This is a genomic window from Neoaquamicrobium microcysteis, from assembly GCF_008180155.1.
In the GTDB taxonomy this organism is placed as follows: domain Bacteria; phylum Pseudomonadota; class Alphaproteobacteria; order Rhizobiales; family Rhizobiaceae; genus Aerobium; species Aerobium microcysteis.
The window spans coordinates 170,286-281,567 of sequence record NZ_VSZS01000062.1 but is presented as its reverse complement, the minus strand read 5'-3'; the positions used below and the strand labels follow the sequence as shown (position 1 = coordinate 281,567).

Here is a 111,282-nt window from a genome sequence, read left to right as displayed (position 1 = left end):
CGTAGCGCTCGCTATCGGCATGGTGGCGCTCGTCATCTGCGGGCTCTGGTTTGCTCTGATCGCAACCCTGCTGCTCGCGGTTGTTTTCCTGTCGCTCGAAAGACTTGCGACGAGCCAGATCGGCGGTCAGACGGGCGACGTACTCGGAGCGCTCCAGCAAGGGGGCGAGATCGCCGTGCTGGTCGCCGCTGCCTCCCTGCTTGCATGAAAGACGAAGAATGACCGGTTTACCCACATCCATCGATGCCATTCGCGGGCTTTGCGAGAACCTGCCGTCGGGCAGCGACGAGGCCGCGAGGGCTGCAGCCGCCCGGCAGACGACGCTGACCAAGCCACCGGGGAGCCTCGGCCGTCTGGAGGACATCGCCGTCTTCATGGCTCGCTGGCAGGGCAACGTCGTAGCTCACCTCGACAAGGTGGAGGCGCTGGTCTTTGCCGGCTCGCACGGCGTGACCGCGCGCGGAGTCTCAGCCTTCCCCGCCGAAGTGACCGCGCAGATGGTGGCAAACTTCGCCTCCGGTCGGGCTGCCATCAACCAGCTGGCGCGGCACGCCGGCGCGAGCCTCAAGGTCATCCCGCTTCACATTGACCGTCCGACCGCAGATTTCACCCAGGCACCGGCAATGGACGAGGCAGAACTTGTCGAGGCCATGACGAGCGGGATGGCCGCCGTCGACCCAGCATCCGATCTTGTATGCGTCGGCGAAATGGGCATCGGCAATACGACGGCAGCGGCGGCCCTCGCCGCCGCCCTGTTTGGAGGCAAAGGCGTCGACTGGGTAGGACGAGGCACCGGCGTTGATGACGCCGGCCTGAGCCGCAAGGCACAGGCGGTCGACGCCGCACTGGCCCGGCACGGGGCTGCACTGGGCGACCCGATCGAAGCGTTGCGGCGCGTCGGCGGACGCGAACTGGCAGCGATCTGTGGAGCGACGCTAGCGGCCAGGCTGCACGGCATCCCGGTGATGCTCGACGGATTCGTCGCGTCGGCAGCCGCAGCACCTCTGGCGAAGCTGGCACCCGAAGGACTGGCGCACGCGCTCGCAGGGCATGTTTCGGCCGAAACTGGCCACCGCAAGCTGCTGGCGGCACTGCATCTCTCTCCGCTGCTCGACCTTGGCATGCGGCTTGGCGAGGCCTCCGGCGCATGTCTGGCAGTAAACGTGCTGCGCGGCGCGCTCGCCTGTCATGCCGGCATGGCGACATTTGCTGAGGCAGGTGTATCGGGAAGTCCGCCGGCCTGACCGTCGCGGAGCCGGAGACAGGGAGGCGTTGGCCGCAAAAGCCGTAACAGATCGCAACGCTATTTTATTGGCGACCGGTGGAGGTCATACCTACGATCTTGGTATGTCCCGCGTGCCGATCAGCCTTGCGCTGTTGCTATCTTTCCTTCTTGCATTGGCTACCGCTTCAATCGGCCAGGAATGCCGGGCATATGGCGGCGAAGCCGATGATCTTCCTCCGCCTCGCCCCAATGTGTTCGACATGGTTTGCAACCCGACCCACTACAAGCCGTGATTGGACTGCGAGCACGCTGCCGAACAGCAGCACCATTAATTCATAAGATGAGGAAAACCGGCCAAGCGGTTGAAAAGTGGCGCGAGTGACGGGGCTCGAACCCGCGACCTCCGGCGTGACAGGCCGGCACTCTAACCGACTGAGCTACACCCGCGCACCAACGTTTCGCCGCAGCGGCGTTCGTTGTGGGGCGTGAATTAAGCGGTTCTCCGACTAGTGTCAAGCGCGGTGACGGTCGTTTCTCGACAAACTTGCGACGGCTCGACGTGCCTCTGTGTCGCAGCATCACCGGCGCCGTTGCGGCGACCGTCGGCTGACCCAGCGGCGCTTGGGCGGAAGCCCGATCTCCCCCTTTTTGGCTTGCGAAACGACCGACGAACGCTTACACGTCGCCGCCGTAGGGCGATTAGCTCAGTTGGTAGAGCGCCTCGTTTACACCGAGGATGTCGGCGGTTCGAGTCCGTCATCGCCCACCACTATCGCAAGCCGCGGCCTTATCGCCTTTCCCCAAGACACAGAATCGTCATGACTATGGTAGGCCGGCAGCGGCCAGTGCCTCTATTTGGGAGTCCGGGCCGGAAGTGTCCGTATAGAAGAAGCGTTTGCGATGTGTCGCGAGGGACCACGTCGGATCGTGGTCCCGCAGTTTCCTGATTTCCGCTTTTGCCTCGTCTAGGCGCCCGAGCAGGACCAAGGCATATGTACGCAGCAGATAGGTCGTGCGCAGGACCACGTCGTCGCTGCTCCGGATGCTGTCGAGCACCTCCAAGGCAGCGATCGGTCCTTCAGCATGCAAAAGCGCGTAGGCCTCCATGCTCGAAAGCTCCTGCTGCCTGGGGTCATCCGGAGGGTACAGTGCCCTCGCCCGCTCGATCCACGCCAGCGCCAGCGAAGGGCGGCCAGCGACGACAGGTATCTCGGCCAGATAGTAAATCAGGCGCCCGTCGTAAGGGGCAAGCGCTATAGCCGCTTGTGCCTCGGCCACCGCCTGATCGAACCTTTGCTCGACCATGTTCACATAGGCCATGACAATGTGGACGTTCATCCGCATCATCGGCGAGGCGGTCGGGTCGGCCCGCGCTTCCCGGGCCAGTTCCCCGGCTTTCCTGATCTCATTCCATGGGTCGTCACTGTCACTCCAACCCCTTGCAAAGCGCCAGATTATGGACCCCGCCGCCTGTGCCTTGAGAAGGCTCGAGTTGGGGTATCGCGCCAAGCCTTCCCGCAGCATGGCGTCTGTAAGTTCCAACGCCTCCGGCGTCCCCTGCGCGATCCGCGCGAGGACACGCTGCGCATAGTCGTATTCCTGAAGGTTCGCGCTGTCCTTGCCCCAGGCGTCGCGGTACTGAAGCAGCGCGATCGTGCCCGCGGTGCCTGCCAGTGCCGCCACGATCTTCTGCGTGATTTCGTCCTGCAAAGCGCGGGCATCGCCTCCAGTGCCGTCGAAGCGCTCCGCCCAGACGTTCTTGCCTGTCCGGGCGTCGGTCAGTTGCGCGACGATCCGGAGCCTGTCGGAATCCTTTCGCACGCTGCCTTGCAGAACGTGCGTCGCACCGAGGTTCTCGCCGATCCGGCGTATATCGACCAGCTGCCCCTCGAACTGAAAACTCGAGTTGCGCGCGACAACGGTCAAGTTCGGCACACGCGCAAGCATTGTGATGATGTCCTCGCTGACACCTCTTCCGAAATAGGCCAGTTCGGGATCGCCCCCCATGTCGTCAAAAGGCAGCACCGCAACCGACGGGCTTGTTGGAGCCGCAGGCTCCCTCGATCGAAGAGCGCCGGCCCCCAGAACGATTGCAAAGGCTACCAGCAGGGCGACCATAAATGGGGCGGCGACACCGGTTGAGCGGCGCTCGCGACGGCTCTTGATTGGGTCCAGAGTGCTTACATCGCCGGCGAAAAGGTAGCCACGTCGCGCCACGGTACGAATATAATCGCCGCCGATAACCTTTCGTATGTCGCGGACGCACTGGGTGAGCGCATCGTCGCTTACAATGACGTTCGGCCACGAGGCAGCAATCAACTCGTCTTTTGTCACAAGCGTCCCGGCCCGCTCGACAAGGTGTCTGAGCACGTCAAACGCCTTCGGCCGAAGACCAAGATCAACCCCGTCCCGCTGCAGCGCCATGCGCTGGAGATTCAGCACGAAAGGACCGAATGCGTAGCTACGTGCGACGGTCTTCATCATCTTTTGCTACCCGCCTGCGAACAGGGCGTGCAAATTCTATCCGATCCTCAGCAAAATATCAGCCCTTTTACAGGACGGCGCTGCGGCGCCCAGGCAAACTCGCGCCCGTTGCTTCACACATCTTTCAAGGAGTAGACAATGCGCGGCACGCCAAGCGCTCTGGCCGCAGTGTTTGCCCTTACGGCGACGCTGGTTTGCACGCCTCCGATCGTGGCGAGCGAAGCTCTTGTCGGCGTCTGGAAGCCCTCCGCATCCAACGCGGCCGACACGAGCTGGGCGCTACTTGTCTTTACGCTGGAAGGTCGCTTCGCATTGTTTTCAGTGCGTCCATCGGCTCCGTCGTCTGCCATATTGGAAACACTCCCTGACGAGCAGCGGCACGCTGCCGCCTCAGTCTCCCTTCCCATGATGGAAACGGTCAGCGGAACCTGGCTGCTGGCCGAGGACGGCGGCGAGGTAGTGCTGAATTTCGACACCTGGAGCAGCACGGACCCGGCATGGAAGCGCCGTTTGCAGTTGCTCCTCATCGATGCCGAACTCCGTCCCTATCCGGGCATGCGTGGTCGCTCCCCCGTTGCGGGAACATCTTGGCAAAAGGTGACTGACCCGTTTGGTCGGCGCTCTAACCGCCGTTGAACGTGCGGATCGGCAACTCCGTAGGGTGGGCGCATCCATCCACCTGGACATGCTCATTGCGGTCGCCCAGTTCGGCTCACTCCCTGCCTTCTCCAACGTGACTAATCCCGGTGTGATCCACCATCTGCCGCTCCGTTTCGGCCAGCCGGCTCTCCATCAGCGCTCTCGCGCCCTGCGCGTCGCCCGACCGGAGCAACCGGACGAGTCTCAGTTGAAAGTCGAGCGTGCGCTCCTGAAACTCGGGGTCCGGTGCCCAAGCCGCGGCGCGGCGCTCCGCAAGGTCGCGCAGAAGCCGCAGCAGGAAAATGCAGACGAACCCCATGAGCCCGTTGCGGCCGAGATTGGCCAGTACGGAGTGGAACGCAAGATCGGCCAGTCGGTGCTGCAATGCTTCGTCAGGGGTCTTCGGTGCAGCCTCGTAGAGCCTTATCGTTGCCTGCAGCGCTTCGAGCTGCTTCTGCTCGACGTTCCCCGCTAGGTCTGCGACCAGCTCCGGCTCCACCAGCCTGCGCAGGGCGAAGATGTCTGCGATGCCAGGCTGGTTGAAGAGGAAGAGATTGTTGAGAAGGTCCATCGCCTGCTCGCCGGAAAGCGCGGCGACGAACACGCCGCCGCCGGGGCCTGTCCGCGTCTTGATGAGCCCTTGAGTTTCCAGCGCCTTCATGGCTTCGCGCAGCGTGCCCTTCGAGGCCTTCATCTCCTCCTCGGCGAGCCATGCCTGGGGGATGCGGTCGCCGGGCGACAGGCCGTGGAGGGAAATGAGATCGCGGATGCGCGCCGCCAGCAAATCGGAGCGCTTGCGCTTCTTCTCCGGCGCGACAACCAGCGCTGTCTCGTCCCTTGCCATATTCCGCCCTATAGCTGCCCGTCTCCCGCTGTCTCTCCTGTCAGCAGTGGCGGGTGGAAGCAAGCGGCCAGATGCGCGCCATCCACCGCGCCTGCATCGAGAGCAGGCCGCTGCGACCTGCACAGATCGTCGGCCGCCGGACAGCGAGGCGCAAATGCGCAGCCGGCTGGAGGATCGTACGGGTCAGGCAGGTCGCCCTCGCTGCCTTCGCATGCCACTATCGGCTTGCCAGGCGCGGGCACCGAATCCAGCAACAGCCGTGTATAGCGGTGCCGCGGGTCGGCAAAGAGCGCCCTCGCCGGCCCCAGTTCAGCCAGCCGGCCGAAATACATGACGGCAACCCTGTCGCTCACGCTTTCCACCACAGACAGATCGTGGCTGATGAACACGTATGTCAGGCCGAAGCGCGCTTTGAGGTCGGCAAGCAGATTGATAACCTGCGCCTGCACCGAAACGTCGAGAGCCGACACGGGCTCGTCGAGAACGATCAGTTCGGGGTCGGCCGCCAGAGCGCGCGCAATACCGATTCGCTGCGCTTGCCCGCCTGAGAACTCGTGAGGGTAGCGCTCCAGAAATTCGGGCCGCAGGTTGACGGCATCCATGAGCGTTCCCAGCCGCTCCGCGCGCTCTTTTCTGCCAAGCCCAAGCAAATGCTTAAGCGGTGCTTCGAGGATGGAACGGATCGTCTTGCGTGGGTTCAGCGAGGAAACCGGGTCCTGGAAGACGTACTGGATGTTTCGAGCGAGACCGTTGAAGTCATTGCGCAGCGTATCGGCGATGTCCCGGCCCTTGAAGCGGATCGAACCGCCGGTCGGCTGATCCAGCCCCACGAGCATGCGTGCCAGGGTCGACTTTCCGCAGCCAGACTCCCCCACGATACCGAGCGTTTCGCCGGGCATTATATCCAGCGAGACGTCCTGCACGGCGTGGACACCCGCTCTGTGGCCTCCAAAAAGCTTGCGCCGACCGCCGAAGATGCGCTCGACGCCCTCGACCCGCATCAGGGGTTCGACCGTGCTATGCATCGACCACCTCCCGAGCGGCCGAAAGCGGAAACAGGCAGCGCGCCGCGCGCTCGTCAGCCAGCGCAAACAGAGGGATTTCCCCCTTCCGGCACTCGGGTTGCGCAAAGGGGCAGCGCGGTGCGAACGCGCAACCTTCCGGCAAATCGTCGACCGAGGGCGGCAATCCCTCGATGGCGTCAAGCCGCCGGTCCGACTGGCCCAACACCGGAACACAATCGATGAGCTTGCGGGTATAGGGGTGAGCCGGCTTTTCCAGCACCTGCCGTGCCGTTCCGGTCTCCACGATGCGCCCCGCATACATCACCGCTACGCGGTCGCAGATGGCCGAGACGACCCCGAAATCGTGAGTAATGAAAAGGATCGAGGTCTTCTTTTCGCGCCGCAACCCGTTCATGAGCGACAGCACCTGAGCCTGAACCGTGACATCGAGCGCCGTCGTCGGCTCGTCCGCGATCAGCAGCTCGGCGTCGTTCGCCAGCGCCATGGCGATGACCACACGCTGGCGCATCCCGCCGGAGAGCTCGTGGGGATAGGCGTCCAGACGCTGCGCCGCGTTGGGAATGCGCACCATCGCCAGAAGGTCTCTCGCCTTTGTCCGCGCTTCGCGGTGCCCGATCGACTGATGCGCGCGGATGGCCTCAACGATCTGGTCTCCCACCGTGAACAATGGATGCAAGGTGGAAAGCGGGTCCTGGAAGACGTGGCTCACGGCCCCTCCCCGCAACTGGCGTATCCGGGCGTCCGATGCCCCAAGCAGGTCTTCGCCGCGAAAATCTATCGTGCCGCCGGCAATGCGGCCGGGCGGTGTCGGCACCAGGCCCATGATCGACATTGCGGTGACCGACTTGCCCGAACCCGACTCGCCGACGATGCCGAGACACTCGCCCTCGCGCAGCCTAAGATCGACGTCGTCCACCGCGCGCAGCGTCTTGCGACCCAGCTGGAACTGCGTTTTGAGCGCAACGACGTCGAGCACCGCTTCCGTCGCCGGTGCAGGCATGGCGTCGCCGGCGCGTGGATCAATGGCCGTGCGCCCCATCGGCCGGGCCAGAGCACCGGATTTCAGGCGCGGGTCGAGCACGTCGCGTACGCCGTCACCAAAGAGGTTGATGCTCATCACCAGCAGGAAGATGACCAGACCCGGCACGATCGCGACATGCGGCGCGTTGAACAGCACTCGCCGGCCATCGCCGAGCATCGAGCCGAGATCCGCCTGAGGCGGCTGTGCACCGAGCCCCAAGAATGACAGTCCGGCCGTTTCGAGGATCATCCAGCCGACCGTCGTCGACATCGTCACCACGATCACCGGCGCGACATTGGGCAGGATTTCCCCGGTAAGGATGCGCAGGTGCGACTTGCCCGAAAGCCGCGCCGCGTCCACGAACTCCCGCCGCGCCAGCCCGAGCGTGACGCCGCGTATGTTGCGGGCAAAGAAGGGGATGTTCACGACGGCTATCGCATAGAGCGCGTTTATAAGCCCCGGCCCGAGCACAGCCACGATGGCCAGCGCCAGCAGGATGTAGGGAAACGCCATCAGCATATCGACCCCGCGCATCAGCAGGTTGTCGGTACGCCCGCCGGCATAGCCAGCAACGAGGCCGATCAGCGAGCCGAAGAACGCCGCAATCAGGGTCGCCGAGATACCCACGGCAAGGCTGACGCGCAGCCCCCAGAGAATGCGTGAAAGGATATCGCGGCCCAATGCGTCGGTGCCCAACAGATGCCCTTCAGAGAGCGGACGAATGAGCCGATTGGCGGGCGCTGTGGCGTTCGGGTCCGCCAGCGGCAACAGCGGCGCGAGAAGCGCGAGCAGCACCATGACGACAAGTATGACCAGCCCGCCCGTCGCCAGCCGGTTGTTCAGCATCAGCCGCACGGCATCCGGCCTGCCCGACGAACGGGGATTGGCAACGGCACTCATCGCCGCAGCCTCGGATCGAGCATCGACTGGACGATATCGGCCGCGAGGTTGAACAGCACATAGCTGGTGGCGACCACCAGCACCCCGCCCTGCACCAGCAGGAGATCGCGCGTCGAGATGGCGTTGACCAGCATCGCCCCGATGCCGGGCCACTGGAAAACGGTTTCGATGTAGACGGCCCCGCCGAGCACGAAGCCCGCCTGGATTCCGATCACAGGGATGACGCTGACAAGTGCGGCCTTGAATGCGTGGCGGTAGATGACGCGCCGCTCCGACAGGCCTTTTGCGCGGGCCGTGCGGATATAATCCTGCCGCAGGACTTCGAGCATCGCGGTGCGGGTCAGGCGTGCGATGACCCCAGTAGCGACCGCAGCGAGCGTAACCGCCGGAAGCACGAGGTGGTAGAGCAGGTCCGGGAGATCGCCTCCGCCATAGATCGCGTACATGCCACTTGCAGGAAACCAGCGCAGGTTCACCGCAAAGAACAGGATGAGCATCAGCCCGAGGAAGAACGACGGCGTCGAAATGCCGATCAGTACGAACAGCGTGATCATCCGGTCTGTCCACCCGAACTGCCGAACGGCCGAGACGATGCCCGCCAGAAGGCCGAGCACCGAGCACAGCACCAGCGCCGCGCCGGCAAGGATCAGCGTTGCCGAGAACCGCTCGATCACCTCGTCCAGAACCGGCCGGTTGAGCGCGAAGGAGCGGCCGAGGTCGCCCTGCAGCAGGTTGCCCAGCCAGATCAGGTACTGCTGCGGCAGCGGGCGGTCGAGGCCAAGCTGGGCGTTCAGCCGCGCGACGTTTTCGGGCGTCGCGAAGTTGCCGAGGATGGCCGTCGCCGGGTCGCCCGGGATCAGTGCCATCATCAGGAAGACGATGATCGACAGCCCGAACAGCACCGGGATCAGCGCCAGCAGGCGCTTGAAGATGTAGGCGCTCATCGCCATTCCTGACGAGGTGGGAGCTCCGGAAGGGTGTTCATGATGAACATTGGCTTGTCAGGCGAAGCGCCTCAGTTCTTCACCACGTCGTGCAGCATGAGGAAGAAGGACGGCTGAAGCGAAAACCCTTCCACATTGGCCGTCGTCACCGCGCCCTGCACCCAGTTGGCGACGAACACCCAAGGGGCCTCGTCATGAACGATGGCCTGCACCTCCTTGTAGAGCTCGGCGCGCTCCTCCGGGTCGGTCACCATGCGGGCCTGGTCGAGCAGCTCGTCCACATCCGGGTTGGAATAGTAGCCTGAATTGAACCCACCCTCGTCGGGGAATGCCGCCGTCCGCAGCGTCAGGAACGGCAGCGTATCGGGGTCGTTGGTCATCCACGCCATCTCGGCCATGTCAGCTTTTCCTTCAAGACCGGGGTTCACCTGTCCGAGGAAAGTGTTCCACTCGTAGGTTTCGATCCGCACGTTCATGCCGACGGCCGCCAGGTCCGCCTGGATGGCGGTGCCCATCGCAACCGGATCGAGCATGCCGGAGCCGCCTTCGGTCACGTAGAAGACGATCTCCTCGCCATCATAGCCTGCTTCTGCCAGCAACTCGCGCGCACGGTCGGGATCATAGGGATAGGGCTGCACGTCTTCATTGTAGGCCCATGCGAAGGCAGGAGGCACGGGGCCTGCCGACACCTCGGCTGTACCCTGCAGCACGTCGGTCACCAGAGATTCCTTGTTGATCGCGTAGTTGGCAGCCTGCCTCACCGCCTGCTCCGCAAACGGGCCTTCTTTCATATTGAGGATGAGGTACCAGACGTGCGGTCCTGCCTGCTCGAACACCTGAAAATCTGGCGCGTCGCGAAACTGCGCGATCGAATCCGGTGGTACTTCCACCATGATGTCGAGCCCGCCCGACAGCATCTCCGCCACGCGGGTGTTTGCATCGGTGATCGGTCGGAAGACGACCGCCTCCAGCGCCGGCGCGCCGTCCCAGTAGTCCGGGTTGGCAGTTACCACGACGCGCTGGTTTCCCTGCCATTCGCCAAACATGAATGCGCCGGTGCCTGACGGGTTGCGCCCGAAATCCTCGCCATGCTGCTCGACGGCCGCGGGAGAGACGATCAGTCCCGTGGGATATGCCAAGTTCGACAGGAACGGCGCGAACGGCTCGCTTAGCTGGAAGCGCACCGTGTGCTCATCCTCGGCGGTCACCTCCTCGACTGACGAGAAGAAGAAGGCGAGCGGGAACGGTCCCGTATTGTGGAACGGGTGCGCCTCGTCCAGCATCCGGTCGAAATTGAACTTCACCGCTTCCGCGTTGAATGGCGTGCCGTCGTGAAAGGTCACGCCCTGGCGAAGCTGGAACGTGTAGGTCAGCCCGTCCTCCGAGATATCCCACCCTTCGGCCAATGCAGGCTCCACCTCCAGCGTGCCGTCGGCAAAACGCACCAGTCCGTCATACATGTTGACGAGGATGCGGAAATCGTTGGTCGCGGTGACCGCGTGCGGGTCGAGCGACTGGGGCTCGGCGATCTGTCCGACAACGACCACGTTCTGCGGCGTCTGTGCGTTGGCGGTGGGCGAAAGCGCCATGATGCAAGCCGCAGCAGCCGCGGCAATCAATCTTCTCATGGGACCATCCCTTTCTGGCTTTGTGACCTTGAGGGGAATTAATCATGATAAATTATGCCGCGCAATATTTTATCATGATTAATTGGCCATCGCCGGGCGGATGGACATGCGCTTGACTCACATCAATGCCCCAACGCGTCGGGCTCCTACTCTGCATCATCGCAAAAATGGAGCACACGACCATGCCGACAGAGACGATCATCACCCTTGGCGGGATCATCGCGGCTTTCGCTTTCTTCGCCGCCGTCCTCACCTTCGCGGACATGACGTGGGACCGCGGCGGCAAGTCTTTGCCGCGCAGGTGAGCCGACTGACCAAGGATGGCTGAAAAAAGAAAAGCCGGGCAAGCCCGGCTTTTCAAGATGTCGTCCAGGTCGAAACCTTAGTTGACGGCGTCCTTGAGGCCCTTGCCGGCCGAGAACTTCGGCACGTTGCGGGCCGGAATCTTCACTTCCGCACCGGTCTGCGGGTTGCGGCCGGTCGAAGCTTCGCGCTTGGAAACCGAGAAGTTTCCGAAGCCGACGAGGCGTACGTCGCCGCCGCTCTTGAGTTCCCCGGTGATGACCGAGAACACCGCGTCGACAGCCGACTGGGCGTCACCCTTGGAGATCTTGGCGGCGTCCGCGACGGCGGATACGAGTTCGTTCTTGTTCATTAAAGAATTCCCTTCCCTGTGAAAGGCCGGTCATTCGACTCAACCGGCAGGATGCGCACTTTAGAAAATCAGGCCATTCACACCAAGTGCCAAAAGCGTCCGAGGCCCCGGTTTTTCCCGGTTTTCTGCGGGTTACAGGCAAAAAAAGGCCGGGTTAAGACCCGGCCTTTTCGGTTGTAGCGGTTTCCCCAACGTTCAGTGGGCCAACGAGGCCGCACTCGCGTCGTCCGGCTTGGCCGCTGCGGGCTCTACCGGCTCCACCCATTCGATGGGCTCGGGCATGCGCACGAGAGCATGACGCAGCACCTCGCCCACCCGGCTGACCGGGACGATTTCGAGGCCGCTTTTCACGTTCTCCGGGATTTCCGCCAGATCCTTGGCGTTCTCCTCGGGGATCAGCACCTTCTTGATGCCACCGCGAAGGGCTGCCAGCAGCTTCTCCTTCAGACCTCCGATCGGCAGAACACGGCCGCGAAGTGTGATCTCGCCGGTCATGGCGACATCCTTGCGCACTGGAATGCCGGTCAGCACCGACACGATGGCAGTCGCCATCGCCGTACCCGCCGAAGGGCCGTCCTTGGGCGTAGCACCTTCCGGCACGTGGACGTGGATGTCACGCTTGTCGAACAGCGGCGGCTCGATGCCGAAATCGATGGCCCTCGAGCGTACGTAGGATGCCGCAGCCGAGATCGACTCCTTCATCACGTCGCGCAGGTTGCCCGTAACGGTCATCTTGCCCTTGCCCGGCATCATCACGCCTTCGATGGTCAGCAGTTCGCCACCCACCTCGGTCCATGCCAGCCCGGTGACGACGCCCACCTGATCCTCTCCGTCGATCTGGCCGTGGCGGAAACGCGGCACGCCAAGATAGTCGGCAAGGTTCTTGTCGGTGATCTTCACGGACTTCTTCTTGGTCCGCAGGATTTCGGTCACAGCCTTACGGCCGAGCTTCATCAGCTCGCGCTCCAGACTGCGCACGCCTGCTTCCCGGGTATACTGCTGGACCGCTGCCCGGATCGCCTCGTCGGTGATCGCGAACTCCTTCGGCTGAAGGGCATGGTCGCGGATCGCCTTGGGCAGCAGGTGCCTCTTGGCGATCTCCACCTTCTCATCCTCGGTGTAACCAGCGATACGGATGATCTCCATGCGGTCCATCAGTGGCGCAGGAATGTTGAGCGTGTTCGCCGTGGTGACGAACATCACGCTCGACAGGTCGTACTCCACCTCGAGGTAGTGATCCATGAAGGTCGAGTTCTGTTCCGGATCGAGCACCTCCAGCAGCGCCGAAGACGGGTCGCCCCGATAGTCCTGGCCCAGCTTGTCGATTTCGTCGAGCAGGAACAGCGGGTTCGACTTCTTCGCCTTCTTCATCGACTGGATGACCTTGCCGGGCATCGAGCCGATATAGGTGCGGCGGTGACCGCGGATCTCGGCCTCGTCGCGCACACCGCCCAGGGCCATGCGGACATATTCACGTCCGGTAGCCTTGGCGATCGACTTGGCAAGCGAGGTCTTACCCACGCCGGGAGGGCCGACGAGGCACAGGATCGGGCCCTTCAGCTTCTTCTGACGGCTCTGCACGGCCAGATACTCGACGATGCGCTCCTTGACCTTGTCGAGACCGAAATGGTCGGTATCGAGCACGTTCTGCGCGAAGTCGAGGTCCTTCTTGACCTTCGATTGCTTCTGCCACGGGATCGACAGCAGCCAGTCGAGGTAGTTGCGTACGACGGTTGCTTCCGCCGACATCGGCGACATGGTGCGCAGCTTCTTGAGCTCGGCGTCCGCCTTTTCGCGGGCTTCCTTCGACAGGCGCGTCTTCTTGATGCGCTCTTCCAGCTCGGAAGCCTCGTCGCGGCCGTCCTCGCCCTCGCCAAGCTCCTTCTGGATCGCCTTCATCTGCTCATTGAGGTAGTACTCGCGCTGGGTCTTCTCCATCTGGCGCTTGACGCGCGAGCGGATGCGCTTTTCCACCTGAAGCACCGAGATTTCGGCCTCCATGAAGCCCATGGCCTTTTCGAGTCGCTCCTTGACGGAGAGCGTTGCCAGCATCTCCTGCTTCTCGCCGATCTTCACGGCAAGATGCGAGGCGACCGTATCGGCCAGCTTCGAGTAATCCTCGATCTGGCTGGCAGCGCCGACCACTTCGGGCGAAATCTTCTTGTTGAGCTTGACGTAGTTCTCGAAGTCCGAGACCACCGAGCGGGCAAGCGCCTCGATCTCGACTTCCTCTTCCTCGGGCTCGGCCAGAATTTCGGCATGCGCCTCGTGGAAGTCCTCGCGCTCGGTAAACGTGCTGACCTTGGCGCGCGCGGTGCCCTCGACCAGCACCTTAACGGTGCCGTCGGGCAGCTTCAGAAGCTGGAGCACGTTGGCAAGCGTGCCGACATCGTAAATGGCATCGGCCGACGGATCGTCATCGGCGGCATTCATCTGGGTGGCAAGCAGGATTTGCTTGTCGGCGCCCATCACGTCTTCCAGCGCCCGGATCGACTTTTCGCGGCCTACGAAAAGCGGCACGATCATATGCGGGAACACGACGATGTCGCGCAGCGGGAGGACTGCGTAGACACCTGCGCTGGAGGACCGGGTTGATTTGGTCATTGTCCAACCTTTCATTTCACGGCCGCCCTATGGCCAACCGCGAATCTCATATTAGCGATTGCCGGGCAATCCGCCTACCGTCGAAGCTGGTTCGAGGCTTGTCAGCACGGATTTCCAGACCATCGGACAGGTCTTTAGTTGGCGTTGCAGCATCGAAAGATCAAGAGGCCTTTGCCCGCACGCAACGGCAGGGTTGCATTGCACTTGCCGCTGTCCCATGTGGATGTGAACACGGCACGGGCAATCCATGACGGCAATCGAATCTCCCTGCATCCTTGTGTGCTCCATCGATATGGTGACGGGCTATTGCTTCGGCTGCGGGCGCACGCGCGAGGAAATCGGTGCGTGGCTTGCCATGACGCCCGAAACGCGACGTGCCGTCATGGCCGAACTCCCGGCAAGGCTCGAAACCGTGGAGCGCAAACCACGGCGTGAAACGCGCCGGACGAGGCTGGCGCGAGAGCGGGGGGAGACGACGCAGTGAGAGGCGGAAACTTCCTCTGGATAATTCTTGGCGTCATGGCGCTCGGGCTCGTGTTTCTGCTCGCCTCCGGCGACAGCGGCTCGGTGTTCGGCATGGAGGACGAAGCTTTCGCCCGAACGCTCTATCTGGGTATCCTTGCCGCTGTCATCTCCGTGGGCGTGCTGGGCTCCGGCATCCGCTTCGGCCAGGCGGCGCGTACGATGGCGATCTGGGCCGCGATCATTCTGGTTCTGATGGCCGGCTACCAGTATCGCTACGAGCTGCAGGACATCGCCAGCCGCGTCACCGCCGGCCTCGTTCCCGGCAGCCCGCTTTCCATCACCGACGAGGACGGCCGCGCGGCCGTCATGCTCGACCGCATGGCGAGCGGCCATTTCGAGGTACGCGCCGAGGTCAACGGCACGCCCGTCACCGTGATGGTCGATACCGGCGCTACCGGCACGGTGCTGACGGCTGCCGATGCCCGCCGCGCGGGCTACGATCCCGACACGCTGTCGTTCGACGTACCCATCATGACCGCCAACGGCCAGGCGCGCGCGGCGCGCATCGTAGCCGAAGAACTGCGGGTGGGCGAAATCGTGCGCACGCGCCTTCCGCTGCTCGTGGTTCAGGAAGGCCAGCTGGATCGAAGCCTTCTGGGCATGAACTTCATCGGCACGCTGTCGGGCTTCGACATGCGCGGCGAGAGGCTGATCCTGCGCGATTGAGCGCTACAACAGGCTCCAGAAGAACCGCGCCGACACGAAGATACAGAACAGCCCGAAACCCACTTCCAGCTTCCGCTTGGACAGGGCGTGCGCGATCCTGACGCCGTAGGGCGTGACGATCAGCGCGATGGGTATGATGAGAGCAACCGCGATCCAGTTGATGTAGCCGGTCGATGCGATGGGCAGAAGCGGGTTGCCCCAGCCTGCCCAGATATAGCCGATGGTTCCCGGGATCGCGATCAGCACGCCTACGCCCGACGAGGTCGCGACTGCCTGGTGGATGGGCCGGCCGAACAGCGTCATGAAAGTGTTGTTGAGCACGCCGCCGCCGATCCCCATCAGCGTGGACAGATAGCCGATGACCACACCGACGATCGACAGCGCGGGGTTCCCCGGCAGGTCCTGCCCGAGCCGCCAGCTGTCACGGTTGAAGAGCATGCGGAACGCGACGACGATCATGATCACCGCAAACACGATCCGCAGCCCTTCGCTGGAGATGTAGGCGGCGGTAATGGAAGCCAGCACCACGCCCACGGGAACGGGTATCAAGAACTTCTTCAGCAGCGACATGTCGACCGCGCCCTTCGCCTTGTGGCCGGTAAAGGAGCGGATCGAGGTCGGAATGATGATCGCAAGGGACGAACCGACCGCAAGGTGCATGATGACCGCTTCGTCGACGCCCAGCAATTGGAACACCTGGTAGAACACCGGCACCAGCACGGCACCGCCGCCGATGCCGAAGATGCCGGCCATCAGGCCGGATACGACGCCCGAAATGGCGATCGCGAACGCGAATGTGGCGAGTTCGCCGACGGGCAGGTCAAGTCCGGCCATTCAACAAGGTCTCCCGATGGCAGATATGAGGTGACAGAGATCAGGTGATGCGGCTGCTAGCCGGTATGGGCCGCGATGTAAATGTTCAGGCGGCGGCTGCCGGTTCGTCCAGCCGGACTTCCGCAAACGCCCTACGAAGCACCTCGGGGCCTGCACCAGGTCGGGCGGCTTCGGTGGAAAGCACCTGCCGCCAGCGTCGCGCACCCGGCAGCCCGTGGAAAAGCCCGGTCATATGGCGGGTCACATGCACCAGCCGCCCGCCATTCTCGATGTGGCGCGCAGCGTGCTCCGCCATCGCGTGCACCACCGCTTCCCAATCCGGGAGACGCGCCTCCTCCCCATACAAACGCGTGTCCGCCTCGGCCAGCAGGCCGGGATTGTGGTAGGCAGCACGTCCCAGCATCACACCGTCCACCCCCGCGGAAAGGTGCGCCTCGGCCTCGCCCAGCGTCTGAACGCCGCCGTTTATCCCTATGAATCGACTCTGCAATCGCTGCTTCAGACGATAGACGCGTGGATAGTCTAGCGGCGGAATGTCCCGGTTCTCCTTGGGCGACAATCCTTGCAGCCATGCCTTGCGTGCGTGCACCCAAAGCGCGTCGGCGCCGGCAGCGAAAACCCCGTCCGCCAGGCGGTCGAGCGCTTCCTCCACGTCCTGCTCGTCAACGCCGATCCGGCATTTCACGGTGACCGGGATTGAAACGGCGCCCTTCATCGCGGCAACGCATTCCGCGACGAGGTCCGGGACTTTCATCAGGCACGCACCGAACGTGCCTGACTGCACCCTGTCCGAAGGGCAGCCGACGTTCAGGTTGATCTCGTCATAGCTGAATCGGGCACCGACGGTGGCGGCAAGCGCAAGCTTGGCCGGGTCCGACCCACCAAGTTGAAGCGCTACGGGATGCTCGGTCTGGTCGAAACCGAGCAACCGGTCACGATCGCCGTGGACGACTGCGTCGGCTACCACCATCTCCGTATATAGCAACGCATGCCGCGTGAGCTGGCGATGGAAGAACCGGCAATGCCGATCCGTCCAGTCCATCATGGGAGCGACTGCGAGCTTGGTTCCGAACATGCGGTCTCGATAACTTTCCGCGGCCCGTTTGTCCAATGGTGGCGAACGCGTCGGCCGCTGGCTTGGTGCGCGTCGTGCATGTGGTGGCAGAAAGAAGCCGGGCCAATCGGGGCCCGGCAGGGGGAAGGTCGGAACCTCCAGAGGGGAACACCGGCCTGCAACACGGGAGACGAATCGTCAGTCCGGCATAATCATTATGCGGTTCTCTCCCCTGCTTTGGCACGAACCGTTTTCCAACAATGCACAGCTCTTGCGAAATTAGTTTTCGTCTTCGCACGCCGGCACCGACAGGGCCCGGGGCGTCGACCCCTCAGGCGAACGATTTTCCACGAACGGCCCAAAAGTTGGAACAGCCTAACTCTACAAAATCCATAGAAATTACGATTTTTGGTGCGGATCGAAGCCCGCGCCCCTGAAGCGCATCCTTCGCCCGGCCGCTGCCAACCTCAGGAACGGATCTCGCACGCCGGCGCAATGGAAGAACTGCGGGTGCACGGAAAGAAGACATGACGCATTACCGCCTCTCTCTCATATCGCGGAGTTTTCGATGAACATGGCTCCGCGCAACGCCGCACCGGATACCCTCCATCTGGAACCTGTCGGGCTCTTGCAGAACCCCTCGGGGGTGCCAACCGATCTTGTTCGGCTGGAAGGGGTGTCGAAGGTATTTCCCGCCAGCAAGGCAAGTGCCGCTGTAGCCGCTCTCGACGGGATCGACCTGTCGGCTGCGGCCGGTTCGATAACTGCCATCATCGGCAGGTCCGGCGCTGGCAAATCCACGCTGATCCGCCTCATCAACGGCCTTGAAAAGCCGACTACCGGCCGCGTCATGGTCGGTAGCACCGATGTCGCCGCGCTCGCTGAAACGGGCCTGCGAGATATTCGCCGATCCATCGGCATGATCTTTCAGCATTTCAACCTGCTGTCGTCGCGCACGGTATTCGACAATGTCGCGCTGCCGCTCGAAATAGCGGGCACTCGCCGCGCCGACATCGCAAAGCGCGTCACGCCGCTTCTCGACCTGGTTGGCCTTGCCGACAAGCGTGACCGCTATCCCTCCGAGCTTTCCGGTGGACAGAAGCAGCGCGTCGGCATCGCCAGGGCGCTGGCGACGCGGCCCGCGCTGCTGCTTTCCGACGAGGCGACCTCCGCGCTCGATCCAGAGACCACACAATCGGTGCTCGATCTGCTCAAGCGCATCAACCGCGAACTCGGCCTCACCATCCTGCTCATCACCCACGAGATGGAGGTGGTGAAACGCATCGCCGACCACGTCGCGGTGATCGACAAGGGCAGGATCGTGGAACGCGGCTCCGCCTTCGAGATTTTCAGTGCGCCCCGGCACGAGACGACGAAGGTGCTGCTTTCGGGTGTGCCGGGCATGCAGATTCCCGACTATGTGGCCGCCCGCCTGACACATGAGCCCTCGCCGGCGAGCCAGACGGTGATGCGCGTCGTATTCACTGGGCCGCACGCCACCGATCCCGTGCTCTCGCGCTTGACCGGCGAGCTTGGGCTGGAACTCAACATCCTCGGAGGTGCCGTGGATGAGATCGCCGGCGAGCCCTTCGGCACGCTGCTCGTTTCATTTCCCGCCGACGCGGCGAGATTGGCTCTCATGCGTTCCTTCCTTGGTCAGCGCGGGCTCAAGACGGAGGTTCTCGGCTATGTCGCCTGAAATCGCCTGGCTCATCCTGCGCGCAACCGGACAGACGCTCCACATGGTCGCCGTCGCCGCCGCCGTCGGCTCCCTGGTCGGGGTACCGCTGGGGGTATTCCTGGCGACGAGTGGCAAGGAAGAACTTTTCGCGGCTCCGATGACGAACCGGATACTGGGCGCCATCGTCAATGCGACGCGCTCCACGCCCTTCATCATCCTCGTGGTCGCCATCATCCCCTTCACCCGGCTGGTCGCCGGCACGTCGATCGGCACCAACGCGGCGATCGTCCCGCTGACCATTGCGACCATTCCCTTCGTCGCCAGGCTGGTGGAATCGGCGATCCGGGAGGTCGATCCGGGCCTGATCGAGACGGCGCGGGCCATGGGTGCTTCTCCTTTGCAGGTAGTCTGGAAGGTGCTTCTGGCAGAAGCTAGACCCGGCATCACGCTGGCCCTCACGCTCACGGTCGTGAGCCTCATCGGCTACTCGGCGATGGTCGGCGCTGTCGGAGGCGGCGGACTGGGCGACCTCGGCATCCGATACGGCTACCAGCGCTTCATGCCCGACGTGATGCTGGCCGTCGTCGTCGTCCTCATCGTGCTCGTTCAAGCCATTCAGTCCATCGGCGACCGGCTGGCCCGTCACTTCGACAAGCGCATCCGTCCGCGCTGACACATCCATCCCAAGCAAACTGACCCCAAGGAGACTTCCCAATGCTTGCCAGAATTGCACTTGCCGCCAGCCTTACGCTGGGTCTTCTCGCCGGCGCCGCCTCAGCCGAGACCATCAAGGTCGGCGTCACGCCCGGCCCCCATGCGCAGATCCTTGAAAAGGTGAAGGAGATTGCAGCCAGAGACGGTCTCGATATCGAGATTCTCGAATTTTCAGACTATGTCGTCCCCAATCAGGCGCTCAACGATGGCGAACTCAACGCCAACTCTTTCCAGCACAAGCCCTATCTGGACAACCAGATCGCCGACCGGGGCTTTGACCTCGTGGATGTCGCGTGGACAGTGAATTTTCCGATGGGCATCTACTCCAACAAATATGAGAGCTTCGAGGCGCTGCCCGATGGCGCCACCATCGCGATCCCGAACGACCCGACCAACGGCGGCCGCGCGCTGCTCATCCTGGCGGACAAGGGCCACATCAAGCTCAACGAGGAGAAGGGCCTGCGCGTCACGGTGGCCGACATCACCGAGAACCCGAAGAATTTCAACTTCATCGAACTGGACGCTGCACAGCTTCCGCGCTCGCTCGAAGACACCGACGCGTCGGCGGTCAACAGCAACTACGCTATCGAAGCGGGCCTGAACCCTGCGGAAGATCCGATCCTTTCCGAAGGTGAAAAGGCACCTTACGTGAACCTGATCGCCGTGCGGAGCGTGGACAAGGACGCTGCATGGGTAAAGCCGCTAGTCGATGCCTACCACAGCGACGAGGTCAGGCAGTTCGCACTCGATACCTTCAAGGGCGCCGTGGTTCCGGCCTGGTAGCAAGTCGCGCGGGGGGGTGAGCGATCACCCCTCCTTTTTGCTATCCGCCGCCTGCTCCAGCAAGCCGCGCAGCTTGCGCGCGGGTTCCGATGAAAATCCCGCCTCGTCCAACCGAATGACCCGATCGCGCGCTGCCGCTGCTATGTCGGTTCCATCGGGCAGCCCGATAAGCCACGCGAGAAAGACGTCCTCCGGACTTGCCTGTGCGAGCGGCGAACGGACGGGCGAGAGCGCCTCGCATCTGTCGAGAGTATATCCTGGACGTACGATCTCATCTCAGGCCTCGATCGCGATGGCGGAAAGAGGCCTCGAGCAGCAGGCAAGGATAAAGCCCTCGTCTATCTCGTGGTCGAGGATACCGCCATTGTGGCTCATCTCGACCTCTCCCGACAGCTTCATCACCTTGCAGGTCCCGCATAGGCCGAACTCGCAGGCGGCCGGTATGCGAACCCCGGACGCGCGCGCGGTCTGAAGCACCGTCTGCCCGGAAACGCACTGCCCGTCGATATCGGAAAATGCGAAGCGCACCGGCAGGGTGGGTTCAACCTTCCCCTCGCCCGCATTGTCGGCAGATGGCGTCGGCAATGGCTCGGCAACCGGCGCGGCAAAGCTCTCCTGATGATACTGAGCCATGTCGAATCCGGCCGCTTGAAGCATGTCGCGCACCGCGCGCATGAACGGCTCGGGCCCGCAGCAGAACACCTCGCGCTCGCGGAAATCCGGCGCGAGCAGCGGCAGGCGCACGGCATCGATGCGGCCCATATGGCCGAACCAGCTCTCGCGGCTCGAGCGCTCCTCGATCAGGAACCCGAGCGAAAGACCCGGCATCCGGCTGCCCAGCAGTTCCAGTTCCTTGCGGAAGATGATCTCCTCCGGCCTGCGCGCGCAATTGACGAAGGCGACATCCGTCCATGGCGCGCAGTCGTTGAACCAGCGCAGCATCGACATCATCGGGGTCACGCCCGACCCGGCGGAGATGAACAGATACTTGGCCGCCGGGTGGTCATGATGAGAGAAATCGCCGGATGGTCCGTAGGCGCGGATATGATCGCCGCGCTTGAGATGGTCCAGCATCCATCGGGTGCCGAGGCTGCCCGGTTGCGCCTTGACCGTCACCGAGATCGAGAAAGGCCGCGATGGTGACGACGACAAGGTGTAGGTGCGCATGATCGGCTCGTCGCCGACCGGCAACTCCAGCGTGATGAACTGACCCGGCTTGTAGCGGAACCATGTCTGGTTGTCTGAGCGAAAGGTGAAGGTCTTCACGTCCGGAGCTTCGTCGGCAATGCCGATCACTTCCAGCACCTGCAGCCGGTCGTTCCACGGCGCCATCTCGTCCAGGTGGCGGTAAAGGCCGGGATCCGTCATCGCGTTCATGGCCTCGTCCTCACGCCACGCTCTTCAGCGTGGGCTTCTGGCCTTCGCTCAGCCGCGGTTCGATGAAGGACGCGTACCAGTCGACGAACTGGATGACGCCGCCCTCATGTAGTTCAGAATACGGCCCCGGCTCGTAGGCGGGCGACGTGATACCGAACGCGTTCTCCTCGACGATACGGCGGTCCTGATCGTTCGTCTCGGTCCAGACGTGGGTGAGTTCGTCCAGCGTATAATCGACGCCCTCGACCGCATCCTTGTGGACGAGCCACTTGGTGGTGACCGCCGTCTCGGTCGCACTCACCGGAAGCACCCGGAACGTGACCGCGTGGTCGCCCAGAACGTGGTTCCACGTCGTCGGGTAGTGGTAGAGAAGCAGCGAGCCGATGCGGTCAGCCGAGACATTGTCCGACAGGTTCTTCTTCACCGCCCGCTTGCCCGTCATCGTGTAGCTGACGGCATCGCGCAGCAGCGGTGCGCGGGTGGCGCGAAACTGCCCCGCCTCGTCTATGCGGAAGCGCGACGGCAAGCCGGCCGCCTCGCATTTCGCCCAGTGCGCGACCATTTCCGGGTCGCTCTCAGCACCGTTGACGCCTGTCACGGTCGGCGCTTCGGGGAACGTCTTGCACAATTCGGGATGATTTCCGGCGCAGTGGTAGCACTCGCGGTTGTTTTCCCACACGAGCTTCCAGTTGCCCTTTTCGATGATCGTGCTCTCGTAGGCCACCTTGGCGTCGGCCAGCCTGTGCGGCAGGAAATACGGCTCCATCATTGCGCGGAACGGCGCGAAATCGGCAGGCTCCTGCGCGAGGCAGATGAAGATGTATCCGCCGGCCCGCTCGCAGGCCACCGGCTTTAGCGAGAATTGCGAGGGGTCGAAATCGTCGGCCATCTGACGCGCGAACAGCAGCTTACCGTCGAGATCGTAGGTCCATTGGTGGTAGGGGCACACCAGCCTCGCGGACATGCCCTTGTGCGTGTTGCAGACGCGGCTGCCGCGATGGCGGCACGAATTGTGGAAAGCGCGTATGCCGCCTTCGCGGTCGCGTACGATCACCACCGGATAATCGCCCACCTGCACGGTGAAGAAGCTGCCGGGCTTGGGCAATTCGCAATCGTGACCCACGAAAAGCCAGTCGCGATACCAGATCAGCTCCATGTCGAGCCGGTGAAAATCCGGGTCGATATAGAAAGGCTGTTCCAGCGAATATCCCTGCTTGCGGCTGCGTATCAGCCTCAGCATCTCGTTGCGCGCATCCATGTCCTGTCCTCGCATCGTCGCTCACAAGGACTGAACTGGTGGTGATGGAGGAAGGAAGGGCGTCGAGCGGCAGGGGTTCGCCCCAGCCCGAACGTTTCCGCCTCTTGACCGCCCACCGCGATCAGTCGGTTGCATCAGGCCCAGGGCTGGTTTCCGGGCTCCGAAGCCGTCCTGTTGGACTGTCGCGACACCTTCCCAGACATTCTTGTCCAGTGGTCTCCCGTCGCGACTTTCAGCTTCGCTACCGTTGCGGGGGCAGCGCCGGATTTCGACCGGCTTCCCAATTCTCCGCTCCGATCGTCACGAAGCGGCACCTCAGGCATGCGTATCTAAGCATGACCCGCCCTGCGGCAAACCCGCGAAAGCGACACGGCGCGGACGCAAAGACGACACGGGAGGGTTCATCCTTCCTGGGCAACAGCCGTTCCGTTTCGCGCCATTTCGTGCGATAGCTGCTCAAACTTTGACCAAAGGGACAAAAGAAGAGTGCCATGACGAGCACCCCGACACGACAAACCACAGGCGCGAGCCTGCATGCGCTGCCGAAAGCGGCTCCGGCCGGGCATGGCGCCCTCCCGAGAAATCCCGGCATGGCGCTCGACATCGGCTGGCTGGAGGAGATGCGCCACGTCAACCGCTCGGCGCTTGAGCGCCGCGCGCAGACGCTGACGAAGCGTCGTTCCATCAAGGCGGACAACCAGGCGGCTTGGCTGTTGCGTTCCATCTCGCTGATGGATCTCACCACGCTGAGCAGCCACGACACGGACGAGCGCGTCAGGCGGCTCTGCGCCAAGGCGCGCAACCCGCTGAGCGCCGACCTCATCGCCGGGCTGGGCCTCGGCGACACGGCCATCCGGCCGGCTGCCGTCTGCGTCTATCATCCCTTCGTTGCGACGGCCGTGAAGGCGCTGGAGGGCACAGGCATCCATGTCGCAGCCGTCTCCACCGCATTCCCGCATGGCCTTTCACCGCTGGAAACACGCATCGCTGAAATCCGCGCCTCGGTAGGCGACGGGGCCGACGAAATCGACGTGGTCATTCCCCGCGGGCTCGTTCTGGGCGCGAAATGGCAGGAACTGTACGACGAGGTCGCCCAGTTTCGCGAAGCCTGCGGCGAGGCGCATCTCAAGGTGATCCTCGGCACCGGCGAACTTTCGACGCTACGCAACGTCATGCTGGCCTCGATGGTGTCGATGATGGCCGGCGCGGACTTCATCAAGACGTCGACCGGCAAGGAGAGCGTCAACGCCACGCTCCCCGTCGGCCTCATCATGACGCGCGCCATACGCGCCTATGAGGAGCGCACCGGCTTCAAGATCGGCTTCAAGCCCGCCGGCGGCATCTCTACCGCTAAGGCCTCGCTGGACTGGCTGGTTCTGATGAAGGAAGAGCTTGGCCGCCGCTGGCTGGAGCCGGATCTCTTCCGCTTCGGCGCGTCCAGCCTGCTCACCGACATCGAGCGCCAGCTCGAACACCACCTTACCGGCCGCTATTCGGCCGCCCATCGCCACGCGATGGCCTGACGGGGAACGACATTGAACATTCTCGAACGCTACCAAGCCATGGAATACGGCCCCGCCCCCGAGGCGCGCAACGAGGCCGACGCCTGGCTCAAGGCCCGCGACTTCTCCGCATCGCTGTTCATCGGCGGCCAGTGGAAGAAGGCGACAGGCGGCAAGACCTTCGACACCGCCGAGCCCGCGACGGGCAAGCACCTGGCCAGCATCGCTGAGGCGGGGCACGCCGACATCGACGCAGCCGTGGCCGCAGCCCGCAAGGCTTTGCCGAAATGGCAGGCCGCGTCAGGCTATGAGCGCGCGCGCGTCCTCTATGCCATCGGCCGCGCCATGCAGCGCCATGCCCGGCTGTTCGCGGTTCTGGAATCGCTCGACAACGGCAAGCCGATCCGCGAAAGCCGCGACATCGACGTACCGCTGGCCATCCGCCATTTCATCCACCACGCCGGCTGGGCGCAGTCGCTGGCCAAGGAGTTTCCGGGCCATTCCGCGGTCGGCGTCGCCGGCCAGATCATCCCGTGGAACTTTCCGCTGCTGATGCTCGCCTGGAAAATCGCGCCGGCCCTTGCCGCAGGATGCACGGTCGTGCTCAAGCCAGCCGAGTTCACGCCGCTGACGGCCATACTGTTTGCCGAGATTTGCGAGAAGGCGGGCGTTCCAAAGGGCGTCGTCAACATCGTGCATGGCGGGCCTGAGGCCGGGGCCGCGATCGTCAACCATCCCGACATCAACAAGATCGCCTTCACTGGCTCGTCCGAGGTCGGCAAGATCATCCGCAAGGCCACCGCCGGCTCCGGCAAAAAGCTGTCACTCGAGCTCGGCGGCAAGTCGGCCTTCGTCGTCTTCGAGGACGCCGATCTCGATTCGGCGGTTGAAGGCCTCGTGGATGGCATCTGGTTCAACCAGGGGCAGGTCTGCTGCGCTGGTTCGCGGCTGCTGGTGCAGGAGGGCCTCGCCGAGGCGTTCCTGGCCAAGGTGAAGGCACGGATGGCGAAGCTGCGGCTCGGCGATCCGCTCGACAAGAACACCGATATCGGGCCGCTGGTGGACCGCACCCAGCTCGACCGCGTGCGCGGGCTGGTCGCGCAAGGCGAGAAGCAGGGCGCTCTGTGCTGGAGCCCTGAGAGCGAGCTTCCTATGATAGGATGTTACCATCTTCCCGTTCTCGCAACCAATATCGGACCGGCCAACATTCTGGCGCAGGAAGAAGTCTTCGGACCGGTGCTGGTCGCGATGAGTTTCCGCAACACCGAAGAGGCCATCGAGCTCGCCAACAACACGCGCTACGGCCTCGCCGCTTCCGTCTGGAGCGAGAACGTCAACCTCGCGCTCCACGTTGCGCCGCAGCTGAAGGCCGGCGTCGTGTGGATCAACGGCACCAACATGTTCGATGCGGCATGTGGCTTCGGCGGCTATCGCGAAAGCGGTTTCGGGCGCGAGGGCGGACGCGAGGGCATGCTCGAATATCTGGCAACCGCGAAGGTAAAGGCCACGCAGATCAAGGCTTTCGACGCGCCGGGCGGCGTTGCGGAACGATCGGAAGGCGATGGCTCGTTCATCGACCGCACGCCGAAGCTTTTCATCGGCGGCAAGCAGGTGCGGCCAGACGGCAATTATTCCATGGCCGTGCACGACGCCAAAGGCCGCCATGCCGGAGAGGTCGGGCTGGGCAGTCGCAAGGATGTCCGTGACGCGGTTACCGCTGCGCGCGGCGCGAAGGGCTGGGCCTCGGCGACCGCCTACAACCGTGCGCAGGTTCTCTACTTCCTCGCCGAGAACCTCGCCGTTCGCGCCGACGAGTTCGCTGCACGGCTGACCCAGCTCACCGGAGCGTCTGCCAAGGCTGCACAGGCCGAGGTCGACGCTTCCATCGAGCGGCTGTTCGAAGCGGCCGGCATGGCCGACAAATTCGAGGGCACGGTGCACAATCCCCCTGCCCGCACGGTGACGCTGGCTTTGAACGAGCCCGTGGGCGTGCTGGGCATCGTTGCCCCAGACGACGCCCCCCTGCTCGGCCTCGTTTCGCTGCTGGCGCCGGCGCTCGCCATGGGCAACACCGTGGTCGCCGTCCCGTCCGCGCGGTGGCCGCTGATCGCGACCGATCTCTACCAGGTGCTCGAGACGTCCGACATTCCGGCAGGCGCGGTGAACATCGTCACAGGCCGCACCGGCGAACTCGCCGCGGTTCTGGCGAAGCACGACGACGTGGACGGCCTGTGGATCGTTGCCGACAGCGCGACCTGCAAGGCGGCCGAGCTGGAATCGACGGGCAACCTCAAGCGGGTCTGGACCTCGAACGGCTATGCCGTTGACTGGAACTCCCCCGCAGGCGCGCTAGAAAGCTTCCTGCGCCGGGCCGTCGAGGTGAAGAACGTCTGGGTGCCTTACGGCGACTGAGCCGCTGCGAAGCCACAGGGGGAGGCGCGATGAGCGAGATCGTTCTGCACAACTACTTCCGCTCGTCGACCGCCTACCGGGTTCGCATCGCGCTCAACCTCAAGGGCGTCGGCTACGAATACGTAGCGCACCATCTTCGCCACGGCGGGAACCGCGCGCCGGACTATCTGGCGATAAACCCGCAGGGACTGGTGCCCGCGATGGTCTGGAGCGACGGCACCGTCATCGCGCAATCGCTGGCGATCATGGAGTTTCTGAACGAAACGGTGCCGGAGCCGCCTCTGCTGCCCGCTGACGCAATGGGTCGCGCGCGGGTGCGCATGCTCAGCCAGATGATCGCGTGCGACATCCACCCGGTAAACAATCTGCGCATCCTCAACGCGTTGCGCAGCCGCTATGGCGCCGACGACACGGAGATAGCGGACTGGTTCAGGCACTGGGTCAACGAAACCTTCCAGCCGCTTGAAAAGATTCTGTCGCAGAGCCCCGAGACCGGCAGCTTCTGCCACGGCGACACGCCGGGCATGGCCGACATCTGCATCGTCGCACAGGTGGCCAACAACGCCCGTTTCAACGTCGACATGACCCCTTACCCGACGATCTGCCGGATTCGGGACGCCTGCATGCAACTGCCTGCCTTCGCCGATGCCGCTCCCGCCCGCCAACCGGACGCGGAATGAGGCTTATGCTTCGCTGACCAGCAGTACCAGCGTATCGGCAACCAGCGCCGGCCGCTCCTCGCCTTCGATTTCGACGACATTGCTGGTCTTCATCAGATGCTGACCAGGGCTCTTTTCCTCCAGCGATACGAGCGTGGAGCGCAGACGCACGCGCGCACCCACCCTCACCGGCGAAAGAAACCGCACCTTGTCGAGCCCGTAATTGACGGAGGCCGATAGCCCCTTCGGCTGCGCGCCGATCTCGTAGGACATGCCGGCAATCAGCGACAGCGTCAGAAAGCCGTGGGCGACAGGCGCACCGTAAGGGCTCTCCCGCCGCGCGCGCTCGACGTCGACATGGATCCACTGCCGGTCGCGTGTCGTGTCCGCGAAGCTGTCAATCATCGCTTGGTCGACCTCCACCCAACTCGACACCCCAAGTTCCCGGCCAACCATCGTCATGAGATAGGCAAGCGTCATTTCCTCGTCAGCCAAGCCGGCTTCTCCCGTTCCTCAGGCAAGACAGTCGCCGTTAAGTTCGTTCGCGCCGCCAACGCCGCAAAGCGCCAGGGTCAGATCGAACTCGGCGACGATGTTGCGGATGATTTCGGCGACTCCGTCCTCGCCGGCGAGCGCCAGCCCGTAGACATAGGGCCGGCCAACGAGCACCGCGCGTGCACCAAGCGAGAGCGCCTTGGCTACATCGGCTCCCGATCGCACGCCGGAGTCGAGCAGCACCGGCCTGTCTCCGGCAGCCGCGACAATGGAAGGCAGCACGTCCAGCGTCGCCGTCTCTCCATCCACCTGCCTGCCGCCATGGTTGGAAACGATGATTCCGTCGACCCCGAGTTCGGCCGCTTTTCTGGCGTCATCGGCACGGCGCAGCCCCTTCAGCAATATCGGCAGCTTCGTCATATCGCGCAGCCGCTCGATGTCGCTCCAGTTCAGGTCGGGCCGCGAATAGGTGGCGGTGAAATGTGCAACCGCCGCCCTCATCTCGTTCATGGAGAGGCCATGGTGCCTGCCCTTGCGGACAAGGCTGAGGGCTGCGGCAACGACGCCAAGCCCCTTAGGCCTGAAGCCAGAGTCGGGCGGCGAGGCGGGTACCTTCGAGCGAAAAACCGGATCAGTCAGATATTGCGCCAGCCCGAGACCACGCAGGAACGGCAGATAGGCCAGATCGAGATCGCGAGGCCGCCAGCCCAGCAGCGTCGTATCGAGCGTGACGACGATAGCTTCCGCCCCGCATCTTTCGGCTCGCGAGACCAGCGAGCGCACAACGTCGTCGTCGCTCGACCAGTAGAGCTGGAACCAGCGCGGCGCATCGCCCATGGCAGCGGCGCAGTCCTCCATCGCCACCGACGCCTGATTGGAGAATACATAGCCGACGCCCTCGCGCGCGGCAGCGCGAGCCACCGCCAGGTCGGCGTCGCGATGCACCATCTCCAGCACCCCGACCGGCGCGAGCAGGATCGGCGCGCGGTGCGTGCGGCCGAACAGCTCAACGGTGAGATCGCGCGACCCGATGCCGCCGAGAACCTTCGGCGCGAGCCGCACCTTCTCGAATGCTGTACGGTTCGCGCGCATCGTAGCCTCGGTGCCAGCACCGCCGATGATATAGGCTGCCGCCGCACGGCTCATGCGCCTCGCTGCACGCCGTTCTAGCGCTTCGGGCGAAACCGGCACCACCGGCCGTGCGCCGCCTACCCCGGTCACGTAAATCTCGGTCTGGCGCAGCCTGCCCGGCTGAACGGCCGGTGCCTGCCTCGATGCGTCGCTCATCTCTCCCTCCCGCGGCTGGCGAGTCAGCCGATCGCAACCTTAGGAAGATGCGGCCATGGCTTCAATTGTGGAAGATCAGCCGCTCGCCGATGTGCAGCACGAGCCCGGCGATGCCTCCGATCAGCATGCCGTTGAAACGGATATATTGCAGGTCGCGGCCGATATTCAGCTCGACAAGGCGCGTCAGCTGCACGATGTCCCAACGCCGCACCTGATCGGCGATGAAGGTCGAAACGCCACTCTTCTGGCTCTCCACGAACGACGACAGCGCAACCACGAAGCCCTGGTTCATGTCGGCTCGGATCTTGGGATCAGCGGCAAGCTGATGGCCCACCTGAACGAACATGTCAGAGAGGTGCCTGCGAACCAGCGAATCGTCGGATTGCAGATCCTGCTCGACGAAGGTGCGAAGGCTGACCAGAAAGTCCGTCGCCAACCCCTTCAGTTCCGGGCGCGCCAGCAGGTCGCGCTTCAGCTTTTCGGCGCGCTCGGCATAGTCGGGCGAGGTACGAAGCTGCTGGATGAAGCCTTCGACGAAGCGATCGAACTCACGCCGGATCGCATGATCGGGATCGGCTTCCGCCTCTTCGATCAGCGAGCCGGCCGAAGCGACGATCTTCTTGAGGAGATAGGCGTCGGCACGAAACAGGTTTGCGACGCTGGGCAGTTCCTGCCTGATCTTGTCGCGGATGGACGCCAGCGCTTCCTCGTCGTTGAGCAATCCGCCGAAGACCCGCAACAATTCGTCGAAGAGCTGCTGGTGGCGACGGTCCGCCGTGAACGCCGAGAGCATATCGGCGGCAAACGGCGCCACCTGCACCTTCTCGATCTGCTCCGTGATGCGCTTCGAGACGAACTCGCGCAGGCCGGAACCTTCCATCGCTTTCAGAGCCTGCGGCGCGAGGCGGGCAACGAAACGCGAAAGGCCCGATGAGCGCCCGCGGTCCGAAAGCCAGTCGGCAACCAGAAGTGCGAAATCGACTTCCCTGAGCTTTTCGCGAACGGGGCCGGCCGCCAGGAAATTGACCTCGATAAAGCGGCCGAGATTGTCGGCGATGCGGTCCTTATTGGCGGGGATGATCGCCGTGTGGGGAATGGGGAGGCCTAAAGGACGCCGAAAGAGGGCGACGACTGCATACCAGTCCGCCAGACCGCCGATGGCCGCGGCTTCGGCGAATGCAGCCACGTAGGCAAGTGCCGGATAGCTGTCCTGAAGCGCGCGTGCGCCCAGAAACACCGCAACACAAACCACCAGCGCACCGGTAGCTATCGCCTTGGTACGGCGCAGTGCGACAAGCTTCGCCCTGTCTTCTGTCTCAAGCTGTGCGCCCCGCGCCAGCATTTCGGAAGGGGCCGCGCTCATTGCATGTCCTCGCATCGCTTCGTTCACGAGCAATGTGGGGGCCGCAGCCGGTTTAGTCACGCAAAAGCGCTCAGTAGGCGCCTGCCAGGTTGCCGAAATCGCCGATGCCCGGGCGGGCCGGAAGGGCTGCGACGGGCTCGATATCGATCGTGCCAAGCGTCTCTCCATCCGCAAACCGCAGCGTGGCGTTGAACCGCCTCGCCAGCCGCTTCATCGCCTCATTCTGGGGATGGGTGGTGACGAGCAGCCGCTCGTAGCCAAAGGCGCGGGCACTCTCGATCAACCGGGCAAACAGCAGGCCGCCCAGTCCGCGGTGCTGCAGCCGCTTCTCGACGCTGAAGGCGATCTCGCCGGTCGGTTCGCGGTCCTGCGGGCGCTCATGCAGTTCGGCTGCCCCCAGCACCTCCCCATCCTCGACATAGCCGATGACGATGGTGCCGTCATGAAAGCAGCGCTCTGCGTAAGCGGCAACGAAGGCGTCGTTGGCCGGGCCGTTGAAGCGATCCCGGCGGCTGGCCTTGTCCAGACGCAGCAGATGCGCCCGGAACTGCGGGAGTTCGGAATGCCGGAGAAGCCTGACCACCCCGGTCAGCGGGGCGACGGCGCGGGTTATGGGCTGTTGCATGTCGCGGTCCTCGTGGGTCCTCCCCGAGTCGTCGCAACTCGACACACGCATATATTGTGCAATGCAACATGATTTGCAAGCGAGCGGCGATGCGCAATGCGCATTGCTTCCATGCGCGCAGCCATGCCCCCGCCTCATTTAACTTGAAAAAACGACTCCAGATTAATCGATTGCACCCTGGAATGGTTCTAAGCTATATACCATATCCAGACATATGCTTCGCGCCCGTGAAAGGCAGTCTCATGCGGCTCACTCGCCAGACGAACTACGCCATCCGCATCCTGATGTACTGCGCCGCCAATGAAGGCCGGCTCAGCCGCATCCCCGAGATCGCGGCGGCCTATTCGGTATCCGAACTGTTCCTGTTCAAGATTCTCCAGCCGCTCGTGGAAAACAAGCTGGTCGAGACGGTGCGCGGCCGCAACGGCGGCGTGCGGCTCGGAAGGGCCGCTTCCGCGATCACCCTGTTCGATGTCGTGCGCGTGACGGAGGACAACTTCGCCATGGCCGAATGCTTCGAAAGCGATTCGGCCGAGTGCCCGCTCGTCGATTCGTGCGCGCTGAACGAGGCCCTGCGCAAGGCGCTAGGCGCGTTCTTCGACGTTCTTTCCAGCTACACGATCGAGGATCTCGCCAGCGCGCGCTTCTCGCTGCGAGACCGGCTCGGCATCGACGACCTGCCGCGGCTGGCCGCCAACGCCTGACGCGTTACAGCACCGCGGATTGGGGAAGGACGAACGGCGCGTTGCCCTCAGGCAGCGCTCCCACCTTCAGTCTGCATTCGAAGACTCGGTAGATGAGGTCGTCTGTGAAGACGTCCGACGGCGAGCCCGATGCCGCCACCCTGCCCCGATTCATCACCGTCACATGGTCGGCGAACATCGATGTCAGGTTCAGATCGTGCAGAATAGCGACCACACCGCCGCCGCGCGCAGCGAAGTCGCGTGCGATCTTCATGATGACGAGCTGATGCTTGATGTCCAGGCTCGACACCGGTTCGTCCAGGAACAGCCAGCGCGGCTCGCCTTCCAGCACCGGGGCCCAGACCTGGCACAACACGCGCGCAAGCTGCACGCGCTGCTGCTCGCCTCCCGACAGCTCCTGATAGAAGCGGCCCGCGAACCCCTCGAGGTCCACACGCGCCAAGGCACGTTCCGGCAGCCGCTCGTCTTCGCCCGCAAGCGCGCCGGACCGGCCGTTGACGATGCCCAGCCGCACGATCTCGCGCACCGTGAACGGGAATGACAGCGTCGTCGCCTGCGGCAGCACTGCTCGCAGACCGGCCGCCTGCCACGGCTTCATGTCGCGCAGGTCGCGCCCATTGAGCCGGATGGTGCCTTCCGATTTCAGGTCGCCGGAGAGCGCTTTCAGGAAGGTCGTCTTGCCGGACCCGTTGGGGCCGACGATGGCCGTCACCTCACCCGGACGCGCCACAAACTCCACGCCGTGAAGAATTGGCTTGTGGCCGAAGGAAACCGAAACGTCGCGTGCCTCGATCATCGCAGTCCCCTCGCTTACAAATCCAGAATGCCGCGTTTGCGCAGCAATATCCAAAGGAAGAACGGCGCACCCACCGCGGCGGTCACGATGCCGATAGGCAGTTCCGCCGGCGCGACGATGGTGCGGCTGACCGCATCGGCAAGCAGCAGCAGCGATGCGCCCAGAAGCGCGGACGCCGGCAGCAGGTATCGATGATCCGGGCCGATCAGCAGGCGTAGCAAATGCGGGACGACGATGCCGACGAAACCGATACCGCCCGACACGGCAACCGACGCCCCGGTTGCTGCGGCCACCCCGACGATGGCGACGTTCTTGAACCGCTGCACCGGAATGCCGAGATGATGCGCTGTTGCCTCGCCCAGCGCCATCGCGTTGAGCGAGCGCGCCATGAACGGCGCAGCGATCAGCGCGAGCAGAATGATTGGCCCGGCAGCCGTGATCTTCGTCCACGTCGCCCCGGCCAGTGATCCAAGCCCCCAGAACGTCAGGTCGCGCAATTGCCTGTCATCGGCGAGATAGACGAGCACGCCGGAGAACGCGCCGGCCATCGCCCCCAGCGCAATGCCCGCCAGCAGCATGGTGGCTATGGAGGTCTGCCCGCGTCTGGTCGCGACGCGATAGAGGATCAACGTGGTTGCCAGACCGCCCGCGAATGCCGCAAGCGGCAACGCGTAGATGCCGAACAGCGCCACGACCGGCCCCAGCACCGTCGAGCCGAGCACGATGACCGTGATGGCCCCGAGCCCAGCGCCGGAGGACACGCCCACGAGGCCGGGGTCCGCCAACGGATTGCGGAACAGCCCCTGCATCACAGCGCCTGAGACGGCCAATGCGGCGCCGATCAAAATGCCCAGCACGACGCGAGGCAGTCTTATGTCATAGACGATGATCCGGTCGCGCGCCGAAAGCGCAGCATCCGCCGCCTCGCCCGCCACCATCCAGCCGAACACCACATCCCACGCAGAGGCGTCCGAAGCGCCCGAGGTCAGGCTGAACAGCGAGACCACGACCAGCGACAGCGCGAGCACGCCGATCGTCGCCCTGGCACGGGCCGACCGATCTCCTTCGACGGTCTCCGACGGGAAGCCCACGCCCCGGATTCTCTGCAACATCTGCATGCCGGCCCTCAGTCGGCCACGGCGTCGCCGTAGAGCGCGGACGAAAGCTCGCGCGCCGCCGCCGCCGTCCTTGGGCCGAAGCCCAGCAGGAACGCGCCGTCCATCCGCACAACGCTTTTGCTCTGGGCGGCGGGTGTGGCGGCGATGGCGGGGTGCCGCAGCAACTCGTCCACCTGCGTCTCGTGGTCTCCGCCGCGATCCATCGCGAGGATCACATCGGGCGCTGCCTCGATGATCGCCTCGTCGGTAAGCTGCTTGTAGCCCTCGTAATCGGTGACGGCGTTGAGGCCGCCCGCGATAGCGATGATGCCGTCGGCAGCCGTATTGGTGCCCGACGCCAGCACGCGCCCGCCTTGCAGCGACAGCACGAACAGCACCGTCTTGCGCTCGGTTATGTCTGCCGTCGCAGCCTGTGCGGCCTTCAGGTCGGCGTCGGTCTGCGAAGCCAGCGTCTCGGCCTTGTCCTCGACATCGAGCACATCGCCGACGATCCGTATCTTCTCCAGAATACCCTCGGCGTCGAACCTGTCGGGCACGGTCACCATCGGCACGCTGGCCTTCTCGAGCACTTCGAGCGCTTCAGGCGGGCCACTACCTTCGAGTGCGATAATCAGGCTTGGATCGACCGACAACACGCCCTCCGGCGAAAGCGCGCGCATGTAGCCTACGTCGGGAAGCTCTAGCGCCTGCTCAGGGAAGGTGCTCGTCGAATCGCGGGCGATCAGCCGCGCTTCTTCGCCAAGCGCATAGATGATTTCCGTGACCGAGCCGCCGATGGCGACGACGCGGGACGAATCATACTGGCCGTCCTGCGCCATGGCGCCGGCGAACGGGAATGCGACAAGCGCGGCGACACCGAACGCCGCCGCGCGCAGGAAAAGTCGGATTTGCATGGTCGTCTCCTCAGGCGGCGGTCTGCTGCGATACGCGCGGCAGGTTCTCGGCGATCATGCGCCAGTCCGCACGCTCGCCCTCGCCTTCGTGGCGCTTGCCGAAGAACTGGATAATCAGTTCGTTGTCGGCTCCGTAGGCCTCCAGCGAGGTGACGTGGCCATCCTTGGTCGGCTTGCGCACCGCCCACACCTCGCGCACGTGGTCGAGCCGCAGGTGCAGGTGGAACGTCTCGTCCAGAACGTTGATCCACGGCCCCATAGGCTTGATCGTCGTCACCGGGCCCGAGTGGATCTGGATGCAGCCGTGGTTGCCCACGAAGCACATGATGGGGATTTGCTCGTTCGCCGCATGATGGAACATGGCAGTCAGCGCCTCGCCGTCCAGCCGCCACGCATAGTCCTCGCCGACCATGCCGACTGCCTGCTTGCGGTTCAGCTTCAGCGCCCGCAGCATGCCGAAGAATTGGTGCACGTCGGTCATGGTGCTCCAGCGCTCGCGCAGCTCGTCGGCGCTTCCCGACTCGGTTTCGTCGAATGTCGATCTGGCGATGGGTTTGACATCCACGACCTGGGACTGTTCCGGCGAGAGCAGTTCGGCGACGAGCTTCTGGTAGGCGTCTAGGTTCGACTTCGGCCGAAGGTGAACCTTGTGCACCGCGTCCCCCGCCTGATCGAAGAACTGCAGGCTGTGACGCACTTCGTCGCCGTCGCGTTTCTCGACCGCAAAGCCGTACGCCCAGGCACCTGGAAAGATGCGTAGGTCGATATCGGCGCCCAGCACCATCGCCCCACGATCCCCGGTATGCACCTTGTCGTAGATGCCGATCTTCTCATGCACCGCGCTGTCGTTGCGCGTGAGCGCCATCGCCTCGCCTACCGCTTCCAGCCCGAGAAGCAGATCGTTCACGCGCGGCTCGATGCGGCGCACCCCCTCGCCCACATGGGCGGCTACGAGATCGGCCTCGGAAACGCCCAGCTGGCTGGCCAGATCGCGCTCGCGCATCTTCGGATTGTCGGCACGTGCGTGGCGGATCGCCTCCGGCGCGGGTTTGGCTTCAGCACTCATTGTGTCACCTGATGTCATTTACTTGTTGAGGATGAGCTTCCCCTGCCGCGTGATCTTGAGGCGGTACATCGAGCCTTCGTGCTCGATGCCGATCTCGTGCGTACCGCGGAAGAGCGACTCGCTCGTCACGACGCGCACGACGCGGTCGAACGGCTGCTGCACGGCTTTGGACCGGCCATCGGTGACGGAAGATCTGCGGAAGGAGGGATGATTGAAGGGAGTGTAGCTGTTCACGATACCGTTCCTTTCATTGTCCGGGCTCGCGGATGCTGGCTGGGGTGTCGCAAAAGCGCGATTGATTTCTTGACACTAATTATCAGGTTTAATAGGGAGTGCAATACCGGAGTTTGAAGGTCAAGTTATTTGACGCTTCTGCCCGGGAACACGATGCGAGCAAGCGCGACGCCAGCCAGCATGACCTCGAGAATCAGGAGTACGGAGAATGGGGCTGGTGGCACGCAAGACGACTGTTCTGCTTGGCGGAGCGGCGATGGCCATGGTGGTGGGGATAGTTTCGGCAGCTGCGCAGGACGCGGCTCCCGGCGATGCGGTGACGAACCAGGCTGAACGCAGGGACCGTGTCACGCTTTTGCAGCGTCTTGTTGTCGGCGCGGGCCAGGAAAAGGTTGCGATCGACACGCCGCAGGCGGTCAGCGTGATCGAGCAGGAAGAAATCGACCAGAGGCAGCCCGACACGATCGGCGACGTGCTGCGCGGAACGCCGGGTGTGAACGTCACCGGTTCGGATCGCCTGCTGGGACAGAGCTTCAACATCCGCGGCATCGGCGCGCCGGAAAACAGCGGCGACGGCGGCCGCATCATCGTCAACGTCGACGGCGTGAACAAATTCTACGAGCAGTACCGCATGGGCTCGTTCTTCTCCGACCCTGAGCTCTACCGCCGCGTAGAGGTGCTTCGCGGTCCCGCCTCATCCACGCTCTACGGTTCGGGCGCCCTCGGCGGCGTCATCAACTTCGAGACCAAGGATGCGTCGGACTTCATCGCCGACGGCGATACGGGCGCGCTGCGCCTCAAGTCGGGCTGGGATTCGAACGGCAACGGCTGGCTGTTCTCCTCCGTGCTCGCACAGCGTTTCGGCGACGACGCGGAATTCCTGCTGGCGGGCAACTACCGCTTTGCCGATACCTACAAGACGGGCGACGGCACGGAGCTGATCGGCAGCAACTTCCGGGCATGGTCCGGCCTTGCGAAGGCCACTTTCAACGTGGGCGACGAAGGCAAGCTGCGCGTTTCCTACCAGCACTGGGATTCCGATCTCGACCGCCAGCAGCTTTCCCAGACCAGCACGGCGACCTTCTTCGGCCTCGTTGACCGCCATGTGATCGACCGGACCGGTATCGTCGCCTACGAAAATCCGTTCTCCGACAACGACATGGCAGACGTGAGGGTCTCCCTGTCCTACTCCGACACCTCCAACAAGCAGCGCAACGCCGATCTGCGCCCCGCCTGTAGCCCCGGCTCCTTCGCGATCGTCTGCGATTCCGACTATGCCTACCAGACGTGGCAGCTGAACGCGCAGAACACGATGGAATGGCGCGGCGACAACTGGGAGAACTTCTTCACCTTCGGCAGCCAGAGCGCCTACCAGACCCGCGTGGCCGACTCCTATTTCAACACCGGCGTGCCCTTCCCCGTGACGTTCCATCCGGAAGGCACGGACCTGCGGACAGGCGTGTTCGCCCAGAACGAATTCATCTGGGACGAGCGCCTGACCCTCATTCCGGGCGTTCGTCTGGACTGGCGTCGCCTGTCGCCCGACGCCAACGTGATCGATCCGTTCACCGGGCTCACCGCAGCGACAACCGACGACACTGCCATTTCGCCGAAGATTGCCGCCCACTACCGCGTCAACGACACGCTGGCGCTGTTTGGCTCGATCGCGCATACCGAGCGCTTCCCGACCATCGACGAGGTGTTCTCGACCGCCAGTTCCAGCTCGACGTTCCTGCCCAGCCTGGACCTGCGCAAGGAGAAGTCGAACAACTTCGAGGTCGGTTTCGCCCTGTCGGGATACGACCTCGCCCAGCCCGGCGATGCGGTGCAGTTCAAGGCAACTGCCTTCTACAACGACGTGACCGACCTGATCGCGCTGGACTCGCCCTTCACGCCCGGCTTCAACAATCGTCCCGGCTTCCGCAACATCAACCGGGCCGAACTGTATGGCTTCGAGCTGGAGAGCGCCTACGACAGCGACTACGTCTTCGCCAACGCGGCATACTCCTACGTCGTCGGCAAGGACCGTGCGACGGGCGACTATCTCCAGACGATTGCGCCGCACGAACTCGCCCTGACGCTGGGCGGCAAGCTCCCGGATTACGGCCTGCGCTTTGGCTGGACCGCGCGCATCGTCGCCGACCCGCAGGACAGGACGCGCCGTTCGGATACGCCCATCGGCACCTCCACGCGCTACGCCAAGGCTTTCGACGTTCACGACGTCTTCGTAAGCTGGACGCCGGAGGAGGGCCAGCTTGCCGGCTGGCAGGCCAACTTTGGCGTCGATAATATCTTCAACCGCCAGTACAAGGAATTCCTGGAGAACGACGCCGCCAAGGGCCGTACGTTCAAGGTTTCCCTGTCGAAGCAGATCGGATGGTGACGATGCGAAGTGCTGCAGCCTGGGGCCGTATTCTGACCGCGGCCTTGCTGGCAAGCGCGGTGCCGCTGCACGGTGCCGCGGCGCAGGAGGCGGGGGAAACATCCCCCGCCGCCATTCTATCGGTCGAGCTCAACGGCCTGCAGCCGACCGAGACGGGATGCCGGTTTACCTTCGTTGTCAGCAACGGGCTTGGTGGCGAGTTGGCCAGCGCCGCGTTCGAACTCGTCCTGTTCGACAAGGCCGGCATGGTCAGCAGGATGACCATCGTCGATTTCAAGGATTTGCCGCAAGGCAAGACCAAGGTGCGCCAGTTCGACTTCTCCGGCGTGGATTGCGCCAATCTCGGTCGCGTGCTTGTCAACGACGCAACCGACTGCACCGGAACCGGCATCGACGCGCGTGCCTGTATCCGCGACCTGAAGACTGAAACCCGCGCTGATGTCGCGTTTGGAACCTAGGGCCAGCCTCGGGCTGTTGTATTGTTAGCCATGACCGTTTCCTCTCTCTCCCTCGCCCGGCTCACTGCTGCGCTTCTCGTCTGCCTTTTGGTCGCGGCAGCGCCTACATCCGCTTTCGCGCAGGCGATTGAAGCCCCGCAAATATCGACATTGCCTCACGATCTCTCGCCATGGGGCATGTTCATGGCTGCGGACTGGGTGGTGAAGGGGGTCATGATCGGCCTCGCAATCGCGTCCCTCGTCACTTGGACCGTGTGGCTGGCAAAGTCGATCGAGCTTGCCGCGGCCCGGCGGCGCGTCAATCGCGCGCTGGAGCGGATCGTTGCGGCCAAGAGCCTGGAGGACGCCGGGCGCGCGATGGAAGGCGTGGGCGGCGGACCTGCCGTCATGCTGGTGCGCGCCGCCGGCCATGAGGCCGCCCTGTCGCGCGAGCTGGGGTTGAGCCACGATACCGGCAAGGGTCTCAAGGAACGCGTTGCCTCGCATCTGGGCCGCATCGAGGCGCAGGCTGCGCGGCGCATGACGCGCGGCACAGGCGTTCTCGCCACCATCGGCTCGACCGCCCCCTTTGTCGGCCTGTTCGGCACGGTGTGGGGCATCATGAACTCGTTCATCGGCATTTCGCAGGCGCAGACCACCAACCTCGCCGTCGTCGCCCCAGGCATCGCCGAAGCGTTGCTCGCGACGGCACTGGGGCTTGTAGCCGCCATTCCCGCGGTCGTCATCTACAACTCGTTCGCGCGGTCCATCGCAGGCTACCGCCTGATTCTGGCCGACGCTTCGGCGGCGGTGGAACGGCTCGTCAGCCGCGACCTCGACCGCAAGCAGGCGCACGGCCTCCCGGTGCTGCCCGCACGCGCGGCGGAATAGGGAAAGGCAGCGCCATGGCCGGAAGCCTCAATTCAAGCTCCGACAGCGACGATCTCGTCGAGAGCCACGAGATCAACGTCACCCCGTTCATCGACGTGATGTTGGTGCTGCTCATCATCTTCATGGTGGCGGCCCCGCTCGCCACCGTCGATGTCAACGTCGACCTGCCGGCCTCCAATGCCGCCGCCCAACCGCGGCCGGACGAGCCGCTCTACGTCACGGTGCAGGAAGACCTCACGGTATCGGTGGGTGACGACGCGATCACGCACGCCGACCTGTCAGCCGCGCTCGAACGCGCCACCGGTGGCGACCGGGACGCGCGCGTTTTTCTTCGCGCCGACAGGGCGGTGGCCTATGGCGACCTTATGACGGTGATGAACCTGCTGCGCATGGCCGGTTACACCAAGATCGCGCTCGTCGGCCTCGACGCGGCACCCGCCGGCGCGACTGAACCTGCAACCACGGGAACGGAAACCGACGCGCAGCCATGACCGCAACACCCGACATCGCATGGTCGCGGCAGCTTGCCGGCACCTCGCGCGCTCAGGCGGTTCTCTGGGCGGGCGCGGCCGCGTTCATGCTGACGGCCCATGCCGGCGCTGCCTGGCTGGTTTTGCGCGAGATGCCGGAGCCCCCGGTGCAGGAGGCGGGCTCGCCCGCGATCGAGGTGGATCTGGCCGCATTGGGGTTCACGACCGCAGACCAGGTGTCTGCGGGTGAGACGACCGAGACAGCCCAGCCGGTGGAGAGCCCTGCCGCCCAACCTGTCCTGACCGAAACGACCCAGACGGAAACAGCGACGCCGGTCGAGACCGCACGGGCAGTAGAGACACCGCGTGTCGAGCGGGCCGAGCCTGTCGAAGAGCCTGCCCGCCCCGTCGAGGTCACACCGCAGGAGCCTGTACGCTCCGAAACGGCCCCCTCGCCTTCTCCGCGTCTGGCCGAAGCCGCCTCCGAGGTGGAGATCGCGGCCCGGCCGCCGACCGAGACCGAGCCTGAAACCGCCGTTGATATAGAGGCCGCGCAGCCGCTAGAACCCGAGACCGTTGAGCCGGTGGAAGAAGAGGTCGCGGCCATCGTCAACGTCCCGCTGCCCACCCCGCGACCCGAATATACGCCGCCTGCGCCCCGTGCAGAGCCGCAGAGGACCGAGCGGCCACGACGCGAGCAGCCCCGGCAGCAGGCGCAGCGCCCTGCCGCAGGCAATCAGGGCCAGAACCAGGCGGATGCACGCCGGGGCACGTCGCAGGGCTCCAACCAAGGTCGCGCAGCCAACGAAACCGCCGGCAACCAGCGCAACAGCGCCGCCGGCAACGCAGCGGTCTCGAACTACCCCGGACAGGTCAGAAGGAAGCTCACCCGCGCGGTCAGATATCGCGGGCGCGACCGCGGCGAGGTGCTGGTAAGTTTCACGGTAAGCCAGTCTGGCGGCGTCACCAGCGCGCGGATAAGCCGTGGTTCCGGCTCCGCAAATCTCGATCAGGCCGCGCTCGATGCCATCCGCCGGGCCGCGCCGTTCCCTCCCATTCCATCCGAGGCCGGACGCGCAAGCTGGGACTTCCAGCTGCCGGTTTCCTTCACCCGCTGACCGGAACCTGTATGTCTGGCTTTCTCAGTCTTCACCGTCTTGCCGCCGCGCGCGGCGATGGCCTGCATCCGAAGCTGCGTGAACTGCTCGAACAGCGCGAAGCCATTGCCGCGTCGCAGGACGTCGTCGAGATCGATCGGTTTCGCGAAGGCTCGTTCACGCAGGCCGGCTCCGCCCCCGCACCAAAAGCGTCGGAGTTTCTGCCCGGAAACGTCGTCGCGTTCGCAGCCGCGCAACGCGCGCCGGCCGTAGCACGCAAGAAATCGTCAGCTTCATGATCCTGAAAAGAGGAAGGACGTCATGTACATCGCCATGAACCGCTTCAAGGTAAAGATCGGCTCGGAAGAGGATTTCGAGAACATCTGGAAGGGGCGCGATTCCACGCTCCACGAGATGAAGGGATTTCGCCAGTTCCATCTGCTGCGCGGACCCGTCAACGAGGCGGAAGGCTATACGCTCTTCGCCTCCCACACGGTTTGGGAAAGCCATGAAGACTTCGTGGCGTGGACGAAGTCGCAGAACTTTCGCGACGCCCACAGGAACGCGGGCGACCACAAGCCGGTCTATCTCGGCCACCCCCAGTTCGAGGGCTTTTCCGTGGTCGAGGGGGCATAGGCCCCCTCTCCTGGCCTACTCCGACGCCGCCAGCAGGCTGGCATTGCCGCCGGCGGCCGTCGTGTCCACGCACACCGCGCGCTCGTGCACATAGGCGGTCGGGTTGATGACGGCAGCTACTAGCCGCACGATCGGGCCGTCGCGCTCGCTCAGAACCCGCCGGATCGCCCGCAGCGTATCGGCGTCTGCCGAGCAAGCAACCACATCCACATTGAGGCCGGCGAGATCGGCGGGGTCGATGATCCCGTCGATGGCCTCCACGGGCATTCCCTTGCCTGTCAGCGGCGACAGTGCGGCGCGAGCGCCCGGCGCCACGGCCAGCACCGCATTGCCGCCTGCCAGCGCCTGAATGGCCTGCGCGAACGCCGTGTCCGGATCGGGGCCCAGGCAAAGAACCCGCCCGCGTGGCACCAGCAGCAGCGTATTCGCCTCGCCCGTCGGTCCCGGCAGGTCGACCGGGCCGAAATCGATCGCAGCAGAGGCGGAGATCGCCGCAGCGCCCTTGCCGCGCAGATGCTTGCGCAGTACCGCGATACGGTCGATCCGCGTCGCCCAGCCGCCGCGCGCGGCATCGGGCATGTGCTCGACAAGCGTTTGCGCCGGAACCACGTCGCCCACGGCCGGCTTCATGAAGGTCACTTCGCCCTTACGGAAGCGGCGCAGATAGTGCGGCCCGCCTGCTTTCGGGCCGGTGCCCGAAAGGCCCTCGCCGCCGAAAGGCTGCGACCCGACGACCGCGCCGATCTGGTTGCGGTTGACGTAGATGTTGCCTGCGTGAATACCGTCCACTATGTGCTGAACGCGCGCCTCAATGCGCGTATGCAACCCGAACGTCAGGCCGTAACCCTTTGCATTGATTTCCGAAATGACCTTGTCGATCTCTTCCGCCCCGAACGTTGCAACATGCAGGACCGGGCCGAATATCTCTCGCTCCATCTCGCGGATGCCCGAAACGCGGAAGATATGCGGGGCCACGAAACGCCCGTCGCGCGGTGCATCGAGCTTCGCGATCAGCCGGCCCTGACTTTCCATATCGGCGCAGTAGGACAGCAGGTTGTCGCGCGCCTCGTCGTCAATCACCGGTCCCACATCGGTCGAAATAAGCGCCGGATCGCCCAGCCGCAGCGCCTCCATCGCGCCCTTCAGCATCTCCAGAACCTTCGCCTCGACGTCCTTCTGCACGTAGAGGACACGAAGGGCGGAGCAGCGCTGCCCCGCACTCTGGAACGCCGAGGCGACAATGTCGCGCACCGCCTGTTCCGGCAGCGCGGTCGAATCGACGATCATCGCGTTGAGCCCGCCCGTTTCGGCAATCAGCATCGCCTCGGCCTCGGCGGTTTTTGCAAGCTGGCGCTCGATCAGGCGTGCAACCTCTGTCGAACCCGTAAAGCAGACGCCGGCGATGCGCGGGTCGGCCGTCAGCGGAGCGCCCACGGAAGGACCGTCACCCGGCAGCAGATGCAGCACCTCCTCCGGTATGCCGGCTTGGTGCAGCAGGTCCACCGCGCGCGCGGCGATCAACGGCGTCTGTTCCGCCGGCTTGGCGACAACCGCATTGCCAGTGACGAGTGCCGCCGCCACCTGGCCGGTAAAGATCGCCAGCGGGAAGTTCCACGGCGAGATACAGGCAATCACGCCTCTGGCGGTCGTGTGCCGCTCCACCTCCTCCGCCTGCCCGGCATAGTAGCGCAGGAAGTCGGCCGCCTCGCGCACCTCGGCAACGCCATCCGCGAGCGTCTTGCCGGCTTCGCGTGCGCACAGCGAAAAGAACTCGACCGCATGGTCCTCGTAAAGGTCGGCGGCCTTCAAAAGTGCCGCAGAACGAGTAGACACGGCGGTCTTTTCCCATTTCGGCTGCGCCTTGACGGCCGCCTCGACCGCCTTCTTCACCGCCGAAGCACCGGCTTCGACAACCTCGCCCACCATCTCCTGCGGACGGGCGGGATTGACGACACCCCTCGACTTGCCGGCGTCCCCGGCCTGCCAGCGGTGCGGCGCGGCGAACGCTTTCCTGCGGCTTTCGATGTCGGCAAGCGTCACCGGGTCGGTGATGTCCCAGCCCTTCGAGTTCCTGCGCTCGACCCCGAAGATGTCGACGGGGCGCGGAATAGCCGGATTGGACGCCGGCCCCTGCATGGCGACCGTGTCGAACGGGTCGTGCGCGATATCCTCCGGCGCCACCGACTTGTCGACGATCTGGTGAACGAACGACGAGTTGGCGCCGTTTTCGAGCAGGCGGCGTACCAGATAGGCGAGCAGGTCGGAATGCGCCCCCACCGGCGCATAGATGCGGCAGCGCGTGCCCTCAGCCTTGCGCACGGCCTCGTGCAGCGCTTCGCCCATGCCGTGGAGGCGCTGGAACTCGAATGCCTCCCTGTCGCTGGCCATGGCGAGAATTGCCGCCACCGTATGCGCGTTGTGCGTCGCGAACTGCGGGTAGATGCGGTCGGTCATCCCCAGCAGCTTCCTGGCGCAGGCGATGTAGGACACGTCGGTGTTCGGCTTGCGCGTGAAGACCGGATAGCCGGCAAGCCCCATCACCTGCGCGCGCTTGATCTCGGTGTCCCAGTAAGCGCCCTTCACCAGCCGCACCATGATGCGCCGGTCCAGGCGCTTGGCCAGTGCATAGAGCCAGTCGATGACGAAGGGCGCGCGCGGACCGTAGGCCTGCACCACCACGCCGAAACCGTCCCATCCCGCCAGTTCCGGCTCGGACAGCACCTTTTCGATGACGTCGAGCGACAGGTCGAGCCTGTCGGCTTCTTCGGCGTCGATGTTGAGCCCCATGCGTGCGTGGCGCGCCGCCAGCGCCAGCGAGAACAGCCGCTTGGCCAATACCGGAAGCATCGTCTCCTTCTGCCCCGTCTCATAGCGCGGGTGGAGGGCGGAAAGCTTGACGGATATGCCGTGGTTCCTGGCGATATCAGCGTCTGTCGCGCCGGCGTTGAGCGACGATATCGCGTCCGCATAGGCGCGATGGTAGCGCAGCGCGTCGGCCTCCGTGCGGGCCGCCTCCCCCAGCATGTCGAACGAATAATAATAGCCCTTGCGCGTGTAGTCGCGCCCGCGCTTGATCGCCTCGTCGATCGTACGGCCAAGCACGAACTGCTCGCCCATTTCGCGCATCGCGGCCGATACCGCCTTGCGGATCACCGGCTCGCCCAGCCTGCGAACCATGGAGCGCAGCGTGCCCTCGATGCCGCCTTCGCCCTCGTCGAGCACACGGCCGGTCAGCATCAGCGCCCATGTCGACGCGTTGACGAAGATGGAGCTCGACTCGCCGGAATGGGCCGACCAGTCGTGCGGCGCGATCTTGTCACGGATCAGGTCGTCCATCGTCTCGGAATCGGGCACGCGCAGCAGCGCCTCCGCCAGGCACATCAGCGCCACGCCCTCCTTAGTCGAAAGGCCGTATTCGGAGAGGAAAACCTCCATGAGCTGCGGGTTGGACGCGTTCCGCACCGCTTGCACCAGCCCGGCCGCCCGTTGCGAGATCGCAATGCGCTGCTCGCTTGTGAGATCGGCAAGCGCCACAAGGCGTGCAAGCGCATCCCCCTCGTCCGGCAGCATGTTGGCACGGATAGCGGAACGGAGTTTTTCGAGTTGCTGCGAAGCCATTGCGAACCGTCGGCGATGGAGGTTGTTCGGATCAGTCTGAATATCATGCGCAGAAACAGGCGGCCTTTCCAAACATCTCGACTTGGCAGGCCATACGAACTATTTGCTAACGGTCATCCACGTTTTTTGGCGCGCATAACCCATGACCGAAGATCAATTGGACCGCATCGATCGCAACATCCTTGCCGCGCTGGCGCGCGACGGCAGGCTGTCTATGGCCGAACTCGGTCAGAAGGTTGGGCTTTCCAAGACACCGGTTCAAGCGCGCGTCAGGCGGTTGGAGCGCGACGGCTACATCCGCGGTTATGCGGCGATCATCGACCGCGAGCGCATGGGCGAAGGCCACGTCGCCTTCGTTCAGGTCAAGCTGCTGGATACACGCTCGGCGGCATTGGAGGCCTTCAACAAGGCCGCTCTCGCCGTGCCCGAGATCGAACAGTGCCACATGATCGCGTCGAGCTTCGATTACCTGCTCAAGGTTCGCACGAAGGATATCGCGGCCTACCGAAGGGTGCTGGGCGAACGCATCTCGGCACTGCCGCACGTCGCGCAGACCTCAACCTATGTGGCGATGGAAACCGTCAAGGATCGCTAGAAGCCCAGCCGGTTCCACACCCTCGACACCTCGCCGGCAAACGACCGGGTGATGGTCCAGTCGCTGTAGATCGACTCCCAAAGGATGAATAGCGTTATCGCCATGATGACGAGCACGTAGCGCATGACGTTCTCCCCGAGCCCCCTGCGTTGCCGCTGAGGTTCGGGGAGCAGGCGCCATCAGTCAAGCGTCTTTAGCAAAGCCACTAGGGCCGCACGCCCGCGATCGGTGAAAATCACCCCCCGCAGTTCGCTTTGCCCCCCTGGAGCCGCTGGCGCGGCCGAATAGTGGTCGATCACGTCTTCCAGCGTGGCGATCTGGCCTGCGTGCATATAGGGCAGGCGGTTTGCGGCCCCGCGCAGCGACGGCGTCTTGAAAGCGCCCTCCATTTCCGGGCTGTCGCGCACCATGAAACGCAGTTCCTCGCATTCTTCTTCCTTGGCGTCGCTGTACGGCCCCATGCAGTTGAAAGGGTCGGCAAGCACCTGCTCGACCGCCTGTGCACGCCCCCGATCGCCCGCAAGGCCGGCAACGGCTGGGACGCCCGTATTGTGGAAGAATTCGTCGGTAAAACGTGGTCCGTTGTGGCAGTCGATGCAGTTGGCCTTGCCGATGAACAGCTTGAGGCCCTCGACCTCGAGCGAATTGAACTCGGCATCGCCTTCAGGCCTTCGACCGGCGATCACGGCTTCCGCGAAGCGGTCGAAGCGGGTCTCCTCATGCACGATTGTGCGCTGGAAGGCGGCAAGCGCCTTTCCGAGGTTGGAAAAGACGATGTCGATTTCCGTCTTTCTATCATCCCCTATCCGGTCCCACGCCTCCTGCTGCGCAGCCGTCCCGAGCGGAGAAGCTTCGTCAGGCAGGCCGGAGAGTACGGGCAGAGGACCGAAAACGGCTTCATATTCATCGCGGTAGGCCCGCTCCACGCGATGCGCAAAGGCAACCCGGTTACCCGCATGCTCGCGCGCATCCTCCATCGGTCCAAGCGCCTGCGCCCAGAGGCTGTCCTTGCGCCCGTCCCAGAAGAACCACTGCCCGTGCGACGCGCCCGCCAGCGGCATGGTGCGGCGGTCGGTGGTGCCGATGCCCCGTGCGAGCGGTCGATCGTCTTGAAACTGCCGCTCCGGCAGATGGCAGGTCGCACAGGAAACCGTACCATCCACCGAAAATCCGGTGTCGAAGAAAAGCGCCTCACCGAAAGCCGCGGCGCGCGGGTCGTCTGCGACGGCATTGCTGGGATCGGGCTTCAGCGGACCGAGTTGCGACAGCCGCAACTGGCCGATGAGCGCCTTCTCGTCCTCACTGAAATCCTCGCGCGAACAGGCCTGCAATGCGAGCGCCATCAGCAGGACGATCAGCAGAGGCAACGGCCGCATGCCGATCATAGGACGAGGTTGAACTCGGCGGTGTCGTCTCCTGCTGGCGACGATATGCCGAATTTCAGCACCCACCATCCGCCCATGTTGAAACGCACCCCCTCCACGCGATAGCGCCCGTCGCCGATATGCCCGGCAGAGGCCGGCGCCGTAGGAAGCCCATGGCCATGCTGCGGCATGCCGCCATCCACGGTCAGTTCGGCGTCTGCCACGGCCGACCCGTCGGGAAGTGCCACTGTCACGATCCAGGCATGAAGCTCACCCCGCTCGACCGGTTCGGCCTCCGGCTCGACCGAAACGACATAGGTGCCGCCGTCGCTGGGCTTGGAGCGCGCCAGGTCGAGGTCGTCCGGCGGCGGCATCAACATGCGCACGGCAACCACCACGACTACTGCCAAAGCGGCCAGCACCACGCCTGCAAGAAGCCATTTCCTCATCGTCGGTCTCCGGTTTCGCGCAGACAGCTAGGGCTTCCCCTCACGGTAAGGTCAAGCTGAAATCCGGTGCCGTTGCGCGGGGTCGCGTCGAACGCTAGACAGTGCCGGCCACTGGAGGGATAGCGCGAATGAGGTCCATCGCATCGATCGGGGAATGCATGCTGGAACTGACCGGCGAGGATGCCGATTGGCGTCTTGCCCATTCCGGCGACACGTTCAACGTGCTGTGGGCGATGCGTGCCCTGCTGGCCTCACAAGATGCGACAGACTACGTTAGCGCGTTCGGCGACGACGCCTTTTCGGCCCAGCAGCTTTCGTTCTTTGCGGAAAACGGCATCGGCACGGCGGCGAGCCCGCGCATCGCAGGCGCACGGCCGGGCCTTTACGCGATCACGCTCGATGGGGCGGAGCGATCGTTCACTTACTGGCGCGCGGATGCCGCCGCGCGCAAACTGGCCGACGACCCGGCCATGCTGGCGAAAAGCCTTGAAAACCGGTCACTTGTCTACTTTTCCGGAATCACCGTGGCAATTCTGGAAGGCAAGGCCCGGCAAACGCTGTTCGACGCGGTGGTGGCGGCGCGCGCAGCCGGCAGCTTCGTCGCCTTCGATCCCAATTATCGCCCCCGGCTGTGGCCGTCGCAGGATGCAGCCCGCACTGCCATCGAGGCAGCGCTTACGGTGGCCGACATCGCTCTTCCCACCTACCCGGACGAACAGGCACTCTTCGGCGATGCCTCATTGGAGAAGACCGCTGAACGGCTCACGCACGCGGGTGTCCGCGAGATCGTGGTCAAGGACGGCTCCGAACCTGCCCTGGTCCTCACCGAGGGCGGGACGCAAAGCGTTCCGGCGACCCACGTCGCACATCCGGTCGATACGACGGGCGCAGGCGATTCTTTCAATGGCGGCTATCTGGCCGCACGCCTTCTCGGCCACGACCCGATCGAGGCTGCCGAGCGTGCCCACCGGGTGGCAGCCGCAGTGGTACAGGTGCGCGGCGCGCTGGCACCCTTCCCGGCCCTGAAAGCCGCCTTCGAGGCATAATCACTCGTAGTTCGGCGGCCGGAACCGGAACTCGCTCACCTGCCTGTATTCCTCTCCGGGGCGCAGCACGGCGTGCGGAAAATAGGGCCGGTTGGGCGAATCGGGCCACACCTGCGGTTCCATGCAGAACCCAGCGAAAGAACGGTAGGTGATGCTATCCAATCCAGGCACCTGCCTGTCGGGAAACTGCCCGGTGTAAAACTGCAGCCCCGGCTCGGTGGTCCAGACCTCCATTTCGACGCCCGAGCGCGCACCCTGCACCCAGGCCGCCTGGCTGAGCGGCCTGCGCGACGCAGACAGGCAGAAATTGTGGTCGTATTCGGTCTGCTCGCCGGGCCTGTATCGGATCTTTCGCGGCACCACGAAATCGAACGCCGTTCCTTGCACGGGCAGCACCTCGCCCGTTGGGATGCATTGCGCGTCCACCGGCGTGTAGGCGGCCGCCGCAACGGTCATGCGATGGTCGAGGATACTGCCGCGCCCGCCATCGTCGAGATTGAAGTAGGAATGCTGCGCCAGATTGCACAGCGTGGGCCGGTCGCACGTCGCCTTGATCTCGACCGCCAGCGTCGCCGGCGGCTTCAGCCGGTAGGTGCAGGATATGTCCAGCGCCCCGGGAAATCCCATCGCGCCTGCCGGATCGTGGATGGACAACGTAACGAAATCCGCACCCTGTGCCGTCACCTGCCAGACGCGCCTGTCTAGCCCCTGCGCACCGCCATGCAGCGTGTTGCCGCGATCGTTGGCGTCTGTTTCGAAGCGCTCGCCGTCCAGCACGAATTTTCCGCCGGCGATCCGGTTGGCGTAACGGCCGACGATCGCCCCGAAATAGAGCGAATGATCGAAATAATCGTCCAGACGCGGAAAGCCGAGCGTCAGCGGCGCATCATGCCCTCCAAGCCGCAATTCCTGGATGATCGCGCCATAGGTCAGGATGCGGGCTGAAAGCCCGCCGCCCGCGATCGAGAGCCGCTCTACGGCCTCGCCATCCCCGGTGGCGCCGAAAGGCTCGGAAGCTGTCACGGTGTACCCCCTCAGGCACTCGGCTACAGGCCGAGGCCGCCGATGCAGACATATTTGGTATCGAGATAATCCTCAATGCCCTGATGTCCGCCCTCGCGGCCCAGACCCGATTCCTTCACGCCGCCGAACGGCGCTTCTGGCGTGGTTATCAGCCCTTCATTGACGCCGACCATACCGTATTTCAGCCCTTCCGTGACGCGGAAGGCGCGCCCCAGATCGCTGGTATAGAAATAGCAGGCGAGGCCGAACTCCGTGTCGTTGGCAAGCGCGACGGCCTCCTCTTCGCTCTCAAACCTGAACACGGGCGCGACGGGGCCGAAGATTTCTTCTTTCATGAACTTCATCTGGGGCGTCGCGCCCGAAATCACCGTCGGCTCGAAGAACGAACCGCCGAGTTCGTGGCGCTTGCCGCCGGTCACGACCTTGCCACCCTTGGCCTTTGCATCGGCCACGAACTCCTCGACCTTCTCGACGGCCTTTTCGTCGATCAGCGGCCCCTGCTGGGTGCCGTCTTCGAGACCGGGTCCGACCTTCAGCTTCTTCGAGGCCTCCGCGAGGCGTTCCACGAACCTGTCGTAGATGCCCGCCTGCACGAAGAAGCGGTTTGTGCAAACGCAGGTCTGGCCGGAATTGCGATATTTCGCGATCATCGCGCCTTCGACCGCACGGTCCAGATCGGCATCGTCGAAAACGAGGAACGGCGCATTTCCGCCAAGTTCCATCGAGACCTTCTTGACGGTCGACGCCGACTTTTCGATGAGGATCTTGCCCACCTCGGTCGACCCGGTGAAGGTGATCTTCCTGACCAGCGGGTTGGCGCAGATTTCGTCGCCGATCTCGCCTGCCGAGCCCGTCACGATGTTCACGACTCCCTTGGGTATCCCGACCTCCTCGCAAAGCGCGCCCCATGCAAGGCCAGAATACGGCGTCTGCGAAGCAGGCTTGACGACGCTGGTGCAGCCCGCGGCGATGGCCGGGCCTATCTTGCGGGCCAGCATGGAGGAAGGGAAGTTCCACGGCGTGATCGCGGCGATCACGCCCACGGGCTCCTTGGTCACCAGCACGCGCCTGTCGGCCCACGGGCTCGGCACCACATCGCCATAGGTGCGCCGCGCCTCTTCGGCAAACCACAGCACATAGGCGGCTGACGCGCCCACCTCGCCCTTGGCCTCGGCCAGCGACTTGCCCTGCTCCATCGTCAGCAGTTCGCCCAGCGCATCCTGATTGTCCATGATCGCGTCATGCAGCTTGCGCAGCAGTTTCGACCGCTCCAGCGCCGATGTCTTGCGAAACGACTTGAACGCCGCGTCCGCGGCTTCAATGGCCCGACGCGTCTCGGCCTTCCCCGCCTTCGGCACAGAGCCGATCTTCAGCCCCGTGGCCGGGTTCACCACATCGATGGTAGCGCCGGAATCGGCCTGCACCCATTCGCCGTCGATGAGGTTGGCCTCGCGCATGAAATGGCTGGTTTTCTGCAACATGGTGCTACTCCCTTGTCCCGTCCGGCGCGGTCGCGCCGCTGCAATATGCGTCACCGACACACTTAGTCGCAATCGGGAAGAAGCCAACCCGTCAGCCGAAAACCCATTGGGCCACGCCCAGCCACAACCCCATCGTCAGCGCAGCCAGCGCAGTCGATATGGTCATCGTGTTGGAGGCCAGCACCTGCCCTGTGCCGAAGCGGGTAGCGATGAGATAGGGGTTCACCCCGGTCGGCAGGGAGGAGGCTACCACCATCACCTTCGCGGCCAGCGGCGGCAGCCCTATCGCCACGGCGGCACACAGGACCACGGCGGGCAGCAGCAACAGCTTCAGCACAGATAGCGCGATGGCAGGCTTGACGTTGCCCGAAATGCCGAACTTGCGCAGCCCGAGCCCCATTGCAAACAGGGCAACCGTCCCGGCGATGCCTGCGAAAGCGTCGACGAAACGCATTCCCAAGCCCGGCATCGGAATACCGCTCAGCCGCCATGCCAGCCCGGCCAGGATGCCGATGATGAGCGGATTGGTGAAAAGGTTTCGCAGGAAGCCCTTCAGAACGTCGAGCGGGGACGTGACCTTGCCCTCGCTCCGTCGCACCCACTCGAACATCACTATGGAGGCGGCCATCATGGTCGGCAGATGAACGGCCAGCAGCAGCGACAGGATGTCGATACCTGCTTGCCCGTAGACGCCCATGATGAAGGGAATGCCCAACAACAGCAGGTTGGAGAACGACGCGGCGATGCCCGCCACGACGCCGGCGGCCGCATCCCGGCCAAACCGGCGCGTCGCGACGAGATGGCCCGCCAGCCATACCACCGGCACGCCGGCGAAGTAGGCCGCCCACAGCCCCCACGGCGCCGTGCCCGAAAAGTCGATCCCGATCATGGTGCGGAACAGCAGCGCCGGCACGGCTACGACGATCGCGAAGTCCGTCAGCGCATCCCCCACCTGCGGGCGAAGGAGGCCGGTCCAGCCGGCAGCATAGCCGAGCCCGACCAGCCCGAAGACGAAGGCGATGGTTTCGGCTACGGCAGACATTTCCCGGCGGGTAGCGCAATCGCCTCTCAACGGCAAGCGTTCAGCACGCTATCCGGGCCGATTGTGGCGCCGCGAATGCCGCGCTTGCCTTTCGCCTTTCAATCCCGTCCCTATATGGATCAAGGAAGAAGGATACCGGATGCGCCGTTTCATAACCGTTCTTGCCCTGTTTTTGATCTTTGTCGTGCCGCAGGCGGGCGCAACCGAAGCCGGATGGGCGCTTTTGCGCAATGGCGGCCAGATCGTGTTTCTCGTTAATGCCAACGCGCCCGGAACCGGCGATCCGGCCAATTTCGACATCGAGAACTGCCGGACGCAGCGCAATCTGTCCGATCGAGGCCGCCAGCAGGCGCGGCGTATCGGCGCGCTTTTCGCGGCCAGGGCAGAAACGGTGGAGCAGGTCTATTCGAGTCGCTATTGCCGCGCTTTGGAAACGGCGCGCCTCGCCTTTGGTGACCGTATCGTGGAGACGCTCGACGCCCTGGATTCCGTTTTGCAGGATGAAGAAGCGGCAGCAGAAGCAAAGGAAACGGTGCTGGAGCTGATTCGCGACTATTCCGGCTGGGGTAACCTCGTGCTGGTTACCCACCCTGAAAACATTGCCGCCATGGTCGGCATAACCCCTCGCGAAGGCGAGGCGATTATCGTGGCCCCTGATGAAAACGGCATCCACACCATAGGCCGCATCGTCTTCAACTGACGCCACGCAATGGCCAGCTTTTTGGGGCTGGCTCTTTTCCTGCCTGCAAAAAGCGATTAGAGAGCCGCGATACTTTGAACGGACATCGCCCTGCATTTAGAGGGAATCACAGTGACTTCGACATTTGACAAGGTTGCCGACATCATCGCGGAGACCAGCGAGATCGATCGTGAGACGATCACGCCCAAGAGCCACACGATCGACGATCTCGGCATCGACAGCCTCGATTTCCTCGACATCGTCTTTGCGATCGACAAGGAGTTCGGCATCAAGGTGCCGCTCGAAAAGTGGACGCAGGAGGTCAATGACGGCAAGGTTTCCGCTGAGGAATACTTCGTCATGGAAAACCTCTGCGCCAAGATCGACGCGCTTGTCGCGGCGAAGAACGCCGTTTGACGCCGCAAGGCATGCACTGCAGGTAGGCCGGATATGAGCGCACGCGACGTCGTCATTACCGGACTGGGGCTCGTCTCCTCGCTTGGCGAAGGGGCCGAGCGGCACTGGCAGGCGCTCAGCGCACCGGGCGCGGCTCCCGTGCTCGACGCAGAGCGGTTCGACCCGTATACGATCCACCCTCTCCCGGAGATCGACTGGGGCCTGCAGATCGCCAAGCGCGGCGACCAGCGCCAGATGGAAACCTGGCAGCGGCTGGGCACCTATGCGGCCGGCGTGGCGCTGGACGACGCTGGCGCCAAGGACGAGGCGCTGCTGGCGACCATGGACATGGTTGTTGCGGCAGGCGGCGGGGAACGCGACGTCAACGTGGATCAGGCGATCCTCGACGCCGCCCGCACCCGCAACGATCGCGACCTGCTGCTCAACGAGAAGCTGACGACCGAACTGCGCCCGACGCTGTTTCTGGCGCAGCTTTCCAACCTGCTCGCCGGCAACATCTCCATCGTCCACAAGGTCACCGGTTCATCGCGCACATTCATGGGCGAGGAAGGTGCCGGCATTTCGGCCATAGAGACCGCTGCGGCGCGCATTCGTTCGGGCCAGTCGAGCCACGTGCTCGTCGGCGGCGCATTCCAGACCGAACATCCCGACATGCTGCTCGGATACGAACTCGGCGGCTTCCTGCATCGCAAACGCTGGAAGCCTGTGTGGCAGCGCGCGGCAAACGACGGCGGCGGCGTCATCTCCGGTTCGGGCGCGGCATTCCTCGTGCTGGAATCGCGCGAACATGCCGAAGCGCGCGGCCACAAGCCATATGCCGCCATCAAGGCCGTCGCTTCCGGGCGCGCGCGCCGCGACGAAGGCAATCTGCCAGAGGCCGTTTCGGGCCTGCTGCGGGTTCTCGGCGCGCCTGATGAGCCCCTCATGGCCATCTCGGGCGCTTCCGGCGCTCATTCGGCGACCGGAGCCGAACGTGCCGCGCTTGCGTCGGCGGGTGACTATGCGGTTCGTGGGTTCTCGACGCTGACAGGGCATCTCAAGGAAGCGCAGTTCCCGTTCGCGATCGCGCTGGCGGCACTGGCGATCCGTCATGGCGCGCACTATCCCGCCTTCGATGCCGAGAACGAGACCGCAGCCGAAGGCGCTCCCCGTAGCGTCGTTGCAACCACCATCGGCTATCGCCGCTTCGAGGGTGCTGCCCTCGTCGTGGCCGCGTGAAGGGAGCGGTGAAGATGGCCAGGACCACCGATCATCTGGGCAGGCCGGTCGTCGCCGTTACCGGCGTCGGCGTCGTCACCTCACTCGGCCAGGGGATTACCGACAACTGGGCCGCCCTCACGGCCGGGCGTTCGGGCATCCATCCGATCACCCGTTTCCCGACCGAGCATCTGAACACCACCATCTCGGGAACCGTCGATTTTCTGGAATCGAGCGACAAGGGCGCAAGCGCGCTTACCTACGAGCTTGCCGAAATCTCCGCACTTGAGGCGGTGTCGGCTTCCGGCCTCGGCGTCGGCGATTTCGCGGGCCCGCTCTTCCTCGCCTCCCCGCCGGTCGAGCTCGACTGGCATGAGCGCCTGGCACTCTACGACGCGGCAAACCTCGACCTGCCGATCTACGAGCGTCTGCTGGCAGCCGCTCGCGAGCAGCTTCGCCAGGAGACGTTTGAGGCCTCGCAGTTCGGTGCGATCGCAGACCGATTAGCCGATCGGTTCGGAACCCGCGGCCTGCCGATCACGCTTTCCACCGCGTGTGCTTCCGGTGCGACCGCGATCCAGCTCGGCGTCGAAGCCATCCAGCGCGGCGAGGCCGACCGTGCGCTCTCCATCGGCGCGGACGGCTCTGCCACGGCCGAGGCGCTGATCCGTTTCTCGCTTCTGTCCGCACTTTCCACGCAGAACGAGCGTCCCGAGAAAGCGTCCAAGCCATTCTCCAAGGATCGCGACGGTTTCGTGCTGGCCGAAGGGTCCGCCGCCCTAGTGCTGGAATCGCTCGAAAGCGCCCTTGCCCGCGGCGCCAACGTGCTGGGCATCGTGCGCGGCTGCGGCGAAAAGGCCGACGATTTCCACCGCACCCGCTCCAAACCCGACGGCTCGCCCGCCATCGCGGCGGTCAAGGCGGCGCTGGCCGATGCCGGCATGCGCGAGGACGAGATCGAATACGTCAACGCCCACGGCACCTCGACCCCCGAAAACGACAAGATGGAGCATCTGTCGCTCTCTACCGTCTTCGGAGAGCGTATGAAGACGATCCCGATCTCCTCCAACAAGTCGATGATCGGCCATACCCTGTCGGCCGCCGGTGCGGTCGAGGCCGTCTTCTCGATCCTTACCATGGCCGAGGGCGTCATTCCGCCGACGATCAACTACGACAATCCCGACCCGGCGATCGAGCTGGACGTGGTGCCGGGCGTGAAGCGGGATGCGCAGGTTTCGACGGTGCTTTCCAACTCCTTCGGCTTCGGCGGGCAGAACACCTGCCTTGTCATGGCGCGTGAACCGGTCTAGTCCGCTTCCCCAAACGCCAGCCAACAGCGGATTTTCCCATGCGCGCACTGCAACTCGTCGAGGATCGGCGTCTCGAAACCGTCGATCTGCCCCCTCCTCCCGCTCCCGGCCTCGGCGAAGTCACGGTGCGGATCGGCGCGGTCGCACTGAACCACATCGACGTTTGGGGCTGGCGCGGCATGGCGTTCGCCAAGCGCAAGATGCCGCTGGTGGTCGGCGCGGAAGCCTCGGGCTTCGTCGAGACGGTCGGCGACGGCGTATCTGGCCTGTTGCCCGGACAGCTGGTCTCCATCTATGGCGCGCGGACCTGCGGTCTTTGCAAAGCCTGCAAGGAAAAGCGCGATAATCTTTGCGAGCATGTCGGCGGCGTCCACGGCTTCCATCTCGACGGCTTCGCGCAGGAACTGGTGAACTTGCCGGCCCGCTTGCTTGTCCCCGCCCCTCCCGGCGTTGACGAGATCGGCTCGGCGGTCGCTCCCGTCACCTTCGGCACGGTCGAGCACATGCTGTTCGACAACGCGAAGCTCCAGCCGGGCGAGACGATCCTCGTCCATGCTGGCGGTTCCGGCATTGGTTCCGCCGCGATCCAGCTTGCAAAGCGCATGGGTTGCACGGTCATCACCACCGTTGGGTCCGACGACAAGATCGAGAAGGCCAAGGCGCTCGGCGCGGACCATGTCATCAACTATCGCGAGGACCGCTTCGAGGGCGTCGTGCGCAAGCTGACGAAGAAGAAGGGCGTGGACGTTGTTTTCGAGCATGTCGGCGCCGACACGTGGGCCGGCTCGATGCTGTGCATGAAGCGCGGCGCGCGGCTGGTCACCTGCGGCTCCACGTCCGGCGTGTCCACCTCGATGAACCTGATGCAGCTTTTCCAGCAGCAGCTGAAAATCCTCGGCTCCTTCGGCTGCCGGATGGAGAACATGGAAAACGCCATGCAGAAGATGGCAGCCGGCATCGTCCGCCCGGTCATCGATACCGAGGTCCGCTTCGACGACATCGGCCGCGCGCTGGAGCGCATGGAAGGCCGCGACGTTTTCGGCAAGATCATCCTGCGGGTCGACTGATGAGCGAAGGCCGCGTGCCGATCCTCAGGCCGCTCGTTGCCAGAACCCTTCGGCTGCTGAAGCAGGCGGAATACTGGATCGTGGCGCAACTCGCCATGGCTGTCCTGTGGCTGCTGCGCCGCCTGCCGCCCGATCGCGCGCTGGCCTTTGCCGACCGCACGGCGCGCCGCATCGGCCCCTGGTTCGGCCGCCATCGCGTCGCGATGGACAATCTGCGCCACGCCTACCCCGACAAGAGCGAAGCCGAGCTGCAGGCCATCGCCTCCGACATGTGGGGCAACATGGCGCGGCTGGCGGGTGAATACATCTTCCTCGACCAGCTCTTCGATTTCGTGCCCGGCTCCGACACGCCCGGCCGCGTCGAAGTCGACGGCGAGGAAATCTTCGCGCGTGTCCGCGCCAGCGGGAAGCCGCACATCTTCTTCACCGCCCACACCGGCAATTTCGAGCTTCTGCCGGTGGCCGCTGCCTCCTACGACCTGCCGGTGACCGCGCTTTTTCGCGCGCCGAACAATCCGTACATCGCGAAGTACATCTTCTCCACCCGTGCCGAGGCGATGGGCGAGCTGATCGCGTCGCGTGCGGGCGCAGCCTTCGGCCTTGCCCGCATTCTCGAGCGCGGCGGCAATATCGGGGTTCTGGTCGACCAGAAATTCCACAAGGGCGTGCCCACCAGGTTCTTCGGCCGGGCCTGCACCACCAGCCCGCTTGTTGCCAAGCTGGCGCGGCAATACGAGTGCGACGTCTATCCCGCCCGCGCCATCCGCCTGCCCGGCAACCGCTTTCGGCTGGAGATTTCGGAAAAGCTTGAGCTGCCGCGCACAGAAAAGGGCGCAATCGACGTGCCCGCCACCAGCCAGCTTCTCAACGACACCGTCGAAGGCTGGGTGCGCGAGCATCCCGGCCAGTGGATGTGGTTCCACAAGCGCTGGAAGATGGGCTGAGCTACCCGCCGTAGTAGTTCATCACCGCGTGGCGCGCTTCGGCGAAGAACAGCCAGCGCTCGGTCAACATGCCGACTGCATGGGACAGGACCGCCAGCGCGGCAAGCGCGACGCCAAGGCCGGATGCCCCTGACGCGAGCACCCCAAGGACGAGAACCGCGGGCACGATCCCGCCCGCGATCAGGCTTATCTTCGCCAGCTTGTCGGCATGCTTGCGGGCGACGCGAAACCCCATTTCGCTGGTGAGGTAGTTGTCGTTGATGTGCGGACGCTCGAACAACCGCACGCGGCCGAGATTTCCGAGGCCTGTAGCGCTCTCAGGCGTCGACAACGGGTCCATATTTTCCATGTTGCGCCGCCAGGCAAGCTTCGCCGTCCACGCTGCTCCCAGAAAGGCGATCGACAGCAGCGCGAGGATCGGTGTATCGCCGCCGCCCGCCGCAGCAAACAGCAGGCCGAGCAGGCTGCCGCCGGCACCCGCAAACAGCAGGTAGCAGAGCGGTGTCAGCGGCGTATGCCATGCCTGCACGGATTTCAGCGAGGCATAGATCATCGAAGTGCAATAGACCGTCACCCCTGCCCCGGCGACGCCCAGAAGACCCGGCAGAAGCAGATATCTGGAATGGAAGATGGCGGCATAGGCCGAGATGCAAAGCGGCACGAAGGTGACGATGGCCATAACCCCTTCACGCGACAGCCAGCTCGAACGCCATTGCGAAAGCGCCCGCCACGCCCGCTGGGGGTTGCCCAGATGTAGCGTGGACGACAGAAGCCCGCCGCCGATCAGCGCCAGCGCCACGAAGTGCGCCAGTTTGGTCGAGACAAGCGCCGGGTTCAGGAGCCCCAGCCCGAGAGCGGCCGCCAGCCCGTAGCCGAGGCCCGAGGCGGTCGTAAACACGATGATCGAAAGCGCGGGATGCATGGAAGGTCAGATCCGGTCGAGCATGCCGTCGAGCCAGGCGAAGAACCCGGTTGCGCCGGACGTGTCTTCCCTTCCGGCGGCCGCTGCCGCCAGCGGCAGGCGCGGCCTCGGCGGCAGGTATTTGTTGACGGGCTTCGTGCCCTGCTCCGGCATGAGGTCCATGCCACCCCGCTCCGCGACCATGATCGACACCGCCGAGTTCGGATCGGCGAGATCGCCGAAGTGCCGGGCGTTGGTCGGGCAGGTCCGCACGCAGGAAGGCACCCGGTCCACCTCTTCGATAGTCTCGTTATAGATGCGGTCGATGCACAGCGTGCACTTCTTCATCACGCCGGCCGCAAGGTCCATCTCGCGGGCGCCATAGGGGCACGCCCAGGCGCACAGGCCGCAGCCGATGCACATGTCCTCGTCCACCAGCACGATGCCGTCATCGGCACGCTTGTAGGAGGCGCCGGTCGGACACACAGTCACGCAAGGCGCATCCTCGCAGTGCAGGCACGACTTTGGAAAGTGGATCAGCCGCGCCTCGCCCCGCTCTGCGGCCACTTCGCCGCCTTCGGGCAGCACCTCGAACGAATGGATGCGGTTGAGGAACGTGCCTGACACGTCGGCCCCATAGGGATCCTGGTCCGACAGCGCGGCGCCGTAGCCGCCCGTGTTCCATTCCTTGCAGGAAACGACGCAGGCGTGGCAGCCGACGCACACGTCGAGGTCGATGACGAGGCCGAGCTTCTTTGGGGTCGGGTTGGACGGAAGGCAGGTCACTTCGCCCACTCCTGCCCGTAGCGAAGCTCCGCCGGCACGTCTTTGTCGGCCGTCTGTGCCGCGAAATGCGGTTCGCTGACCTCGCCGGGCTCCGCCTTCTCGATACGCACGCGCAGATCGTACCAGGCCGCCTGCCCCGTCACGGGGTCGGAGTTCGACCAGCGCATGCCGTCGCCCTTCGGCGGCAGCAGTTCATGGATCAGATGGTTGAGCAGGAATCCCTTGGTGGCCTCGGGCGAATCCTTGTCGAGCGCCCACGCCCCGCCGCGCTTGCCGATCGCATTCCATGTCCAGATCGTATCGCGATTGGCGGTAGCCGATCGCGCAATCTGCACCTTGATCCTGCCGTGATGCGAGGTCAGCCACACCCAGTCGTCGTCGACCAACCCATGCTCGTCGCAAATCTCGCCCGGCACGTAGAGCCGGTTCTTCGTATGGATCTGCCGCAGCCATGCGTTCATCGAGCCCCATGAGTGGTACATCGCCATCGGCCGTTGCGTGATCGCGTGGTAGGGGAACTCGCCATCGTCCACTGCCCCCTCCTCCAGAGGCTGATACCAGAGCGGCAGCGGCGTGAAGGCGGCAAGTATGCGCTCGCGATGAATGTCCAGCGCGGCCGGCTCGCGCAGCCCTTCGGCCGACAGGCGGAACTTCTGCAGCTCCTCGGAGTAGAGCTGGAACGTCACCGGCTGTGGTTTGTCGAAGAAGCCCATCTTCACCGCGAAATCCTGATAGGCGGCATTGGCGTGCTTGAAGAACAGCGCTTCCTCGGGGATGTGGACCGAGAAGAAGGAGCCATTTTCGATATAGCGGCGCAACTGGTCCGGGTTGGCGGCCCCCCTGCCCGTCTTGTCGCCTTCCGCGCCGCGAAAGCCCGCCAGCGGCCCGATGCCCGGCCTGCGCTCGTGGCGCACGATGTAGTCCGCATAGTCTGCGTAAAGCGGCTTGCCTCGATGGTCGACGAAGCCCGACAGGCCCAGTCTCGCGCCCAGATCGAGCAGTACGCTCTGGAAGCCGCGCACCTCGCGGTCCGGCTCCACCACGGGCCAGCGGATCGCGTCGTTGACCGAATCCGGCTCGGATATCGGGCGATCCAGCAACGAAATACAGTCGTGCCGCTCCAGATAGGTCGTGTCCGGCAGAACGAGGTCAGCATAGGCGACCATTTCCGAAGAATAGGCGTCGGAATAGATGATCTTCGGGATACGGTAATCGCCCGTTTCCTCGTCCTTGGCCTCCAGCATCCGGATGGTGCCCGCCGTGTTCATCGACGAGTTCCAAGCCATGTTCGCCATGTAGAGGAACAGCAAATCCACCGGATAAGGATCGCCCGCATGCGCATTGGCGATCACCATGTGCATCAGTCCGTGCGCGGAGACCGGCGCTTCCCAGGAAAACGCCTTATCGATGCGCGCAGGCCTTCCCTCGCCGTCGATCAGCAGGTCTTCCGGTCCCAGCGGGAAGCCCAAATGCGGTCCGGCCAGAGGCTGGTTCGAGCCGAAATGTTCGGCCTTGCCGTGCGGGCGCGGATGGGCGTGCAGCGGCTTTGGATATGGCGGCTCGTAGCGGAAGCCGCCGGGACAATCGATTGCCCCGATCAGCACCTGCAGCATGTGCAGCGCGCGGGCCGTCTGGAAGCCGTTGGAATGGGCGGAGATGCCACGCATGGCATGGAACGATACCGGCCGCCCGACGAAGGACTGGTGCCGCTCGCCATGCACATCCGTCCATGGTTGGTCGATTTCGATCGCCTCATCGAAGGCGACGCGCCCGATCTCGGCCGCAAGCCCGCGAATGACCTGAACATCAATGCCGATCTCGTCGGCCACCGCCTCCGGTGCGTGTTTCGGGTCGAGATACTCGTCGGCAAGCAATTGAAAAGACGGCACGACCGGGCGTCCGTCCGCCATTCGAAACCGCCCGGACAGCGCGGGCCGCGCGCCTTTCGTGTGCGCCGGCACGGCGCGCTCCGTCACCGTCTCGAAGATCAATGGCTTGCCGTCGGCATCGCGGGCAAACAGCCCATGCTCCGCGGTGCCGGGCGCATCGATCACCAGCCAGGGCGCGTTCGAATAGCGCACGAGATAATCGACATCGATGCGCCGCGCCTTGAGCAGTTCATGCACGATCGCGAGGATCAGAAGGCCGTCCGTGCCCGGCCGGACCCCGATCCAGTTGTTCGCCACCGCCGAATAGCCGGTGCGAACCGGATTGACCGAGACGAACCGCGCACCGCGCTTCTTCAGCTTCGAGATACCTATCTTGATCGGGTTCGAATCGTGGTCTTCCGCCACGCCGAACATGACGAACAGCTTTGTGCGGTCCCAGTCCGGCGCGCCGAACTCCCAGAAGGCTCCGCCGATCGTCATGATGCCGGCGGCAGCCATGTTGACCGAGCAGAAGCCGCCATGCGCAGCGTAGTTCGGCGTGCCGAATTGCTGCGCCCAGAAGCTGGTCAGCGATTGCGACTGGTCGCGCCCGGTGAAGAAGGCGAGCTTTTTCGGGTCGCGCGTCCGCACCTCGCCCATCCATTCGGTGGCAAGCGCCAGCGCCTCGTCCCAGGAAATCTTGCGAAACTCGCCTGAGCCGCGCGGCCCCGTGCGCAGCATCGGTGAATCAAGGCGAGCCGGCGCATAATGCTGCATGATGCCGGCCGAGCCCTTGGCGCAGAGCACGCCGCGATTGACCGGGTGGTCGCGGTTACCCTCGATATAGCGGATCTTGCCGTCCTTGAGATGAACGTCGATGCCGCAACGGCACGCGCACATGTAGCAGGTCGTCTTGCGGACCTCGTCCGAAACCGGCTGGGAAAGCTCGACCCGATGCTGCGCCATCGCTGTATGCTCCTTGCGCAGACAGGTCTATGCAAGACGGCGTGGGATTGAAATGCCACAAACGCGATATGGCGTGGAATATTTTCGCGGCCAGCCGACTGTCAGTTTTCGACGATTATCCGCGTGTTGCCCGCACCCACCTGCCGTACCAGCGTGTAGAAGGTCTGCGCATTGGGCGTGGCCAGCCGGACGCATCCGTGCGAGGCGGGCGACCCCAACCGGCTCACGGCATCGGTACCGTGCACGGCCCACCCGCGGTCATAGAAGACGGCATAGGGCATGGGCGCGTTGTCGTAGGTGCGGGACAGCCACAATTTATGTACGCGATAGGGGCGGAACTCGCCGCGGGGAGTGGTGAACCCTTGGCGTGCGGTCGATACCGGCCATTCGTACAGCACCTTGCCGTAGTGCGTCACGACCATCTTCTGCGCAGCAACGTCCACCCGCGCAATCAGGGTCGATGCCTTTGCGCTCACCCCGCCCATAAGCAGCATCGCTGCCGCTGCAAACCAGCAAACAAGCTTTTTCATTCCGCAGACCCCGACTTCCCCACTCGAAACACTGCCACACCGATGCGTGGCGGCGACAAGTTTCTCCGGGATTTCCTAACAAAGTTTCGCCGCTGACCGGCTAGCGCAATCAAGACCATGTGATGGGTCTCTGCTGGCCCAAAGCGGGCCGCTTGCCAGAGCCCGCTTGCGCCTGCTCAATAGCGGCATGAAAGAAAAACTGTTCCGTGCCATCGACGACCGCCGCGACGACCTCGTCGCGCTGACCGCAGACCTCATCCGTTTCCCGACGATCAACCCGCCGGGCGAGGCCTACACGCCCTGCGCGGAATATATCGGCGACAGGCTCAAGAAGAGTGGCTTCGGCGTCGAGTATGTCCGCGGCGTGGGCACGCCCGGCGACACCGACCGCTATCCGCGTACCAACGTGACAGCCCGCTTCGACGGACGCAGCCCCGGCCCGACGGTCCACTTCAATTCGCATATCGACGTTGTCGAGGCTGGCGATGGCTGGACCGTCGATCCGTTCGCCGGGACGGTAAAAGACGGCCGGGTCTACGGGCGTGGCGCTTGCGACATGAAAGGCGGCCTCGCTGCGTCGATCATCGCGGTAGAGGCGTTCATGGCCGTCTTCCCGGACTTTCCGGGCGCCATCGAGATTTCCGGCACCGTGGACGAAGAATCGGGTGGCTATGGTGGCGTCGCCTATCTGGCCGAGAAGGGCTATTTCTCCAAGCCGCGCGTGGATCACGTGATCATTCCTGAGCCGCTCAACAAGGACCGCATCTGCCTCGGGCATCGCGGTGTCTGGTGGGCCGAGATCGAGACGCGCGGCTCGATAGCGCACGGGTCGATGCCGTTTCTCGGCGATTCGGCGATCCGCCACATGAGCGCGGTGCTGGCGGCTTTCGAGGACGAGCTGTTCCCGGCGCTCGACCGCAAGCAGACGAAGATGCCGGTCGTGCCGGAAGGCGCGCGGCGTTCGACCATGAACATCAATTCGATCCATGGCGGCCAGACGGAAGATTTCCGGCCCGGCCTGCCCGCTCCGAACGTGCCCGATTCGTGCCGCACCGTGATCGACCGCCGCTTCCTGCTCGAAGAGTCGATAGACGACGTGAAGGCCGAGGTGACCTCGATCCTCGATCGGCTCAAGAGCGAGCGGCCGAAATTCGACTACTCCATCAACGACCTCTTTGAGGTGCAGCCGAACATGACCGACCGCGACGCGCCGGTCGTCACCGCCGTTGCCGAAGGAATCCGCGAGATATTCGGCAAGGAACCCGACTACGTCATCTCGCCCGGCACCTACGACCAGAAGCACGTCGCGCGCATCGGCCACCTGTTCGACTGCATAGCCTACGGGCCGGGCATACTCGACCTCGCCCACCGGCCCGACGAATGGGTCGGCATCGACGACATGGTCGAATCGGCCAAGGTGATGGCCATCGGCCTCGACGTGTTGCTGCGTGGCGCGGGCCGTAGCTGACGCACACGGGATCGGCAGATTTTTCTGTTGCAGCAAACAAACATGAAAACCCCATCGCTCTTGATGCGCTGCAGCGCAACAAAGCCGATTTACTCCCCGCCCGTTTCGCGCTTTGATCGCTGGGGTTCAGTTCCGTACCGGGAGATAGTCATGAAACTTCTGAAATCCGTCCTCGTGGCGACGGCGCTCGCGCTTGCGACCTCGACCGCGGCAATGGCTCAGCGCACCGACGTGGTCATCGGTATGGTGCTCGAACCGCCGCATCTCGATCCCACCGCAGGCGCCGCCGCCGCCATCAAGGAAGTCGGCTACGCCAACGTCTTCGAGGGCCTGACCCGCATCGGACCGGACGGCTCGGTGCAGCCGGGCCTGGCCGAGAGCTGGGAAATTTCCGACGACGGAAAGGTCTACACCTTCAAGCTGCACACCGGCGTTAAATTCCACGACGGCGCAGATTTCAGCGCCGAAGACGTGAAATTCTCCATCGACCGCGCGATGGCCGAGGATTCGGTCAACCCGCAAAAAGGGCTCTATTCGGCCATCCAGAGCGTTGAAGTCGTCGATTCGGCCACGGTCGTTGTCAACCTCAAGCACCCGCAGGGTGCGTTCCTGTGGAACATGGGCTGGGGCGAAGCGGCAATCGTGTCGCCCGCCTCCGCCGACGGCAACAAGGAACGGCCGATCGGCACCGGCCCCTTCAAGTTCGACAACTGGGCGAAGGGCTCGTCCATCACGCTGGTGAAGAACCCGGACTACTGGGGCGAGGAAGTCGCGCTCGACCGCGCCGAGTTCCGCATCATTCCCGACTCCGCGGCCGCCATCCCGGCGCTCCTGTCGGGCGACGTGCACGCCTTCTCAAACATGCCGGTCGGCGACGCGCTGCCGCAGATCGAGAGCGACCCGCGCTTCAAGGTGGTCATCGGCTCGACCGAGGGCGAGACGGTTCTTTCGACCAACAACAAGAAGGAGCCCTTCGACAAGCTCGAGGTGCGCCAGGCCATCGCCCACGCGCTCAACCGCGAAGAGATCATCCAGGGTGTGCCGCCCGGCCTCGGCGTGCCGATCGGCTCGCATTTCGCGCCGCACCACCCCGCCTATATCGACCTGACGGGCACCTATCCGTACGACCCGGAGAAGGCGAAGGAGCTTCTGGCGCAGGCAGGCCTTCCCGATGGCTTCTCGGCGACGCTCAAGCTGCCGCCCCCCAGCTACGCGCGTGATGGCGGCCAGATCATCGCCTCGCAGCTGCGCCAGGTCGGTATCAACCTCGAGATCATTCCGCTTGAATGGGCCGACTGGCTGAGCCAGGTCTTCACCGACAAGAACTACGATCTTTCGATCGTCTCGCATGTCGAGCCGATGGACATCGGCATCTACGCCCGGCCCGACTACTACTTCCAGTACGAAAATCCCGAGTTCAACGCGGTGATGGAAGAGCTGGAAGTCACGACCGACGAGGCCAAGCGCAACGAGCTCTATGGCAAGGCTCAGACGATCCTCGCTCAGGACGCCGCCGTCGGCTTCCTCTTCCAGTTGCCCAAGATCGGTGTCTGGGATGCCAAGCTTGAAGGCATGTGGGAGAACTGGCCGCTCTCCGTCGCCGACCTGACCAAGGTCCATTGGACCGAGTAGAAGACAGGGAAACCCGTCGCCCCGAAAGCGTTTGCGCTTTCGGGGCGGTTTCATTCCGCCCAGCCATCGCATGATCGCATTCCTATCCAAACGCCTCGGTATCGGCCTGGTCACGTTGCTCGTGGCCTCGGCCGTAGTGTTCTTCGTGCTGGAGATCCTGCCGGGCGACCCCGCGCTCCTCATGCTCGGCATGAACGCGACGCCTGAGGCGCTGGCCTCCATGCGCGAGCAGATGGGGCTGAACGACCCGGTGCTGGTGCGCTACTTCAGCTGGATAGGCGGCATGCTGGTGGGCGATTTCGGCCGCTCCTTCACCTATTCCTCCCCCGTCATCGACCTCATCGCCGAGCGCGTCGTCGTCTCCCTGCCGCTGGCCATCATCTCGCTCATCCTCTCCACCGCCATTGCCATTCCGGTCGGCATCTTCGCTGCCGCGCGACGCGGCCGGATGGGCGACACCGTGTCGATGGGCGTTGCGCAGGTCGGCGTCGCCATTCCCAATTTCTGGTTCGCGCTGCTGCTGGTCTATGTCTTCGCGGTCTGGCTCCGCCTTCTGCCGTCGGGCGGGTTCCCCGGCTGGGGCGCGGGCGTGTGGCCCGGCCTCAAGGCGCTTATCCTTCCCGCCATAGCGCTGGCCCTGCCGCAGGCCGCCATCCTCGCCCGCGTTACGCGATCGGCGATGCTTGAGGTGCTGGGAGAAGACTATATCCGCACCGCCCGCGCCAAGGGCATGCCGCGCCGCTACGTGCTGTGGCGCCATGCGCTGCGCAACGCAATGATCCCGGTTCTCACCATCATGGGGCTGCAGTTCGCCTTCCTGCTGGCTGGCACCATCATCATCGAGAACGTGTTCTACCTGCCCGGCCTCGGCCGCCTCGTGTTTCAGGCGATCACGCAGCGCGATCTCATCGTCGTCGAAGGCGTCATCATGCTGCTGGTTGCCAGCGTCGTCGTCGTCAACCTCGTCGTCGACATCCTCTATGCGGTGGTCGATCCGCGGTTGAGGGTCAGCGCATGACCGACGCGCCTCTGCACCTCGAACAGCCGGGCTGGCGCTCCACCCTTCGGCTCGCCTTCGCCAACCGGTCCTTCATGATCGGCTTCGTCATCACGGCTCTCGTCGCTGCGATGGCGCTCGTCTCCTACGTCTGGACACCCTACGACGTCACCCATCTGATCGTCGCTGACCGTATGAAGGGTCTTTCGGCCCAGCATCCGTTCGGCACCGATCATTTCGGCCGCGATATCCTGTCCATGATCATGGTCGGCGCGCGCAACTCCATCGCTGTCGCCGTGGTCGCCGTGGCCGTCGGCATGGGCATCGGCGTGCCGCTGGGCTGCTGGGCCGCCGCAAGGGGCGGCTGGGTTGACGAGACGCTGATGCGTTTCAACGACGTCGTGTTCGCCTTCCCGGCCCTGCTCTCGGCGGTGATGATAACTGCCATTTTCGGCCCCGGCGCGGTCAACGCCATAATCGCCATCGGCATCTTCAACATCCCCGTCTTCGCGCGCGTGGCACGCGCTGGCGCGCTGTCGCTGTGGCCGCGCGAATACGTTCTGGCCGCCCGCGCGGCCGGCAAGGGCAAGACGCTCATCACCATCGAGCACATCCTGCCCAACATCGCCTCGATCCTGCTCGTGCAGGGCACGATCCAGTTCGCGCTCGGCATTCTCGCCGAAGCGGGCCTTTCCTATCTGGGCCTCGGCGCGCAGCCGCCCATGCCGTCATGGGGCCGCATGCTGTTCGACGCCCAAACGCGCATGATGGTCGCCCCGCATCTGGCGATTTTCCCCGGCCTCGCAATCGTTATCACAGTGCTGGGGCTCAACCTTCTGGGCGACGGCCTGCGCGATGTGCTCGACCCGCGATTGAGGCGGCAGAGATGAGCCTGCTCGAGATCGAAAACCTGCGTCTGGAGATCGGCGGTACGCCCATCCTCAGGGATATCGACCTGAGCATCGCAGAGGGCGAGGTGATGGGCCTCGTCGGCGAATCCGGTTCGGGCAAGTCGATGACGGCGCTGACGATCATGCGGCTCCTCCCCGACGCAGCCCGCACCTCCGGGCGGGTCACGTTCGACGGCATCGATATCCTGGCCGCCCCGGAAGCGGCGATGAACCGGCTGCGCGGCGACGACATCGGCATGGTCTTTCAGGAGCCGATGACGGCGCTCAACCCGGTCAAGACCATCGGCGAGCAGGTGGCCGAAGGCATACGCTGGCACGCCGGCGCAAACCGCGCCGACGCAGAGCAGACCGCCCGGCAGATTCTCGACCGCGTCGGGCTTCCAGAGGCGAAGTTCCCCCTATCCCGCTTTCCGCACGAACTGTCCGGTGGCCAGCGCCAGCGCGTCGTCATCGCCATCGCCTGTGCGCTCAAGCCCAAGCTGCTGATCGCCGACGAGCCCACGACCGCGCTCGATGTCGTCTTGCAGAAGCAGATCCTCGAACTGCTGCGTGACCTCGTCGACGAGCAAAAGATGGGCCTGCTGCTGATTTCGCACGACCTCGCGGTCGTTGCCGACATGGCCGACCGCATCACAATCATGCGCCACGGCGAGGTGATGGAGGAAGGCGAAACCGCCCGCACCCTGTCGGCGCAGGTGCACCCCTATACCCGCCAGCTGGCGCTGGCCTCCATGCACGTGCCGGACCGCAAGAAGCATGCACCGTCGGCTGATGATGCCGCGCGACCCCTCCTCTCGGTCGAAAACGTGGTGCGCCACTATCCCGGCCGCCGTACCTCGCTGTTCTCCAGGCCCGAGCCTTTCCGCGCGGTGGACGGTGTGTCCTTTTCCATCCGCGCCAGCCAGTCGGTCGCGCTGGTGGGCCGCTCGGGCTGCGGCAAGTCCACGCTGGCGCGCATGATCCTTGCGCTGGACCGGCCGACGCAGGGCGCGATCCGGCTCAACGGTGCCGAAGTCAGCGCCATGAGCGAAACCGAGCTGAAGCCGCACCGGCGCGACATACAGGTCGTGTTTCAGGACCCCTACGGCTCGTTCAACCCCCGCCACAAGGTCGAGCGCCTGGTGGCCGAGCCGCTTCACCTGCTGGAAAAGCAGCCCGGTCCCGCCGAGCGCCGGGAGATGGTGGCCGCCGCGCTTCACGAGGTGGGCCTGCAGCCGCGCGACATGGACAAGTACCCGCACGAATTTTCGGGCGGACAGCGCCAGCGCATCTCGATAGCCCGCGCCATCATCACCCGCCCGAGGCTGGTGGTGGCCGACGAGCCGGTCTCGGCGCTGGACGTGTCGATCCGCGCGCAGGTGCTGGACCTTTTCGCCGAGTTGAACGGCAAGCTGGGCGTCGCATACCTGTTCATCACGCATGACCTCACCGTCGCGCGCGCCATCACCGACGACGTGATGGTGATGCACGAGGGTCGCATCGTCGAGTCGGGAAAGACGATCGACGTGCTCGATAATCCACAATCCGAAGCCGCGAAGGCTCTCGTCGCCGCCGCACCGGACCTCCACCGCGCATTGCAGAAGAGACTGGCCGAACAGGGATAGCTCAGGCGTTGCCCGTCAACACCTCGTGCGGGTCGAGCTTCAGCACCTCGAGCGTGCGTGCCAGAAGCCGCACCTCGTGCTGGTGCAGGCCCGAATCGGCCTTGGCGATTTCAGCGAGATGACGGGCAAGCTGCACGCGCCGTTCGCGCGGATAACCACGGAAGATCGCCAGCGCCTGCGAGGTGGTGGTCTCGTAGCCGTAGTCGTGCAGGTAGCGCATGACCTCGCCGAAACTGTCCTCGCCGATGCCGAACGCTTCCGCGCAGATGCGCTTGAGCGTATCGAGCTCGGCCTGCTCCACCGCGCCGTCAGCCAGCACCATGCGGAACAACAGCAGAATTTCAGCAGACAGGGCCGGATCGTCGGCCACCTTGCGCACGGCCGGGTCGCCCTCGAACAGTTCCCTGATCCGCGAAAAAACTTCCAGCGCCATCGACTTCGACTCCCTGCTTCTCTGGCCGAAGGCTAGCGCGAAATGGCGCTTGCGGATAGCACGCGCCTGTGGTCGAAGCGCGGTTCCCACGCATCGGTCCGTCCATGTTTTCAGAACTCGCCATCGAAATCGTGCTCCTGCTGGCGGTCGCCGCATTCTTCGCGGGCTTCGTCGATTCGATTGCCGGCGGCGGCGGGCTCATAACCGTCCCGGCGCTTATGCTAGCAGGTTTCTCTCCCGTGCAGGCGCTTGGCACCAACAAGCTGCAAGGCCTGTTCGGAACGGCGTCCGCGACCATGGCCTACGCGTCCAAGGGCCATGTCGATCTGAGAGCGCAGCTACCGTCGGCCGGACTCGCCTTTCTCGGCGCGGTGGCCGGCGCGGCGCTCGCCACCATCCTGCCGGCCGAGATGCTGCGCGCCGCCCTGCCGGTCATGCTGGTGGCCATTGCGCTCTACTTCGCCTTCAAGCCGAACATGGACGATCTGGATCGCACCCGGCGCATCACACCCTCCCTTTTCGGTCTCGTCGTGCCGCCCCTCGTCGGTTTCTACGACGGGCTGTTCGGCCCCGGCGCGGGGTCCTTCTACATGCTCGCCTTCGTAGCGCTGGCGGGCTACGGCGTGCTCAAGGCGACGGCCCACACCAAGCTTCTCAACCTTGCTTCAAACCTCGGCGGCTTCGCATTCTTCGCGGCTGCCGGCGTGGTCTCGTGGCAAGTCGGGCTCTTAATGGGCGTGTGCGGCTTTCTTGGCGCGCGGCTGGGAGCATCGCTGGCGATGAAGAAGGGCGCGAAACTCATCAAGCCACTTCTGGTCTTCACCTGCGTTGCGCTGGCGCTAAGGTTGCTGATCGATTGAGCCTCGCGCGGTGGTTTTGCGTGGGTTATTGTTCCACCCATGAGAGCCGAGCCGCACCTCAGCGCCATTTCAAACCGTCCTGACGCGGCGGTCGTCGAAACCGATACCTTCACACTGCTGAAGGTGCCGCCGCCGGCCGAACTGAAGGGGCTGGTGAACGACATCGCGCTCTATCGCGAAAGCTCCGGCAGGCCGATACGGCAGGTCGAGACCGCTTCGCTCGTGGTCCCGCTGCTGATCGGCTTTTCAGACCCGTTCGAGATCGCGCTGGGCAGGCCGCCGACCGCGCAGGACGGCTATCACAGCTTCACGTCCGGCCTGTGCCTTACGCCCGTCAACATCGCCTCAGCCGGCGCCTGCTCTTGCCTTGAATACACGCTGACGCCGCTCGGCGCGCGGCGCTTCTTCGGCCTGCCTATGAGCGAGCTGAGCGAACGGATGATCCGTCTGGACCAGCTCGGCGATCGATCGCTCGATGGACTGCGCCAACAACTAGGCAACGAGGAGAACTGGGATCGCCGCCTCGAAATCGCGGAGACCTTCCTGCTCCAAAGGATGCGCGCCGCGCCGGCCCCTGCCGAAGCAGTGGCATGGGCCTACGACCGCATCGTCGCGACCGGAGGGCGCGTGCCCGTGGCAAAGCTGGCTTCCGATCTCGAATGGACCCGCAAGCATCTCGCATCCCGCTTCCGCGACGAGGTCGGCCTTCCGCCCAAGGCGGTCGCGCGTGTCGCGCGCTTTTTGCGCGCGCAATCAATGGCCGCATCGGATGACGACAGTGGATGGGCCGACGTGGCGGCCGCCTGCGGCTATGCCGATCAGGCGCATCTGACCCGCGAGTTTCGCGAATTTTCCGGCGCGACGCCTTCGCAATGGCTGGCCTCCGCCCAGAGGTAACATTTCTTCAAGCCGGCGATATCCAAACGGCGCATCCTGCGTGCTTCGACAGCCAAGGAGATTTCAATGCCAGCCCATTCAGAACCGCCGCGCATTTTCGCGACCTTCCAGTTTCGCGACGCCTCGAAGATGATCGACTGGCTCGTCGGAGCTTTCGGCTTCGCCGTTCACGCCCGCTACGAAGACGATGAGGGCCAGGTCAGCCATGCCGAGCTAGCCTTCGGCTCATCCATCATCATGTGCGGGCAAGCGCGCGACACCGAGTATTCCGCCATGGTCGGCAAGCCTGGCGAGCAGGGTGGAAAGTCGCTCTACGTCGCCGTTGAAGACGTCGACGCGCTGTTTTCCCGCGCCCAGAAGGCCGGCGCTACCATCGAACAGGGCGTGACCGAGCGCGACTATGGCAGCCGCGAATTTATCTGTCGCGACCCCGAAGGAAACGTCTGGTGCTTCGGCACCTACTGGCCAAAGACCGGCCGCGCGCAATGAAGCGAGCGCCCATCGTCCTGCCGATCCGCACCGGGCGCAGCTACGCGATGCCGGGCATGACGGCGGTTTTTAAGGCCGATGGGCCGGAGACTTCAGACGCCTATTGCGTATCGGAATGGTGGCTGGAAGCCGGGGCAGACGGTCCCGGACCGCATTTCCACGAGGAGAACGACGAGGTTTTCGTCATCCTTTCAGGCACGATTTCGCTGCTCGTCGGAGAACAATGGATCGATGCGCAGGCGGGAACGACCGTGATCGTCCCGGCCGGCGTGATGCACGATTTCCGCAATCGCACCGGGGCCGAGGCCGGATTGCTGAACGTTTTCGTCCCCGGCGGCTTCGAGAGGCAGATGCCGGCCATCCTCGAATGGTACGACAAGAACTGATAACCTCAGCGCGCGGCAGCCAGCAGGGCGTTGATATCAATGTGCTTTTCCAGATGCGCGGCGATTGCGTCCAGCGCGGTTTCGATGCTTTCGCGGTAGTTCGTGCCCTGCCCCCGAACGCCCAGCTCGGCGAGGAACCTGCGGCGAAAGCCGTCTGCCGCAAACACGCCGTGGAGGTATGTTCCCCACACCCGCCCGTCGCGAGAGGCGGCGCCGTCGGGCACGCCATCGATGGTGACTGGCGGCCGCAAAGTGTCCGGACCGGTCGTTCGTCCGAGGTGGATTTCGTAGCCGGATAGTTCTTCTTCATACATGTTGGAGAACCCGGCCACGTTGCGCACCGTCTTTTCCGGTTCGAGCACGGTCTCGACATCCAGCAGGCCAAGCCCCTCGACCGTGCCGCCACCCTCTATCCCATGCGGATCAGAGACCGTGCGCCCCAACATCTGGTAGCCGCCGCACAGCCCGACGACGCGACCGCCGCGCCGGCGCACGGCCTTAATGTCGCGGTCCCAACCATTTTCCCGCAGCATCGCGAGGTCGGAAATGGTGGCTTTCGAGCCCGGAATGACCACGATTGCGGTATCATCCCCAATAGCTCGACCGGGCGGGACGAAAGTAACCTCAACCTCGGATTCGGCCTTGAGCGGGTCGAGGTCGTCGAAATTGGCGATCCGGGACAGCATCGGCACCGCCACCTTGCAGGCCGGCCCCTCGCCCCTAACCGCACGCTCCAGAACCACGGAGTCTTCGGAAGGCAGCAGAGCGGCCTCCCGCAGCCAAGGCACGACGCCGAAGGATCGCCAGCCCGTGAACAGGGTGATGGCATCGAGCCCCTCGTCGAAGAGGCTCACATCGCCCCGAAACTTGTTTATGAGATAGCCGACGATCATCCGCCGGTCCTCTTCCGGCAGGATGAGGTGCGTGCCAGCGACAGATGCGATCACCCCTCCGCGATCTATGTCGCCGACCAGCACCACCGGCACGTCGGCGCGCGTGGCGAAACCCATATTGGCGATGTCGCGCGAGCGCAGGTTGATCTCGGCAGGCGAGCCCGCGCCCTCCACAATGACGAGCTCGGCGCCCTGCCCCAGCCGCTGCCACGACTCCATCACGGCATCCATGAGCGTCGCCTTCAGCGTCTGGTAGTCGCGCGCCTCCGCCTGCCCGCGCATCCTGCCCTGCACGACCACCTGCGCGCCGATATCGCTCTGCGGCTTGAGCAGCACGGGATTCATATCGACCGTCGGTGGCACGCCGCAGGCAAGCGCCTGCAGCCATTGCGCGCGGCCGATCTCGCCGCCCATGGCCTCGCCGGGAATGTCGGCGACGGCCGCGTTGTTCGACATGTTCTGCGGCTTGAAGGGGCGAACGGACAGCCCGCGATTGCGCGCCACGCGGCACAGCCCGGCCACCAGCACCGTCTTGCCCACGTCGGAGCCGGTGCCCTGGAGCATGATCGCGCGGGCTTTGGCAGGGCTCGACATTTCGCACGCTCCGTTATCGTATTCACGCACAGCGCCTTTGCGGGCCCGAACGTTGCACAGCCCCTGCAATGGTCTAGATTGCCGGTCAAGTCTACGGAATGCGCAGGGAGGATGTCATGGACGCGGCGACCGACGCGACGGCGAGCCAGTTCGAGCTGAACGAGGACCAGCGCGCCATTCAGGAAATGACGGCGGCGTTCGCCGCCGAGCGGGTAGCCCCCTATGCCCTCGACTGGGACAAGGAGCGCTTCTTCCCGCTGAGCGTGATCCGCGAAACAGGGCCGCTGGGCTTCGGCGGCATCTACATCAGGGAGGATGTAGGCGGTTCAGGACTTGGGCGGCTGGATGCGGTGCTGATCTTCGAGGCGCTGGCGGCGGCCTGCCCCGGCTTCTCCTCGATGATCTCGATCCACAACATGTCGGCATGGATGATCGACACGTTCGGCAATGACGAGCAGCGCCAGCGGCTGCTGCCCAAGCTGACCTCGCTGGAATGGCTGGCGAGCTACTGCCTGACGGAGCCGGGCTCGGGCTCGGACGCCGCCGCGCTGCGGACCAAAGCCGTGAAGGATGGCGATCACTACGTTCTCAACGGTGCAAAGCAGTTCATCTCCGGCGCGGGCGATTCGGACGTGTATGTCGTTATGGCGCGCACCGGCGATGAAGGCCCCAAGGGCATCTCCACGCTGGTCGTGCCGAAGGATGCGCCGGGGCTTTCCTTCGGGCCGAGCGAGAGCAAGATGGGCTGGCACATGCAGCCGACCCGGCAGGTGGTGTTCGAGGACTGCCGGGTGCCCGCCGAGAACCTTCTGTCGGGCGAAGGCGCGGGGTTCCGGATCGCCATGGCCGGACTGGACGGCGGCAGGCTCAACATCGCCGCATGCTCGCTGGGCGGCGCGCAGGCCGCGCTCGACAAGGCACTGGCCTATGCCGGCGAGAGACAGGCCTTCGGCCAGTCGATCGACCGCTTCCAGGCGTTGCAGTTCAAGCTGGCCGACATGGAGACCGCCATCAGCGCGTCCCGCATTTTCCTCTACGCGGCGGCGGCAAAGCTCGACCGCAAGGCGCACGACGCCACGAAATGGTCTGCAATGGCCAAGCGCTTCGTGACCGATACGTGCTTCGACGTGGCGAACGATGCACTGCAAATCCACGGTGGCTATGGCTACCTGCACGAATATGGCGTCGAAAAGCTGTTACGCGACCTTCGCGTGCATCAGATCCTCGAAGGCACAAACGAAATCATGCGGGTAATTATCGCGCGGCATCTCATCGGCAGGTAGGCAGATCGGCAGTCGGCAGTCGGGAGAGCGCACCTCCCGATTGCCGACTGCCGAATGCCCATCGCCGACTTTCACTTCCGGAGGAACACATGACCACCATCGCATTCATCGGTCTCGGCAATATGGGCAACCCCATGGCCGCCAATCTGGTAAAGGCCGGCCACGAGGTCCATGGCTTCGATCTCGTGCCTGACAATCTCAAGGCCGCGCAGGGCAACAGCGTGGCGGTGGCAGACAGCGCTGCCGCAGCGGTGAAGGGCGCGAGTGTCGTCATCACCATGCTGCCCGCCGGCAAGCATGTGCTGGCGGTCTACGAGGATATCGTGGCGGCCGCCGAAAAGGGCACGCTGTTCATCGACTCCTCCACCATCGACGTGGATTCCGCCCGCAAGGCGCACGAGATCGCGGCGGCGGCCGGCATGCTCTCGGTGGACGCGCCCGTGTCGGGCGGCGTGGGCGGAGCGGAAGCCGGCACGCTGACCTTCATGGCCGGCGGCAGCGGCGAGGCGTTTGCCAAGGCCGAGCCGATCCTCCAGCCAATGGCCGGCAAGGTCGTCCATTGCGGCGACGCGGGCGCAGGCCAGGCAGCCAAGATCTGCAACAACATGATCCTCGGCATCTCGATGATCGGCGTCGGCGAGGCGTTCGTGCTGGCCGAGAAACTGGGCCTGTCGCACCAGGCGCTGTTCGACGTGGCATCCACCTCTTCGGGCCAGTGCTGGTCGCTGACGACCTACTGCCCGGTGCCGGGGCCGGTTCCCACCTCGCCGGCCAACCGCGACTACAAGCCCGGCTTCGCCGCAGCCCTGATGCTGAAGGATCTGAAGCTGGCGCAGGAGGCCGCGCAGTCGGCCGGCGCGGTGACGCCGCTCGGCGCGGAAGCGACCCAGCTCTACGCGCTGTTCAATGCTATGGGCCACGGCGGCACCGATTTTTCGGGCATCATCAAATTCCTGCGCGGTGACGTAGCGTAAGTCGCGGCCGAGCGAAATCTCTCACGGCTGCCCAAAAAAACGCCGGATTTAGATTTGCTTAAGGTCTCGATAACTCCGCGGTAACGATGTCCCTGTAGAACTCATTGCAAGGCGGTCATCGCAGCCGCCCACCGCTCCGGATCAGGTACTGCGTACCGGAGCTGTTAGTTTCGCAGGTATCGAGTTCGCGAAACGCCATGCGTATATTTGGCAAGACCGCGTTTCTCCCCGCCCGGAGAGCGCGGTTTTTGCTGTTCGGGTCTGCTTCTGCTTTCAGCGCGGCTTGAACTGAACGTCGACGGGCGGACGCAGGCCATTGGAAAGCCTGTTCGTCTCGTTGGCCATGCCCACCACAGCCAGAACCTCCATCAGCTGCGCATCCGTCATGCCCTTCGCGCGCGCCGCCGCGGTGTGCGAGTATGTGCAGTACTCGCAACCGTTGGTCGCAGACACGGCGATGTAGATCATCTCCTTGACCAGCGGATCGAGCGCACCCGGCCCCATGACATGCTTGATGTCGCTCCAGGTGCGCCTGAGCAGTTCCGGATCGTGCGCCAGCACTTTCCAGAAATTGTTGACCCAGTCGATGCCGCGCGATTCCTTGATATCGTCATAGACCGCGCGAACCTCGTCGGACGCGTCCTCGTATTCGATGGGTTGAACGACGGGTTCGTCGGCCATGGCTCTATCTCCTAAGGTCGGCTTCTGCGAGGTCGAGCGCCCGCGCGATACGGTCGGCGGCCATGTCGATCGTCTCCCGCGTCCAGATAAGCGGCGGCGACAGGATCATGGTGTCGCCCGTCGCCCTCAGCATCATGCCGTTGGCGATGGCATGGTCGCGAACCACCACGGCCGCCGCACCGTCGCCGGGGAAGCGCTCGCGCGTTTCCCGGTCCTTGACGATCTCGATCGCGCCCATGAGGCCGAAGCTGCGCACCTCGCCGACGATGCCGTGGCCGGCCAGCCGCTCCGCCAGCGCCTTGCGGAAATAGGGCCCTGTATCGTCGCGCACGCGCTCGATCAGCCCTTCCCGCTCGATGATCTCGAGATTGACGAGCGCCACCGCACAGGCCACCGGATGACCGGAATAGGTGTAGCCGTGGTAGAATTCGCCGCCCTTGTCGACCAGCGTCGAGGCGATGCGCTCGCCCACCAGCAGCGCCGACAGCGGCTGGTAGCCGGAGGTCAGCGCCTTCGCGGTGGTGATCGTGTCCGGCTCGATGCCCATCGACTGGGCGGCGAACCACGCGCCCGTGCGGCCGTAAGCGGTGATGACCTCGTCCAGCATGAGCAGGATATCGTACTTGCGGCAGATGCGCTGGATTTCCGGCCAGTAGCTGGGCGGAGGGATCTTGACGCCGCCAGCCCCCATGATCGGCTCGCCGATGAAGGCCGCGACGTTGTCGGGCCCTGCTTCGAGGATGGCGTCTTCCACCGCTCTTGCCGCGCGGATGCCGAAATCGTGCTCGCGTTCGCCGGGCAGCGCCAGCTCGAAGGCGTAGGGCATCATCACGTGCACGATGTTTGGCACCGCACCGCCGAGCTGCCCGTGCATCGCCGCCATGCCGCCCAGAGACGTGCCGGCCACCGACGAGCCGTGATAGGCGTTCTTGCGCGAGATGATGATGTTCTTTTGCGGCCGGCCTTCCAGCGCCCAGTAATGGCGCACGAGCCGCAGCGCGGTGTCGTTTGATTCCGAGCCGGACGAGCCGTAGAACACTTGGCTGACGCCCTCGGGCGCGATCTCGGCCAGCTTCTTCGACAGCAGAACCGGCGTCGGCGTCGTGCAGCGGAAGAAGGAGTTGTAGTAGGGCAGTTCCTTCATCTGCGCGTAGGCGGCCTCCGCCAGTTCGTGCCGCCCGTAGCCGACATTCACGCACCACAGCCCGGCCATGCCGTCGAGAAGCTCGTTGCCTTCGGAATCGTAGATGAACGGCCCTTCGGCGCGCGTGATGACGCGGCTTCCGGCTGCGCGAAGATCCTTGTGGTCGGTGAAGGGGTGGAGATGGTGAGCGGCGTCGATGTCCTGAAGCTGCTTCAGAGAAAAATTCTGGTAGGTCATGGGGTTGCAGGCTCCGTTTGAATCAGACCGGCAGGGGCCGGCGTGGATTCACGCGGAGGCGTGCGGCGAATAGCCGATGCGCGCGCACAGCCGCAGCAGTTCCGCATGACGCGTCCGAGCCGACGGCGTCATGGCTGCGAAAGGTCTGAGGAGCAGGCGTCTTGTGCGCTTCATCCGCCATTTCTAGCGCGACAGCGAGGACGCAGACAAGTGTTCGTGAACGACGGAACACCCACTGCCATAGGGGCGTTTCTGGGACCGGCCGACCAACACCATCGGCCACGCTCCAAAAGGAGGAGCAACTTCCATGAAAATCGTTGCAACTGCATTGACCGCCCTCGTCCTGGGCGTGGCGGCGGCGCACGCAGCCGAGCCGGCACAGATCAAGACGATGCAGAACGAGAAGGTCTACACCGACTCCCATGGCATGACGCTTTACACCTACGACAAGGACGCAGCCGGCAAGTCCAACTGCGACGCCGATTGCGCGACCAAGTGGCTTCCGCTGAAGGCGGATGCGTCCGCCAAGGCCGAAGGCGAGTGGACCCTCGTCAAGCGCGCCGATGGCTCCACGATGTGGGCGCACAGCGGCCATCCGCTCTATACCTATCACGGCGACAAGAAGGCCGGCGACATGACCGGCAACGGCATGGGCGGCACCTGGCACGTGGCCAAGGCGCTGAACGCATGAAGGAGCGGCGGCGTCCTGCCGCCGTCTCCTTTTTGGAATGTCGATTCCCTCGCTGTAATTGTCGCAGCCTCCGCAATCCGGCGTTTCCAGCCGGTCCACTATGCCCGCAGTTACGCGATTTGCGGGGAAGTGAATGACCGACATGACGCTGCCGGGCGAAGCGCTCGCAGGCACCGAACGGGCAAGGCGCGGCGGGCGCGCGGGCAAGCGCGCCGGTGGCGCCGCCGCGTTCGAGCAGCCGGCCTTTCGCCAGCTGAAAATCCCCTTCGCGCCGACGAAGATCGTCTCGGACGACGAGTTGGAATCCATCCATCTGGCGTCGCTGCGCGTGCTCGAGGAAATCGGCGTCGACGTGCTGCACGAGGGCGCGCGCCGGATCATGAAAGAGCACGGCGCGGACGTGCAGGCAGGCACCGAACGCGTGCGCTTCGACCCAGACATGGTCCTGGAACTGGTGGGCCATGCGCCGTCGCAGTTCACGCTGCATGCGCGTAACCCGGCGCACAACGTCGTCTTCGGCGGCGACAACCTCATCATCTCGATGATGGCTTCGGCGCCCAACTGCTCGGATATCGACCGTGGGCGCAGGCCGGGCAACCAGGAAGACTATCGCAGCTTCCTCAAGCTCGCGCAGATGCACAACATCATCAACATCACCGGCGGCTACCCGGTGGAGCCGATCGACATCCACCCCTCGATCCGGCATCTGGAATGCGTCCGCGACCTGGCGGTGCTGACCGACAAGGTGTTCCACATCTATTCGCTGGGCATGGAACGCAACGTCGATGGCATCGAGATCGCGCGGCTGGCGCGCGGCATCTCACGCGAGCAACTTCTGGCAGAGCCGTCCGTCTTCACCATCATCAACACCAACTCGCCGCTGAAGCTCGACATTCCGATGATGGAGGGCATCATCCAGATGGCCTCGGCGGGCCAGGTGGTGGTGGTCACGCCGTTCACCCTGTCGGGCGCGATGGCGCCTGTCACCATCGCCGGCGCGCTGGTGCAGCAGAACGCCGAGGCCCTGTCGGGCATCGCGTTTGCGCAGATGGTGCGCAAGGGCGCGCCGGTGGCCTATGGCGGCTTCACCTCCAACGTCGACATGAAATCGGGCGCCCCGGCCTTCGGCACGCCGGAATACATGAAGGCGCAGCTCGTCGGCGGCCAGCTCGCGCGCCGCTACGCCCTTCCCTACCGCACCTCGAACACCTGCGCCGCCAACACGGTCGACGCGCAGGCTGCCTATGAAAGCGTGTTCTCGCTGTGGGGCGCGATACAGGGCGGCGGCAACATGATGATGCACGCCGCCGGCTGGCTGGAAGGCGGGCTGCGGTGTTCGTTCGAAAAAACCATCCTCGACATCGACCTTCTTCAGATGGTGGGGGAGTTCCTGACCCCGCTGGACCTGTCGGAAGACGCGCTGGCGGTCGATGCGATCCGCGATGTCGGGCCGGGCGGGCACTTCTTCGGCACGCCCCACACCCAGAACCGCTACAAGACGGCGTTCTATTCCCCGGTCCTGTCCGACTGGCGCAATTTCGAGAGCTGGTCGGAGGCTGGCTCCCCCACCGCGATCGAGAAGGCCAACCGCGTGTGGAAGGAGCGGCTGGCAAGCTACGAGCCGCCCGCCATGGACCCCGCCATCCGCGAAGAACTCGACGGTTTCGTCAACCGCCGCATCGCCGAAGGCGGCGCGCCGACGGATTTCTGATTCAATCTATTCACTGACAGGCAGAACCCCATGAAATCTCATGTCAAAGCGGTTGTGATCGGCGGCGGCGTCGTCGGCTGTTCGGTGCTTTATCACCTCGCCCGCGCCGGCTGGACGGACGTGATGCTGATCGAGCGGTCCGAGCTGACCTCGGGATCGTCCTGGCATGCGGCCGGCGGCTTTCATACGCTCAACGGCGACCCCAACGTCGCGAAGCTGCAGGCATACACCGTCCAGCTCTACAAGGAGCTGGAGGAAATTTCGGGCCAGTCCTGTTCGCTGCACCTTACCGGCGGCGTGATGCTTGCCGACACGCCGGAACGTATGGACTTCCTGCGCCTCGCCCACGCCAAGGGCCGCTATCTCGGCATGGATACGGAACTCATCACGCCTTCCGAGGCGAAGGCCATGTTCCCGCTGATGGACGAAAGCCACTTCGTCGGCGCGATGTGGGACCCCGTGGAGGGCCATCTCGATCCTTCCGGCACCACGCACGCCTACGCCAAGGCGGCGCGCAAGCTGGGCGCGGAGATCGTGCTGCGCAACCCGGTGCGCGAGCTGACGCAGGAGCCCGACGGCACGTGGAACGTCATCACCGAACAGGGCACGGTGAAGGCCGAGCACGTGGTGAACTGCGGCGGGCTGTGGGCCCGTGAGGTCGGCCGCATGGTCGGCGTCGAGCTGCCGCTGCTGGCCATGGAGCACATGTACCTGCTGACCGAGCCGATGCCGGAAGTGGAGGAGTTCAACGCCCGCACCGGCCGCGAGATGGTGGGCGTGCTCGACTTCAAGGGTGAAATCTACACGCGGCAGGAGCGCAACGGCGTGCTGCTGGGCACTTACGAGAAGGCTTGCAAGCCGTGGTCGCCGGTCAATACGCCCTGGGATTTCGGCCATGAACTGCTGGCGCCCGACCTCGACCGCATCGCGCCGTCACTGGAGGTGGGTTTCCGCCACTTCCCCGGCATCGAGAAGGCCGGCATCAAGCAGATCATCAACGGCCCCTTCACGTTTGCGCCCGACGGCAACCCGCTCGTCGGGCCGGTGCAGGGTCTCACCAACTTCTGGTGCGCCTGCGCGGTCATGGCAGGCTTCAGCCAGGGCGGCGGCGTGGGACTGGCGCTGTCCAACTGGATGGTGAACGGCGATCCGGGCTTCGACGTGTGGGGCATGGACGTGGCCCGTTTCGGCGAATGGGCCAGCCTGCGCTACACCAACGCCAAGGTGCGCGAGAATTACTCGCGCCGCTTCTCCATCCGCTTCCCCAACGAGGAGCTGCCGGCAGCCCGCCCCGCACAGACCACGCCGCTCTACGACACCATGGTCGCGCAGAATGCGGTGATGGGCGATTCATGGGGTCTCGAAACGCCGCTGTGGTTCGCGCCCAAGGGCAGCGAGCCGAAGGACATCGTCTCGTTCCACCGCTCCAACGATTTCGAGCATGTCGGCAACGAGGTGCGCAAGACGCGCGAGTCGGTTGGCGTCACCGAGATTGCCAACTTCGCGAAATACGAGGTCTCGGGCGCGGGCGCGGAGGACTTCCTCAACCGCCTGATGACCAACCGGATGCCGAAGAAGGGCCGCATCGTGCTAACGCCGATGCTCAACGAGTTCGGCAAGCTGATCGGCGACTTCACCATCGCAAAAACCGGCGACGAGCGCTTCATGATCTGGGGTTCGTCTGCCGCGCAGAAATACCACATGCGCTGGTTCGAGAAGCACCTGCCCGCCGACGGCTCCGTGCGCATCCATCGGTTCGACCAGACGCTGGTGGGCCTCTCCATCGCCGGCCCGAATTCGCAGGCACTGCTGCAGAAGCTGGTGGATGTGGACGTGTCCTCCAAGGCTTTCCGCTTCATGGATTTCCGCGAGATGGCGGTCGGCGGTGCGCCCTGCATGGTCAACCGCATCACCTATACGGGCGACCTCGGCTATGAAATCTGGATGCAGCCGGCCTACCAGCGCCTTGTCTATGCCGCGATCAATGAGGCGGGCGAGGAATTCGGCATCGTCGATTTCGGCATGCGCGCGCTGCTGGCGATGCGTCTGGAAAAGAACTTCCCGACATGGTTCCGTGAGCTGCGGCCGATCTACGGCCCGTTCGAAGGCGGAATGGACCGCTTCATCAAGCTGGAGAAGAACGACTTCATCGGGCGCGAGGCCGCCGCGAAAGAACATGCCGACGGCCCGAAGCTGCGCCGTGTCTCGCTCATCGTCGATGCGGCCGACGCCGACGTCATGGGCGACGAGCCGATCTGGGCGAAAGTGAACGGCACGGACCACGGCACGATCGAGAAGCCGCACGGCTATGGCGCGCCGCGCTTCGATGCAGAGGGCAAGGAAACGCGCCAGTCGCAGGCAGACCACGGCGCGTCTTCGATCCGCGGCATCCACGACGGCGAATGGTCGGTCGTGGGCTGGGTCACGTCAGGCGGTTACGCCCACTATGTCGGCAAGTCGATGGCGCAGGGCTACGTGCCCGCCGCACTCGCGGATGACGAAAGCGACGGCCTTTTCGAGATCGAAATCCTCGGCCATCGCCGAGCGGCGCGCATCAATGTCGAGCCGCCATTCGATCCATCAGGCGAGAAGATGCGCGGGTGAGCGCCTAGGGGCCACGCGCCGCGGACGGCTCACCCGGCATGTCGAAATCCGGCGGGCGGATGAAAGACAGATTGCAGCCATTGCTGATGGCGATCATGGCGACGAGGTCGCCCAGTTCCTCGTCCGTATGCTCGCAGCCGGGCGCTGCCTGACGCAGCTGCGACACCAGGGCGGGAACGGAAATCATCCGCTTGCCGCCTTTCGCGATCGCCAGTTCGGCCAGCGCCGCGACAGAAACTTTCTTCACCGCAATTCTCCTCGTCGTGCGGCGCGTAAACCCGCTCGCGACGAGTTGGTTCCATCAATTAAGCTGCGGATAATATTGAAGAATCTCAGCCGGCAAACCGCGCGCGCGGATGAACGGCAAGCCCTTGCGGCGCTCGGTCCAGCCAATGATTTGCAGCGCCTGGGCCGTTTCGGTATCGAAACGCCTGATGAGCGAGAGCGTGCGGCAATCGATGGCCGCTATGTCCGCCGTGCCTTCGGCGACCGCCTTCGCAGAAAGCCGATGCGAGCCGGTCTCTGTGCGTTGCGAAAACAGTTCCAGGCTCTCGCCGATCGCCTCCAGATCGCGGGTTATCCCGAGCAGGCCAGACATGGAGTCGTGACTGTTGAAGACGAAGCGTGCGCCGCGAAGCCTGTCGACCGGGATGATCGCATCGCCGCCTTGCGGCGCGCGCACGCTCGGCCCACTGCCCCGCGCGACGATGGCGCTGGAGTAGAACTCGCTCTCCCCGCCCTCATAAAGTGAGTAGTCGCCGGGCTGCGCGACGACTTCAACATGCGCTTCCAGGCCGCTGACCATCGGTCCCCAGCAGGTCTGCGAAAACAGGAGCCTCGGATGCCGCCACAGCGTGAAAAGGTCGAACTCATCGGGTGGCAGCGTCGCCGGATCGAGCGCGATCACGCTTCCCGCCGCGTCCCTTATGCCGCCCGGCACGGCGGGCAGGTCTGCGTTGCGGCGGGCCAGCGCCTCGGGCGCGTCGATGCCGGCAGCACGCAGCCGGTCGCGCACGGCGGCCCACTGGGCGTCGACCTCGGCGCGAAGCTTCGGGAAATCGTACATGGGAAGGGCAGCGACAAACTTGCTCATGCGCCTTGATGGGTCATCGAGAAAGGCAAGGCAAGTGACGTGGCATCACTCCTTGGGCGGTTCGGCCGGCACCGGCGCGGTGCCGAAGCCGCTGACATTGCGTGCCCGGACACGGGGGCGGAACGCCCTGCCCGGTTCCGGCGCGCGGCGCAACGCCGGGTGCACCACCGGCTCCTTGGAGCGGAAGGCAAAATCCCTCAGCAGCGCGAAATAGGTCGGATAGGAATAGCCGTCATTCATCGCCAGCCACTCCGCCCGTCGCTCGCGAAACAGCGCCGGCAGCCTGTACCACGCGACCGTCGGCATCTTGTGATGCACGAGATGCAGGTTGTTGTTGAGGAACAGGAAGGCCAGCGGCGAGCGCTCGACGATGATGGTGCGCCCGTCCGGCCGCTCCGACCACTGGTGCTCGGCAAAGGTGCGGATCGCGATCATCGACTGGCCGAGATAGACAGGAACCAGATAAAGCCAGAACGGCATCTCGAAGGCGAAAAGCACGAGCGGCACGACGACCGCCAGACCTGCGAGATGATGCAGCCATGCACGCCGCACCGCCCGGTCGCCCGCCGCCAGCAGTTTCGCATCGGTGATGAAGAAGCCGACATTGGCGATTGCCGGACCGATCAGGAAGCGGCCGACCATCGTGTTGTTGAGCTTCAGCAGCAGTTTCAGCCATGCGGGCAACTGCTCGTGCTTCCACAGCGCGCGGTAGTAGCTCTCGGGATCGTCGAACGGGTCCGTCAGGCGCTCGTCGGCATGGTGGCGCAGGTGCAGCGTCTTGAACCTGCGATAGGGATAGGCCAGCCCGATCGGCAGGGCCACCAGAAGCTCGTTAAGCGTGCCGCTGCGCGTCGGGTGCCCGTGCGAGGCCTCGTGCATCAGCGAAGACTGGAGCGCGATGGCAAGCGACAAGAGAGCCAGCGCGCCGAGCGGCCAGTGGTGCCAGAGCACGGCGCCCGCCGCCAGCCACGTGCCGTAGCACGCCACGATCAGGAGAACGGTGGGCCATTCGACCCTTCCCGAAATCGCACTTCTTGCTGCCGCTGTGCCCATGTTCGTCGGAAACGCCCCCGTTTCGTGATTCCTGACAGGATGTTGTCAGCAGAGGGCAGATGCTTCAATGCGATAATGCGCAGTAAATGTTGATCTTGAAAATCAAAAGCTACAGTTGTTTACTGAAATTAACATAAAGGGATGACCGCGATGGACAAGCGCGACGTTGCAGGCACCTTTCGCAAGCGACTGGCCACGCTGGTTGCTCGATCCGGCGAGAACCAGTCGGCCTTCGCCGCGCGCATCGGCATCGACCGCTCGGCGATGTCGCAGCTTCTGGCAGGCTCGGCCACCCGTCTGCCGCGCGCCGAGACGCTGCTCAACATCGCCGCCGAGCACAAGGTCTCGCTCGACTGGCTGCTCGGCATCAGCCAAGACGAGGGACTGGCGAGCGAAATCCGCCAAAGCCTCGAGATCGAGGAAGGCGAAGGCGGCTTCGACCGCACGCTGCTTGCGACGTGGCATGCGGAGGCCGCCGGCACCAAGATCCGCTACGTGCCGGCCGGCATACCCGATCTTCTGCGCACCGAGGCGCTGGTGGACTATGAGGCTGGAATCACGCGGCGGGACCGGGAGACCCAGCACGGCGAAACGCAGTATCGCATCGACTACAACAGGCGGCCCGAGACCGACATGGAGGTCTGCATGCCGCGTCACACGCTTGAAATCTTCGCGCGCGGGCTGGGCGTCTGGTCGGGTTTTCCGGCAGACGCCCGCGCCGACCAGCTTGCACACATGGCGCGGCTGCTGGACGATCTCTATCCGAGCTTCCGACTGTATCTCTATGACGGCCGCCAGCGCTATTCGGTGCCCTACACGATCTTCGGGCAGATACGCGCGGCGATCTACATGGGCGACATGTATGTCGTGCTGAACGCCATCGAGCCGGTGCGCACGCTTACCCGCCACTTCGACAATCTCATCCGCGCGGCCGAGATCAACGCACACGAGGCGGCCGGATTCGCGCGGTCGCTGGCAGGCGCGGACGGCCGAGCCGATTGACGCCATATAAAGATTTCTTTATATTGTTATCTGAATATTTCGATCTTCCCCAAGGGCATCCACATGACAAATCCGATCGAGGCGCTGCTGGCCGAAAAGGGCGTTCTGCTGGCCGATGGCGCTACCGGCACCAACCTGTTCGCGATGGGGCTCGAGTCGGGTGACGCGCCGGAACTGTGGAACGAGACCGCGCCGGAAAAGATCGCCGCCCTTCATCAGGGCTTCGTCGATGCCGGCGCCGACATCATCCTGACCAATTCCTTCGGCGGCACGCGCCACCGGCTCAAGCTGCACCACGCGCAGGACCGGGTGCACGAGCTGAACCGCCTTGCCGCCGAGATCGCCGTCGCCGTCGCAGACAAGGCCGGCCGCAAGGTCGTCGTCGCGGGCTCCGTCGGGCCGACGGGCGAGCTTCTGCAACCGCTGGGCGCGCTGACCTACGAGGAGGCCGTTGAGGCCTTCGTGGAACAGATCGAGGGCCTCAAGGCCGGCGGCGCGCAGGTGGCGTGGATCGAGACGATGTCGGCCGTGGACGAAATCCGCGCAGCCGCGGAAGCGGCCATCAGGGTCGGCCTGCCCTACACCTATACCGGCTCGTTCGACACGGCCGGCCGCACCATGATGGGCCTTGCGCCCAAGGACATCCACGGCGTGACCGACGGGCTGGCGGAAGCGCCGGTCGGCGTCGGCGCGAACTGCGGCGTCGGCGCGTCGGACATCCTGGCTTCGCTGCTCGACATGAGCGCGGCAAGGCCGGACGCGACCATCATCGTCAAGGGCAATTGCGGCATCCCGGAATTTCGCGGCACGGAAATCCACTATTCCGGCACGCCAGAACTGATGGCCGACTATGTGCGGCTGGCGGTGGACGGCGGCGCACGCATCGTTGGCGGGTGCTGCGGCACGTCGTTCGAGCATCTGGCCGCCATGCGCAAGGCGCTCGACGCACATACGCGCGCGGAACGCCCCAGCGTCGAAGAGGTTGTTGCCCGTATCGGCCCCCTGCGCAACAAGCAGGCGGCGCAAAGTGGCGCAGCCGAGGGCGAAGGCCGCCGCGAACGTCGCCGCGCGCGCGCCTGACAGGAAGCAATCAGAACCCGGCAAACGCCTTCTGGTGAAACGCCTGAACCGGTGCGGGGTAGCGATACCGTTCGCCGACCGGGCACGCGTTGCGCGCGATGCAGCCGCCTTCGCGACACGTTTGCCCATCCGCCCCGCGCACATGCGAGACGCAGGCGGCATAGGCGAAACCAGCCTCAGAATGAGCGCCCACCGGGCAGGCTTTCAGGCAGGGTTTTCCGTCACATAGCGCGCAGGGATGATTCGATCTCTCAACATTTGGCAGTGCGATTTCCTCGTCGAACAGCAGCGCCCCTCGAAAGGCATGCCACAGGCCGTAGCGCGGATGGATCAGCAGCCCCAGCGGCGACGACTTCAGCCCTTCCGCCCGCATTACCCATTGCTGGAAAGGCGCAAACGGCCGGTCGTTCGGCATCAGCACCCGCGCGCCGGCTTTTTGAGCCACCGCGCCGATCACCTCTCGTGACCAGCAGTCGAGCGGGTCGGCAAGATCGGCAGGCTGCCTAGCCCGCCAGCAGTTGAAGTGGCGCCAGTAATCCGCCCCGGCATTGCCGACGAGCACGACCGAGCCTGCCGGCTCGCCGCCGGGACCGGATGGCCGCTCCTCGCCGCGCGCGAAATGCAGCCCGCCGCGCAGGATGAGACCGCTTTCCCGAAGGCACGCTGCGATCTCCTCAAGCATCAGGCTTACCTGTCCGGCCCACGCATTGCGCTGCGCCAGACTTCCTTGTGGATGATATCGGCCACTTTAGCCCGGCCTGTAACGGGCTCCTTTCACGTGAAGGCGTCGGGCATCGACTCCTTCTTGCGGGAGACGAAGTCGTTGAGCCCGTCGCGGATGCCAGGATCGAGAGGCGGCGCTTCGTAGCTGTCCAGCCAGCGCCGGGCGAGTTCGTTGGCGCGTTGCGGCGCGGTCTTTTCGCCTTCGGCCTGCCACTGCTCGAACGAATTGTTGTCGGCGATCGAGGACCGGTAGAACGCCGTCTGGAAGTTGGCCTGCGTGTGCGAGCAGCCCAGATAGTGGCTGCCGGGCCCGACCTCGCGGATCGCGTCCATCGCCTGCCCGTTCTCGGAGAGGTCGACGCCGGCCGCCAGCTTCTGCGCCATGCCGAGCTGGTCGACGTCCATCATGAACTTCTCGTAGCAGGAAGCGAGGCCGCCCTCGAGCCAGCCGGCCGAATGCAGCACGAAGTTGGTGCCGGCAAGCAGCGTCGAGTTGAGCGTGTTGGCGCTCTCATAGGCAGCCTGCGCGTCGGGAACCTTGGAGGCGCACAGCGATCCGCCGGTGCGGAAAGGCAGGCCGAGACGGCGGGCGAGTTGCGCGGCACCGTAGGACACGAGCGACGGCTCCGGCGTCCCGAATGTCGGCGCGCCCGACTGCATCGAGATGGAGGATGCGAAGGTGCCGAACAGCACAGGCGCGCCGGGCCGCACGAGCTGCGTGAAGGCCGCACCTGCCAGCACCTCCGCCAGAACCTGCGTGAGCGTGCCGGCGACGGTGACAGGGCTCATGGCGCCGGCAAGGATGAACGGCGTTATGATCGTCGCCTGGTTGGCGCGCGCATAGACCTTGGCCGCGCCCAGCATCGTCTCGTCGAACACCATCGGCGAGTTGGCGTTGATGAGGTTGATGATGACCGTGTTCTGATCGACGAACTCGTCGCCGAACAGGATCCTGGCCATCGCAACGGTGTCTTCCGCCCGCTCGGGCGCGGTCACCGAGCCCATGAACGGCTTGTCCGAAAGCGTCATGTGCGCCAGCACCATGTCGAGATGGCGCTTGTTGACCGGCACGTCCACCGGCTCGCACACCGTGCCGCCCGAATGGTGGATCGACGGGGCCATGTAGGCGAGCTTCACGAAATTGCGGAAATCCTCGATCGTCGCATAGCGGCGGTCGCCTTCCAGATCGCGTACGAAGGGCGGCCCGTAGACCGGGGCGAAGACGGTCGCGTCGCCGCCGATCTGCACCGAACGCTCCGGGTTGCGCGCATGCTGGGTGAACACCGAAGGCGCGGTCTTCAGCAGCGAGCGCGGCAGCCCCCTGGGAAAATGCACCCGTTCGCCCTTCACGTCGGCACCCGCATCCTTCCACAGCGCCAGCGCCTCCGCGTCGTCGCGGAACTCGATGCCGATCTCCTCCAGCACCGTGTCGGCATTGGCCTCGATGAGGGCGATTCCCTCCTCGTTCAGCACCTCGTAGAGCGGAATCTGGCGCTTGATGTAGGTGAGCTGGGGCCCTGCCCCGCCGCCCGTGCGCGCCGCGCGGCGCGCCGCAGCACCGCCCCTGTCGCCGCGCCCCCTGCGTCCGCCGCTGGGCTCCTGCTCGACAGCCAGATTGTCTTCCATGATCGCTTCCCTGAACCCTGATTTCACCGCCTCGCGCGGCATTTTGCGGGATCGTAGCCGAGCACCCTTGCAAAAGCGGCCAGCCAGCGCCAGCCCGTGTCGCAAAATAGACAGAAAACGATGCAGGCTCGACCGCAAGCCTTTGCAGTCGCTTTCCTATCGCGGCGCGTCGCAAATCAGCTAAGCAAAGGCGTGCGGCGCAGACTATGAATTGGCGAACGATGCGGGCAGGCCACGCCCGCGCCATGGCCTTTCAGGAGCCCAGCATGTCCGACGACGAAATCATCCTGTCCGAACTGTCCGACGAGGAACTGGTGCAGCAGATGCACGACGACCTCTATGACGGGCTCAAGGAGGAGATCGAGGAAGGAACGAATATTCTTCTGGAGCGCGGCTGGGTGCCCTACAGGGTGCTCACCGAGGCGCTGGTCGAAGGCATGCGCATCGTCGGCGAGGATTTCCGCGACGGTATCCTATTCGTGCCCGAGGTGCTGCTGTCAGCCAATGCGATGAAGGCCGGCATGTCGATCCTGCGTCCCCTTCTGGCGGCCACCGGCGCGCCGAAACAGGGCAAGCTGGTGATCGGCACGGTCAAGGGCGACATCCACGACATCGGCAAGAACCTCGTCGGCATGATGATGGAGGGCGCCGGCTTCGATGTCGTCGATCTCGGCATCAACAACCCCGTCGAGAACTATCTGGCCGCGATCGAGGAGCATCAGCCCGACATCGTCGGCATGTCGGCGCTGCTGACGACGACCATGCCCTACATGAAGGTCGTGATCGACACGATGAAGGAAAAGGGCATCCGCGACGACTATGTCGTGCTGGTGGGCGGCGCGCCGCTGAACGAGGAGTTCGGCAAGGCCGTGGGCGCCGACGCCTATTGCCGCGATGCGGCCGTTGCGGTCGAGACCGCCAAGGATTTCATGAAGCGCAAGCACAACGTTCGCGCCTCGGCCTGAGACGCGAACGTTTCCTGTCGCAGGAATTCCTAGTAGGTTGAACGCTCGACGGTGCGGCCGGCATCCTGCGTAGCCTGTACGGTGTTCGCGGTATCCTGCCCCATGCCGCGGATGGTGTTTGCGCAGCCGGCTGCAAAACCGGCCACCAGGACGAGGACGATTGCCTTGGAAACGATCGAGGTATTCATTGCTTCTCTCCGCATCGGTAAGAACGCGCCGGCTCGGCGCGGGATCAGGTGACGACTATGCAACGCGCGGAACCTGAAAAGGTTCTGGTCATCGGCTGCGGAATGATCGCGCGCGAAGTGCTTGCGGTGAAGGAGCGGCTGGGGCTCGATCATCTCGAACTGACCTGCCTTCCCGCCGAGCTTCATTACCGCCCCGACCGCATCCCCGCCCTGATGGATGCCGCGATCGAGAAGGCGCGCGCGGAAGGCTACCGAAACATCTTTGCAGGCTACGCCGATTGCGGCACCGGCGGGCTGCTCGACCGCGTGTGCGAGAAGCATGGCGTGGAGCGCATCGCAGGGCCGCACTGCTTCGCCTTCTATCAGGGGCTCCAGGCCTTCGAGGCGGTGGAGGAAGGCGACATGACGGCATTCTACATGACCGACTTCCTGTGCCGTCAGTTCGATGCGTTCTTCATCAAGCCGCTGGGGCTGGACCGGCACCCCGAACTCATCAATGATTTCTTCGGCAATTACGAAAAGGTCGTCTACCTCGCCCAGACGGACGATCCGGCGTTGGACAAGGTTGCGCAGGATGCCGCCCGCATGCTCGGCCTCGCCTATGAGAAAAGGCGTACCGGCTATGGCGACCTGGAGCCCGAACTGGCGCGCGCGGCAACCCGATCTTGAAACGGCCGGATTTGGCCGCTCCGATCCCGGTGCGATCATCGGAGAAGACCTCATGCGCCATGCAGCCTGCGCCCTCGCGCTTATCCTCGCCACGCCCGCATTCGCAACCGGGGAAATCCTCAGCATCATCACGGAGGCGGATCAGGCCAGGCTGAACGCATACGAAGCCACGCGCGAAGAAGCCGTCGCCGAAGCGCGGCAGGGCGGCAGCGCCGCAGACATCGCCACGATGGAAGGCGCGCTGGATGCCGAGCACCTGTCGTTCGACGGCTTCGACATGACGGGCGACTGGCAATGCCGCACCACGAAGGTGGGTGGGCTGGCCAATCTCGTCGTCTATTCGTGGTTCAAATGCAGGGTGACCGACGACGGCTCGGGCTGGCGGCTGCAGAAGCTCTCCGGATCGCAGCGCACCACGGGCCGCTTCTTTACCGACAGCGACACGCAGCTGACCTATCTCGGCTCGGGCAGCATCCACAACGACCCTGCGCCACAATACGGCTCGGGGCCTGAGAGCGACCAGGCAGCCTACGCCTTCCGTACCGGCGAAAACCGGTGGCACATCGAGTTTCCCGCGCCGCACTACGAATCGAAACTGGACATCCTCGAATTTCGCCGCTGACCGCGTCGCTTTTGAAGGCGCGCGCGTCGTCCGCCAACAAGCGGGCCTGTCGCGCTTGCGGCAATGCTCGGGACGGAGTGAGGAGGCAGGCGAACATGGCGGATCTCATCGTCGTCTACTGGCGCGATATCCCCGCGCAGGTGATCGTGAAGAAGGGCAGGCAGAACGCCAAGCGCGAGCTGCCGCTGCGCTTCACCGAGGCCATAGACATGTGCGCCATGCGCACCGGGGCCGGCGACACCGACGCCTATCTTGCCGAATGGCGAAAGGCCGACCCCGTGCCGGTTTCCGACGATCTGGAGGCAGAGGCCGACAAGGCCGCCGCCCACCTCGACGCGACTTTCACCCGTGAGCGACTGGTGGCGCTGGTGAAGGCCGGCGGGCTCGAAAATGGCTGAAGCCGGCAACACCGTCACACAGGCCACGCTGGTCAAGCAGGCCGCCCCGAAGACCGCCTACAAGCCTGCCGACGTGTCGCCGCAAAGGCGCGTCCAGCGCCGCTATACGATGCGCCTGTGGTCGGTGCGCCATTCGCGCGCGCTCGAATGGTTCTACGCCCGCTTCGCCGATGTCTTCCTCATGCTGCACCCGCTGTGGAAGGCCATCGGCTACAGCCGCGCCGAAGCCCCGGTGAAGTTCGTCGAGAGAAGGGTGAAGGGCCTGATGTTCGACTGCCGCATGTGCGGACAGTGCGTGCTGTCGTCCACCGGCATGTCCTGCCCCATGAACTGCCCCAAGCAGCTTCGCAACGGCCCGTGCGGCGGCGTGCGCGCCAACGGCAATTGCGAGGTCGAACCCGACATGCCGTGCGTGTGGGTGAAGGCGTGGGAAGGCTCGCGCAACATGGTGCACGGCAACGCGATCCTCAACGTGCAGAAGCCTGTCGATCAGTCGCTTCGCGAAACGTCCGCGTGGCTGCGCGTGACGGCACTTGCAGCCGCCGAACGCGACAAGGCGCGGGAAACCGCATGACGACGCGCCCGCCACAGCCGGACGAGAACCCGCACGGCCCCGACCTGCCGCTCGATCCCCTTCCCGGCCACTCCTCGCGCGGCCGCCTGGAGCGCGTGCTGCGCCGGGGCGAGTTCGCCGTCACCGCCGAGCTGAACCCGCCCGACAGCGCCAATCCCGAAGACGTGTACGAGCGGGCAAAGGTCTTCGACGGCTGGGTGGATGCGATCAACGCGGTCGATGCGTCAGGGGCCAACTGCCACATGTCGTCGGTGGGCATCTGCGCGCTGCTGACGCGCATGGGCTATGCGCCCGTCTATCAGATTTCGTGCCGCGACCGGAACCGCATCGCCATACAGGGCGACGTGCTGGGCGCGGCCGCCATGGGCGTCGCCAACGTGCTGTGCCTGACCGGCGACGGTGTGCAGGCAGGCGACCAGCCCGGCGCGAAGCCGGTCTTCGACCTCGACTGCATGTCGCTGCTGGAAACCGTGCGCACCATGCGCGACGAGCAGAAGTTCCTGTCGGGCCGCAAGCTCACCACGCCGCCAGCCGTCTTCCTCGGCGCGGCGATCAACCCGTTCGCGCCGCCGGTCGAGTTCCGGCCGCTGCGGCTGGCAAAGAAGATCGCCGCCGGCGCGCAGTTCGTGCAGAGCCAGTACTGTTTCGACGTGCCAATGTTCCGCGACTACATGAAACGTGTGCGCGACCTCGGCCTCACCGACAAGTGCTTCATCCTCGTCGGCGTCGGCCCGCTCGCGTCGGCCAAGACGGCGCGCTGGATACGGTCGAACGTGCCGGGCATCCACATCCCGGATGCGGTTATCGCACGGCTGGAAGGTGCCGCCGACCAGAAGAAGGAAGGCAAGCAGCTTGCCATCGACATCATCAACGAGGTGAAGGAGATCGAAGGCGTCTCCGGCATCCACGTGATGGCATACCGCCAGGAGGAATACGTCGCCGAGATCGTCCACGAATCGGGCGTGCTCAAGGGCCGCCGGCCGTGGAAGCGCGAGCCCCGCGCCGACGACGCCCTTGTGGCCGAACGGCTCGAACACATTCTGCACGATACGCCGACGGAAAACCCACAGCAGATCGTCAGCGACGTCGCCCACTGATTTCGCACTTGCGCGACACACCCTATTCGGGACATTCCCGACAACAGAACGGAGACACTGCATGACCCGCACCATCGTCGCCTCCGCGACAAGGGAAATCGTAATCGGCTTCGACCAGCCCTTCTGCGTCATCGGGGAGCGCATCAACCCGACGGGGCGCAAGAAGCTGGCTGCCGAAATGGTCGAAGGCAATTTCGACACGGTCAGGAAGGACGCCATCGAGCAGGTGCAGGCCGGCGCGACAATGCTGGACGTCAATGCAGGCGTCACGGCGGTGGATCCCAACGCGACGGAGCCTGCCCTGCTCGTGCAGACGCTGGAGATCGTGCAGGGGCTGGTCGACGTGCCGCTGTCGATCGACTCCTCGGTCACAGCCGCCATCGAGGCCGGGCTGAAGGTCGCCCGCGGGCGGCCGCTGGTCAATTCGGTGACGGGCGAAGAAGAAAAGCTCGAAGCGATCCTGCCGCTGGTGAAGAAATACGACGTGCCGGTCGTCGCCATCTCCAACGACGAGACCGGCATCTCCATGGACCCCGATGTCCGCTTCGCCGTGGCCAAGAAGATCGTCGAACGCGCCATGGACCACGGCATCAAGCCGGAAGACGTGGTGGTCGATCCGCTGGTCATGCCCATCGGCGCACTGGGCGATGCCGGACGGCAGGTGTTCCAGCTTCTCTACCGCCTACGCAACGAGCTGAAGGTCAACACGACGTGCGGCCTGTCGAACATCTCATTCGGCCTGCCCCACCGCCACGGCATCAACGCGGCGTTCATCCCCATGGTCATCGGCGCAGGCATGACGAGCGCAATCATGAACCCCTGTCGACCGCAGGAGATGGAAGCCGTGCGAGGCGCCAACGTGCTGAACGGCACCGACCGGGACTGCATGACCTGGATCAAGACCTACAAGGACTACAAGCCCGGCGAGCACGCAGCTCCTGCCCCCGTCGCCGTCAACGCGCCCGGCGAGGCCTCGACCGGCGGACGCCGCCGCGGTGGCCGTGAAGCACGAATGGCGCGGGGATAGACCGCACACCATGAACCCGCCTCCCGTCATCACCGACCCGCTGGTCCTGTTCATGCCGTCCGGCAAGCGCGGGCGGTTTCCCAAGGGCACGCCGGTGCTCGACGCGGCACGCCAGCTCGGCGTCTATGTCGAGAGCGTGTGCGGCGGGCGGGCGACCTGCGGGCGCTGCCAGGTGGTGGTGCAGGAGGGCAATTTCGCCAAGCACAAGATCGTCTCCTCCAACGATCATCTCTCGCCCAAGGGGCCGAAGGAGGAACGCTACGAGCGGGTGCGCGGCCTGCCCGACGGGCGCCGCCTCTCGTGTTCGTCCACCATCGAGGGCGATCTCGTCATCGACGTGCCGCAGGACACCGTCATCAATGCTCAGGTGGTGCGCAAGGCAGCGCTGGATCGCGTGATCGAGCGCAACCCGGCCGTCCAGCTCTGCTACGTCGAGGTGGACGAGCCCGACATGCACAAGCCGCTGGGCGACCTGGACCGGCTGAAGGTGATGCTGGAAAAGGACTGGGGCTGGCAGGATCTGCTGGTCTCGCAGCACCTGCTTTCCGACGTGCAGGCCATCCTGCGCAAGGGCGAATGGGGTGTGACGGCAGCGATCCACCGCGACCTGGATTCCTCGCGCCCTACCATCATCGCGCTGTGGCCCGGCCTGCATAACGAGGCCTACGGCATCGCCTGCGACATCGGCTCAACCACCATCGCGATGCACCTCGTCTCGCTGCTGTCGGGACGCATCGTCGCCTCGTCAGGCGCGTCGAACCCGCAAATACGGTTCGGCGAGGACCTGATGAGCCGGGTCTCTTACGTGATGATGAACCCCGACGGGCGCGAGGCGATGACCTCGGCCGTGCGGAGCGCCGTCAACGAGCTGATCGAGAAGGTATGCGCGGAAGGCGGCGTCTCGACCGAGGATATCCTCGACGCGGTGTTCGTCGGCAATCCGATCATGCACCACCTGTTCCTCGGCATCGACCCGACGGAGCTTGGCCAGGCACCGTTCGCGCTTGCCGTGTCGGGCGCGGTCCACACCTGGGGCAGCGAGCTCGGCCTGAAGATCAACCATGGCTCGCGCGTCTATGTGCTGCCCTGCATTGCCGGCCATGTGGGCGCGGATGCGGCGGCGGCGACACTTTGTGAAGGCCCCTACCGGCAGGACCGCATGATGCTGCTGGTCGATGTCGGCACCAATGCGGAGATCGTGCTGGGCAACCGGCAGCGCGTGGTCGCGGCCTCCTCCCCCACCGGTCCCGCCTTCGAGGGCGCGGAAATCTCGTCGGGCCAGCGCGCCGCCCCCGGCGCGATCGAACGCGTGCGCATCGACCCGGCAACGCTGGAACCCAAGTTCCGCATCATCGGCTCGGAGAAATGGTCGGATGAAGAAGGCTTTGCCGATGACGCGGAGCGCCTCGGCATCACCGGCATCTGCGGCTCGGCTATTATCGAGGTGGTGGCCGAGATGTACCTTTCTGGCATCATCTCGGAGGACGGCGTGGTCGATGGCGCGATGTCGGCCGTAAGCCCGCGCATCCTGCAGAATGGGCGCACATGGTCCTATCTGCTGCATGACGGCCAGCCGCGCATCACGATTACCCAGAACGACGTGCGTGCGATCCAGCTCGCCAAGTCCGCGCTCTATGCCGGCATCAAGCTGCTGATGGAAAAGCAGGGTGTGGATCACGTCGACACGATCCGCTTTGCCGGCGCGTTCGGCTCCTTCATCGACCCGAAATACGCCATGGTGCTGGGCCTGATACCCGATTGCGACCTCGCCGAGGTCAAGGCGGTGGGCAACGCCGCCGGCCAGGGCGCGCTGATGGCCCTGCTGAACCGCGGCCATCGCCGCGAGATTGAGGAGACGGTGCGGCGTATCGAAAAGATCGAGACCGCGCTGGAGCCGAACTTTCAGCAGCTCTTCGTCAACGCGATGGCCCTGCCCAACAAGGTCGATCCATTCCCCAAGCTGGCCGAACAGGTGAAGCTCCCGCCGCGCAAGCTGCCCGCGCCCGACGACGGCACTCCCGGCGACAACGCACCGCGCCGCCGCTCGCGCGAGGAACGGGCCGCACGGCGCGACCGGGGTTGACGGCGACCGGCGAAAGCTCTTCATTTTCCTGCAAGAATCCCGCCTGCGCGTCGTGAGACGCCGGGCCAGCAGGAGCCTCAATGCCGAGCCTGAAAAGTCGCCTCGCCGCCCTCGTTCTGCGACACACGCGCAAGAAGGCGTTCATGAGCCCGCAGGGCCTTCACGCCTGGATCGAAAAATCGCGAAAGACGCAGGATCACCAGCCGCCGGTGAAGGTCGCGCGCCGCCTCGACATCGCCCGTCGCACGGTCGAGGGACACACCGTCTACGAGGCAAGGCCGAGACAGGGCGCGACCGGGCGGCGCATCCTCTACCTGCATGGCGGGGCCTACTGTTTCGAGCTGACCTCGTTCCACTGGTTTCTGATCGCCGAGGTGGCCGAGCGGCTGGGCGCGCATGTCACCGTGCCGGTCTATCCGCTTGCCCCGGAGCACGACTTTCACGCCATCTACAAGATGACGCGCGCCGTGTATCGCGAGGTCATGGAGGAAGGGTCGGAAGTGGCGCTCATGGGCGACTCGGCCGGCGGCAACATGGCGCTGGTGCTGACCATGATGGCCGCGCAGGAAGGCTGGCCGCTGGCGAACCGGATGGTTCTGATTTCGCCGGGCCTCGACATGACGCTCGCCAACCCCGAAACGCTCACGGCCGCCGAGCTCGACCCCTGGCTGGGCATTCAGGGCGGGAAGGAAGCCGTGCGGCTCTACGCGGCAGAACTCGACTTCGGCGACTGGCGCATCAGCCCACTTTACGGCGACCTCTCGGTGCTGCCGCCGACGCTGATATTTTCCGGCACGCGCGATCTTCTCTATCCCGACAGCATCGTCTTCGTCGAAAAGGCCAGGCGCGAGGGCGTCGAAGCCGAACTGGTTGTCGGGCAGGGCATGATCCATGTCTGGCCGCTGATCGACATGCCCGAAGCACGCATCGCGCGCGACCGTATGGTGGCGTTTCTGTCGGCCTGAGACGGCGTCAAAACCTGCCCGTCTCCCTGAAGGTCTCGAACGCGGCGCGGATGTGGTCGGCAGCGGCCTGTACCGGTGCGGACGCGTCTGGAGCTACCATCATCGCCAGATTATAGTTCGAGAGCAGCGGCAGCCCCTCCTCCGGCCCCAGCGCCACGATTTCCTCGCCGATGAACGACTTGGGCAGCGGCGCGACCGCGAGATCCGCGAGAATGGCCGCGCGTTGGCCGGCGGTGTGCGCGCTCATATAGGCGACACGGTAGTTGCGCCCCGCACGCCCCAGCGCGTCGAGTGCGTCGGCGCGCCACACGCATCCCTCCTCCCAGAGCGAAACCGGCAGCGGGTCGCGCAGATGCGCGCAACCACCCTTGGCGCCGCCCCAGACTATGGGCTCCGTCAGCAGGATTTCCGCGTCACCGGGAATATCCCTGCGGGCCGTAAACAGGGTGATATCGAGCTGACGCTCCGACAGACGGCGGCGCAAATTGCTGGTCATGTCGATCGTCACGTCCACGGCGATGGCGGGGTGCGTCTTGGCGAACCGCCGCAGCACCGTCGGCAGCACGCGCTCGCCATAGTCGTCGGGAGAGCCGAGCCTGACGATGCCGGCTATGTCGGGCACGATGAACTTGGAGACGGCCTCGCGGTTCAGCGCCAGCATGCGCCGCGCGTAGCCGATCAGCATCTCGCCATCCTGCGTCAGCGAAACCGAGCGCGCATCGCGCGTGAAGACCGACACGCCGAGTATGTCCTCCAGCTTCTTGATCTGCATGGAGACGGCCGAAGGCGTGCGGAAGACTGCCGTGGAGGCAAGGGTGAAACTGCCGGTTTCGGCGATCGCCACGAAGGTGCGCAACACGTCGAGATCGAGGATGGGCATCGGATGATTCAGGGGAGCGTTCATTGGGACCTGCCATCAACAAAACTGAATGAAACCATCATTCCATTTCGTTTGATTGAACATGACGTAGGGGCCATAGTCAAGTCCATGAGCAGCGGAGACGTCGCTCCCCTGCCGAGGAAGGAGATAGGAAATGTCTATTCTCAATTCGATCGCCCGCTTCGCCAACGACTATCGTGCCCGTCGCCGGCGCATGAACAGCTACCTCGAAATCCTGGCGCTGCCTCCCGAAATCCAAAAGGACATCGGCTGGCAGGTAGAGGATGACAGCGCAAATCGCGCCGCCCGCAACTACCGCACCTTCGGCGGGTGACCATCAGGGAGATGACAAATGTCCATGTTTCGCAAACTGAAGGGCTTCCTGCGCGAGTTCGCGGAAATTCACCACCACGCACGCACCGGCCGGTCGCCCGAAAGGCTGCGCCGCAAGCAGCAGCCCGTCGCCTACGCGAACAAGGTCGACGGATGGCTCAACACCAGTATCGATATCGCGACGAAGCGGTATTGACGAGCAAAGGCATGATCCCCGGCGGGGATAATGACCGCCCCGCCGGCCCGCACAGCTTGGCATGCATTTGGGCATGACGCCCATGTTTTAGCCGCATGGCGACGCGCCTGAACGCCAAGCCGATGAATCCGCTGCATATTTGGCCGTTTTTCCGGCAAACGCCGTTTTCAGTGTCGTTTTCGCAGCTTTGCACTTCGCATTTTCAGCTTTGTTTGCGCCGCACAATGCTTATATCCGCGCTATCAAACGAGCGACCCCACTCCATCACGCGAAGGCGCTCCGTGTGAGACCTGACTTTGCATGGAGACGTATCATGAAACTCTTTTCCCGCTTCTTTTTCGCTCGCCGTGAATCCAACCTGACGACCGCCCTCGAGCGCCAGCGCCTCGGCCGCACGATGCCCGGCCAGACCGGCGCGATGGCCGGCTCGCGCTACGGCTTCCTGGTCAACTGACGCCAGCCGCAGCCGCAATCGGTCAAGCGACACAAGCCGCCCGGCAGTCCGCCGCGGCGGTTTTGTCGTGTTTCGGATACACTCGCGACAATTTGACGTTAAGGGGCGGTCGGCTTGTCAAATTCCCCCATCGCATGGCGTTGACATTTATGCGTTTTCCTGATGACGCTTTGCTGATCGCGACATGACCTGTCTGCGGGCCGCTTTACCCCGGAGGCACAAGTGACGCCCAAGCAAACGCTCAAACGTTCGATCGTCTTCTTTCTGGTACCCGACTTCACGATGATCGCGTTTGCGACCGCGCTCGAACCCCTGCGCTCGGCCAACCGCATGCTGGGCTACGAGGCGTATCGCTGGCGGCTCGCAAGCGCGGATGGCCGACCGGTCCGCGGGTCCAACGGTGTGGAATGCGCGGTCGATACCTCCCTTGAAGACGAACGGCGCAAGATGGCAGGGCCCGAGCGCCCGTCCATGGTCATAGTCTGCTCCGGCCTCAACGTCGAGAAGTACCAGCAGAAGAGCGTGTTCGCCTGGCTGCGCGAGGAGTATAACCGCGGCGTCGCCATCGGCGGCCTCTGCACCGGCGCGCACGTGCTGGCGCAGGCGGGCCTGCTGTCCAACCGGCGCTGCGCCATCCATTGGGAGAACCTGCCGGGCTTCGCCGAGGCCTTCCCGAAGGCCAACGTCTACGCCGACCTGTTCGAGGTGGATGCCAACGTCTACACCTGCGCAGGTGGCACGGCGGCGCTGGATATGATGCTCAAGCTCATCGGCGACGATTTCGACGACAACCTCGTCAACCGCGTCTGCGAGCAGGTGCTGACCGACCGGGTGCGTAGCCCCACAGACCGCCAGCGCCTGCCGCTGCGCGCGCGCCTGGGCGTCCAGAACTCGAAGGTGCTGACCATCATCGAACTGATGGAGGCCAACCTTGCCGAGCCGCTTTCGCTGATCGAGATCGCCGACCATGTCGGGCTGTCGCGCCGGCAGATCGAGCGCCTGTTCCGGCAGGAAATGGGCCGCTCGCCCGCCCGCTACTATCTGGAGATCAGGCTGGACCGCGCGCGCCACCTGCTGATCCAGTCTTCTCTGCCGGTGGTTGAGGTGGCGGTCGCGTGCGGCTTCGTGTCGGCCTCACACTTCTCCAAATGCTACCGCGAGCTCTACGCCCGCTCACCGCAGCAGGAGCGCGTCGACCGCAAGCAGTTGATGGCAGCGTGAGATGGCGCGGCGGGTTGCCCCGCCGCCGCCCGTCAATCCATGCGGATGGTGACGAAGCGCAGTTCTCCGGCATTGGACGACAGCATCAGCAGCGCGTTGCGCCGCCCCTGCGTCTTCAGAGCGTTGACCCGGTCAAGCACATCCTTGGGCGAAGAAACCGATTCCTGCGCGATCTCGGTAATCACGTCGCCGACATTCACGCCACGCTCCTGCGCGACGGAGCCGTCCTCGACCTCGGTCACCACCACGCCCGAAACCTCCGACGAGATTTCGTAGGTAGCGCGGGTGTCTTCGTCCAGTTCGGCGATGGTCATGCCCAGCACTGTGGCTGTCGCAACCGGTGCGACCTCCTCCGGGGTGTCCGTCTCGCCCTCGGTCGCCTCGCCCTCTGCAAGCCGTTCGCCGTCCTCGAGCCGGCCGAGCGTGACGGCAACCGTCTGCTCCTCGCCCTTGCGAATGACGATGACATCCACGGCCTTGCCTACGGGGCTTTCGGCCACGACGCGCGGCAGGTCGCGCATGTTGCGGACCTCCTTGCCGTCGAACCTGATGATGACGTCGCCGGGCTGGATCGAGCCGTCGTCCACCGGACCGCCCTTGATGACGCCGGCCACCAGCGCGCCAGTCGCCCGGTCCATGCCGAGGCTTTCGGCGATGTCGTCGGTGACCGGCTGGATGCGCACGCCCAGCCAGCCGCGTCGCGTCTCGCCGAACTCGCGAAGCTGGTCGATCACGCCGACGGCTAGCTGCGAGGGAATGGAGAAGCCGATGCCGATCGAGCCACCGGACGGCGAGATGATCGCGGTGTTGATGCCGATCACGCGGCCGTACATGTCGAAGAGCGGGCCGCCGGAGTTGCCGCGGTTGATGGCGGCGTCGGTCTGAATGAAATCGTCATAGGGTCCGGACTGGATGTCGCGCCCGCGCGCAGACACGATGCCGATGGAGACCGAACCGCCGAGCCCGAACGGGTTGCCGATGGCCATCACCCAGTCGCCGATGCGGATGGACGTGGAATCCCCGAACTCGACCGCGGTGAGTTCGCGGATGGACGGATCGACCTTCAGCACCGCGATGTCGGTCTTCGGGTCGGTTCCCACCAGCTCCGCCTTGAGCTTGCCGCCGTCGGCGAAATTCACCTCGATCTCGTCGGCATCGGCGATCACGTGGTTGTTGGTGACGACGATGCCTTCCTCGGCGTCGATGACGAAGCCGGAGCCAAGCGACTGCACGCGACGGCCGCCGGGCTGGTTGCCTCCGTCACGCTCGCTGAAGAACTCGTCGAAGAATTCCTGGAACGGCGAGCCTTCCGGCAGGCCGGGCGGGGGCACGTTGCGTTGTCCGCCGCTGCTGCCGCGCACGTTCTGCGAGGTGGAGATGTTGACGACGGCGTCGAGCAGCCCTTCGGCCAGATCGGCAACCGAGGCGGGGCCCTGCACCACGGGCGGCTGCGCCTGCGCATGGGCCGAAGGCGGCAGCGACCAGAGGCTGGCGGCGCCGATCGCGCCTGCCGCCGCGCCGATGAGCGCCTTGCGTGTTGCTGACCTGAAAGTCGTCGAAACCATGCGGGCACTCTCCGAAAATGGTGGTGGCTTCACGCCGTCGGCGCACATGGTGGCCAACAATGAGGCGCGTTTGCGACCGAATCCGGCCGCGCGCGACAAATCATTGTGACTGCCTGAAAGACGCCGCACAAGGGTGCGTCGTAGGGGGCGCGTTACAAGGGACCGTCAGCCCCGTACGAGCCAGACGATCGCGACACCCGCCGCGATCGCCACAAGTCCTGCCACGCGCAAAACCTGCTCGGGCATCGAGAGCACGTCAGCGGCCAGCCGCCTTGCAAGCTGCGGCAGGCCGCCGTAAAGAACGCCCTCGATCACCAGAACGAGGCCCAGCGCGACCAGAAGGTCGCTCACGCTATTCCGTCGCGCCGGTGGTCAGGCCGCCGTTTCCGGCAGCGGGTGACGCCGGTGCGGTCGGCTGTGTCGGCTGCTCGCCATTGGTCGGCAGACGGCCGTTGGGATTGCCGAAGAACCGGAAGAACTCCGAATCCGGCGACAGCAGCATCGTCGTGCCCGACCCTTCGAGCGCCGCCGTATAGGCAGCCATCGAGCGGTAGAACTCGAAGAAGTCGGCATCGCGCGTGAAGGCATCGGCAAAGATCGCGTTACGCTGCGCCTCGCCCTCGCCTCGGAGGATTTCCGATTCGCGGCGTGCGTCGGCGATGATCTCCACCACCTCGCGGTCGGCACGGGCGCGGATGCGCTGTGCCGCCTCGCGACCTCGCGCTCTCAGACGCTCGGCTTCGGCAAGACGCTCGGCCCTCATGCGCTCGTAGGTCTGCTGCGAGACCTCCTGCGTAAGGTCCGTCCGGCGGATGCGCACGTCGACGATCTCAAGACCGAGCGACGTTGCGTCCGGGCGAAGCTGCTCGGCCACCTCGCGCATCATCGACGAACGCTCTTCCGACAGCGCCGCCTCGAAGCCGCGCAGACCGTAGACCCGGCGCAGCGCCGCATCGAGACGCGTCCGCAGGCGCTGTTCTGCCAGCGGCACGCTACCGGAGACCGCCAGACGGAACCGGCGGGCATCGTTGATGCGATAGGCGATGAAGGCGTCGACCTCGTAGAAGCGACCGCCCGAGACCTGAACGCGGATGTCGTCGAGATCGAAACGCAGGACGCGGTCTTCAATCATCTGCACGTTATCGGCCTCCAGGAAGGAGAACGGCGCCTTGAAGTAGATGCCCGGCTCGGTCTTAACGTCTACGATTTCACCGAAGCGCAGCACGATGGCCTGCTGGCGCTCGTTGACGACGAAGATCGACGACCAGACGATGAAAAGCAGGACGGCCGCGATGACCAGTATTGCGGGAAGACGGTTTGACATCAGTTGTTTCCTCCCTGGCCCTGCTGCGCCGCGCGCAGTTCAGGCAGCGGCAGGTAGGGGATCACCCCCTGCCCGTTGCCCTGCTCCACGATGACCTTGTTGGAGCTGCGCAGCACGTTTTCCATCGTTTCCAGGAAGAGACGCTTGCGTGTCACGTCGGGTGCCTTGGCGTATTCGTCGTAAACCGAGATGAAGCGCTGCGCCTCACCTTCGGCCTCCTGCACGACACGGTTGCGGTAGGCGGCTGCTTCTTCGCGGATCTGCGCGCCTTCGCCTCGTGCCTGACCGAGCTGCTGGTTGGAGTACTGGTTGGATTCCTCGACGAAGCGGTCTTCGTCCTGTTCGGCGCGCTGCACCTCCTCGAACGCATCGGCCACTTCGCGCGGCGGCGCGGCGTCCTCGATCGAGATGGCGGTGATCGCCAGACCCGCATTGTAATCCTCGACGGTGCCCTGAATGATCTCGCGCACGTTCTCGGCGATGCCCTGACGGTCGTCGCGGAAGATGTCCTGAGCCGGGCGCCGGCCCACGACCTCGCGCATCGCGCTCTCGGCGATCTGCCGCAGCGTCGCGTCCGGATCGGAGACGTTGAAGAGATAGGCGCTCGGATCGGCCACCTGGTAGGCAACCGAGAAACGCACATCGACGATGTTCTGGTCGCCCGACAGCATCAGCCCGGTCGAAGCGCCGCCCGTGCTGCGCGCTTCGCCCACATTGATGAGCTTTTCAGCGACGTTGGCCTTCTCGACCGTTTCAACGGGCCACCAATGGAAATGCAGCCCCGGCTCGGAAATCTCGTCCTTGGGCTTGCCGAAGCGCAGCTCGACCGCCAGTTCGTCCGGCTGGACGGTGTAGATCGACTGGAACAACCACAGCGCGGCCACCACCAATGCGATCAGGCCGAACATGGCAGGGCTGGCCTGCCCGCCGCCGGGCAGCGCCTGCTTCAGGCGATCCTGTCCGCGACGGATGATGTCTTCGAGATCGGGCGGGTTGCCGCCCGGACCGCTAGGCCCACGTGGCCCCTGGCCCCACGGACCGCCACCGCCTCCTCCATTGCTTCCGCCCCCCCACGGGCCGCCTCCGCCACTCTGATTGCTCCAGGGCATGAACTTCCTCTTGTCTAGACTATGTCCTTGGCGGCGGAACCTCCGCCACGTGTTGCCGTTTAACGGGGTTATAGGCACGCAAGCCCACGCTTTCAACGCAATGGATGCCGGGTGCGGCGTTTTCGCGGCAGATGGCCGCGCCAGCGCCTTATTCGGACTGCCGCCGTTCGTAGATCACATGGCGTGTGGCATGGCTGTCTTTTTCACCCGCCGGATACGCCTCGCTGCTTGCAGCATACCATGTTTCGGCATCTATGGGTGGAAATCGCGTGTCGCCATCTATCGTTGCCAGAACATGGGTTACGTCGAGACGGTCGGCCGTCGGCAGCGCCTGTGCATAGATCTGCCCGCCGCCGATAATGCATGCCTCCTCCGCATGGTCCTCTCGGGCTAGAGCCAGCGCTTCGTCCAGCGAGGAAACGACATCCGCCCCGTCAGCAACGTAGCCGCGATCACGCGTTATCACGATGTTGTGGCGGCCGGGCAGCGGCTGCTTGGGAAAGCTTTCCCAAGTCTTGCGGCCCATGACGACGGGCTTGCCCATCGTCGTCGCCTTGAAGCGCTTCATGTCGGTCGAAAGCCGCCATGGCAGCCCGCCGTCCCGTCCGATGACGCCGTTTTCGGCGATCGCCACCACCAGCGTCACGCGCATCGCGATCACACCGCGATCGGTGCGCGGATGGTCGGCTCGGCCACATAGCCTTCCAGCCGGAAATCCTCGAAGCGAAACGCGAACAGATCCCTGACGTCGGGATTGATCCACATCGTCGGCAGAGCGTGGGGTTTGCGCTTCAGTTGCTCCCGCGCCTGCTCGAAATGGTTGGAATAGAGATGCGCATCACCCAGCGTGTGGATGAATTCGCCCGGCTTCAGCCCCGTCACCTGCGCGACCATCATCGTCAGCAGCGCATAGGACGCAATGTTGAATGGCACGCCCAGAAAGATGTCGGCCGAGCGCTGGTAGAGCTGGCAGGAAAGCCGCCCGTTGGCGACATGGAACTGGAACAGGCAGTGGCATGGCGGCAGCGCCATGGCATCCACTTCGGCAGGGTTCCACGCCGAGACGATCAGCCGGCGCGAATTGGGATTCTCGCGTATCTCCCTGACGACGTTGGCGATCTGGTCGATGGACCCGCCGTCCGGCTTCGGCCACGAGCGCCACTGCGACCCGTAGACAGGCCCGAGGTCGCCATTGCCGTCTGCCCACTCGTCCCAGATGGTGACGCCGTTGTCGTTGAGATATTTGACGTTGGTGTCGCCGGCCAAAAACCAAAGCAGCTCATGGATGATCGACTTGAGATGCAGCTTCTTGGTCGTCAGGACGGGGAAACCCTCGGCAAGGTCGAACCGCATCTGCCAGCCGAACACACCGCGCGTGCCCGTGCCGGTGCGGTCGCCGCGATCGACGCCGTTTTCCAGCACGTGTTCGAGAAGGTCGAGATATTGCCGCATGGATGCCGCCGCTACGATTCGTGTATCGACGCATCATAGCCGACGCGCCACGGCGCGGCACGCGTTTCCTCGGCCGCCGCGGCACGGCAGCCGATATCGCTGTGGATAGAAGAGGCTTTGGGAGACGGGGCTACAGCGAGCCGAGCTTGCCCAGATGTTTCGCCGTCAGGTAGTAGAACGTCACCCGGCTCTTGGTGCGGTCGGCGGAGAGTTCCTGACAGACCTTTTCTATGACGGAATTGGCCTTGGCCTCGTCGGACACGCCCAGCTTCTTTTCGATCCAGTTCGTCCGCACCCGGTCCAGTTCCTTCGGATCGCTGCACGATACCAGCGAGGAATCGCGGTTGCGCAGCGCGATGCCCAGATGTTTCACGATCTTGTTGACTGCGTCTTCGCTTGCGCCGGCATCGTATTTCTTCACGTCCGCGAGATAATCGGTCATCCGTAGTCTCCCCTCGTCAGTAAAGGCTTCAAAGAAATGAAGCGGACCTTGCGTCATCCGCAAGGTAAACTTCGGTTCTCGCAAAGGCCGAGTCAAGCCCGGCCGTGGCTGCCGACGCAGCGAGGCGACGCGTCGAACGGGCCTTCCCTTTCGCGCGCCGACTTCCTATATTCGGGCGGTCAGCTTGCCTGACTATGGAAATAAACGGCCGTTGCAATAAGCCATTCGGACCCGGGGGCGGTACCCGGCGCCTCCACCAGGAACCGCAGCATCGCGCTGCGGCTGCTGATGGGGGCGAAACAGGATCGACGAGGGTGTAAAGAGCGGACTTTTTCCCGGCATTGTACCACCGTTATCGGGCTATTCTTATAGTTGCCAACGACAACTATGCTGAGGCACGTCTCGCTGCTTAATGCGGCGCGATAGTCTCGAATTAAGCCCTGTGGGTTAGCACCTTCAGGCGGGGTTCGGAGGTACCTGGCAACAGAAACCTCCACTTCCTCTCCCAGACATTGAATCGAATTGGTGAGCGCTCGTTTTGGTTGCGCTTTTTGCTGCCGCCGTCTCGTCCCGGCATCGCGTCACGCTATATCCAGTTTACGCGCGCCCCAAGCTTCATTACACCATTGCCGTTGATTCAAGGAAAATTGGGCCCCTATGGCTGACGATCTTATCCGCTACGACATTCTCACCCAGGAGGCCCTGCGCGGCGTCATGCGCAAGGTGCTGGGCGAGGTCGCGCGGACCGGCCTGCCCGGAAACCACCATTTCTTCATCACCTTCATGACCGGCGCGCCCGGCGTGCGCGTTTCCAGCCGCCTGCGCGAGCGTTATCCGGAGCAGATGACCATCGTGCTACAGTTCCAGTATTGGGATCTGAAGGTGACGGACACGGGCTTCGAGGTCGGCCTGTCGTTCTCCGACGTGCCGGAGAAGCTCGAGATTCCCTACGCCGCCGTGCGCGGCTTCTACGATCCGTCGGTCAACTTCGAGCTCGAATTCTTCGTCGAACAGCCGAGCGGCGAGGACCTCGTGCCGGAACAGCAGGACGCGCCCGTCGAACTTCCCGCCCCTGCGACCACCTCAAAGAAGGCGGACAAGCAGCGCAAGCAGGCTGCAGCCGCCTCGCCCGACGAGGCGGAGGAAGAAAAAGAGCCCGGCAAGTCCGCCGACGTCGTGTCGCTGGACGCTTTCCGCAAGAAATAGCCGCGCCCATGGGCGAGATCGTCAATCTCCGGATGGCCCGCAAGCGCAAGGCACGCGCCCAGGACGAGAAGGCGGCCGGCGAAAACCGGCTCCTGCACGGCCGCTCGAAGGCCGAGCGCAGCGTCACCAAAAGCGAAAACCAGCGCGCAGAAGCCGCCCACGAGGCCCACCGCCGCGAAAGGCCCGAGCCCGGCGAAGACAGGTGAGCGCCGTCGTCAAACGCTCGGTTTCAATCCGTGGCCACCGCACCAGCTTCTCGCTCGAGCAGGAGTTCTTCGACGAGCTGGCGAAGATCGCGGCCGCCCGCGACGTGCCTTTGGCGCGACTGGTGGGCGAGATCGACGAGGCCCGGCCGCGCACGACCAACCTGTCATCCGCTCTCCGCCTCTACGTGCTGGAGGCCGTGCGCAACGGCGGTTGATCTGTTCAGAATTAGCGGTTCTCGCCGAGCGCGCGCATCAGACCTTCCACCGAAAAGCTTTCTTCAGAGAAGGTGAAGGGCGCGGGCTGCGGCCTCGGTTCCGGTGCGCGGGGGGCAAGCTGCGGGGTGACATCGACGGTGCCGGGCGGGGCCAGCGGCTGGCGCTGCACTGCGTTGGGGTCGGTCGCGACAGGCGTCGAAGGATTCGTCCCGCGGGCCCGTATCAGCGCCTCGACCTCCTCGCGCAGCCGCTCATCTTCGGCGCGCTGGCGCTCGTCCTGTTCGCGCAGCGTCTGTTCCTCGATGCGCCGGCGTTCGGCCTCCTGCTCGCGGCGCTGTCGTGCTTCTTCTTCTTCGGCGCGGCGCTGCGCGGCATCCGCTTCCTCGGCCGCGCGTGCGCGTTCAGCCTCTATCCTGGCTGCTTCCTCGGCGCGCCTGCGCGCAGCCTCCCCTTCCTCGATCAGGCGTTGCTGGCGCTCCAGCCGCTCGGTTTCCTCGGCGGCACGGCGGGCTTCCTCGGCAGCGTTGGCGCGCTCCTGCGAAAGCGCTGCATAGTACCGCACCTCGCGCCGATGCCGCTGCTTTTCCAGAAGCGACGCCTGCATCGCCTCGACACGCTGCTGTTCGAGTTCCAGCGCGCGCTGGGTCAGGAATTGCGCCAGCGGCTCCGTGTCCACCAGCACGCCGATATCGTCGAGCGGCCCTGCCGCCACCAAACGCACCGACGGCTCGGAGCCGACGAGCGCTTCCTGCCCGGCAGCGAAGGTCAGCGTCGCCTCCGCGCCGACCGTCGATTGCCCGAGGTCGGCCCTCACCTCGCCCGACAGCGTCGCGCCGTCCGTTTCCAGCCGCAGCGGCGGCGCGCGCACACCGCCGTTGGCCACCGTGAAGGCGATGTCGGCCCTGTCGGCGCGGAAGGTGCCCTCGCGCACGATGTCCGTCGCGAACACTGCCGTGGCCGCCGCATCGATCGCGGGGCCGATCTTGTCGGCTTCGGCCAGCAGCGCGGAAAATGCATCCGGCGCAACCCCTTCGATGGAAAGGTCGCGCACGCTCACCGTGCCCGAGCCGGCAAGCGCCGACACGATGCCGTCGATCGACTTGCCGCTTGCCGTCAGGGCTGCAGTCAGCGTCGTTTCCCCGCCAAGGCCGACATCGCCGAGCAGTTCGGTGAGGTCGGCATCGTCCAGCCGCAACTGGCTGGAAAGCAGGCCGGTGCCGCTGTCATTCTTGAAATCGAGCAGCCCGGAAATCCGGCCGCCATAGACCTGCGCGCTTACGTCCGAGACCGCAATGCCGTCGCGCCCGATGCGCAAGGTAAGCCGGGCGTCGCGCGCTTCGGCAAGGAAGCCGGCATAGAGGCGGTCGACGGCGAGGTCGAGATCGGCCGTCAGCGGCGTGGCGACCCCTTGCGCGAAAGGCGCGGTCGGCCAGTCGTCGCCGCCACCCTGCAATGCAGCGGCTCCCGTCGCCATTTCGGCCACCGAGGCGAGATCGAAGCTTTCCAGCGCCAGCGCGCCCGTCAGATGCGGCAGTCCCTCGCGCATCTGGGCGTTGATGTCGCCGCGCACGGCGGCACCCGCCACCTCGCCGCTCAGGCCGGACAGGACCAGCAGGCCGTCGTCGATGTCGATCTGTGCCGATCCCGTCACCGGGAGGCCCAGCGCACCGCCCGGCAGCACGATGCCGCTGGCGACCAGCCAGGGCTCAAGATCGTCGGCCTCGAGGCGTCCGTCGCCGCTGGCGGCGATACCCGTCTGGCGCAGCGATGCCTCGCCCTCGAAGCCAAGATCGAGACCGTCGCCGGAAAACG

112 protein-coding genes, 2 tRNA genes, 1 other RNA gene and 1 riboswitch (2 of these 116 running past the window's edge) are annotated in these 111,282 nt (G+C 64.6%); of the genes, 63 read left to right on the top strand and 52 right to left on the bottom strand.

Annotation, left to right across the window (positions count from 1 at the left end):
- The 3 genes in view from cobS to FY036_RS11930 are tightly spaced (at most 28 nt apart) and all read left to right on the top strand, a layout consistent with a single transcriptional unit that may run on beyond the window.
- Positions 1-208, top strand: the end of a protein-coding gene (cobS, locus tag FY036_RS11940) for an adenosylcobinamide-GDP ribazoletransferase (protein ID WP_148914949.1). Its footprint begins 563 nt before the window's first position; 208 of the gene's 771 nt are visible here — the last part of the coding sequence; its start codon lies beyond the left edge, outside the window; its stop codon occupies positions 206-208.
- A 10-nt stretch (positions 209-218) separates the two neighbouring features.
- Entirely contained in the window at positions 219-1,244 is a 1,026-nt protein-coding gene (cobT, locus tag FY036_RS11935; protein ID WP_148914948.1) for a nicotinate-nucleotide--dimethylbenzimidazole phosphoribosyltransferase, read from the top strand.
- Positions 1,245-1,272: 28 nt separating this feature from the next.
- Positions 1,273-1,518, top strand: a complete 246-nt coding sequence (locus tag FY036_RS11930; protein ID WP_148914947.1) for a hypothetical protein — start codon at positions 1,273-1,275, stop codon at positions 1,516-1,518.
- Positions 1,519-1,595: 77 nt separating this feature from the next.
- On the opposite strand, the gene FY036_RS11925 is transcribed toward FY036_RS11930, so the two are convergent.
- A tRNA-Asp gene (locus FY036_RS11925) sits at positions 1,596-1,672 on the bottom strand.
- Between the two features lie 246 nt (positions 1,673-1,918).
- Between FY036_RS11925 and FY036_RS11920 the strand changes: the two genes are divergently transcribed.
- Positions 1,919-1,994 (top strand) — tRNA-Val (locus FY036_RS11920).
- Between the two features lie 53 nt (positions 1,995-2,047).
- Here the strand turns inward: FY036_RS11920 and FY036_RS11915 are convergent.
- Entirely contained in the window at positions 2,048-3,709 is a 1,662-nt protein-coding gene (locus FY036_RS11915) for a winged helix-turn-helix domain-containing protein (RefSeq protein WP_148914946.1), read from the bottom strand.
- Positions 3,710-3,847: 138 nt separating this feature from the next.
- Between FY036_RS11915 and FY036_RS11910 the strand changes: the two genes are divergently transcribed.
- Complete coding sequence (locus tag FY036_RS11910) at positions 3,848-4,345, top strand: hypothetical protein (RefSeq protein ID WP_148914945.1); 498 nt, start codon at positions 3,848-3,850, stop codon at positions 4,343-4,345.
- Positions 4,346-4,421: 76 nt separating this feature from the next.
- Here the strand turns inward: FY036_RS11910 and FY036_RS11905 are convergent, their stop codons facing one another.
- The 5 genes from FY036_RS11905 to FY036_RS11885 all read right to left on the bottom strand — a co-directional run bounded on the left by FY036_RS11905 (position 4,422) and on the right by FY036_RS11885 (position 10,710).
- Positions 4,422-5,192 (bottom strand): FadR/GntR family transcriptional regulator, encoded by a 771-nt coding sequence (locus tag FY036_RS11905; protein WP_148914944.1) that lies wholly within the window; start codon positions 5,190-5,192, stop codon positions 4,422-4,424.
- A gap of 8 nt (positions 5,193-5,200) precedes the next feature.
- Positions 5,201-6,217 carry an ABC transporter ATP-binding protein gene (locus tag FY036_RS11900; RefSeq protein WP_148914943.1) on the bottom strand — a complete coding sequence of 339 codons (1,017 nt, stop codon included), beginning with the start codon at positions 6,215-6,217 and terminating at the stop codon, positions 5,201-5,203.
- Entirely contained in the window at positions 6,210-8,138 is a 1,929-nt protein-coding gene (locus tag FY036_RS11895) for a dipeptide/oligopeptide/nickel ABC transporter permease/ATP-binding protein (RefSeq protein ID WP_148914942.1), read from the bottom strand. Before FY036_RS11895 ends, FY036_RS11900 begins: the two co-directional genes overlap by 8 nt.
- Positions 8,135-9,082 (bottom strand): ABC transporter permease, encoded by a 948-nt coding sequence (locus FY036_RS11890; RefSeq protein ID WP_148914941.1) that lies wholly within the window; start codon positions 9,080-9,082, stop codon positions 8,135-8,137. Before FY036_RS11890 ends, FY036_RS11895 begins: the two co-directional genes overlap by 4 nt.
- 71 nt (positions 9,083-9,153) lie before the next feature.
- Positions 9,154-10,710: an ABC transporter substrate-binding protein gene (locus FY036_RS11885; protein WP_148914940.1), complete on the bottom strand. Its 1,557-nt coding sequence runs from the start codon at positions 10,708-10,710 to the stop codon at positions 9,154-9,156.
- A 182-nt stretch (positions 10,711-10,892) separates the two neighbouring features.
- On the opposite strand from FY036_RS11885, the gene FY036_RS24225 reads away from it, so the two are divergent.
- Entirely contained in the window at positions 10,893-11,015 is a 123-nt protein-coding gene (locus FY036_RS24225) for a hypothetical protein (protein WP_268932171.1), read from the top strand.
- Positions 11,016-11,092: 77 nt separating this feature from the next.
- On the opposite strand, the gene hupB is transcribed toward FY036_RS24225, so the two are convergent.
- Both hupB and lon read right to left on the bottom strand, forming a co-directional pair.
- Positions 11,093-11,365, bottom strand: coding sequence for a DNA-binding protein HupB (gene hupB / locus FY036_RS11880; RefSeq protein WP_148914939.1), 273 nt, complete (start codon positions 11,363-11,365; stop codon positions 11,093-11,095).
- A 195-nt stretch (positions 11,366-11,560) separates the two neighbouring features.
- Positions 11,561-13,969 carry an endopeptidase La gene (gene lon, locus FY036_RS11875; protein ID WP_148914938.1) on the bottom strand — a complete coding sequence of 803 codons (2,409 nt, stop codon included), beginning with the start codon at positions 13,967-13,969 and terminating at the stop codon, positions 11,561-11,563.
- Positions 13,970-14,216: 247 nt separating this feature from the next.
- Between lon and FY036_RS11870 the strand changes: the two genes are divergently transcribed.
- Both FY036_RS11870 and FY036_RS11865 read left to right on the top strand, forming a co-directional pair.
- Positions 14,217-14,453, top strand: a complete 237-nt coding sequence (locus tag FY036_RS11870) for a DUF1289 domain-containing protein (RefSeq protein WP_148914937.1) — start codon at positions 14,217-14,219, stop codon at positions 14,451-14,453.
- A 35-nt stretch (positions 14,454-14,488) separates the two neighbouring features.
- Complete coding sequence (locus FY036_RS11865) at positions 14,489-15,160, top strand: retropepsin-like aspartic protease family protein (RefSeq protein ID WP_148914973.1); 672 nt, start codon at positions 14,489-14,491, stop codon at positions 15,158-15,160.
- 3 nt (positions 15,161-15,163) lie between these two features.
- On the opposite strand, the gene FY036_RS11860 is transcribed toward FY036_RS11865, so the two are convergent.
- Together FY036_RS11860 and dusA are read right to left on the bottom strand one after the other, a co-directional pair.
- Entirely contained in the window at positions 15,164-15,994 is an 831-nt protein-coding gene (locus FY036_RS11860) for a sulfite exporter TauE/SafE family protein (protein ID WP_148914936.1), read from the bottom strand.
- Positions 15,995-16,079: 85 nt separating this feature from the next.
- Positions 16,080-17,069 carry a tRNA dihydrouridine(20/20a) synthase DusA gene (gene dusA, locus FY036_RS11855; protein ID WP_148914935.1) on the bottom strand — a complete coding sequence of 330 codons (990 nt, stop codon included), beginning with the start codon at positions 17,067-17,069 and terminating at the stop codon, positions 16,080-16,082.
- Between the two features lie 547 nt (positions 17,070-17,616).
- On the opposite strand from dusA, the gene FY036_RS11850 reads away from it, so the two are divergent.
- Genes FY036_RS11850 through FY036_RS11840 form a run of 3 tightly spaced genes read left to right on the top strand, consistent with a single transcriptional unit; the run spans position 17,617 to position 20,226 of the window.
- Positions 17,617-18,747, top strand: a complete 1,131-nt coding sequence (locus FY036_RS11850; RefSeq protein ID WP_235897640.1) for a methionine ABC transporter ATP-binding protein — start codon at positions 17,617-17,619, stop codon at positions 18,745-18,747.
- Entirely contained in the window at positions 18,737-19,402 is a 666-nt protein-coding gene (locus FY036_RS11845; protein WP_148914934.1) for a methionine ABC transporter permease, read from the top strand. The genes FY036_RS11850 and FY036_RS11845 overlap by 11 nt, the downstream gene beginning before the upstream one ends.
- A gap of 41 nt (positions 19,403-19,443) precedes the next feature.
- Positions 19,444-20,226 carry a MetQ/NlpA family ABC transporter substrate-binding protein gene (locus FY036_RS11840; RefSeq protein ID WP_148914933.1) on the top strand — a complete coding sequence of 261 codons (783 nt, stop codon included), beginning with the start codon at positions 19,444-19,446 and terminating at the stop codon, positions 20,224-20,226.
- Between the two features lie 276 nt (positions 20,227-20,502).
- On the opposite strand, the gene FY036_RS11835 is transcribed toward FY036_RS11840, so the two are convergent.
- Together FY036_RS11835 and FY036_RS11830 are read right to left on the bottom strand one after the other, a co-directional pair.
- Complete coding sequence (locus FY036_RS11835) at positions 20,503-21,594, bottom strand: hybrid-cluster NAD(P)-dependent oxidoreductase (RefSeq protein ID WP_148914971.1); 1,092 nt, start codon at positions 21,592-21,594, stop codon at positions 20,503-20,505.
- Positions 21,595-21,613: 19 nt separating this feature from the next.
- On the bottom strand, positions 21,614-22,861 hold the full coding sequence (locus FY036_RS11830; RefSeq protein WP_148914932.1) for an aromatic ring-hydroxylating oxygenase subunit alpha: 1,248 nt from the start codon (positions 22,859-22,861) through the stop codon (positions 21,614-21,616).
- 127 nt (positions 22,862-22,988) lie between these two features.
- A riboswitch (cobalamin riboswitch) is annotated at positions 22,989-23,194 on the bottom strand.
- Positions 23,195-23,352: 158 nt separating this feature from the next.
- Between FY036_RS11830 and deoC the strand changes: the two genes are divergently transcribed.
- From deoC to maiA, 3 genes are read left to right on the top strand one after another with little or no spacing between them, the layout of a single operon-like run.
- Entirely contained in the window at positions 23,353-24,384 is a 1,032-nt protein-coding gene (gene deoC / locus FY036_RS11825) for a deoxyribose-phosphate aldolase (RefSeq protein WP_148914931.1), read from the top strand.
- A 12-nt stretch (positions 24,385-24,396) separates the two neighbouring features.
- Complete coding sequence (locus tag FY036_RS11820; protein ID WP_148914930.1) at positions 24,397-26,775, top strand: aldehyde dehydrogenase family protein; 2,379 nt, start codon at positions 24,397-24,399, stop codon at positions 26,773-26,775.
- Between the two features lie 29 nt (positions 26,776-26,804).
- The gene (maiA, locus tag FY036_RS11815; RefSeq protein WP_148914929.1) at positions 26,805-27,455 is read left to right on the top strand and encodes a maleylacetoacetate isomerase; all 651 of its coding nucleotides are present in this window, start codon (positions 26,805-26,807) and stop codon (positions 27,453-27,455) included.
- A gap of 3 nt (positions 27,456-27,458) precedes the next feature.
- On the opposite strand, the gene FY036_RS11810 is transcribed toward maiA, so the two are convergent.
- The 4 genes from FY036_RS11810 to FY036_RS11795 form a co-directional block, all read right to left on the bottom strand.
- Positions 27,459-27,914 carry a MaoC family dehydratase gene (locus tag FY036_RS11810; RefSeq protein WP_148914970.1) on the bottom strand — a complete coding sequence of 152 codons (456 nt, stop codon included), beginning with the start codon at positions 27,912-27,914 and terminating at the stop codon, positions 27,459-27,461.
- 33 nt (positions 27,915-27,947) lie between these two features.
- The gene (locus tag FY036_RS11805; protein WP_148914928.1) at positions 27,948-29,216 is read right to left on the bottom strand and encodes an alpha-hydroxy-acid oxidizing protein; all 1,269 of its coding nucleotides are present in this window, start codon (positions 29,214-29,216) and stop codon (positions 27,948-27,950) included.
- A gap of 61 nt (positions 29,217-29,277) precedes the next feature.
- Positions 29,278-30,579, bottom strand: coding sequence for a DUF445 domain-containing protein (locus FY036_RS11800; RefSeq protein ID WP_148914927.1), 1,302 nt, complete (start codon positions 30,577-30,579; stop codon positions 29,278-29,280).
- Between the two features lie 70 nt (positions 30,580-30,649).
- On the bottom strand, positions 30,650-31,204 hold the full coding sequence (locus FY036_RS11795; RefSeq protein ID WP_148914926.1) for a GNAT family N-acetyltransferase: 555 nt from the start codon (positions 31,202-31,204) through the stop codon (positions 30,650-30,652).
- 242 nt (positions 31,205-31,446) lie between these two features.
- Here FY036_RS11795 and rirA point away from each other — a divergent pair, with 242 nt between their 5' ends.
- Positions 31,447-31,908 (top strand): iron-responsive transcriptional regulator RirA, encoded by a 462-nt coding sequence (gene rirA / locus FY036_RS11790; RefSeq protein WP_148914925.1) that lies wholly within the window; start codon positions 31,447-31,449, stop codon positions 31,906-31,908.
- Positions 31,909-31,912: 4 nt separating this feature from the next.
- Here the strand turns inward: rirA and FY036_RS11785 are convergent, their stop codons facing one another.
- From FY036_RS11785 to hemP, 5 genes are read right to left on the bottom strand one after another with little or no spacing between them, the layout of a single operon-like run.
- Entirely contained in the window at positions 31,913-32,704 is a 792-nt protein-coding gene (locus FY036_RS11785; protein ID WP_148914924.1) for a heme ABC transporter ATP-binding protein, read from the bottom strand.
- 14 nt (positions 32,705-32,718) lie between these two features.
- Entirely contained in the window at positions 32,719-33,816 is a 1,098-nt protein-coding gene (locus tag FY036_RS11780; protein ID WP_148914923.1) for a FecCD family ABC transporter permease, read from the bottom strand.
- Positions 33,817-33,830: 14 nt separating this feature from the next.
- Positions 33,831-34,715, bottom strand: coding sequence for a heme/hemin ABC transporter substrate-binding protein (locus FY036_RS11775; RefSeq protein ID WP_148914922.1), 885 nt, complete (start codon positions 34,713-34,715; stop codon positions 33,831-33,833).
- 10 nt (positions 34,716-34,725) lie between these two features.
- The gene (locus FY036_RS11770; protein ID WP_148914921.1) at positions 34,726-35,781 is read right to left on the bottom strand and encodes a hemin-degrading factor; all 1,056 of its coding nucleotides are present in this window, start codon (positions 35,779-35,781) and stop codon (positions 34,726-34,728) included.
- Between the two features lie 18 nt (positions 35,782-35,799).
- The gene (gene hemP / locus FY036_RS11765) at positions 35,800-36,015 is read right to left on the bottom strand and encodes a hemin uptake protein HemP (RefSeq protein ID WP_235897639.1); all 216 of its coding nucleotides are present in this window, start codon (positions 36,013-36,015) and stop codon (positions 35,800-35,802) included.
- Between the two features lie 208 nt (positions 36,016-36,223).
- Between hemP and FY036_RS11760 the strand changes: the two genes are divergently transcribed.
- From FY036_RS11760 to FY036_RS11730, 7 genes are all read left to right on the top strand, one after another.
- Positions 36,224-38,398: a TonB-dependent hemoglobin/transferrin/lactoferrin family receptor gene (locus FY036_RS11760; protein WP_148914920.1), complete on the top strand. Its 2,175-nt coding sequence runs from the start codon at positions 36,224-36,226 to the stop codon at positions 38,396-38,398.
- A 2-nt stretch (positions 38,399-38,400) separates the two neighbouring features.
- A complete protein-coding gene (locus FY036_RS11755; RefSeq protein WP_148914919.1) occupies positions 38,401-38,856 on the top strand; it encodes a hypothetical protein in 456 nt (151 codons plus the stop codon).
- Positions 38,857-38,943: 87 nt separating this feature from the next.
- Positions 38,944-39,726, top strand: a complete 783-nt coding sequence (gene exbB / locus FY036_RS11750) for a tonB-system energizer ExbB (protein ID WP_407941160.1) — start codon at positions 38,944-38,946, stop codon at positions 39,724-39,726.
- A gap of 14 nt (positions 39,727-39,740) precedes the next feature.
- A complete protein-coding gene (exbD, locus tag FY036_RS11745) occupies positions 39,741-40,217 on the top strand; it encodes a TonB system transport protein ExbD (RefSeq protein ID WP_148914917.1) in 477 nt (158 codons plus the stop codon).
- Positions 40,214-41,314, top strand: coding sequence for a cell envelope integrity protein TolA (locus FY036_RS11740; RefSeq protein WP_148914916.1), 1,101 nt, complete (start codon positions 40,214-40,216; stop codon positions 41,312-41,314). Before exbD ends, FY036_RS11740 begins: the two co-directional genes overlap by 4 nt.
- 11 nt (positions 41,315-41,325) lie before the next feature.
- Entirely contained in the window at positions 41,326-41,592 is a 267-nt protein-coding gene (locus FY036_RS11735) for a hypothetical protein (RefSeq protein ID WP_148914915.1), read from the top strand.
- 22 nt (positions 41,593-41,614) lie between these two features.
- On the top strand, positions 41,615-41,929 hold the full coding sequence (locus FY036_RS11730) for an antibiotic biosynthesis monooxygenase family protein (protein WP_148914914.1): 315 nt from the start codon (positions 41,615-41,617) through the stop codon (positions 41,927-41,929).
- Positions 41,930-41,944: 15 nt separating this feature from the next.
- On the opposite strand, the gene putA is transcribed toward FY036_RS11730, so the two are convergent.
- The gene (putA, locus tag FY036_RS11725) at positions 41,945-45,547 is read right to left on the bottom strand and encodes a bifunctional proline dehydrogenase/L-glutamate gamma-semialdehyde dehydrogenase PutA (RefSeq protein WP_148914913.1); all 3,603 of its coding nucleotides are present in this window, start codon (positions 45,545-45,547) and stop codon (positions 41,945-41,947) included.
- 142 nt (positions 45,548-45,689) lie between these two features.
- Here putA and FY036_RS11720 point away from each other — a divergent pair, with 142 nt between their 5' ends.
- Positions 45,690-46,142 carry an Lrp/AsnC family transcriptional regulator gene (locus tag FY036_RS11720; RefSeq protein ID WP_148914912.1) on the top strand — a complete coding sequence of 151 codons (453 nt, stop codon included), beginning with the start codon at positions 45,690-45,692 and terminating at the stop codon, positions 46,140-46,142.
- On the opposite strand, the gene FY036_RS24220 is transcribed toward FY036_RS11720, so the two are convergent.
- From FY036_RS24220 to FY036_RS11710, 3 genes are read right to left on the bottom strand one after another with little or no spacing between them, the layout of a single operon-like run.
- A complete protein-coding gene (locus FY036_RS24220) occupies positions 46,139-46,267 on the bottom strand; it encodes a hypothetical protein (RefSeq protein ID WP_268932170.1) in 129 nt (42 codons plus the stop codon). The two genes, FY036_RS11720 and FY036_RS24220, sit on opposite strands and share 4 nt — an antisense overlap.
- A 54-nt stretch (positions 46,268-46,321) precedes the next feature.
- Positions 46,322-47,518: a cytochrome-c peroxidase gene (locus FY036_RS11715; RefSeq protein ID WP_148914911.1), complete on the bottom strand. Its 1,197-nt coding sequence runs from the start codon at positions 47,516-47,518 to the stop codon at positions 46,322-46,324.
- Positions 47,519-47,523: 5 nt separating this feature from the next.
- A complete protein-coding gene (locus FY036_RS11710; RefSeq protein ID WP_148914910.1) occupies positions 47,524-47,955 on the bottom strand; it encodes a FixH family protein in 432 nt (143 codons plus the stop codon).
- Positions 47,956-48,083: 128 nt separating this feature from the next.
- On the opposite strand from FY036_RS11710, the gene FY036_RS11705 reads away from it, so the two are divergent.
- Positions 48,084-49,001, top strand: coding sequence for a sugar kinase (locus tag FY036_RS11705; RefSeq protein ID WP_148914909.1), 918 nt, complete (start codon positions 48,084-48,086; stop codon positions 48,999-49,001).
- Here the strand turns inward: FY036_RS11705 and FY036_RS11700 are convergent, their stop codons facing one another.
- From FY036_RS11700 to FY036_RS11690, 3 genes are all read right to left on the bottom strand, one after another.
- Positions 49,002-50,024 (bottom strand): aldose epimerase family protein, encoded by a 1,023-nt coding sequence (locus FY036_RS11700; protein ID WP_148914908.1) that lies wholly within the window; start codon positions 50,022-50,024, stop codon positions 49,002-49,004.
- A gap of 23 nt (positions 50,025-50,047) precedes the next feature.
- On the bottom strand, positions 50,048-51,505 hold the full coding sequence (locus tag FY036_RS11695; protein WP_148914907.1) for an NAD-dependent succinate-semialdehyde dehydrogenase: 1,458 nt from the start codon (positions 51,503-51,505) through the stop codon (positions 50,048-50,050).
- A gap of 91 nt (positions 51,506-51,596) precedes the next feature.
- On the bottom strand, positions 51,597-52,547 hold the full coding sequence (locus tag FY036_RS11690) for an AEC family transporter (RefSeq protein WP_148914906.1): 951 nt from the start codon (positions 52,545-52,547) through the stop codon (positions 51,597-51,599).
- Positions 52,548-52,686: 139 nt separating this feature from the next.
- On the opposite strand from FY036_RS11690, the gene FY036_RS11685 reads away from it, so the two are divergent.
- The 6 genes from FY036_RS11685 to FY036_RS11660 all read left to right on the top strand — a co-directional run bounded on the left by FY036_RS11685 (position 52,687) and on the right by FY036_RS11660 (position 58,161).
- Complete coding sequence (locus FY036_RS11685) at positions 52,687-53,247, top strand: histidine phosphatase family protein (protein WP_148914968.1); 561 nt, start codon at positions 52,687-52,689, stop codon at positions 53,245-53,247.
- A gap of 105 nt (positions 53,248-53,352) precedes the next feature.
- Complete coding sequence (locus FY036_RS11680; RefSeq protein WP_148914905.1) at positions 53,353-53,643, top strand: acyl carrier protein; 291 nt, start codon at positions 53,353-53,355, stop codon at positions 53,641-53,643.
- A 33-nt stretch (positions 53,644-53,676) separates the two neighbouring features.
- On the top strand, positions 53,677-54,861 hold the full coding sequence (locus FY036_RS11675; protein WP_148914904.1) for a beta-ketoacyl-ACP synthase: 1,185 nt from the start codon (positions 53,677-53,679) through the stop codon (positions 54,859-54,861).
- A 14-nt stretch (positions 54,862-54,875) separates the two neighbouring features.
- Positions 54,876-56,150, top strand: coding sequence for a beta-ketoacyl-ACP synthase (locus FY036_RS11670; protein WP_148914903.1), 1,275 nt, complete (start codon positions 54,876-54,878; stop codon positions 56,148-56,150).
- Between the two features lie 38 nt (positions 56,151-56,188).
- Positions 56,189-57,217: a zinc-binding dehydrogenase gene (locus tag FY036_RS11665; protein WP_148914902.1), complete on the top strand. Its 1,029-nt coding sequence runs from the start codon at positions 56,189-56,191 to the stop codon at positions 57,215-57,217.
- Positions 57,217-58,161 (top strand): lipid A biosynthesis lauroyl acyltransferase, encoded by a 945-nt coding sequence (locus FY036_RS11660; RefSeq protein ID WP_148914901.1) that lies wholly within the window; start codon positions 57,217-57,219, stop codon positions 58,159-58,161. Before FY036_RS11665 ends, FY036_RS11660 begins: the two co-directional genes overlap by 1 nt.
- Position 58,162: 1 nt before the next feature.
- Here FY036_RS11660 and FY036_RS11655 read toward each other — a convergent pair whose 3' ends face one another.
- The 4 genes from FY036_RS11655 to FY036_RS11640 all read right to left on the bottom strand — a co-directional run bounded on the left by FY036_RS11655 (position 58,163) and on the right by FY036_RS11640 (position 63,212).
- Positions 58,163-59,083 carry a dimethyl sulfoxide reductase anchor subunit family protein gene (locus FY036_RS11655; RefSeq protein WP_148914900.1) on the bottom strand — a complete coding sequence of 307 codons (921 nt, stop codon included), beginning with the start codon at positions 59,081-59,083 and terminating at the stop codon, positions 58,163-58,165.
- A 6-nt stretch (positions 59,084-59,089) separates the two neighbouring features.
- Positions 59,090-59,848: a 4Fe-4S dicluster domain-containing protein gene (locus tag FY036_RS11650; protein ID WP_148914899.1), complete on the bottom strand. Its 759-nt coding sequence runs from the start codon at positions 59,846-59,848 to the stop codon at positions 59,090-59,092.
- Entirely contained in the window at positions 59,845-62,682 is a 2,838-nt protein-coding gene (locus FY036_RS11645) for a molybdopterin oxidoreductase family protein (protein ID WP_148914898.1), read from the bottom strand. Before FY036_RS11645 ends, FY036_RS11650 begins: the two co-directional genes overlap by 4 nt.
- A 101-nt stretch (positions 62,683-62,783) precedes the next feature.
- Positions 62,784-63,212, bottom strand: a complete 429-nt coding sequence (locus FY036_RS11640) for a L,D-transpeptidase (protein WP_148914897.1) — start codon at positions 63,210-63,212, stop codon at positions 62,784-62,786.
- A 187-nt stretch (positions 63,213-63,399) separates the two neighbouring features.
- Between FY036_RS11640 and FY036_RS11635 the strand changes: the two genes are divergently transcribed.
- The 5 genes from FY036_RS11635 to FY036_RS11615 all read left to right on the top strand — a co-directional run bounded on the left by FY036_RS11635 (position 63,400) and on the right by FY036_RS11615 (position 69,824).
- On the top strand, positions 63,400-64,680 hold the full coding sequence (locus FY036_RS11635; RefSeq protein WP_148914896.1) for an acetylornithine deacetylase/succinyl-diaminopimelate desuccinylase family protein: 1,281 nt from the start codon (positions 63,400-63,402) through the stop codon (positions 64,678-64,680).
- 150 nt (positions 64,681-64,830) lie between these two features.
- Positions 64,831-66,312, top strand: a complete 1,482-nt coding sequence (locus FY036_RS11630) for an ABC transporter substrate-binding protein (RefSeq protein WP_148914895.1) — start codon at positions 64,831-64,833, stop codon at positions 66,310-66,312.
- A gap of 70 nt (positions 66,313-66,382) precedes the next feature.
- Positions 66,383-67,330, top strand: a complete 948-nt coding sequence (locus tag FY036_RS11625; protein WP_148914894.1) for an ABC transporter permease — start codon at positions 66,383-66,385, stop codon at positions 67,328-67,330.
- Positions 67,327-68,199 carry an ABC transporter permease gene (locus FY036_RS11620; protein WP_148914893.1) on the top strand — a complete coding sequence of 291 codons (873 nt, stop codon included), beginning with the start codon at positions 67,327-67,329 and terminating at the stop codon, positions 68,197-68,199. Before FY036_RS11625 ends, FY036_RS11620 begins: the two co-directional genes overlap by 4 nt.
- On the top strand, positions 68,196-69,824 hold the full coding sequence (locus FY036_RS11615; RefSeq protein WP_148914892.1) for an ABC transporter ATP-binding protein: 1,629 nt from the start codon (positions 68,196-68,198) through the stop codon (positions 69,822-69,824). Before FY036_RS11620 ends, FY036_RS11615 begins: the two co-directional genes overlap by 4 nt.
- Before the next feature lies 1 nt (position 69,825).
- Here FY036_RS11615 and FY036_RS11610 read toward each other — a convergent pair whose 3' ends face one another.
- Positions 69,826-70,257, bottom strand: coding sequence for a TerB family tellurite resistance protein (locus tag FY036_RS11610; protein WP_148914891.1), 432 nt, complete (start codon positions 70,255-70,257; stop codon positions 69,826-69,828).
- A 104-nt stretch (positions 70,258-70,361) separates the two neighbouring features.
- Between FY036_RS11610 and FY036_RS11605 the strand changes: the two genes are divergently transcribed.
- The 4 genes from FY036_RS11605 (at position 70,362) to FY036_RS11590 (ending at position 72,889) form a co-directional block, all read left to right on the top strand.
- The gene (locus tag FY036_RS11605; protein WP_148914890.1) at positions 70,362-71,117 is read left to right on the top strand and encodes a TSUP family transporter; all 756 of its coding nucleotides are present in this window, start codon (positions 70,362-70,364) and stop codon (positions 71,115-71,117) included.
- Positions 71,118-71,156: 39 nt separating this feature from the next.
- Positions 71,157-72,014: a helix-turn-helix domain-containing protein gene (locus tag FY036_RS11600; protein WP_148914889.1), complete on the top strand. Its 858-nt coding sequence runs from the start codon at positions 71,157-71,159 to the stop codon at positions 72,012-72,014.
- Between the two features lie 66 nt (positions 72,015-72,080).
- A complete protein-coding gene (locus tag FY036_RS11595; RefSeq protein ID WP_148914888.1) occupies positions 72,081-72,503 on the top strand; it encodes a VOC family protein in 423 nt (140 codons plus the stop codon).
- Entirely contained in the window at positions 72,500-72,889 is a 390-nt protein-coding gene (locus tag FY036_RS11590; RefSeq protein ID WP_148914887.1) for a cupin domain-containing protein, read from the top strand. The genes FY036_RS11595 and FY036_RS11590 overlap by 4 nt, the downstream gene beginning before the upstream one ends.
- A 5-nt stretch (positions 72,890-72,894) precedes the next feature.
- Here the strand turns inward: FY036_RS11590 and FY036_RS11585 are convergent, their stop codons facing one another.
- Positions 72,895-74,376 carry a cobyric acid synthase gene (locus tag FY036_RS11585; protein ID WP_148914886.1) on the bottom strand — a complete coding sequence of 494 codons (1,482 nt, stop codon included), beginning with the start codon at positions 74,374-74,376 and terminating at the stop codon, positions 72,895-72,897.
- 116 nt (positions 74,377-74,492) lie between these two features.
- On the opposite strand from FY036_RS11585, the gene FY036_RS11580 reads away from it, so the two are divergent.
- Positions 74,493-75,659, top strand: coding sequence for an isobutyryl-CoA dehydrogenase (locus tag FY036_RS11580; protein WP_148914885.1), 1,167 nt, complete (start codon positions 74,493-74,495; stop codon positions 75,657-75,659).
- Between the two features lie 89 nt (positions 75,660-75,748).
- On the top strand, positions 75,749-76,633 hold the full coding sequence (gene mmsB / locus FY036_RS11575) for a 3-hydroxyisobutyrate dehydrogenase (RefSeq protein ID WP_148914884.1): 885 nt from the start codon (positions 75,749-75,751) through the stop codon (positions 76,631-76,633).
- Between the two features lie 273 nt (positions 76,634-76,906).
- Here mmsB and FY036_RS11570 read toward each other — a convergent pair whose 3' ends face one another.
- Entirely contained in the window at positions 76,907-77,314 is a 408-nt protein-coding gene (locus tag FY036_RS11570) for a carboxymuconolactone decarboxylase family protein (protein WP_148914883.1), read from the bottom strand.
- 4 nt (positions 77,315-77,318) lie between these two features.
- Positions 77,319-78,695 carry an aspartate aminotransferase family protein gene (locus FY036_RS11565; RefSeq protein ID WP_148914882.1) on the bottom strand — a complete coding sequence of 459 codons (1,377 nt, stop codon included), beginning with the start codon at positions 78,693-78,695 and terminating at the stop codon, positions 77,319-77,321.
- Between the two features lie 307 nt (positions 78,696-79,002).
- Here FY036_RS11565 and FY036_RS11555 point away from each other — a divergent pair, with 307 nt between their 5' ends.
- From FY036_RS11555 to FY036_RS11545, 3 genes are all read left to right on the top strand, one after another.
- On the top strand, positions 79,003-79,386 hold the full coding sequence (locus FY036_RS11555) for a COG4315 family predicted lipoprotein (protein WP_148914880.1): 384 nt from the start codon (positions 79,003-79,005) through the stop codon (positions 79,384-79,386).
- 133 nt (positions 79,387-79,519) lie between these two features.
- Entirely contained in the window at positions 79,520-81,097 is a 1,578-nt protein-coding gene (locus FY036_RS11550; RefSeq protein WP_148914879.1) for a trimethylamine methyltransferase family protein, read from the top strand.
- Between the two features lie 30 nt (positions 81,098-81,127).
- On the top strand, positions 81,128-83,701 hold the full coding sequence (locus FY036_RS11545; RefSeq protein WP_148914878.1) for a GcvT family protein: 2,574 nt from the start codon (positions 81,128-81,130) through the stop codon (positions 83,699-83,701).
- A 4-nt stretch (positions 83,702-83,705) separates the two neighbouring features.
- On the opposite strand, the gene FY036_RS11540 is transcribed toward FY036_RS11545, so the two are convergent.
- Genes FY036_RS11540 through FY036_RS11530 form a run of 3 tightly spaced genes read right to left on the bottom strand, consistent with a single transcriptional unit; the run spans position 83,706 to position 85,847 of the window.
- Entirely contained in the window at positions 83,706-83,948 is a 243-nt protein-coding gene (locus FY036_RS11540) for a hypothetical protein (protein WP_148914877.1), read from the bottom strand.
- 54 nt (positions 83,949-84,002) lie between these two features.
- Positions 84,003-84,794, bottom strand: a complete 792-nt coding sequence (locus tag FY036_RS11535) for a phosphate/phosphite/phosphonate ABC transporter substrate-binding protein (RefSeq protein ID WP_148914876.1) — start codon at positions 84,792-84,794, stop codon at positions 84,003-84,005.
- Between the two features lie 45 nt (positions 84,795-84,839).
- Complete coding sequence (locus FY036_RS11530; protein ID WP_148914875.1) at positions 84,840-85,847, bottom strand: fatty acid desaturase; 1,008 nt, start codon at positions 85,845-85,847, stop codon at positions 84,840-84,842.
- A 150-nt stretch (positions 85,848-85,997) separates the two neighbouring features.
- Between FY036_RS11530 and FY036_RS11525 the strand changes: the two genes are divergently transcribed.
- Positions 85,998-86,849, top strand: coding sequence for a helix-turn-helix domain-containing protein (locus FY036_RS11525; protein ID WP_148914874.1), 852 nt, complete (start codon positions 85,998-86,000; stop codon positions 86,847-86,849).
- 63 nt (positions 86,850-86,912) lie between these two features.
- On the top strand, positions 86,913-87,929 hold the full coding sequence (gene bmt / locus FY036_RS11520) for a betaine--homocysteine S-methyltransferase (protein WP_148914873.1): 1,017 nt from the start codon (positions 86,913-86,915) through the stop codon (positions 87,927-87,929).
- A gap of 10 nt (positions 87,930-87,939) precedes the next feature.
- Here the strand turns inward: bmt and FY036_RS11515 are convergent, their stop codons facing one another.
- Together FY036_RS11515 and FY036_RS11510 are read right to left on the bottom strand one after the other, a co-directional pair.
- A complete protein-coding gene (locus FY036_RS11515) occupies positions 87,940-88,611 on the bottom strand; it encodes a hypothetical protein (RefSeq protein WP_148914872.1) in 672 nt (223 codons plus the stop codon).
- A 92-nt stretch (positions 88,612-88,703) separates the two neighbouring features.
- Complete coding sequence (locus FY036_RS11510; RefSeq protein WP_148914871.1) at positions 88,704-90,278, bottom strand: trimethylamine methyltransferase family protein; 1,575 nt, start codon at positions 90,276-90,278, stop codon at positions 88,704-88,706.
- A gap of 266 nt (positions 90,279-90,544) precedes the next feature.
- Here FY036_RS11510 and FY036_RS11505 point away from each other — a divergent pair, with 266 nt between their 5' ends.
- On the top strand, positions 90,545-91,243 hold the full coding sequence (locus FY036_RS11505; RefSeq protein ID WP_148914870.1) for a corrinoid protein: 699 nt from the start codon (positions 90,545-90,547) through the stop codon (positions 91,241-91,243).
- 29 nt (positions 91,244-91,272) lie between these two features.
- Here FY036_RS11505 and FY036_RS11500 read toward each other — a convergent pair whose 3' ends face one another.
- Positions 91,273-91,431 carry an entericidin domain-containing protein gene (locus tag FY036_RS11500; RefSeq protein WP_148914869.1) on the bottom strand — a complete coding sequence of 53 codons (159 nt, stop codon included), beginning with the start codon at positions 91,429-91,431 and terminating at the stop codon, positions 91,273-91,275.
- A gap of 57 nt (positions 91,432-91,488) precedes the next feature.
- Here FY036_RS11500 and FY036_RS11495 point away from each other — a divergent pair, with 57 nt between their 5' ends.
- The 8 genes from FY036_RS11495 (at position 91,489) to FY036_RS11460 (ending at position 98,866) form a co-directional block, all read left to right on the top strand.
- The gene (locus tag FY036_RS11495) at positions 91,489-92,100 is read left to right on the top strand and encodes a DUF1638 domain-containing protein (protein WP_148914868.1); all 612 of its coding nucleotides are present in this window, start codon (positions 91,489-91,491) and stop codon (positions 92,098-92,100) included.
- Positions 92,054-92,722, top strand: a complete 669-nt coding sequence (locus tag FY036_RS11490; RefSeq protein ID WP_328593102.1) for a DUF4893 domain-containing protein — start codon at positions 92,054-92,056, stop codon at positions 92,720-92,722. The genes FY036_RS11495 and FY036_RS11490 overlap by 47 nt, the downstream gene beginning before the upstream one ends.
- A 95-nt stretch (positions 92,723-92,817) precedes the next feature.
- Entirely contained in the window at positions 92,818-93,120 is a 303-nt protein-coding gene (locus FY036_RS11485) for a virulence factor (protein ID WP_148914867.1), read from the top strand.
- On the top strand, positions 93,113-93,694 hold the full coding sequence (locus FY036_RS11480) for a methylenetetrahydrofolate reductase C-terminal domain-containing protein (protein ID WP_148914866.1): 582 nt from the start codon (positions 93,113-93,115) through the stop codon (positions 93,692-93,694). Before FY036_RS11485 ends, FY036_RS11480 begins: the two co-directional genes overlap by 8 nt.
- Complete coding sequence (locus FY036_RS11475; RefSeq protein ID WP_148914865.1) at positions 93,691-94,791, top strand: methylenetetrahydrofolate reductase; 1,101 nt, start codon at positions 93,691-93,693, stop codon at positions 94,789-94,791. Before FY036_RS11480 ends, FY036_RS11475 begins: the two co-directional genes overlap by 4 nt.
- Before the next feature lie 61 nt (positions 94,792-94,852).
- Positions 94,853-95,818, top strand: a complete 966-nt coding sequence (locus FY036_RS11470) for a methyltetrahydrofolate cobalamin methyltransferase (RefSeq protein ID WP_148914864.1) — start codon at positions 94,853-94,855, stop codon at positions 95,816-95,818.
- 10 nt (positions 95,819-95,828) lie between these two features.
- Positions 95,829-97,901: an ASKHA domain-containing protein gene (locus FY036_RS11465; protein ID WP_148914863.1), complete on the top strand. Its 2,073-nt coding sequence runs from the start codon at positions 95,829-95,831 to the stop codon at positions 97,899-97,901.
- 80 nt (positions 97,902-97,981) lie between these two features.
- The gene (locus FY036_RS11460) at positions 97,982-98,866 is read left to right on the top strand and encodes an alpha/beta hydrolase (RefSeq protein WP_148914862.1); all 885 of its coding nucleotides are present in this window, start codon (positions 97,982-97,984) and stop codon (positions 98,864-98,866) included.
- Between the two features lie 7 nt (positions 98,867-98,873).
- Here FY036_RS11460 and FY036_RS11455 read toward each other — a convergent pair whose 3' ends face one another.
- Positions 98,874-99,770: a LysR substrate-binding domain-containing protein gene (locus FY036_RS11455; protein WP_148914861.1), complete on the bottom strand. Its 897-nt coding sequence runs from the start codon at positions 99,768-99,770 to the stop codon at positions 98,874-98,876.
- A gap of 130 nt (positions 99,771-99,900) precedes the next feature.
- Between FY036_RS11455 and FY036_RS11450 the strand changes: the two genes are divergently transcribed.
- From FY036_RS11450 to FY036_RS11440, 4 genes are all read left to right on the top strand, one after another.
- Positions 99,901-100,080: a hypothetical protein gene (locus tag FY036_RS11450; protein WP_148914860.1), complete on the top strand. Its 180-nt coding sequence runs from the start codon at positions 99,901-99,903 to the stop codon at positions 100,078-100,080.
- Positions 100,081-100,098: 18 nt separating this feature from the next.
- The gene (locus tag FY036_RS23765; RefSeq protein WP_161601127.1) at positions 100,099-100,275 is read left to right on the top strand and encodes a hypothetical protein; all 177 of its coding nucleotides are present in this window, start codon (positions 100,099-100,101) and stop codon (positions 100,273-100,275) included.
- 313 nt (positions 100,276-100,588) lie between these two features.
- Positions 100,589-100,729, top strand: a complete 141-nt coding sequence (locus FY036_RS11445) for a hypothetical protein (protein ID WP_148914859.1) — start codon at positions 100,589-100,591, stop codon at positions 100,727-100,729.
- Positions 100,730-101,011: 282 nt separating this feature from the next.
- Complete coding sequence (locus tag FY036_RS11440) at positions 101,012-101,950, top strand: GlxA family transcriptional regulator (RefSeq protein ID WP_235897642.1); 939 nt, start codon at positions 101,012-101,014, stop codon at positions 101,948-101,950.
- Positions 101,951-101,982: 32 nt separating this feature from the next.
- Here the strand turns inward: FY036_RS11440 and FY036_RS11435 are convergent, their stop codons facing one another.
- The 7 genes from FY036_RS11435 to FY036_RS11405 all read right to left on the bottom strand — a co-directional run bounded on the left by FY036_RS11435 (position 101,983) and on the right by FY036_RS11405 (position 107,842).
- Positions 101,983-103,515, bottom strand: coding sequence for a DegQ family serine endoprotease (locus FY036_RS11435; RefSeq protein WP_148914857.1), 1,533 nt, complete (start codon positions 103,513-103,515; stop codon positions 101,983-101,985).
- A gap of 165 nt (positions 103,516-103,680) precedes the next feature.
- On the bottom strand, positions 103,681-103,866 hold the full coding sequence (locus FY036_RS11430) for a DUF2065 domain-containing protein (protein WP_148914856.1): 186 nt from the start codon (positions 103,864-103,866) through the stop codon (positions 103,681-103,683).
- Position 103,867: 1 nt separating this feature from the next.
- Entirely contained in the window at positions 103,868-104,839 is a 972-nt protein-coding gene (gene hflC / locus FY036_RS11425; RefSeq protein WP_148914855.1) for a protease modulator HflC, read from the bottom strand.
- Complete coding sequence (hflK, locus tag FY036_RS11420) at positions 104,839-105,948, bottom strand: FtsH protease activity modulator HflK (protein ID WP_148914854.1); 1,110 nt, start codon at positions 105,946-105,948, stop codon at positions 104,839-104,841. The genes hflC and hflK overlap by 1 nt, the downstream gene beginning before the upstream one ends.
- A 148-nt stretch (positions 105,949-106,096) precedes the next feature.
- A complete protein-coding gene (locus FY036_RS11415) occupies positions 106,097-106,600 on the bottom strand; it encodes a dihydrofolate reductase (RefSeq protein ID WP_148914853.1) in 504 nt (167 codons plus the stop codon).
- A gap of 5 nt (positions 106,601-106,605) precedes the next feature.
- Entirely contained in the window at positions 106,606-107,400 is a 795-nt protein-coding gene (locus FY036_RS11410) for a thymidylate synthase (RefSeq protein WP_148914852.1), read from the bottom strand.
- Positions 107,401-107,530: 130 nt separating this feature from the next.
- Positions 107,531-107,842, bottom strand: a complete 312-nt coding sequence (locus tag FY036_RS11405) for a DUF2853 family protein (protein ID WP_148914851.1) — start codon at positions 107,840-107,842, stop codon at positions 107,531-107,533.
- Positions 107,843-107,981: 139 nt separating this feature from the next.
- On the opposite strand from FY036_RS11405, the gene ssrA reads away from it, so the two are divergent.
- The 4 genes from ssrA (at position 107,982) to FY036_RS11385 (ending at position 109,469) form a co-directional block, all read left to right on the top strand.
- Positions 107,982-108,340, top strand: a transfer-messenger RNA (tmRNA) gene (gene ssrA / locus FY036_RS11400).
- A gap of 159 nt (positions 108,341-108,499) precedes the next feature.
- Complete coding sequence (locus tag FY036_RS11395) at positions 108,500-109,048, top strand: SspB family protein (RefSeq protein WP_148914850.1); 549 nt, start codon at positions 108,500-108,502, stop codon at positions 109,046-109,048.
- A gap of 8 nt (positions 109,049-109,056) precedes the next feature.
- Complete coding sequence (locus FY036_RS11390) at positions 109,057-109,254, top strand: DUF4169 family protein (protein WP_148914849.1); 198 nt, start codon at positions 109,057-109,059, stop codon at positions 109,252-109,254.
- Entirely contained in the window at positions 109,251-109,469 is a 219-nt protein-coding gene (locus FY036_RS11385) for a ribbon-helix-helix domain-containing protein (protein WP_148914848.1), read from the top strand. Before FY036_RS11390 ends, FY036_RS11385 begins: the two co-directional genes overlap by 4 nt.
- An 11-nt stretch (positions 109,470-109,480) precedes the next feature.
- On the opposite strand, the gene FY036_RS11380 is transcribed toward FY036_RS11385, so the two are convergent.
- On the bottom strand, positions 109,481-111,282 hold the 3' end of the coding sequence (locus FY036_RS11380; RefSeq protein WP_268932172.1) for an AsmA family protein. It continues 2,179 nt past the right edge of the window; the window shows 1,802 of its 3,981 coding nt (coding positions 2,180-3,981); the start codon falls outside the window, past its right edge; its stop codon occupies positions 109,481-109,483.

Bases quoted from the DNA above. Each gene is read 5' to 3' on its own strand.
- cobT (WP_148914948.1), top strand. From the start codon at position 219: ATGACCGGTTTACCCACATCCATCGATGCCATTCGCGGGCTTTGCGAG.
- FY036_RS11915 (WP_148914946.1), bottom strand. From the start codon at position 3,709: ATGATGAAGACCGTCGCACGTAGCTACGCATTCGGTCCTTTCGTGCTG.
- FY036_RS11910 (WP_148914945.1), top strand. From the start codon at position 3,848: ATGCGCGGCACGCCAAGCGCTCTGGCCGCAGTGTTTGCCCTTACGGCG.
- FY036_RS11905 (WP_148914944.1), bottom strand. From the start codon at position 5,192: ATGGCAAGGGACGAGACAGCGCTGGTTGTCGCGCCGGAGAAGAAGCGC.
- FY036_RS11900 (WP_148914943.1), bottom strand. From the start codon at position 6,217: ATGCATAGCACGGTCGAACCCCTGATGCGGGTCGAGGGCGTCGAGCGC.
- FY036_RS11895 (WP_148914942.1), bottom strand. From the start codon at position 8,138: ATGAGTGCCGTTGCCAATCCCCGTTCGTCGGGCAGGCCGGATGCCGTG.
- FY036_RS11890 (WP_148914941.1), bottom strand. From the start codon at position 9,082: ATGAGCGCCTACATCTTCAAGCGCCTGCTGGCGCTGATCCCGGTGCTG.
- FY036_RS11885 (WP_148914940.1), bottom strand. From the start codon at position 10,710: ATGAGAAGATTGATTGCCGCGGCTGCTGCGGCTTGCATCATGGCGCTT.
- FY036_RS24225 (WP_268932171.1), top strand. From the start codon at position 10,893: ATGCCGACAGAGACGATCATCACCCTTGGCGGGATCATCGCGGCTTTC.
- hupB (WP_148914939.1), bottom strand. From the start codon at position 11,365: ATGAACAAGAACGAACTCGTATCCGCCGTCGCGGACGCCGCCAAGATC.
- lon (WP_148914938.1), bottom strand. From the start codon at position 13,969: ATGACCAAATCAACCCGGTCCTCCAGCGCAGGTGTCTACGCAGTCCTC.
- FY036_RS11870 (WP_148914937.1), top strand. From the start codon at position 14,217: ATGACGGCAATCGAATCTCCCTGCATCCTTGTGTGCTCCATCGATATG.
- FY036_RS11865 (WP_148914973.1), top strand. From the start codon at position 14,489: ATGGCGCTCGGGCTCGTGTTTCTGCTCGCCTCCGGCGACAGCGGCTCG.
- FY036_RS11860 (WP_148914936.1), bottom strand. From the start codon at position 15,994: ATGGCCGGACTTGACCTGCCCGTCGGCGAACTCGCCACATTCGCGTTC.
- dusA (WP_148914935.1), bottom strand. From the start codon at position 17,069: ATGTTCGGAACCAAGCTCGCAGTCGCTCCCATGATGGACTGGACGGAT.
- FY036_RS11850 (WP_235897640.1), top strand. From the start codon at position 17,617: ATGAACATGGCTCCGCGCAACGCCGCACCGGATACCCTCCATCTGGAA.
- FY036_RS11845 (WP_148914934.1), top strand. From the start codon at position 18,737: ATGTCGCCTGAAATCGCCTGGCTCATCCTGCGCGCAACCGGACAGACG.
- FY036_RS11840 (WP_148914933.1), top strand. From the start codon at position 19,444: ATGCTTGCCAGAATTGCACTTGCCGCCAGCCTTACGCTGGGTCTTCTC.
- FY036_RS11835 (WP_148914971.1), bottom strand. From the start codon at position 21,594: ATGACGGATCCCGGCCTTTACCGCCACCTGGACGAGATGGCGCCGTGG.
- FY036_RS11830 (WP_148914932.1), bottom strand. From the start codon at position 22,861: ATGGATGCGCGCAACGAGATGCTGAGGCTGATACGCAGCCGCAAGCAG.
- deoC (WP_148914931.1), top strand. From the start codon at position 23,353: ATGACGAGCACCCCGACACGACAAACCACAGGCGCGAGCCTGCATGCG.
- maiA (WP_148914929.1), top strand. From the start codon at position 26,805: ATGAGCGAGATCGTTCTGCACAACTACTTCCGCTCGTCGACCGCCTAC.
- FY036_RS11810 (WP_148914970.1), bottom strand. From the start codon at position 27,914: ATGACGCTTGCCTATCTCATGACGATGGTTGGCCGGGAACTTGGGGTG.
- FY036_RS11805 (WP_148914928.1), bottom strand. From the start codon at position 29,216: ATGAGCGACGCATCGAGGCAGGCACCGGCCGTTCAGCCGGGCAGGCTG.
- FY036_RS11800 (WP_148914927.1), bottom strand. From the start codon at position 30,579: ATGAGCGCGGCCCCTTCCGAAATGCTGGCGCGGGGCGCACAGCTTGAG.
- FY036_RS11795 (WP_148914926.1), bottom strand. From the start codon at position 31,204: ATGCAACAGCCCATAACCCGCGCCGTCGCCCCGCTGACCGGGGTGGTC.
- rirA (WP_148914925.1), top strand. From the start codon at position 31,447: ATGCGGCTCACTCGCCAGACGAACTACGCCATCCGCATCCTGATGTAC.
- FY036_RS11785 (WP_148914924.1), bottom strand. From the start codon at position 32,704: ATGATCGAGGCACGCGACGTTTCGGTTTCCTTCGGCCACAAGCCAATT.
- FY036_RS11780 (WP_148914923.1), bottom strand. From the start codon at position 33,816: ATGTTGCAGAGAATCCGGGGCGTGGGCTTCCCGTCGGAGACCGTCGAA.
- FY036_RS11775 (WP_148914922.1), bottom strand. From the start codon at position 34,715: ATGCAAATCCGACTTTTCCTGCGCGCGGCGGCGTTCGGTGTCGCCGCG.
- FY036_RS11770 (WP_148914921.1), bottom strand. From the start codon at position 35,781: ATGAGTGCTGAAGCCAAACCCGCGCCGGAGGCGATCCGCCACGCACGT.
- FY036_RS11760 (WP_148914920.1), top strand. From the start codon at position 36,224: ATGGGGCTGGTGGCACGCAAGACGACTGTTCTGCTTGGCGGAGCGGCG.
- FY036_RS11755 (WP_148914919.1), top strand. From the start codon at position 38,401: ATGCGAAGTGCTGCAGCCTGGGGCCGTATTCTGACCGCGGCCTTGCTG.
- exbD (WP_148914917.1), top strand. From the start codon at position 39,741: ATGGCCGGAAGCCTCAATTCAAGCTCCGACAGCGACGATCTCGTCGAG.
- FY036_RS11740 (WP_148914916.1), top strand. From the start codon at position 40,214: ATGACCGCAACACCCGACATCGCATGGTCGCGGCAGCTTGCCGGCACC.
- FY036_RS11735 (WP_148914915.1), top strand. From the start codon at position 41,326: ATGTCTGGCTTTCTCAGTCTTCACCGTCTTGCCGCCGCGCGCGGCGAT.
- FY036_RS11730 (WP_148914914.1), top strand. From the start codon at position 41,615: ATGTACATCGCCATGAACCGCTTCAAGGTAAAGATCGGCTCGGAAGAG.
- putA (WP_148914913.1), bottom strand. From the start codon at position 45,547: ATGGCTTCGCAGCAACTCGAAAAACTCCGTTCCGCTATCCGTGCCAAC.
- FY036_RS11720 (WP_148914912.1), top strand. From the start codon at position 45,690: ATGACCGAAGATCAATTGGACCGCATCGATCGCAACATCCTTGCCGCG.
- FY036_RS24220 (WP_268932170.1), bottom strand. From the start codon at position 46,267: ATGCGCTACGTGCTCGTCATCATGGCGATAACGCTATTCATCCTTTGG.
- FY036_RS11715 (WP_148914911.1), bottom strand. From the start codon at position 47,518: ATGCGGCCGTTGCCTCTGCTGATCGTCCTGCTGATGGCGCTCGCATTG.
- FY036_RS11710 (WP_148914910.1), bottom strand. From the start codon at position 47,955: ATGAGGAAATGGCTTCTTGCAGGCGTGGTGCTGGCCGCTTTGGCAGTA.
- FY036_RS11705 (WP_148914909.1), top strand. From the start codon at position 48,084: ATGAGGTCCATCGCATCGATCGGGGAATGCATGCTGGAACTGACCGGC.
- FY036_RS11695 (WP_148914907.1), bottom strand. From the start codon at position 51,505: ATGTTGCAGAAAACCAGCCATTTCATGCGCGAGGCCAACCTCATCGAC.
- FY036_RS11690 (WP_148914906.1), bottom strand. From the start codon at position 52,547: ATGTCTGCCGTAGCCGAAACCATCGCCTTCGTCTTCGGGCTGGTCGGG.
- FY036_RS11685 (WP_148914968.1), top strand. From the start codon at position 52,687: ATGCGCCGTTTCATAACCGTTCTTGCCCTGTTTTTGATCTTTGTCGTG.
- FY036_RS11675 (WP_148914904.1), top strand. From the start codon at position 53,677: ATGAGCGCACGCGACGTCGTCATTACCGGACTGGGGCTCGTCTCCTCG.
- FY036_RS11670 (WP_148914903.1), top strand. From the start codon at position 54,876: ATGGCCAGGACCACCGATCATCTGGGCAGGCCGGTCGTCGCCGTTACC.
- FY036_RS11665 (WP_148914902.1), top strand. From the start codon at position 56,189: ATGCGCGCACTGCAACTCGTCGAGGATCGGCGTCTCGAAACCGTCGAT.
- FY036_RS11660 (WP_148914901.1), top strand. From the start codon at position 57,217: ATGAGCGAAGGCCGCGTGCCGATCCTCAGGCCGCTCGTTGCCAGAACC.
- FY036_RS11655 (WP_148914900.1), bottom strand. From the start codon at position 59,083: ATGCATCCCGCGCTTTCGATCATCGTGTTTACGACCGCCTCGGGCCTC.
- FY036_RS11645 (WP_148914898.1), bottom strand. From the start codon at position 62,682: ATGGCGCAGCATCGGGTCGAGCTTTCCCAGCCGGTTTCGGACGAGGTC.
- FY036_RS11640 (WP_148914897.1), bottom strand. From the start codon at position 63,212: ATGAAAAAGCTTGTTTGCTGGTTTGCAGCGGCAGCGATGCTGCTTATG.
- FY036_RS11635 (WP_148914896.1), top strand. From the start codon at position 63,400: ATGAAAGAAAAACTGTTCCGTGCCATCGACGACCGCCGCGACGACCTC.
- FY036_RS11630 (WP_148914895.1), top strand. From the start codon at position 64,831: ATGAAACTTCTGAAATCCGTCCTCGTGGCGACGGCGCTCGCGCTTGCG.
- FY036_RS11625 (WP_148914894.1), top strand. From the start codon at position 66,383: ATGATCGCATTCCTATCCAAACGCCTCGGTATCGGCCTGGTCACGTTG.
- FY036_RS11620 (WP_148914893.1), top strand. From the start codon at position 67,327: ATGACCGACGCGCCTCTGCACCTCGAACAGCCGGGCTGGCGCTCCACC.
- FY036_RS11615 (WP_148914892.1), top strand. From the start codon at position 68,196: ATGAGCCTGCTCGAGATCGAAAACCTGCGTCTGGAGATCGGCGGTACG.
- FY036_RS11610 (WP_148914891.1), bottom strand. From the start codon at position 70,257: ATGGCGCTGGAAGTTTTTTCGCGGATCAGGGAACTGTTCGAGGGCGAC.
- FY036_RS11605 (WP_148914890.1), top strand. From the start codon at position 70,362: ATGTTTTCAGAACTCGCCATCGAAATCGTGCTCCTGCTGGCGGTCGCC.
- FY036_RS11600 (WP_148914889.1), top strand. From the start codon at position 71,157: ATGAGAGCCGAGCCGCACCTCAGCGCCATTTCAAACCGTCCTGACGCG.
- FY036_RS11595 (WP_148914888.1), top strand. From the start codon at position 72,081: ATGCCAGCCCATTCAGAACCGCCGCGCATTTTCGCGACCTTCCAGTTT.
- FY036_RS11590 (WP_148914887.1), top strand. From the start codon at position 72,500: ATGAAGCGAGCGCCCATCGTCCTGCCGATCCGCACCGGGCGCAGCTAC.
- FY036_RS11585 (WP_148914886.1), bottom strand. From the start codon at position 74,376: ATGTCGAGCCCTGCCAAAGCCCGCGCGATCATGCTCCAGGGCACCGGC.
- FY036_RS11580 (WP_148914885.1), top strand. From the start codon at position 74,493: ATGGACGCGGCGACCGACGCGACGGCGAGCCAGTTCGAGCTGAACGAG.
- mmsB (WP_148914884.1), top strand. From the start codon at position 75,749: ATGACCACCATCGCATTCATCGGTCTCGGCAATATGGGCAACCCCATG.
- FY036_RS11570 (WP_148914883.1), bottom strand. From the start codon at position 77,314: ATGGCCGACGAACCCGTCGTTCAACCCATCGAATACGAGGACGCGTCC.
- FY036_RS11565 (WP_148914882.1), bottom strand. From the start codon at position 78,695: ATGACCTACCAGAATTTTTCTCTGAAGCAGCTTCAGGACATCGACGCC.
- FY036_RS11555 (WP_148914880.1), top strand. From the start codon at position 79,003: ATGAAAATCGTTGCAACTGCATTGACCGCCCTCGTCCTGGGCGTGGCG.
- FY036_RS11550 (WP_148914879.1), top strand. From the start codon at position 79,520: ATGACCGACATGACGCTGCCGGGCGAAGCGCTCGCAGGCACCGAACGG.
- FY036_RS11545 (WP_148914878.1), top strand. From the start codon at position 81,128: ATGAAATCTCATGTCAAAGCGGTTGTGATCGGCGGCGGCGTCGTCGGC.
- FY036_RS11535 (WP_148914876.1), bottom strand. From the start codon at position 84,794: ATGAGCAAGTTTGTCGCTGCCCTTCCCATGTACGATTTCCCGAAGCTT.
- FY036_RS11530 (WP_148914875.1), bottom strand. From the start codon at position 85,847: ATGGGCACAGCGGCAGCAAGAAGTGCGATTTCGGGAAGGGTCGAATGG.
- FY036_RS11525 (WP_148914874.1), top strand. From the start codon at position 85,998: ATGGACAAGCGCGACGTTGCAGGCACCTTTCGCAAGCGACTGGCCACG.
- bmt (WP_148914873.1), top strand. From the start codon at position 86,913: ATGACAAATCCGATCGAGGCGCTGCTGGCCGAAAAGGGCGTTCTGCTG.
- FY036_RS11515 (WP_148914872.1), bottom strand. From the start codon at position 88,611: ATGCTTGAGGAGATCGCAGCGTGCCTTCGGGAAAGCGGTCTCATCCTG.
- FY036_RS11510 (WP_148914871.1), bottom strand. From the start codon at position 90,278: ATGGAAGACAATCTGGCTGTCGAGCAGGAGCCCAGCGGCGGACGCAGG.
- FY036_RS11505 (WP_148914870.1), top strand. From the start codon at position 90,545: ATGTCCGACGACGAAATCATCCTGTCCGAACTGTCCGACGAGGAACTG.
- FY036_RS11500 (WP_148914869.1), bottom strand. From the start codon at position 91,431: ATGAATACCTCGATCGTTTCCAAGGCAATCGTCCTCGTCCTGGTGGCC.
- FY036_RS11495 (WP_148914868.1), top strand. From the start codon at position 91,489: ATGCAACGCGCGGAACCTGAAAAGGTTCTGGTCATCGGCTGCGGAATG.
- FY036_RS11490 (WP_328593102.1), top strand. From the start codon at position 92,054: ATGGCGACCTGGAGCCCGAACTGGCGCGCGCGGCAACCCGATCTTGAA.
- FY036_RS11485 (WP_148914867.1), top strand. From the start codon at position 92,818: ATGGCGGATCTCATCGTCGTCTACTGGCGCGATATCCCCGCGCAGGTG.
- FY036_RS11480 (WP_148914866.1), top strand. From the start codon at position 93,113: ATGGCTGAAGCCGGCAACACCGTCACACAGGCCACGCTGGTCAAGCAG.
- FY036_RS11475 (WP_148914865.1), top strand. From the start codon at position 93,691: ATGACGACGCGCCCGCCACAGCCGGACGAGAACCCGCACGGCCCCGAC.
- FY036_RS11470 (WP_148914864.1), top strand. From the start codon at position 94,853: ATGACCCGCACCATCGTCGCCTCCGCGACAAGGGAAATCGTAATCGGC.
- FY036_RS11465 (WP_148914863.1), top strand. From the start codon at position 95,829: ATGAACCCGCCTCCCGTCATCACCGACCCGCTGGTCCTGTTCATGCCG.
- FY036_RS11460 (WP_148914862.1), top strand. From the start codon at position 97,982: ATGCCGAGCCTGAAAAGTCGCCTCGCCGCCCTCGTTCTGCGACACACG.
- FY036_RS11455 (WP_148914861.1), bottom strand. From the start codon at position 99,770: ATGAACGCTCCCCTGAATCATCCGATGCCCATCCTCGATCTCGACGTG.
- FY036_RS11450 (WP_148914860.1), top strand. From the start codon at position 99,901: ATGTCTATTCTCAATTCGATCGCCCGCTTCGCCAACGACTATCGTGCC.
- FY036_RS23765 (WP_161601127.1), top strand. From the start codon at position 100,099: ATGTCCATGTTTCGCAAACTGAAGGGCTTCCTGCGCGAGTTCGCGGAA.
- FY036_RS11445 (WP_148914859.1), top strand. From the start codon at position 100,589: ATGAAACTCTTTTCCCGCTTCTTTTTCGCTCGCCGTGAATCCAACCTG.
- FY036_RS11440 (WP_235897642.1), top strand. From the start codon at position 101,012: ATGATCGCGTTTGCGACCGCGCTCGAACCCCTGCGCTCGGCCAACCGC.
- FY036_RS11435 (WP_148914857.1), bottom strand. From the start codon at position 103,515: ATGGTTTCGACGACTTTCAGGTCAGCAACACGCAAGGCGCTCATCGGC.
- hflC (WP_148914855.1), bottom strand. From the start codon at position 104,839: ATGTCAAACCGTCTTCCCGCAATACTGGTCATCGCGGCCGTCCTGCTT.
- hflK (WP_148914854.1), bottom strand. From the start codon at position 105,948: ATGCCCTGGAGCAATCAGAGTGGCGGAGGCGGCCCGTGGGGGGGCGGA.
- FY036_RS11415 (WP_148914853.1), bottom strand. From the start codon at position 106,600: ATGCGCGTGACGCTGGTGGTGGCGATCGCCGAAAACGGCGTCATCGGA.
- FY036_RS11410 (WP_148914852.1), bottom strand. From the start codon at position 107,400: ATGCGGCAATATCTCGACCTTCTCGAACACGTGCTGGAAAACGGCGTC.
- FY036_RS11405 (WP_148914851.1), bottom strand. From the start codon at position 107,842: ATGACCGATTATCTCGCGGACGTGAAGAAATACGATGCCGGCGCAAGC.
- FY036_RS11395 (WP_148914850.1), top strand. From the start codon at position 108,500: ATGGCTGACGATCTTATCCGCTACGACATTCTCACCCAGGAGGCCCTG.
- FY036_RS11390 (WP_148914849.1), top strand. From the start codon at position 109,057: ATGGGCGAGATCGTCAATCTCCGGATGGCCCGCAAGCGCAAGGCACGC.